82 protein-coding genes and 1 tRNA gene are annotated in these 91,905 nt (G+C 64.1%); 19 read left to right on the top strand and 64 right to left on the bottom strand.

The features are described 5' to 3' along the window. Positions 1-92 precede the first annotated feature (92 nt). The 5 genes from parE to K8I04_03290 all read right to left on the bottom strand — a co-directional run bounded on the left by parE (position 93) and on the right by K8I04_03290 (position 5,560). Entirely contained in the window at positions 93-1,979 is a 1,887-nt protein-coding gene (gene parE / locus K8I04_03310; protein ID MBZ0070751.1) for a DNA topoisomerase IV subunit B, read from the bottom strand. 171 nt (positions 1,980-2,150) lie between these two features. Further along, positions 2,151-2,663, bottom strand: a complete 513-nt coding sequence (locus tag K8I04_03305) for a CNP1-like family protein (GenBank protein ID MBZ0070750.1) — start codon at positions 2,661-2,663, stop codon at positions 2,151-2,153. Positions 2,664-3,006: 343 nt separating this feature from the next. Then, the gene (locus tag K8I04_03300; protein ID MBZ0070749.1) at positions 3,007-3,597 is read right to left on the bottom strand and encodes a DUF3501 family protein; all 591 of its coding nucleotides are present in this window, start codon (positions 3,595-3,597) and stop codon (positions 3,007-3,009) included. A 119-nt stretch (positions 3,598-3,716) separates the two neighbouring features. Then, positions 3,717-5,048: a Fe-S oxidoreductase gene (locus tag K8I04_03295; GenBank protein MBZ0070748.1), complete on the bottom strand. Its 1,332-nt coding sequence runs from the start codon at positions 5,046-5,048 to the stop codon at positions 3,717-3,719. A gap of 89 nt (positions 5,049-5,137) precedes the next feature. Continuing rightward, positions 5,138-5,560: a rubrerythrin family protein gene (locus K8I04_03290; protein MBZ0070747.1), complete on the bottom strand. Its 423-nt coding sequence runs from the start codon at positions 5,558-5,560 to the stop codon at positions 5,138-5,140. A gap of 322 nt (positions 5,561-5,882) precedes the next feature. On the opposite strand from K8I04_03290, the gene K8I04_03285 reads away from it, so the two are divergent. The 5 genes from K8I04_03285 (at position 5,883) to folE2 (ending at position 10,585) form a co-directional block, all read left to right on the top strand. Beyond that, a complete protein-coding gene (locus K8I04_03285) occupies positions 5,883-6,125 on the top strand; it encodes an exodeoxyribonuclease VII small subunit (GenBank protein ID MBZ0070746.1) in 243 nt (80 codons plus the stop codon). Then, on the top strand, positions 6,118-7,038 hold the full coding sequence (ispA, locus tag K8I04_03280) for a (2E,6E)-farnesyl diphosphate synthase (protein MBZ0070745.1): 921 nt from the start codon (positions 6,118-6,120) through the stop codon (positions 7,036-7,038). Before K8I04_03285 ends, ispA begins: the two co-directional genes overlap by 8 nt. 350 nt (positions 7,039-7,388) lie before the next feature. Further along, positions 7,389-9,311, top strand: a complete 1,923-nt coding sequence (dxs, locus tag K8I04_03275) for a 1-deoxy-D-xylulose-5-phosphate synthase (GenBank protein MBZ0070744.1) — start codon at positions 7,389-7,391, stop codon at positions 9,309-9,311. A 24-nt stretch (positions 9,312-9,335) separates the two neighbouring features. Continuing rightward, a complete protein-coding gene (queD, locus tag K8I04_03270; protein MBZ0070743.1) occupies positions 9,336-9,722 on the top strand; it encodes a 6-carboxytetrahydropterin synthase QueD in 387 nt (128 codons plus the stop codon). Between the two features lie 47 nt (positions 9,723-9,769). Next, complete coding sequence (gene folE2, locus K8I04_03265) at positions 9,770-10,585, top strand: GTP cyclohydrolase FolE2 (GenBank protein MBZ0070742.1); 816 nt, start codon at positions 9,770-9,772, stop codon at positions 10,583-10,585. Between the two features lie 253 nt (positions 10,586-10,838). Here the strand turns inward: folE2 and K8I04_03260 are convergent, their stop codons facing one another. From K8I04_03260 to K8I04_03145, 24 genes are all read right to left on the bottom strand, one after another. Further along, positions 10,839-11,321, bottom strand: coding sequence for a phosphatidylglycerophosphatase A (locus K8I04_03260; protein ID MBZ0070741.1), 483 nt, complete (start codon positions 11,319-11,321; stop codon positions 10,839-10,841). A gap of 27 nt (positions 11,322-11,348) precedes the next feature. Beyond that, entirely contained in the window at positions 11,349-12,317 is a 969-nt protein-coding gene (thiL, locus tag K8I04_03255) for a thiamine-phosphate kinase (protein ID MBZ0070740.1), read from the bottom strand. 254 nt (positions 12,318-12,571) lie between these two features. Next, entirely contained in the window at positions 12,572-13,033 is a 462-nt protein-coding gene (nusB, locus tag K8I04_03250) for a transcription antitermination factor NusB (GenBank protein ID MBZ0070739.1), read from the bottom strand. Then, the gene (gene ribE / locus K8I04_03245) at positions 13,033-13,500 is read right to left on the bottom strand and encodes a 6,7-dimethyl-8-ribityllumazine synthase (GenBank protein MBZ0070738.1); all 468 of its coding nucleotides are present in this window, start codon (positions 13,498-13,500) and stop codon (positions 13,033-13,035) included. Before ribE ends, nusB begins: the two co-directional genes overlap by 1 nt. A 280-nt stretch (positions 13,501-13,780) precedes the next feature. Further along, complete coding sequence (gene ribB, locus K8I04_03240; protein MBZ0070737.1) at positions 13,781-14,896, bottom strand: 3,4-dihydroxy-2-butanone-4-phosphate synthase; 1,116 nt, start codon at positions 14,894-14,896, stop codon at positions 13,781-13,783. A gap of 192 nt (positions 14,897-15,088) precedes the next feature. After that, entirely contained in the window at positions 15,089-15,748 is a 660-nt protein-coding gene (locus K8I04_03235; protein ID MBZ0070736.1) for a riboflavin synthase, read from the bottom strand. A gap of 72 nt (positions 15,749-15,820) precedes the next feature. Further along, on the bottom strand, positions 15,821-16,924 hold the full coding sequence (gene ribD / locus K8I04_03230) for a bifunctional diaminohydroxyphosphoribosylaminopyrimidine deaminase/5-amino-6-(5-phosphoribosylamino)uracil reductase RibD (GenBank protein ID MBZ0070735.1): 1,104 nt from the start codon (positions 16,922-16,924) through the stop codon (positions 15,821-15,823). A gap of 101 nt (positions 16,925-17,025) precedes the next feature. Next, a complete protein-coding gene (gene nrdR, locus K8I04_03225) occupies positions 17,026-17,547 on the bottom strand; it encodes a transcriptional regulator NrdR (GenBank protein ID MBZ0070734.1) in 522 nt (173 codons plus the stop codon). A 92-nt stretch (positions 17,548-17,639) separates the two neighbouring features. Continuing rightward, positions 17,640-18,896 carry a serine hydroxymethyltransferase gene (locus tag K8I04_03220; protein ID MBZ0070733.1) on the bottom strand — a complete coding sequence of 419 codons (1,257 nt, stop codon included), beginning with the start codon at positions 18,894-18,896 and terminating at the stop codon, positions 17,640-17,642. Positions 18,897-19,430: 534 nt separating this feature from the next. Then, positions 19,431-20,375 carry an acetoin utilization protein AcuC gene (locus K8I04_03215; protein MBZ0070732.1) on the bottom strand — a complete coding sequence of 315 codons (945 nt, stop codon included), beginning with the start codon at positions 20,373-20,375 and terminating at the stop codon, positions 19,431-19,433. Between the two features lie 124 nt (positions 20,376-20,499). Beyond that, a complete protein-coding gene (locus K8I04_03210; protein MBZ0070731.1) occupies positions 20,500-20,805 on the bottom strand; it encodes an STAS domain-containing protein in 306 nt (101 codons plus the stop codon). A gap of 31 nt (positions 20,806-20,836) precedes the next feature. Then, positions 20,837-22,060: a chemotaxis protein gene (locus K8I04_03205; protein MBZ0070730.1), complete on the bottom strand. Its 1,224-nt coding sequence runs from the start codon at positions 22,058-22,060 to the stop codon at positions 20,837-20,839. Further along, complete coding sequence (locus K8I04_03200; protein MBZ0070729.1) at positions 22,057-23,157, bottom strand: chemotaxis response regulator protein-glutamate methylesterase; 1,101 nt, start codon at positions 23,155-23,157, stop codon at positions 22,057-22,059. Before K8I04_03200 ends, K8I04_03205 begins: the two co-directional genes overlap by 4 nt. A gap of 7 nt (positions 23,158-23,164) precedes the next feature. Continuing rightward, positions 23,165-23,908, bottom strand: a complete 744-nt coding sequence (cheD, locus tag K8I04_03195; GenBank protein MBZ0070728.1) for a chemoreceptor glutamine deamidase CheD — start codon at positions 23,906-23,908, stop codon at positions 23,165-23,167. Continuing rightward, the gene (locus tag K8I04_03190) at positions 23,817-24,650 is read right to left on the bottom strand and encodes a protein-glutamate O-methyltransferase (protein MBZ0070727.1); all 834 of its coding nucleotides are present in this window, start codon (positions 24,648-24,650) and stop codon (positions 23,817-23,819) included. Before K8I04_03190 ends, cheD begins: the two co-directional genes overlap by 92 nt. Before the next feature lie 99 nt (positions 24,651-24,749). Next, positions 24,750-25,994: a hypothetical protein gene (locus K8I04_03185; protein ID MBZ0070726.1), complete on the bottom strand. Its 1,245-nt coding sequence runs from the start codon at positions 25,992-25,994 to the stop codon at positions 24,750-24,752. 1,056 nt (positions 25,995-27,050) lie between these two features. After that, on the bottom strand, positions 27,051-28,601 hold the full coding sequence (locus K8I04_03180; protein MBZ0070725.1) for an MCP four helix bundle domain-containing protein: 1,551 nt from the start codon (positions 28,599-28,601) through the stop codon (positions 27,051-27,053). Positions 28,602-28,635: 34 nt separating this feature from the next. Then, positions 28,636-29,124, bottom strand: coding sequence for a chemotaxis protein CheW (locus tag K8I04_03175; protein ID MBZ0070724.1), 489 nt, complete (start codon positions 29,122-29,124; stop codon positions 28,636-28,638). A 72-nt stretch (positions 29,125-29,196) separates the two neighbouring features. Further along, entirely contained in the window at positions 29,197-31,239 is a 2,043-nt protein-coding gene (locus K8I04_03170) for a chemotaxis protein CheA (protein ID MBZ0070723.1), read from the bottom strand. Positions 31,240-31,256: 17 nt separating this feature from the next. Beyond that, entirely contained in the window at positions 31,257-31,619 is a 363-nt protein-coding gene (locus K8I04_03165) for a response regulator (GenBank protein MBZ0070722.1), read from the bottom strand. Between the two features lie 43 nt (positions 31,620-31,662). Continuing rightward, positions 31,663-31,977 (bottom strand): STAS domain-containing protein, encoded by a 315-nt coding sequence (locus K8I04_03160; GenBank protein ID MBZ0070721.1) that lies wholly within the window; start codon positions 31,975-31,977, stop codon positions 31,663-31,665. Positions 31,978-32,326: 349 nt separating this feature from the next. Then, positions 32,327-35,311, bottom strand: coding sequence for an EAL domain-containing protein (locus K8I04_03155; protein ID MBZ0070720.1), 2,985 nt, complete (start codon positions 35,309-35,311; stop codon positions 32,327-32,329). Positions 35,312-35,563: 252 nt separating this feature from the next. Then, positions 35,564-36,175: a response regulator gene (locus tag K8I04_03150; protein ID MBZ0070719.1), complete on the bottom strand. Its 612-nt coding sequence runs from the start codon at positions 36,173-36,175 to the stop codon at positions 35,564-35,566. A gap of 275 nt (positions 36,176-36,450) precedes the next feature. Then, positions 36,451-38,682, bottom strand: a complete 2,232-nt coding sequence (locus K8I04_03145) for a PAS domain S-box protein (protein ID MBZ0070718.1) — start codon at positions 38,680-38,682, stop codon at positions 36,451-36,453. Between the two features lie 97 nt (positions 38,683-38,779). On the opposite strand from K8I04_03145, the gene ettA reads away from it, so the two are divergent. Continuing rightward, complete coding sequence (gene ettA / locus K8I04_03140) at positions 38,780-40,447, top strand: energy-dependent translational throttle protein EttA (GenBank protein ID MBZ0070717.1); 1,668 nt, start codon at positions 38,780-38,782, stop codon at positions 40,445-40,447. 456 nt (positions 40,448-40,903) lie between these two features. After that, the gene (locus tag K8I04_03135; GenBank protein ID MBZ0070716.1) at positions 40,904-41,779 is read left to right on the top strand and encodes an ATP-binding protein; all 876 of its coding nucleotides are present in this window, start codon (positions 40,904-40,906) and stop codon (positions 41,777-41,779) included. A 385-nt stretch (positions 41,780-42,164) separates the two neighbouring features. On the opposite strand, the gene K8I04_03130 is transcribed toward K8I04_03135, so the two are convergent. From K8I04_03130 to dapA, 5 genes are all read right to left on the bottom strand, one after another. Continuing rightward, positions 42,165-42,749, bottom strand: a complete 585-nt coding sequence (locus K8I04_03130; GenBank protein MBZ0070715.1) for a sulfoxide reductase heme-binding subunit YedZ — start codon at positions 42,747-42,749, stop codon at positions 42,165-42,167. A 155-nt stretch (positions 42,750-42,904) separates the two neighbouring features. Continuing rightward, complete coding sequence (gene msrP, locus K8I04_03125) at positions 42,905-43,849, bottom strand: protein-methionine-sulfoxide reductase catalytic subunit MsrP (protein ID MBZ0070714.1); 945 nt, start codon at positions 43,847-43,849, stop codon at positions 42,905-42,907. A gap of 334 nt (positions 43,850-44,183) precedes the next feature. Next, a complete protein-coding gene (gene purL / locus K8I04_03120; GenBank protein MBZ0070713.1) occupies positions 44,184-48,092 on the bottom strand; it encodes a phosphoribosylformylglycinamidine synthase in 3,909 nt (1,302 codons plus the stop codon). A 242-nt stretch (positions 48,093-48,334) separates the two neighbouring features. Next, positions 48,335-49,471: an outer membrane protein assembly factor BamC gene (gene bamC / locus K8I04_03115; protein MBZ0070712.1), complete on the bottom strand. Its 1,137-nt coding sequence runs from the start codon at positions 49,469-49,471 to the stop codon at positions 48,335-48,337. A gap of 35 nt (positions 49,472-49,506) precedes the next feature. Then, positions 49,507-50,382 (bottom strand): 4-hydroxy-tetrahydrodipicolinate synthase, encoded by an 876-nt coding sequence (gene dapA, locus K8I04_03110; protein MBZ0070711.1) that lies wholly within the window; start codon positions 50,380-50,382, stop codon positions 49,507-49,509. Positions 50,383-50,557: 175 nt separating this feature from the next. Here dapA and K8I04_03105 point away from each other — a divergent pair, with 175 nt between their 5' ends. From K8I04_03105 to K8I04_03090, 4 genes are all read left to right on the top strand, one after another. Then, positions 50,558-51,655, top strand: coding sequence for a DUF4931 domain-containing protein (locus K8I04_03105; GenBank protein MBZ0070710.1), 1,098 nt, complete (start codon positions 50,558-50,560; stop codon positions 51,653-51,655). 104 nt (positions 51,656-51,759) lie between these two features. Next, positions 51,760-52,302 (top strand): glycine cleavage system protein R, encoded by a 543-nt coding sequence (locus K8I04_03100; GenBank protein MBZ0070709.1) that lies wholly within the window; start codon positions 51,760-51,762, stop codon positions 52,300-52,302. A 24-nt stretch (positions 52,303-52,326) separates the two neighbouring features. Then, a complete protein-coding gene (locus tag K8I04_03095) occupies positions 52,327-52,803 on the top strand; it encodes a peroxiredoxin (GenBank protein MBZ0070708.1) in 477 nt (158 codons plus the stop codon). Between the two features lie 283 nt (positions 52,804-53,086). Then, entirely contained in the window at positions 53,087-54,496 is a 1,410-nt protein-coding gene (locus tag K8I04_03090; protein MBZ0070707.1) for a PhoH family protein, read from the top strand. Between the two features lie 235 nt (positions 54,497-54,731). Here the strand turns inward: K8I04_03090 and K8I04_03085 are convergent, their stop codons facing one another. The 8 genes from K8I04_03085 to K8I04_03050 form a co-directional block, all read right to left on the bottom strand. Next, the gene (locus K8I04_03085) at positions 54,732-55,793 is read right to left on the bottom strand and encodes an AI-2E family transporter (GenBank protein MBZ0070706.1); all 1,062 of its coding nucleotides are present in this window, start codon (positions 55,791-55,793) and stop codon (positions 54,732-54,734) included. Between the two features lie 5 nt (positions 55,794-55,798). Further along, a complete protein-coding gene (locus tag K8I04_03080) occupies positions 55,799-56,173 on the bottom strand; it encodes a Crp/Fnr family transcriptional regulator (protein ID MBZ0070705.1) in 375 nt (124 codons plus the stop codon). An 8-nt stretch (positions 56,174-56,181) separates the two neighbouring features. After that, positions 56,182-57,087, bottom strand: coding sequence for a LysR family transcriptional regulator (locus tag K8I04_03075; protein MBZ0070704.1), 906 nt, complete (start codon positions 57,085-57,087; stop codon positions 56,182-56,184). A gap of 197 nt (positions 57,088-57,284) precedes the next feature. Beyond that, a complete protein-coding gene (locus K8I04_03070; GenBank protein ID MBZ0070703.1) occupies positions 57,285-60,515 on the bottom strand; it encodes an efflux RND transporter permease subunit in 3,231 nt (1,076 codons plus the stop codon). Continuing rightward, positions 60,512-61,564: an efflux RND transporter periplasmic adaptor subunit gene (locus K8I04_03065; GenBank protein ID MBZ0070702.1), complete on the bottom strand. Its 1,053-nt coding sequence runs from the start codon at positions 61,562-61,564 to the stop codon at positions 60,512-60,514. The genes K8I04_03070 and K8I04_03065 overlap by 4 nt, the downstream gene beginning before the upstream one ends. Positions 61,565-61,853: 289 nt before the next feature. Next, positions 61,854-63,029, bottom strand: coding sequence for a methyl-accepting chemotaxis protein (locus tag K8I04_03060; protein ID MBZ0070701.1), 1,176 nt, complete (start codon positions 63,027-63,029; stop codon positions 61,854-61,856). 488 nt (positions 63,030-63,517) lie between these two features. Next, positions 63,518-64,426, bottom strand: a complete 909-nt coding sequence (locus K8I04_03055) for a hypothetical protein (GenBank protein ID MBZ0070700.1) — start codon at positions 64,424-64,426, stop codon at positions 63,518-63,520. A 179-nt stretch (positions 64,427-64,605) separates the two neighbouring features. Beyond that, positions 64,606-65,934 (bottom strand): outer membrane protein transport protein, encoded by a 1,329-nt coding sequence (locus K8I04_03050; GenBank protein ID MBZ0070699.1) that lies wholly within the window; start codon positions 65,932-65,934, stop codon positions 64,606-64,608. Between the two features lie 294 nt (positions 65,935-66,228). On the opposite strand from K8I04_03050, the gene K8I04_03045 reads away from it, so the two are divergent. Beyond that, entirely contained in the window at positions 66,229-67,539 is a 1,311-nt protein-coding gene (locus K8I04_03045) for an outer membrane protein transport protein (GenBank protein MBZ0070698.1), read from the top strand. Between the two features lie 155 nt (positions 67,540-67,694). Here K8I04_03045 and K8I04_03040 read toward each other — a convergent pair whose 3' ends face one another. Continuing rightward, positions 67,695-67,925, bottom strand: a complete 231-nt coding sequence (locus tag K8I04_03040; protein MBZ0070697.1) for a sulfurtransferase TusA family protein — start codon at positions 67,923-67,925, stop codon at positions 67,695-67,697. 158 nt (positions 67,926-68,083) lie between these two features. Continuing rightward, a complete protein-coding gene (locus K8I04_03035) occupies positions 68,084-68,437 on the bottom strand; it encodes a rhodanese-like domain-containing protein (protein MBZ0070696.1) in 354 nt (117 codons plus the stop codon). Between the two features lie 203 nt (positions 68,438-68,640). On the opposite strand from K8I04_03035, the gene K8I04_03030 reads away from it, so the two are divergent. The 7 genes from K8I04_03030 (at position 68,641) to K8I04_03000 (ending at position 75,255) form a co-directional block, all read left to right on the top strand. Next, positions 68,641-70,086 (top strand): M48 family metalloprotease, encoded by a 1,446-nt coding sequence (locus tag K8I04_03030; GenBank protein ID MBZ0070695.1) that lies wholly within the window; start codon positions 68,641-68,643, stop codon positions 70,084-70,086. Between the two features lie 295 nt (positions 70,087-70,381). Next, on the top strand, positions 70,382-70,762 hold the full coding sequence (soxX, locus tag K8I04_03025; GenBank protein ID MBZ0070694.1) for a sulfur oxidation c-type cytochrome SoxX: 381 nt from the start codon (positions 70,382-70,384) through the stop codon (positions 70,760-70,762). A gap of 36 nt (positions 70,763-70,798) precedes the next feature. Beyond that, positions 70,799-71,272: a thiosulfate oxidation carrier protein SoxY gene (gene soxY, locus K8I04_03020; GenBank protein ID MBZ0070693.1), complete on the top strand. Its 474-nt coding sequence runs from the start codon at positions 70,799-70,801 to the stop codon at positions 71,270-71,272. A 54-nt stretch (positions 71,273-71,326) separates the two neighbouring features. Continuing rightward, a complete protein-coding gene (soxZ, locus tag K8I04_03015) occupies positions 71,327-71,641 on the top strand; it encodes a thiosulfate oxidation carrier complex protein SoxZ (protein MBZ0070692.1) in 315 nt (104 codons plus the stop codon). A 61-nt stretch (positions 71,642-71,702) separates the two neighbouring features. Next, complete coding sequence (soxA, locus tag K8I04_03010) at positions 71,703-72,539, top strand: sulfur oxidation c-type cytochrome SoxA (protein MBZ0070691.1); 837 nt, start codon at positions 71,703-71,705, stop codon at positions 72,537-72,539. Positions 72,540-72,673: 134 nt separating this feature from the next. Beyond that, positions 72,674-74,434, top strand: coding sequence for a thiosulfohydrolase SoxB (gene soxB / locus K8I04_03005; protein ID MBZ0070690.1), 1,761 nt, complete (start codon positions 72,674-72,676; stop codon positions 74,432-74,434). Between the two features lie 509 nt (positions 74,435-74,943). After that, complete coding sequence (locus K8I04_03000) at positions 74,944-75,255, top strand: hypothetical protein (protein ID MBZ0070689.1); 312 nt, start codon at positions 74,944-74,946, stop codon at positions 75,253-75,255. Between the two features lie 242 nt (positions 75,256-75,497). On the opposite strand, the gene tehB is transcribed toward K8I04_03000, so the two are convergent. From tehB to aspS, 20 genes are all read right to left on the bottom strand, one after another. Next, positions 75,498-76,064 (bottom strand): tellurite resistance methyltransferase TehB, encoded by a 567-nt coding sequence (tehB, locus tag K8I04_02995; protein MBZ0070688.1) that lies wholly within the window; start codon positions 76,062-76,064, stop codon positions 75,498-75,500. A 107-nt stretch (positions 76,065-76,171) separates the two neighbouring features. Continuing rightward, positions 76,172-76,247: transfer RNA gene (locus tag K8I04_02990), tRNA-Lys, on the bottom strand. An 81-nt stretch (positions 76,248-76,328) separates the two neighbouring features. Then, positions 76,329-77,594 carry a YeeE/YedE family protein gene (locus K8I04_02985; GenBank protein MBZ0070687.1) on the bottom strand — a complete coding sequence of 422 codons (1,266 nt, stop codon included), beginning with the start codon at positions 77,592-77,594 and terminating at the stop codon, positions 76,329-76,331. A 204-nt stretch (positions 77,595-77,798) separates the two neighbouring features. Further along, the gene (gene queC / locus K8I04_02980; protein MBZ0070686.1) at positions 77,799-78,476 is read right to left on the bottom strand and encodes a 7-cyano-7-deazaguanine synthase QueC; all 678 of its coding nucleotides are present in this window, start codon (positions 78,474-78,476) and stop codon (positions 77,799-77,801) included. Between the two features lie 235 nt (positions 78,477-78,711). Continuing rightward, positions 78,712-79,392: a 7-carboxy-7-deazaguanine synthase QueE gene (gene queE / locus K8I04_02975; GenBank protein MBZ0070685.1), complete on the bottom strand. Its 681-nt coding sequence runs from the start codon at positions 79,390-79,392 to the stop codon at positions 78,712-78,714. Positions 79,393-79,740: 348 nt separating this feature from the next. Beyond that, positions 79,741-80,559, bottom strand: a complete 819-nt coding sequence (ybgF, locus tag K8I04_02970; GenBank protein MBZ0070684.1) for a tol-pal system protein YbgF — start codon at positions 80,557-80,559, stop codon at positions 79,741-79,743. A gap of 1 nt (position 80,560) precedes the next feature. After that, a complete protein-coding gene (gene pal / locus K8I04_02965; protein MBZ0070683.1) occupies positions 80,561-81,097 on the bottom strand; it encodes a peptidoglycan-associated lipoprotein Pal in 537 nt (178 codons plus the stop codon). A gap of 107 nt (positions 81,098-81,204) precedes the next feature. Further along, entirely contained in the window at positions 81,205-82,509 is a 1,305-nt protein-coding gene (gene tolB, locus K8I04_02960) for a Tol-Pal system beta propeller repeat protein TolB (GenBank protein ID MBZ0070682.1), read from the bottom strand. Positions 82,510-82,529: 20 nt separating this feature from the next. Continuing rightward, a complete protein-coding gene (gene tolA, locus K8I04_02955) occupies positions 82,530-83,531 on the bottom strand; it encodes a cell envelope integrity protein TolA (GenBank protein MBZ0070681.1) in 1,002 nt (333 codons plus the stop codon). 3 nt (positions 83,532-83,534) lie between these two features. After that, positions 83,535-83,972: a protein TolR gene (gene tolR, locus K8I04_02950; GenBank protein MBZ0070680.1), complete on the bottom strand. Its 438-nt coding sequence runs from the start codon at positions 83,970-83,972 to the stop codon at positions 83,535-83,537. Between the two features lie 90 nt (positions 83,973-84,062). Then, a complete protein-coding gene (gene tolQ / locus K8I04_02945; GenBank protein ID MBZ0070679.1) occupies positions 84,063-84,737 on the bottom strand; it encodes a protein TolQ in 675 nt (224 codons plus the stop codon). Beyond that, on the bottom strand, positions 84,727-85,131 hold the full coding sequence (ybgC, locus tag K8I04_02940) for a tol-pal system-associated acyl-CoA thioesterase (GenBank protein ID MBZ0070678.1): 405 nt from the start codon (positions 85,129-85,131) through the stop codon (positions 84,727-84,729). Before ybgC ends, tolQ begins: the two co-directional genes overlap by 11 nt. Before the next feature lie 77 nt (positions 85,132-85,208). After that, a complete protein-coding gene (locus K8I04_02935; GenBank protein ID MBZ0070677.1) occupies positions 85,209-85,478 on the bottom strand; it encodes a hypothetical protein in 270 nt (89 codons plus the stop codon). Between the two features lie 105 nt (positions 85,479-85,583). Then, positions 85,584-86,636 carry a Holliday junction branch migration DNA helicase RuvB gene (gene ruvB / locus K8I04_02930; GenBank protein MBZ0070676.1) on the bottom strand — a complete coding sequence of 351 codons (1,053 nt, stop codon included), beginning with the start codon at positions 86,634-86,636 and terminating at the stop codon, positions 85,584-85,586. A 190-nt stretch (positions 86,637-86,826) separates the two neighbouring features. Next, positions 86,827-87,423, bottom strand: a complete 597-nt coding sequence (gene ruvA, locus K8I04_02925) for a Holliday junction branch migration protein RuvA (protein MBZ0070675.1) — start codon at positions 87,421-87,423, stop codon at positions 86,827-86,829. Continuing rightward, the gene (ruvC, locus tag K8I04_02920; protein ID MBZ0070674.1) at positions 87,420-87,935 is read right to left on the bottom strand and encodes a crossover junction endodeoxyribonuclease RuvC; all 516 of its coding nucleotides are present in this window, start codon (positions 87,933-87,935) and stop codon (positions 87,420-87,422) included. Before ruvC ends, ruvA begins: the two co-directional genes overlap by 4 nt. 182 nt (positions 87,936-88,117) lie before the next feature. Then, the gene (locus K8I04_02915; GenBank protein MBZ0070673.1) at positions 88,118-88,861 is read right to left on the bottom strand and encodes a YebC/PmpR family DNA-binding transcriptional regulator; all 744 of its coding nucleotides are present in this window, start codon (positions 88,859-88,861) and stop codon (positions 88,118-88,120) included. Positions 88,862-89,207: 346 nt separating this feature from the next. Next, a complete protein-coding gene (gene nudB, locus K8I04_02910; GenBank protein MBZ0070672.1) occupies positions 89,208-89,660 on the bottom strand; it encodes a dihydroneopterin triphosphate diphosphatase in 453 nt (150 codons plus the stop codon). 13 nt (positions 89,661-89,673) lie between these two features. Further along, a complete protein-coding gene (locus K8I04_02905) occupies positions 89,674-89,943 on the bottom strand; it encodes a hypothetical protein (protein ID MBZ0070671.1) in 270 nt (89 codons plus the stop codon). 67 nt (positions 89,944-90,010) lie between these two features. Then, positions 90,011-91,786, bottom strand: coding sequence for an aspartate--tRNA ligase (gene aspS, locus K8I04_02900; protein ID MBZ0070670.1), 1,776 nt, complete (start codon positions 91,784-91,786; stop codon positions 90,011-90,013). Positions 91,787-91,905 lie beyond the last annotated feature (119 nt).

Raw genomic sequence — 91,905 nt, 5'->3', positions numbered from 1 at the left:
GGATTCGGGATTCGGGATTCGGGATTCGGGGTTCGGGGTTCGGGGTTCATTCAGGGACGGCCGCAGTGGGCAGGGGGTATGATCACCGGCACTCAGACCTCGGCCAGGTCACCCTTGCGTTCCAGCCAGGCGCGGCGGTCGGCGGCACGCTTCTTGGCAAGCAGCATGTCCATGATCTGATGGGTGCCGTCGGCGGCATCCAGGGTAAGCTGCACCAGTCGGCGGGTATCGGGATTGATGGTGGTCTCGCGCAGCTGCAGCGGGTTCATCTCACCGAGACCCTTGAAGCGCTGCACGCCGATCTTGCCCTTGATCTTCTCGGCGGCAATGCGGTCGAGCACCCCCTGCCGCTCGGCATCGTCCAGCGCATAGAACACCTGCTTGCCGACGTCGATGCGGTACAGCGGCGGCATGGCGACGTAGATATGACCGGCGTCCACCAGCGGCTGGAAGTGGCGCAGGAACAGCGCACACAGCAGTGTGGCGATGTGCGCGCCATCCGAGTCGGCATCGGCGAGGATGCAGACCTTGCCATAGCGCAGGCCCTTCAGGTCCGTGGAACCGGGATCGACGCCGATGGCCACCGAGATATCGTGCACCTCCTGCGAGGCCAGCACCTCGGCGGAATCCACCTCCCAGGTGTTCAGGATCTTACCGCGCAGCGGCATGATCGCCTGGAACTCGCGGTCGCGCGCCTGCTTGGCGGAGCCACCGGCGGAATCACCCTCCACCAGGAACAACTCGGTGTGCCCCGTATCGTCGGAGGTACAGTCCGCCAGTTTGCCCGGCAGCGCCGGCCCGCTGGTAACCTTCTTGCGCACCACCTTCTTGCCGGCGCGCAGCCGGGTCTGGGCGTTGGCGATGGCGAGCTGGGCGATACGCTCACCCAGTTCGGTGTGCTGGTTCAGCCACAGGCTGAAGCCGTCCTTGACCACGCCAGAGACGAAGGCCGCACACTCGCGCGAGCCCAGGCGCTCCTTGGTCTGGCCCGAGAACTGTGGATCGGCGAGCTTCACCGAAAGGATGTAACTGCAGCGGTCCCAGACATCCTCGGGGGTGACACGCACGCCGCGCGGCAGCAGATTGCGAAACTCGCAGAACTCACGGATCGCCTCGGTGAGGCCCGTGCGCAGACCATTCACATGGGTACCGCCCTGCGTCGTCGGGATGAGGTTCACGTAGCTCTCGCCGACCAGCTCGCCCCCCTCCGGCAGCCACACGACCGCCCACTGCGCAGCCTCGCGGTTGCCGACGAGGTTGCCGACGAACGGCTCCTCCGGCAGCCGTTCGGCACCGGCCAGTGCATCGACCAGGTAATCGCGCAGGCCGCCCTCGTAATACCACTCCTCGCGCTCGCCGCTGGCCTCGTCGTGGAACAGCACGCGCAGCCGCGGGCACAGCACTGCCTTGGCGCGCAGCACATGCTTCAGCCGCGGGATGGAGAATTTCGGTGAGTCGAAATAGCTTGGATCAGGCCAGAAGCGCACGCTGGTCCCGGTGTTCTGCCGGCCGACGGTGCCGATCTTCGTCAGCTCGGCGATCTTCTCGCCGCTGGCGAAGGCGATATGGTATTCCTTGCCGCCACGCCGCACCCACACATCGAGCCGCTTCGACAGCGCGTTGACCACCGACACGCCGACACCGTGCAGGCCACCGGAGAACTGGTAGCTCTTGGCGGAGAACTTACCGCCGGCGTGCAGGCGCGTGAGAATCACCTCGACACCGGGCACACCCTCTTCAGGATGGGTGTCCACCGGCATACCGCGGCCGTCGTCACGCACCTCCAGCGAGCCATCCTTGTAGACCGTCACCTCGATGCGTTTCGCATGGCCGGCGATGGCCTCGTCGACGCTGTTATCGATGACTTCCTGGGCCAGATGGTTGGGGCGCGTGGTATCGGTATACATGCCCGGGCGCTTACGCACCGGGTCCAGGCCGCTGAGTACTTCGATGGCGGAGGCGTCGTAATTGGAAGTCATATCAACCCACAAAACTTGATTACCACGGAAGCACACGGAAGAACACGGACAGGATCACAGGCCTCCCACGACAGCCCAAGTCACCCGCCAGGTGCCGAGGCAGCGCTTCACGACGTGGTTTCATTTCGGCGTCTTCCGTGTGCTTCCGTGGCTGAAAGGATTTTTCCAGGCTCAATGAAAGCGATCATCAGAGGGCAGACCGTAGCGCATACGCCTGAGCATCTCCGCCCGACGCAGCGTACCCATGGCGGGATCACAGAGATAATAGCGGTACAGACGTTCGCGGTAGCGCTCGACGCCGAGATTGCGGATCGGCGCCCACTCTCCTCCCTCGATGGTGCGCCAGGTGCCGGCGCTGTCACCATAGGCATAGGTGCGCCATTCCCGTGTCGAACAACGGATGCCCTCGTAGAAGAGATTCTCGCTGCCACCGGGTGCCCGCAGCAGCATGACATAGCGGACCACGCCGTCCTCACCGATGACCAGTGAGGGCTCGTCGATGGACATTTCCAGACGGGAGCCGGCGATCTGCAGCGGCACACTCACATAGTGCTGGCCGTCGGGATAAGGCGGCAACTCGACCGCCTGTTCCTTCCAGGGCTCACGCTCGACGAACGGGATCTGCGGACCTTCCTCGGCCGGCACGGACACCGGCAGCAACACGCCCAGACTGGCGGCTGCCACACCGACCAGACGGATGAGGGATGAACGCTGGAAGCTGAGAATTGCCGTATCTCCTCTTGGCAGGAAGCCGGCATTCTAAGAGGGATTGCGGGCGGCCACAATCGGGAGGGGGGGCCGATGGTGGATGGACCAAGCCATCGGCCACGGAAACACACGGAACATAATCCCCCAAACCTTGCATGCCATGCATGTGGATTCTTCAGCAGCAGCCTCTTCCGTGCAGTTCTGGAGCCAACGATGACTCAAGAGAGACTCGGCGCGGTGCTCGCGGGCTGGAATCAGCCTGATGGTGGGATTTACCGCAAATATCCTGTTCGTGCCTTTCCCGTAGCGAACCCGGGACTCACGCCAGATCTGCCAGCAGCGAGGCCCGCACCCCGTTGGGGATTGCCGCGACGTCATGCTGGTACTCGGGATGGTCGATACCCATGCCAATAGCGGCACCCTGTCTGGCGGCCGCGACCATGGCCGGCGTGAGTTCGAAACGCATGAAGTGGACGGCCGAGGTCTTCTCCGTGTCCGCACGCTCCAGGTCCTCGTCTGCAATGGCATAGACGGGCTCGGCGTCGCCCACCCGCACCCAGACACGGTCCTCAATGCCGACCAGACGGGCCAGCGCCCGCCGCCGCTCGGTCTCGTCCGGCACCTCGATCATGAAGGTCGCCTTCCAATTGCTGCCGTCGGGAATGAGCGAGTTGTAGGTATCCAGCTCATCCTGGATGCCGGCGGCCTCGAAGATGCGCTCCACGCGCAGCATCTCCTGGACCTGATACTGCATGGTCAGGCGATCCTCGAAATACAGCGTGGCCAGCGGCCCGATGGCCACCTTGCGGTCGCGCTTGTGGGCGAGCACGCGGGCGCGGAACTCGCTGCGTACCTCGGCGTACTTCTCCAGGCTGTAGAGATCTTCTCGGGTCAGTTTCGCGGCACTCATGATGGGCTCCAGTTTTTGGCAGCAGCGTAGGGTGCGTCGAGGCGCAGCCTGACGCACCGTGGGCGTCAGTCGGTCTGTCTGGTGCGCGCTCTCTGCGCCGCCATGCACCCTACGCCCGCCTACAGGCCGTAGGCATACCGCAGCAGCGTCAACGGATGTTCGGGCGCACGGCCGTCGCGCAGGCCGTTCTCGATCTGATGCCCGGCCATGGGGCAATCACTGCTGTAGTGATCGGCATTCGCCTGGGTCACACGCTTGACCACCGGTTTGCAGATCTGCATCGAGACCTCGTGGAACTCACGCTTCACCGCGTAGGTGCCGTCGTGGCCCGAGCAGCGCTCGATGGTCTGGATCTGCGTCTCCGGCACCAGTGCCAGCAGCTCGCGGGTCTTCAGGCCGATGTTCTGTACCCGCAGATGGCAGGCCACGTGATAGGCCACGGTACCGAGCGGATGCTTGAAATCCGTCTTCAGCTTGCCATGCCGGTGGCGCAGCATCAGATACTCGAACGGGTCATAGATGTTGTCGCGCACCCGGGCGACATCGGCGTCGTCGGGGAAGATCAGCGGCAGCTCCTGCTTGAACATCAGCACGCAGGAGGGTACCGGTGCGACGATATCCCAGCCGGCGTCGATGAGTTCGAGCAACTGCGGGATATTGACGTCCTTGGCAGCGGCCACGGCCTCGAAATCCCCGAGCTCCAGCTTGGGCATACCGCAGCAACGCTCCTTGCCAACCGTCCGCATAGGGATGTCGTTGTGCTCGAACACGGCGACCAGATCGGCGCCGATCTGTGGTTCGTTGTAGTTGCCGTAGCAGGTCGTGAACAGTGCCACCTTGCCGCGGGTGGGTCCGGCAGACTGTGGCTCGACGGCCTTGGGCCGATGGCCGCGCAGACGCTTGCGCAGCGTGGTGCTGTGATATTCGGGCAGGATCGCATCCGGGTGCACGCCCAGCACCTTGTCCAGCAGCACACGCGCCGGCCGGGACCGGTTGGCCGCGTTGACCACCTGCGCCACCACCGGGATACCGGCGAGTGAGCCGACCAGATCGGTGGAGGTCAGCAGCTTATCGCGGCCGCGCACCTTACCCTGACGGGACTTGACCGCCTTGGCACGCAGCATCAGATGCGGGAAGTCGACGTTCCATTCATGCGGCGGCACGTAGGGACACTTGGTCATGAAGCACAGGTCGCACAGGTAGCAGTGATCGACCACCTCCCAGTAGACCGGCCGCGCGACGCCGTCGAGCTCCAGCGTGTCCGAGGCGTCGATGGCGTCGAACAGCGTCGGAAACGCGTTGCAGAGGTTGAAGCAGCGCCGGCAACCGTGGCAGATGTCGAATACCCGCTCCAGCTCCTTGAACAGGTCCGCCTCGTCGTAGAAGCCCGGGTTACGCCAATCCAGGGCGTGTCGCTGCGGCGCTTCGAGACTACCTTCGCGTGTGGGCATAAATTCAGGTCCTAGGTTCTAGGCTCTAGGTCCTAGGTGCGAAGTAAGGGTTTTGCCTCGTCCCTAGCACCTAGACCCTAGTACCTGGTTTATTTATCCAACTGATCCAGCGCCTTCTGGAAGCGGTTGGCGTGGGAGCGCTCGGCCTTGGCCAGGGTCTCGAACCAGTCCGCGATCTCATCGAAACCTTCCTCGCGCGCACCCTTGGCCATGCCGGGATACATGTCGGTGTACTCGTAGGTCTCGCCCGCAATGGCGGCCTTCAGATTGTCCGCGGTGCCGCCGATCGGCAGGCCGGTGGCAGGGTCACCCACCGCCTCCAGGTATTCCAGGTGGCCATGCGCGTGCCCGGTCTCGCCTTCGGCGGTGGAGCGGAACACGGCCGCGACGTCGTTATAGCCCTCGACGTCGGCCTTGGATGCGAAATAGAGATAGCGGCGGTTGGCCTGGGACTCGCCCGAAAACGCGGCCTTGAGGTTCTCTTCGGTCTTACTGCCCTTCAGATTTGCCATGGTGACGTCCTCCTGAAAAATTCGGCGGCGGGCCGGTGCCCGGAACCAGATTTAGACTTTGTCTAAACTCCGTACAGATTCTAGGCACCCCCCTCCACAGTGTCAACCACAGCCGCCCAGGGTTGTCGGGGGTTGCCGCGGGGGTTGCCGCGAAGGCCATCGACTCTACCCCGCGGACTGCAGCGAGACAACTGCCGACCGGGGCCTGTTCACAGCCAAATGGCTGACAGGGCTTGCTTCCGGACACTGTCGGGGTAGCGCGTTGACCGGTCTCGCCGAGCGGGGTACCGTAGGCGCCTGCCGTCATCCCGGACCCCCGATCTTGGCCAAGAAACGCAGCGAAACGCCCCCCTTCGAGCAGTCACTCCAGGAACTGGAGGGGCTGGTGGAGAAGATGGAACAGGGCGACCTCAGCCTGGAAGCCGCCCTGGCCTCCTTCGAGCGTGGCATCCAGCTCATGCGCACCTGCCAGGAGGCGCTGGCCCAGGCCGAGCAGAAGGTCGAGCAACTGCTCCGACAGGGTGAAACGGAGCAGATCGTGCCCTTCGAAGGCGACGATGCCTGAGGTGGACAACCGCACGGCGACAACTCCGCTGGCGGCATTCTCCGCGACCCACCTGCGGCGGGTCGAGGCCGCCCTGGACCGTTGTCTGCCTGCCGGCGACACCCACCCCGCGCGCCTGCACCAGGCGATGCGTTATGCCGTGCTCGGCGGCGGCAAGCGCATCCGACCGCTGCTGACCTACGCCGCCGGTGCGGCCCTGGACGCGCCCGACGCACGCCTGGATGCACCGGCCTGTGCGGTCGAACTCATCCACGCCTACTCGCTGGTGCACGACGACCTGCCGGCCATGGACGACGACGATTTGCGGCGCGGGCGACCGACCTGCCATCGCGCATTCGACGAGGCCACTGCGATCCTCGCCGGCGACGCCTTGCAGACCCAGGCCTTTCACGTCCTTGCCCACGCTCCGGAGCTGGATGTTGCGCCGACGATCCGCCTGCGCATGATCGATACCCTGGCGGTGGCCTCCGGTTCGCGCGGCATGGCCGGGGGGCAGGCCATTGATCTCGCCGCAGTCGGTCAGACCCTGGATATCGCCCAGCTCGAGGATATGCATATCCACAAGACCGGTGCGCTGATCCGTGCCAGCGTGCTGCTCGGCGCCCTGTGCGTGGACCGGCCGGACGAGGCCCGTCTGGACCGGCTGGACCGGTATGCCAAATGCATCGGTCTGGCCTTCCAGATCCAGGACGACATCCTCGATATGGTCGGCGACACCGCCACCCTGGGCAAAGTCGCCGGTGCCGACAGCGCCCGCGACAAACCCACCTATCCCGCCCTGCTCGGTCTGGATGGCGCCCGCCGGCGCGCCGCTGAACTGCACGCCGCTGCCCACACGGCGCTGGCCGGCTTCGGCCCCGAGGCCGAGCCCCTGCGCGGTCTGGCCGACCTCATCGTGCAACGGGGGCGCTGAGTGGCCCGGGGCGACCGATCCCTGATCGACACCCCTGATCGACACCCCTGATCGGCCTCGGATCAACGCCTGATCAACCCCTGAATCAATCCGGGGTCACACCCCCCAACGACCCGGCCATTGTCTGCACCGAAAAGCCGCATCCGACACGACACCCACCGGGCAGGCCCGGACGCGGGTACACACCTCCATAACAGGCACCCCGACACCCGCAAGCGCATCCGTACTGCCCTATTAAAGTCTTTTGTTTCAGTAGTTTTCGTGTGCTTTCGGGGCTGGAATGGTTTTTATAGTTTGAATGTGCCTGCGCCACCCGGGATAATGTCCGGTTCCAGTGGTGTACACAGCTCATGACCGGCCCCAAGCCCTTTCCCCTACTCGACCAGATCGACACCCCCGACCAGTTGCGGCAGCTCGCCGAGGCCCAACTGCCGGTGCTGGCGCACGAACTGCGGGAGTTCCTGATCCAGAGCGTCAGCCGTACCGGCGGGCATCTGGCCGCAGGCCTTGGCACCGTGGAGCTGACCATCGCCCTGCACTATGTCTACGACACCCCCGCTGACCGGCTGGTCTGGGATGTCGGCCACCAGAGCTATCCGCACAAGATCCTCACCGACCGGCGTGCGCGCATGGCGACGCTGCGCCAGCAGGGCGGGCTCGCGGGTTTCCCCAAGCGCGACGAAAGCCCCTATGACGCCTTTGGCGTCGGCCATTCCAGCACCTCCATCAGCGCGGCGCTGGGCATGGCCATCGCCATGGCACGTGCCGGCAACGAGGGCAAGGCCGTCGCCATCATCGGCGACGGCGCCATGACCGCCGGTATGGCCTTCGAGGCACTCAACCACGCCGGTGATCTGGATGCGAACCTGCTGGTGATCCTCAACGACAACGACATGTCGATCTCGCCGAATGTCGGCGCGCTGTCGAACTACTTCGCGCGGGTGCTGTCGGGCCGCGCCTATGCGTCCATGCGCGAGCGCGGCAAGAAGGTGCTGGAGGCGCTGCCGCCGGTACGCGAACTCGCGCGCCGTGCCGAGGAGCACATGAAGGGCATGGTCGTGCCCGGCACGCTGTTCGAGGAGATGGGCTTCAACTACCTCGGCCCCATCGATGGCCACGATCTGCCCAGCCTGGTGAAGACGCTGCGGAATGTGCGCGCACTGTCCGGCCCGCAGCTGCTGCACGTGGTCACCCGCAAGGGCAAGGGCTATGCGCCGGCCGAGGCTAATCCCTGCGCCTTCCACGGTGTGAACAAATTCGACCCGACGACGGGCACGGCGCCGCCGGCCGCCAGTAGCGGACCGACCTACACCGAGGTCTTCAGCGACTGGGTGTGCGCCATGGCCGAGCACGACCCGTCGCTGGTCGCGATCACGCCGGCGATGCGTGAGGGCTCGGGTCTGGTCGCGTTCTCGGAACGCTTTCCGCAGCGCTATTTCGATGTCGGCATCGCCGAACAGCACAGCGTGACGTTGGCCGCCGGACTCGCCTGCCAGGGCCTGCATCCGGTGGTGGCGATCTATTCCACCTTCCTGCAGCGTGCCTACGACCAACTGATCCACGACGTCGCCCTGCAGAATCTGCCCGTCACCTTCGCCATCGATCGCGCCGGTCTGGTCGGCCCCGACGGCCCCACCCACGCCGGCAGCTTCGATCTATCCTATCTGCGGTGTGTACCCAACCTGGTCGTCATGGCGCCGGCCGACGAGAACGAGTGCCGGCGCATGCTGTGCACCGCACAGCGCCACCCGGGACCGGCGGCGGTGCGTTATCCGCGCGGCCGCGGTCCGGGCGTGCCCATCGACGCGGCACTGGAACCGCTGCCGCTGGGCCGCGCCGAACTGCGCCGCCAGGGCCGGCAGATCGCCCTGCTCGCCTTCGGCAGCATGGTGGCACCGGCCGAGCAGGTCGCGGAGCGACTCGACGCCACCCTGGTGAACATGCGTTTCGTGAAGCCGCTGGACACGGTCCTGCTGCAGAAGCTCGCCGCCAGTCATGCGGACTTCGTCACCATCGAAGAGAACGCGGTCGCGGGCGGCGCCGGCAGCGCCGTGAACGAATGGCTGGCCGCGCAGGGACTGGCCGTGCGGATGCTGAATCTGGGTCTGCCGGACTGCTTCATCGAGCACGGCGGCCGGGAACAGTTGCTGGCCGGCTGCGGACTGGATGCGGCCGGCATCGAGGCCGCCATTCGCCACCACCTGGGTGAGCCGGACGCGTCCGGCCCGGGTACCGTCGATTGTGTCGACGGGGTCAGTCGCCTAATATCGTAGTTATTTACTCAGGAATTACCCCACGTGGCCGGTAGCTATACCCTCAAAGTACTGACCGAGTTCGCCGCTGCGCACACCCTGCGCGACTATCCGGGCGCCTGTGCGCGCATGCATGGCCACAACTGGAAGGTGGAGGTGGAAGTGGTCGCACGCGCCCTCGACGCAGTCGGTATGGGCGTGGATTTCAAGGTCATCAGAAACGCCGCACGCACCATCGGTGACCGCCTCGACCACCGCTACCTGAACGATCTGGCGCCGTTCACCGAGATCAATCCGACCGCCGAAAACATCGCGGCGTATTTCTACCGCGAACTGGCGCAGGCCCTGAACGACGACCGTATCCGGGTCCACTCGGTCACCCTGTGGGAGACCGACCGCGCCTGCGTCCGCTATGTCGAGGAAGCCGCATGAGCCAGCCCACACCGATCAATCGCCCCCCTGCAGAAACGGCCACTGAGATGTCCGAGGAGGTGCCCGGGGAGATGCCCGAGGAGATGGAAGACGTGCAGGCCCGCGTCGACACGCGCCACATCGCCATCGATAAGGTGGGCATCAAGGACATCCGCCACCCGGTGCGCGTCGCCGACCGTTCCGGCGGCGAGCAGCACACCATCGCCACCTTCAACATGTACGTGAACCTGCCCCACAACTTCAAGGGCACGCACATGTCACGCTTCGTGGAGATCCTCAACCGCCACGAGCGCGAGGTCACCGTGCAGTCCTTCAAGGAGATGCTCGCGGAGATGGCCGAGCTCCTGGAGGCCGAGGCCGGGCATATCGAGATGCGCTTCCCGTATTTCGTCAACAAGTCCGCGCCGGTGTCCGGGGTGCAGAGTCTGATGGATTACGACGTCACCTTCATCGGCGAGATCCGCAACGGTGAGCCGCGGATGAACATCAAGGTCGTGGTGCCGGTCACCAGCCTGTGTCCCTGCTCCAAGAAGATCTCCGCCCGCGGTGCGCACAACCAGCGCTCGCATGTCACCATCGACGTGCGCACCCGGGAATTCATGTGGATCGAGGAGCTCATCGACATCGTCGAGCAGGAGGCCTCCTGCGAGCTCTACGGACTGCTCAAACGCCCCGACGAAAAGTACGTCACGGAACGCGCCTACGACAACCCCAAGTTCGTCGAAGATATGGTACGCGACGTCGCCGCCCGCCTGAACGCTCACGAGCGTATCGGTGCCTACGTGGTCGAGGCAGAAAACTTCGAGTCCATCCACAACCACTCGGCGTACGCGATGATCGTGAACGACAAGGATGGGGAGTGAGGCGTGAGGCGTGAGGCGTAAAAGATAAACCCCTTTTTAGCCACGGAAGCACACGGAAATACACGGAAAAGGGCTATTGTAAAATCCCAGCAAGCAAGCTGCCCGGTTACCACCTGGGCTTTTACATGTAAGGTCTCATCAGTTGGTCCCGAGAGGGCTTTGCAATAGTATTTTTTCTGTGTATTTCCGTGTGCTTCCGTGGCCAAAAATCATTGGGTTTTACGCCTCACGCCTAACGCCTCACGCCTCACCCCTAAACAAACGGTACTAGCAGCAGCAGCGTCAGTGCCGCCGCGATGCCGGCGGCCAGGTCGTCGAGCATGATCCCCAACCCACCGTGGACGTGGCGGTCGAGTACGCAGATCGGCCAGGGCTTGAGGATGTCGAACAGCCGGAAGCAGACGAAGCCGGCGGCGATCCACAGCCAGCCCGGGGGCGCGAACGCCATGGTCGCCAGATAGCCGACCACCTCGTCCCAGACGATACCCGGATGGTCGTGCACCCCGAGAGCGCGCGCCGTACGCCCGCACAGCCAGATCCCCAGTACGAACACCGCCCCCAGCACCAGCAGATAGAACCACGGTGGCAGCGTCGCGCACAACAGATAGACCGGGATCGCCGCCAGGGTGCCGGAGGTGCCGGGCGCACGCGGCACCAGCCCGCTGCCAAAACCAAGCGCCAGGAAATGGCCGGGGTCGCGTAACAGCCGCGCAGGGATGGCTGGCGGCGGGCTCATCGCGACCGTCGGCAGGCGCGATTGCGCTCAGGTGAAATGTACATAGCCTTCCCGTTCGAGGCGAAACGCACGCCCGTCGTCGCGGACGCAGCGCAGGCCCGGCTGCGCCTCGATCACCCCGATCTCCGTCACCGCCAGTCCATCCAGGCGGGCGGCAACGGCAGCCACGTGTGCAGCGGGTACGGTGAAACACAACTCATAGTCGTCGCCGGCCGCGAGCGGCAGGCCGTGCCAGTCGGGACTACCCGCCGCCACGACCTGGCGAAAGGCCGTGGCGCGTGGCAGACGATCGACCCACACAGTCGCACCGACAGCGCCCGCCGTGAGCACATGACCGAGATCCGCGGCCAGACCGTCGGAAATGTCGATGGCCGCACTGGCCAGACCGCGCAGCGCCACGCCCGCCGCCACGCGTGGCTCCGGCCGGCGCAGGCGCGCCAGCAGCGCGGGCCAGGGTTCCACATCGGCGGCACCGCCGGCCTGCAGGTGCCGCAGCGCCACCCCGGCAGCACCGAGCGTGCCGGTCACGAAGATGCGATCGCCCGGCCGCGCACCGGCACGCCGCAGGGCCTGGCCGGCCGGCACGGTGCCCATGATCTGTACCGATACCGTCAGCGGTCCACGGGTGGTATCGCCGCCGATCAGCTCGACCTGGAAACGCTCGGCCAAGGCGAAGAAGCCGTCCGCGAAACCGGCCACCCAGCCCTCCTCCGCCCGCGGCAGCGTCAGCGCCAGCGTCGCCCAGCGCGGGTCCGCACCCATCGCCGCCAGATCGCTGAGATTGACGGCGAGCGCCTTGTGACCGATATCGGCCGGCACGGTGTCATGTGGGAAGTGCACGCCCGCCACCAAGGTATCCACCGCGACCACCAGCGACTCGCCCACCGCCACGTCCACCACGGCCGCGTCGTCGCCGATACCCAGCGCGACGTCACCGCGCCGGTGGGCCCGCGCGGCGAAGTAACGGTCGATGAGGGAGAATTCGGCGAGCGGCATGGGGGTTCTTCGCGGTTGAAAACGATTAACCACAAAGGACACCAAGGACACGAAGGAAATTCATCAACGCATGCGGAACGACGAGTTCCCTTCCCCTTGATGGGGAGGACAGGGGAAGGGTGCGACACGTTCCGACAGCCCCCTCACCCCGGCTCTCTCCCGCAAGGAAGAGGGCATTCCCGCTTTTACATTGATTGGAGATTTTCCTTCGTGTCCTCGGTGTCCTTCGTGGTTGAAACAGACCCGATCTCAAATCAGCCGCGCATCTCCACCGCACGCAGGTCGCGCGCAAGTCGATCGAGCGCTGCGTTGACGAAGGTATGGCCCTGCTCGGCACCGTACTTCTTGGTCAGCGCCACGGCCTCATTGAGCACGACACGGTAGGGTACGTCCAGACATTGCTGCAGTTCGAAGGCGGCGACACGCAGCATGGCGCGCTCGACGGGATCGACCTCGTCCAGCGGCCGCGCCAGCACCGGTGCGAGCAACGCGTCCAGCGTGGCGTGACCTTGTACCACGCCGCGCACCAGCACCTCGAAATACTCCGTGTCGGCACCGCGGTTGTCCGCGTCGGTCAGGAACTGGGCCAGGATATCGGTCGCATCGTGCGCGGTCATCTGCCATTGATAGACCGCCTGCATGGCCAGCCGCCGCGCCTTGCTGCGCGCGGCGGCCGGGAACCGCCGGCTGGAACCCGAGACGGTGCCAGCGGCCATCAGGACTCCAACTGTTTGAGCAGGTCGATCATCTCGATGGCGGACATGGCCGCCTCGACGCCCTTGTTACCGGCCTTGGTGCCGGCGCGCTCGATGGCCTGTTCGATGCTGTCGACCGTCAGCACGCCGAAGGCGAGTGGGACGTCGAACTCCATGCCGACGCTGGCCAGGCCTTTGATGCATTCGCCGGCGACGTACTCGAAATGTGGCGTGCCACCGCGGATCACGGCACCGAGCGCAATGATGGCATCGTACTTCTTCGAAGCCGCCAGGCGCTTCGCCGCCAGCGGCATCTCGAAGGCCCCGGGCACGCGCACGATGTGCAGGTCCTGCTCCTGGGCGCCGTGGCGCTTCAGACAGTCCACCGCACCGGCCACCAGACTCTCCACCACGAAGCTGTTGAAGCGCGCCACCAGCAACGCAAAGCGCGCCCCACGCACCTGCAACTGGCCCTCGATCTCGGTCATCTTGCTCATCAGTCGTATCCCATGTCCGTCGTTGAATTCAGTCTGTCGGCAGTTTAACCACGAAGGACACTAAGGACACGAAGGAAATTCATCAACGAATGCTGAACGATGCGTCCTCCCCTTGACGGGGAGGATAGGGGGGTGCGATGCGCTCCAGCAATCCCCTCACCCGGGCCCTCTCCCGCAAAGGGAGAGGGCGCTCTCGATTTTACATTGATTGGAGATTTTCCTTCGTGTCCTTAGTGTCCTTCGTGGTTAACTCGAAATACCCCTCACCCGCTCAGTCGCCGGACACGTATTCGACCACTTCGAGGCCGAAACCGGTGATGGCGTGCATCTTTTTCGGGGCCGACAGCACGCGCATACGGGTGATGCCGAGGTCGGCCAGGATCTGGGCACCGATCCCGTAGGTGCGCAGCTCCTCGCGGCCGCCGCCACGCCGCGGCGGCTCGCTGTGCGGGCCAGCTTCGGCGTAATAGCGGATACGGCGCACCAGCGAGGCGGGATCTTCCGGCTTACCGAGCACAATGATCACGCCGCTGCCCTCGCGCGCCACCCGTTCCAGTGCATGTCGCAGCGGCCAGCCGCAATCCCCAGTGCGGGCACCCAGCAGATCGCACAGCGTGCCCTGCACGTGCACCCGCACCAGCACCGGCTGCTGCACGTCCGGCTCGCCGTAGACCAACGCGAGATGTACGTCCTTCTCGATGGAGTCCTCATAGGCCACCAGCCGGAAGTCACCGAACTCCGTCGGCAGGTCGCACGCGGCAACGCGCTCGACGGTCTTCTCATTCTCGATGCGGTAATGAATCAGATCGGCGATAGTGCCGATCTTGAGCTTGTGTTCGGCAGCAAAGCGCTCCAGGTCGGGCCGCCGCGCCATGCTGCCGTCCTCGTTGAGGATCTCGACGATGGCCGCGGCCGGCTCCAGACCCGCCAGACGCACCAGATCGCAGCCTGCCTCGGTGTGGCCGGCACGGGTGAGCACGCCGCCGGGCTTGGCCATGAGCGGGAAGATATGCCCGGGCGTGACGATGTCACCGGGCTCCGCATCGGGGGCCACCGCCGCCTGGACCGTTACCGCGCGGTCCTGCGCCGAAATACCGGTGGTCACACCCTCGGCCGCTTCGATAGATACCGTGAAATTGGTCGAGTGCGATGAGGTGTTGTCATTGACCATCAGTGGCAGGTTCAACTGCCGGCAGCGCTCGCGCGTCAGTGTCAGACACACCAGACCACGGCCGTACTTGGCCATGAAGTTGATATCCTCCGGACGCACCTTGCTCGCGGCCATGACGAGATCGCCCTCATTCTCGCGATCCTCGTCGTCCATCAGGATGATCATCCTGCCCTGACGCAGGTCCTCGATGAGCTCTTCGACGGTGTTCAATGCCATTGCCGACTCCAAACAAACTTATGATTTACCACGAAGGACACGAAGGACACGAAGGAAAATCTTCGATCAAAGTGAAAGCGAAGCTTCGATCTCCCTTCGCATGGAGTAACCCATCTCGGAGAAAGAACGCTTCTCTTGCAACAAGTATTGAACGATTTTCCTTCGTGTCCTTCGTGGTTAATACCAACCTACTCACTCCCGCGCAAAGCCGTGTGCGCGCAGGAGCTCCAGGGTGATGTCCTGTCCGCCTTCCGCCACGGTGTCGCCGAGCAGCAGGCGCTCGAGGTAGCGGGCGATCAGATCCACTTCCAGATTCACCCGGCGACCCGGCCGGTACTCATCGAGCGTGGTCTCGGCCAGCGTGTGCGGGACGATATTGAGCTCGAATACATTACGTTCGACCGCATTCACCGTCAGGCTGACACCATCCACACAGATCGAGCCCTTGGCTGCGATGTAGCGTGCCAGCCCCTGCGGGGCGCGGATGCGCAGACGCTCGGAGCGCGCATCCGAGCGGCGCTCGATGACCTCACCGACTCCATCGACATGGCCGCTGACCAGATGCCCACCCAGACGCGTGGTCGGCAGGAGCGCCTTTTCCAGATTCACCCGCGCGCCCGCCTTCAGGTCACCGATGACGGTATGCGCCAGTGTCTCGCCCGAGACATCGGCCCAGAAACCATCGCCCGGCAGTTCCACGGCCGTGAGGCACACACCGCTGACCGCGATGCTGTCGCCGGGCCGCACGTCGCCGAGATCGAGTTTGCCGGTACGCACGCGCAGGCGCAGATCGCCGCCCTGCGGCTCCAGCGCGGCGATCTCGCCGACGGCTTGTATGATGCCTGTGAACATTCTAGTGCTTGCGCACAGATGCAAGAGGCAAGAGGCAAGAGGCAAGCAATAAAACCGGCTGCGTGGAAATTTTCATGACTTGTCTCTTGCCTCTTGCCTCTTGTCTCTGATGCCAGCCGTGATGCGCCAGTCGTCACCGACCTTGCGGATATCGCGAATGTCCAGCGCGATCTTCTGTGCCATGCGCCCCAGGCCCGGCAGGTGGAACAGCCCGCGCGCGGCGTCGCCGAGCAGCGTCGGCGCCAGGTAGATCACCAGTTCGTCGATCAGCCCGGCGTGCAGGAAACTACCCGCCAGCACGGCGCCGCACTCCAGCAATACCTCGTTGATGTCACGTGCCGCCAGGGTCTGCAGCACCGCTGCGAGATCGACGCCGCCCGTGCCCGCCGGCAGGGACAGTACCTCCGCACCGGCCCCTTCGAGCGCCGCGCGTGCGCCCGGTTCGGCGTGCGCCGTCAACACCAGCGTCCGGCCCGGTTGCGCCAACAGCTTCGCCGTCACTGGCAGGCGCAGCCGCGTATCCAGAACGACCCGCAGCGGCTGACGGACGTCGCCGGGGGCGCCGTTGTCCAGGCGCACTGTCAACGATGGATCGTCCATCAGTGCCGTGCCCACACCCGTCACGATCGCGCTGCTGCGCGCCCGCAGGCGCTGCACATCGGCGCGCGCGTGCTCACCGGTGATCCACTTCGACTCGCCCGACGCCATGGCGGTACGACCGTCCAGGCTCATGGCCAGCTTGCAGCGCACATACGGCCGGCCGCGACGCATGCGGCTGACGAAGCCCGGATTGAGCGCCGCGGATTCGGTCGCGAGCAGGCCGATCCGCGTATCGATGCCGGCCGCCCGCAGTTGCGCCAGGCCGTCGCCCGCGACGCGCGGATTCGGGTCCTGCAGGCCGGCGATCACACGGGTCACACCGGCGCCGATCAAGGCGTCACTGCACGGTGGCGTGCGCCCGTGATGACCGCACGGCTCCAATGTGACATAGGCCGTCGCGCCGCGCGCCTGCTCACCCGCCGCGCGCAACGCCTGCACCTCGGCGTGCGGCCCGCCGGCACGTTCGTGCCAACCCTCACCGACGATCTCACCCGCACGCACCAGCACGCAGCCCACACGCGGATTCGGATCGGTCGTGTACAGACCGCGTTCGGCGAGTTGCAACGCGCGGGCCATGTACCGGTGGTCGTCGCTGATGAACATATGACGTTCCAGGTCCTAGGTCCTAGGTTCTAGGGCCGAGGGAAAGATCGTGGGGTTTCCCTAGCACCTAGTCCCTAGTCCCTCGGCCCTGGTCTCTGCTTTTCATCCAACAACAGCAGCTGATCACGCTCCTCTTCCGGTGTCGCCCCCCTTTCCAGCCGTTCGATCTCCTCGCGGAAGGCATTCACGTCCTGGAAGCTGCGGTATACCGAGGCGAAACGCACGTAGGCGACCTGATCCAGCTTGCGCAGTTCATTCATCACCCATTCACCCAGCTGTGACGAGTGAATTTCGCGCTCGCCGCTGGCGCGCATGCGCTGTTGGATGTGGTTGATCGCGTCCTCGATGCGTTCGGTCGGCACCGGCCGTTTTTCCAGGGCGCGCACGATGCCCCCCCGCAACTTGGCCTCGTTGAACGGATCGCGGGTACCGTCGCGCTTGACGATGCGCGGCATCACCAGCTCGGCGACCTCGAAGGTGGTGAAGCGTTCGCCGCAGCTGAGACATTCGCGCCGGCGGCGTACCTGTACGCCCTCACTGGCCAGCCGCGAGTCGATTACCTTGGTATCTTCGGCGCCGCAGAATGGGCAATGCATGGCATTGTCAGATGCAAGATGCAAGGTACAAGGTACAAGGGAAACCGCAGCATCCCTTGAACGACTTGTATCTTGTATCTTGTATCTTGCCTCTAGCGCTCATACACCGGAAATCGCTTGCACAGCGCCAGTACCTGTGTGCGCACCTGGTCCTGCACCGCGGTGTTCTCGAGGTCGTCGAGGATGTCACAGATCCAGCCGGCCAGTGTCCTGACCTCGGTCTCTTTGAAACCGCGCGTGGTGACCGCCGGGGTGCCGAGCCGGATGCCGCTGGTGACGAAGGGCGACTGCGGGTCGTTGGGTACGGCGTTCTTGTTCACGGTGATGTAGGCATTGCCCAGGGCCGCGTCGGCAGCCTTGCCGGTAATGCCCTTGTCGATCAGGTCGACCAGGAACAGGTGGTCGTCGGTGCCGTCGGAGACGATCTTGTAGCCGCGGTCCTGGATCACCGCGGCCATGGCGCGGGCATTGGCCAGTACCTGTTTCTGGTAGTCCGTGAATTCCGGTTGCAGTGCCTCCAGGAAGGCCACCGCCTTGGCGGCGATGACGTGCATCAGCGGGCCGCCCTGGGTGCCGGGGAACACCATCGAGCTGAGTTTCTTCTCGATGTCCGGATTGGCCTTCGCCAGGATCAGGCCGCCGCGCGGACCGCGCAGGGTCTTGTGGGTGGTGGTGGTGGTGACGTCGGCGATGGCGACCGGGTTCGGATAGATCCCGGCGGCGACCAGGCCGGCGACATGTGCCATGTCGACGAACAGCAGGGCGCCGACCGAATCGGCGATCGCCCGGAACCGGTTCCAGTCCAGCGTGCGCGAATAGGCCGAAAAGCCACCGACGATCATCTTCGGCTTGTGCTCGTTCGCCAGGCGCTGGATCTCGTCGTAATCGATCAGGCCGGTGTCGGGATTCAGGCCGTACTGCACGGCGTTGAACAGCTTGCCGGAGAAATTCACCTTGGCGCCGTGGGTCAGGTGGCCACCGTGGGCAAGGCTCATGCCGAGGATAGTGTCACCGGGATTGAGCAGTGCCAGATAGACCGCGGCATTGGCCTGGGAGCCGGAATGCGGCTGGACGTTGGCGTAGTCGGCACCGAACAGCTGCTTGGCACGGTCGATGGCGAGTTGCTCGGCGACATCGACGAACTCGCAGCCGCCGTAGTAGCGCTTGCCCGGATAGCCCTCGGCATACTTGTTGGTCAGCACCGAACCCTGCGCGGCCATCACCCGCGGACTGGCATAGTTCTCGGAGGCGATCAGTTCGATGTGATCTTCCTGCCGTTGCTCCTCGCCCTGGATGGCGGCCCAGAGTTCCGGATCGAAACCGGCGATGGCCATGTCTTTGCTGAACATTCCAAACCCCTGTAAACACGGCCGGCCCGCACTATTGGAGGACGGACCGGCGCTGAACGGACCCCCGACGCAGGCGGGGGCGAAGGGCGGCCATGATAGCACGAAGGACCGGCGCGCAGACCCGGGCCCGGGGGCGCACGGGGACAAATGGCAACTGCGGGCGGGTGCGCGCGGTGGCACACGGTTGGCAGGGGAATCCACTGCGTCAGGCCGCACTCCAAGCGTGCCGCGATCGACCCAGCGAATGGCCACGGAAACACACGGAATGTAAAACCCGCCACAGCCCGCCTTTTATGTATTTCCGCGTGCTTCCGTGACCAAGACCCCCAAGTCGTGATGCCTGGTGCGTCAGGCTACGCCTCGAAACCCTGCATGCCGCGCCCGCCACAGCGAATGGTCGCGGAAATACACGGACTACAAAACCGGCTGCGGCCCCACATTTTTGTGTGATTCCGTGTGGTTCCGTGGCCAATGCCCCAGCCGCGTAGCTGGATTCCGGCCGGACGGTCTCCATCCGGGCTTACGGCCGGGGCCCTACACCTCCTCCGCCAGCGCCGCCACCACCCCCGTCCAGGCGGCCGCCAGGTTGGCGCGGTCGTATCCGCCGCCGCCCAGGGCGACCAGCCGGCCGTGGCAGACCTCGTCGGCGATATTGCACAGGTGCCGGGCGATCTCACCGTGCAGTTCCCGGCTGTACTGCAGGTGGGTCAACGGGTCGCCGCGGACGCTGTCGGCGCCGCACTGCAGGAGGATGAATTCCGGCCGGGCAGCGCGCAGGAAGGCCTCGGCGGCCGGCCAGACGGCGTGCACCGCCGCATCGTCGCTATTGGGCGGCATCGGGATGTTCAGCTTGCTGCCTGCGGCCGGGCCGCGCCCGGTCTCGGTGGCCGCGCCGGTCCCCGGATAGAGAAAGCGCCCGTCCTCGTGGAGGTCGACGATGATCACATCCGGATCGTCCTCGAAGGCATAGAACACGCCATCACCGTGATGGGCATCGATATCCACATAGGCGATACGGGTGAGGCCGTGGACGGCGCGCAGGGTCTCGATGAGCACGCCGCAGTCGTTGAACACACAGAAACCCGCCGCACCGTCGCGGCGCGCATGGTGCAGCCCGGCGATCGGCACGAAGGCGCGCCGGCACTCACCGGCCAGCACCCGCGTGGCGGCATCCAGGCCGCTGCCGACCACGGTGGCCGCGGCCTCGTACATGCCGACGAACGCCGGCGTGTCGCCGCTGTCGAGATAGCCCTGACCGCTCAGTGACTGGTGTTTGACCTGCTCGAGATAGTCGCCGGTGTGGAAGCGCAGGATGTCCGCATCCTGCGCCTGGACCGGCGCGCAGACACTCAGCCGGTCGCCCAGCCCGGCCGCCTGGCACTGCGTCCAGAACGCAGCCAGCCGATCGGGGCCGAAGGGATGACCCCGGCCGAAAGCGTAGGCGGCCAGCGCCGGCCCATAATAGACGCAGCAGGACATGCGCAGACCTCCGCGTGGAACACCGGCCTACTGTAGCATGACGCCCTGCTGCGACAGACTGCGCCGCGAAGATTCTGCTCGCCGCAGTGCTGGCGGCGGACGGATCTCCGGCAACGACATGACGTCAGGAAAGATCGAAGAGTGTATCGAAGTTGGCAATCTCGAGAATCTTGCGGATCTCGGGATTACAGTTGACGATGCGCACGCGCCGCCGATCGCCGTTCACATGCTCCCGCAACAGCATCAGCATGCCCAATGCCGAGCTGTCCATGTAATCCGTCCTGCTCAGATCGATCACATAGCTGGATATCTCCGCCGGGGCGTCTTCATAGAGCGCCCGGAAGGATCGATGCAGCTTGAAATCGAATTTTCCGGCAATCCGCAGGATGCGTGTATTGCCCTGCGACACGACCTGATTCGCGTTCATCATAGGTTTCCTCTCGCGGCGTACCCGCACGCGACTAAAAGAGTTCGACCTCGCCCGCGTCCATGGATTCCTGCAGCACCACCCGCCCGGGCTGGGCGATGTGGTGCTGGCGCGCACGCTCCAGCAGCTGCGCCTGTTCACCGATGCGCTCGCGCAACTGTGAACAGGCCGCGCTCGAATGGGGCTCGCCCGCCGCGCCCAGCTCCGTCAGCAGGCCGCGCACCGAATCGACCTCCCGCGCGATGTATTCCACCAGTTGCCGGGTGAGGTCCTCGAACTGCAGGCCGCGCACCGCAGTATCGACACTGCACTGAACCTCCGTGCCGATGGCGGCAACGCGCTGCAGGGTGTCGGAGATGGTGTGGTTGAGGCCGCTGATGTGAGCGATCATCTCGTCGACGTTGCCCTTGGCCTTGAGAGCGACGTTCATGTCCTTGGCGGCCACCTCGACCACCAGCGAGCGGGCCTCACCGATGGTCTTCTTGGCCCCCTCCACCTGGCCACGGATCTGTTCGTTGAAGCTGGCGGAATGCTGCGACAGTTTGCGCACCTCATCGGCGACGACGGCAAAGCCACGCCCCGACTCACCGGCCCGGGCTGCCTCGATGGCGGCATTCAACGCCAGCAGATTGGTCTGGTCGGCGATCGAGTTGATGTCGCCCAGCAACACGAAGATACGGTCCATCTGCACCACCATGTCGTCGATCTTGTACACGGTGGCGACACTCTGCCGGCTGATGTCGATCACCAGCTTGATGTAATACGCCAGTACCTCGGCGATCTCATCGACGAAATGCTGCATACTCTGACGGCCCGAGACTCCGCCCATCACCTGCCCGGTCAGTTCGGAGACCAGCGCCCCCTGTTCGTGCGTCTGGGTATTCAGCCCGTCGAATGCCCCCGTGAGGCTCTCCACCGCATCGCCAGTCAGCTCGCGGACCCGCACCAGTTCTGTATCCAGTGCATCGAGGCGGCTGCCGGCCATGCGCCACAACTCGCGGTTGAGGCCGGCAAGTTCCGCCTCGGTGGCGGCCCGATCGGCCAGCTCACGGGCCACGCGCTGTGCCTCGTGGCGCCGCGCCAGCCCGTCCACGACCAGCCAGATCACCAGATTGCCCGCCAGGATCGCCCCTGCACGCCAGTGCGCCCCTGCCGCCGCCAGGAGCCCCAGCGACACCCCGCCGGTCAGCACCGCCACGATCACTGCCGTCCTGATTCCACCGATACGCCCGGCTATCGCAGCCTTCACCCACCTCATATCACCCTCCTGTCAAGCTGCCGCTGCGCCACCCGGTCGAGTATCGCGGCGGCGATGTCCTGCAGCGGCAGCAGCGCCTGCGCCGCCCCGATCTGCCACGCCCGACCGGGCATGCCCCAGACCACGCTGCTGGCCTCATCCTGCGCGAGGGTGGCGGCACCGGACGCCAGCATCTCCTTCAGACCCTGCGCACCGTCATCGCCCATGCCGGTCAGCAGTACGCCCACCGCATTGACGCCGCCGACCTGCGCCACCGAGCGGAACAGCACGTCGACGCTGGGGCGGTGGCGGTTCACGGGGGGGCCGTCGTTGATCGTACAGATGTAGCGTGCGCCGCTGCGCTGCACGAGCAGATGCCGCCCCCCCGGCGCGATATACGCATGCCCGGGCAGGATCTGCTGCCCGTCCGCCGCCTCGCACACCGACAGCGCGCACAGACCGTCCATGCGCCGCGCGAAGGCGGCGCTGAACTCGGCGGGGATGTGCTGGGTGATGACGATGCCCGGCGCATCGGCCGGCAGGCGCAGCAGGACGTCCTTGATCGCCTCGGTGCCACCGGTGGAGGCGCCTATGGCGACGATCTTCTCCGTGGTCCTGAGCGGCATCGGCACGCCGGCGACGCCCAGCACCGCGTCGGCACTCAGTTTCGGCACCGCGGCGATCACCGCGGGCGGACGCCCCCCCAGGGCCGCTACCCTGGCCCCGGCCGCGGTCCTGACCTTGGCGCAGATCTCCTCGGCATAGGCCTGCATGCCCTGTGACACGTCCAGCTTGGGTTTGGAGACGAAATCGACCGCACCCAGCTCGAGTGCCTGCAGGGTGACATCCGCCCCTTTTTCCGTCAGCGAGGAGATCATCACCACCGGCATCGGCCGCAGCCGCATCAGATTGCCGAGGAAGGTCAGCCCGTCCATGCGCGGCATCTCGACATCGAGCGTCAACACGTCGGGATTCAGGGCCTTGATCCTCTCGCGTGCGACGTAGGGGTCGACAGCGACGCCCACCACTTCAATGTGCGGATCGCTGCCGAGGATCTCGGAAAGCAGTTTCCGGATCAGCGCGGAATCGTCGACGATGAGTACCCTGACCTTCTTCATGCCTGCCTCAAAACAGTTCGACCTCGCCCTGCACCGGCGCCGATTCGATCTGGTGCAGATAGCGTTTCTCACGCTCCACGATGGTCTCGTTATGCAGCGATCGCAGTTTCTTCACCAACAACTTTCCAGTTGCGGGCGTGTAGTAGACCTTGCGCGGGTAGATGTCGCCGAGGTCGCGCGACAACACCTTCAGGGCCTCGGTGCGCACGTACGCCTCGACAAACTCGATATTCTTCCTCCCGACATCGGTCATCTGGGTCAACACGCGACCGCCGCCGGTGAGCTTGAGTTCCAGGTTCCTGCGACTGCCGCCGTGCTTGAGAATCTCATTGATCAGGCGCTCCATGGCGTGGCTGCCGTAGCGGGTGGAGGCCCCGATGCCGTTCGCCTCCCAGCTGCCGGCGCCCTGACTCACCGGCAGCATGAAATGATTCATGCCGCCGATACCGAATACCGGGTCGCGCATACAGGCCGACACGCAGGAGCCGAGCACGGTGACGATGGTCTCGCGCTCGACCGTCACGTAGAACTCGCCCGGCAGCAGCTTGGCCGCGTACATGCCGTGGGCATCATCCCAGTAGCGATTGATGCCACCGAACCCCGGCAGGGTGCGTGGCCGCGGACAGGTGGGTGGCGGGGCCTTATGGCTGACATCCACGTCAGATCTTCCGGTAGATGGTGCCGCCGACCGGGCGGAAGCGGTCGCTGATCTTGAACAGCGTCTCCGAATGGCCGATGTAGAGATAGCCATGCGGCGCCAGGATGTCCGCATAGCGCGCGAACAGCTTGCGCTGTGTCTCCTTGTCGAAATAGATCACCACGTTGCGGCAGAAGATGATGTCGAAGGGCCCGCGCAGCGGCCACGATCCGAGCAGATTCAGCGGCCGGAAGGCGATCCGCTCGCGTAACGGCCGCGTCACGCGCAGCCTCCCGGCCGTCTCGCCGGTGCCGCGCTCGAACCAGCGCTTCACCCGCTTCGGGTCCATACCCTGCACACGATCCGCCGCATAGATACCGGTATCGGCCGTCGCCACCACATTGGTGTCGATGTCCGTGGCCAGGATACGGGCATCCCAGCCGGACAGGTTGGCGGTCTCGGCCAGCGTCATGGCGATGGAATAGGCCTCCTCGCCCGTGGAACAACCCGCCGACCAGATGCGCAGCCGGCGCGTGGCGGCATTGGCGGCCATGACTTCCGGCAGCGCGGCCCGGGCGAGATGTTCGAAGTGATGATTCTCGCGGAAGAACGAGGTGAGGTTGGTGGTGATGGCGTTGATCAGTTCACCCAGTTCGCTGTCCGCATCCTGCTCCAGGCGTGCGCAATACGCATCGAAACTGTCCAGACCGAGCTGGCGGATGCGCCGTGCCAGGCGACCGTACATCATCTGCCGCTTGTTCTCGCCCAGCACGATGCCCGTATGCTCGAAGGCGATACGGCGCAGCAGCTCGAAATTCTGGTCGGTAAAGTGGAACTCGCGCGCTTCCAAGGCCATGTCTGTGGCACCCGTCATTTTCGAGGTGGAACGGTGTCGTAAAGGAACCGGTCCCCGGAGGCGCGGGCCGGCATCCGACCCGGCCCCGGGGACCGATGCTCAGAACTCCTCCCATTCATCCGCCGGGGGGGATGCCGGTTGGACACGGCGTGCGACCGGCTCGGCCGGGACCCGCGTCTGCGGCGTCACCTGCGGCGATCCGCTTTCACGCACGGCCGGAGCGGGCGTCAACCGGGCGGCCTGTACCGTGCCACCGCCTGTCCGGAAGAACTGCATGATCTCCACCATGCGGTGCGCCTGATCCTCCATGGAGCGGGAGGCGGCGGCGGCCTCCTCCACCAACGCCGCGTTCTGCTGCGTCACCTCGTCCATCTGCGTGACTGCCTTGTTCACCTGCTCGATGCCGACCGACTGCTCCTGGCTCGCCGCCGCGATCTCCGCCACGATGTCCGTCACCTTCTTCACGCTGTCGACGATCTCGGTCAGGGTCTTGCCCGACTCGTCCACCAGACCCGAGCCTGCCCGCACCTTCTCCACCGAGTCCTGGATCAGATCCTTGATCTCCTTGGCCGCGCCTGCCGAACGCTGCGCCAGGTTGCGCACCTCGGCCGCCACCACCGCGAAGCCGCGGCCCTGCTCGCCGGCCCGCGCCGCCTCCACCGCCGCGTTCAATGCCAGCAGGTTGGTCTGGAAGGCGATCTCGTCGATGACGCCGATGATGTCGGCGATCCTGCGGCTGGAGGCGTTGATCTCGTTCATGGCCGCCACCGCCTGGGTCACTACCTGGCCACCCTGTTCCGCCTGGCTGCGCGCCCCCACCGCCAGCTGGTTCGCCTGGCGCGCGTTATCGGCGTTCTGCCTCACCGTCGAGGTCATCTCCTCCATCGACGAGGCCGTCTCCTCCAGCGCCGAGGCCTGCTCCTGGGTGCGCTGGCTCAGGTTGTCATTGCCGCTGGCAAGCTCCTGCGCGGAGCTGCTGACCGAATCGGAGGCCGAACGGATATCGCCGACGATCTGCGCCAGCCGCTCGGCCATGGAGCGCATGGCGGCCAACAGGCTGCTGCTGTCGCCGTCGCGCACCGGCACCTGCACATCCAGATCACCACCGGCGATGCGGCCCGCGATGGCGGCCGCCAGGGCCGGTTCGCCACCGAGCTGCCGGAGGATGTTGCGGATGGTATAGAAGGCCAGCAGCCCCGTGGCGATCAGGGCGGCGATGGTCAGCGCCAGGAACAGATACAGTGCATTCTGGGCTGTGGCGTGCAGCGTCGCCGCGGCCGTGCTGAAGTCGGCCGCCAGCCGATCTTCGACCGTCTTGAGCAGATCGATCTTGTCCGTGATCATCTCGAACCAACGCCCGGCATCCACCCCGAGCGAGCGCCCGTCGATACCTTCCAGCGCTGCCTTCTTCATGCGATCGGCCTCCTCGACCGCATGGCCGGCCACCTTCTGCCGGAAGAAGGCCAGCTGTCCGTCGTTGGCTGCGGTCTCGAATTCCTTGAAATACATGTCCGCGGCCGCGGCATTGGAGAGGAAACGCGCCACCATGTCCGTTGAGAACCGGTCGGTCGCGAACACGACGTTCAGCAGGGCGCGCTCGATACCGACGTACTCCTTGGCGTGCGACAGGTTGGAATAGCTTGCGGCCAGGCGTGTGACCTCATGGTCGTCACTGAGCAGCATGCCCTGGCGCCCGGTCGCCAGCAGCGAACCGATCGTGCGGGTGTAGTAGCCGGTGGCATCCGTGCCGCTGATGCTCTGGCTGCCGACCGCACCGCGGATGCTCCCCAGATCGCCGAGATGGCGCTGCGCCTCGTCCAGTGCCTGGCCCAGCACCGCGGGATAGGCGGTGCGGTCGAAGCCCTGCAGCGCCTCCTTGAGCGCCGTCAGCCGGCGATCGCTCTCGGCGCGCTGGGCGGGCAGTTCGGTAGCGTAGCGCTGGCCCTTGCTGCCGAGGAATCCGCCGGTCATGCCGCGCTCGACCTGCAGCTCGTGCGCCAGGGCCGCGAACTCCACCGACAGGGACACGAGCGCCTGCAGATCACGCATGGCCGTCGAGGTCCGCGCCTTGTCCAGGACGCTGTTCGCCGAAAAGAACAGCAGCCCCACCAGCGGCAGCGCCAGCACCAGCAGCAGCCGCCCACGCATTGTCATATTGTTCAATGAGATCATGGTTTCACCTGTCTATTCGTTCTAAGGAAGCGAACGTCTTGTCGCGTTCTAACTGTTCCGTTCCCAGGAGTCTGTCGGACTTGGGACTGATCTACTGCGCCGGCGGGATAGCGGTCCATCTTTCCGATCCTGCTCGTCAAATAGCTACGGCTATTCTCCTCGAAGGATCGAAAACATGACCTCGCTCTCCCACCCGGTTCGCTACGATCGCCCAAGTCCGACAGACTCCTAGCTGGCCGACCCGGTACGGAAGAAGCGCATGAGCTCCACGAGCTTCTGTCCCTGATCCTCCATGGAGCGGGAGGCGGCGGCGGCCTCCTCCACCAATGCCGCGTTCTGCTGCGTCACCTCGTCCATCTGCGTGACCGCCTTGTTCACCTGCTCGATACCGACCGACTGCTCCTGGCTCGCCGCCGCGATCTCCGCCACGATGTCCGTCACTTTCTTCACGCTGTCGACGATCTCGGTCAGGGTCTTGCCCGACTCGTCCACCAGACCCGAGCCCGTCCTCACCTTCTCCACCGAGTCCTGGATCAGATCCTTGATCTCCTTGGCCGCACCCGCCGAACGCTGCGCCAGGTTGCGCACCTCGGCCGCCACCACCGCGAAGCCGCGACCCTGCTCACCGGCCCGCGCCGCCTCCACCGCCGCGTTCAATGCCAGCAGGTTGGTCTGGAAGGCGATCTCATCGATGACGCCGATGATGTCGGCGATCCTGCGGCTGGAGGCGTTGATCTCGTTCATCGCCGATACGGCCATCGAGACCACCTGGCCACCCTGTTCCGCCTGGCTGCGCGCCCCCGCCGCCAGCTGGTTCGCCTGGTGCGCATTGTCGGCGTTCTGCTTCACGGTCGAAGTCATCTCCTCCATCGACGAGGCCGTCTCCTCCAGTGCCGAGGCCTGCTCCTGCGTGCGCTGACTCAGGTCGTCATTGCCTGTCGCGATCTCGCGCGCCGAGGCGCTGACGGCGTCGGAGGCGCCGCGCACGTCGCCGACGATCTGCGCGAGTTTTCCGGCCATGTCGCGCAGCGCGGTCAGCAGCTCGCCCAGCTCATCGTTGCGCTCGATGCGGACGTCGTGATCGAGCTCACCGCCAGCAATCCGCCGGGCGACCCCGACCGCCTGCTGCAGTGGATTCATGATGGCGCGCATCAGCAGCCAGGCCATCCACAGCACCACGGCCACGCCGACGGCAATGGAGACGATGGCGATCGTGCGCAGCGTGGCGTAGAGGCCGGTTGCATTCTCGTACTCCTGGCGTGCGACGTCGATCTGGAGTTTTACCAGGGCCTCGATGCCCTCACCCACGGGTACATAGAGCGGCCGGACCACATTGACGACCTGCGCCTCCGCCTCTTGCGTCCGGCCCGCGCGCAGCAGGGCGATCGTCGGCCTCAGCCCCTCCATCACGAAGCGCCCGCGAGCGGCCGCGAACTTCTCGGCAATCTGCCTTTCCTCGGGTGTGAGGGTGGTGGCCATATAGGCCTCCCAGAGCGGGCCGATTTCGGCGATGTTCCGCTCGACTGCCTCGGTGTTCCTGCGGATCTCCTCGGCGGTGGGCGTCACCAGCGCGACCGCAAGGAACAACCGGTTTTCCAGCAGCAACTCCTGGATGGTGGTGACCTGATCCAGCGGGATGGTCCGGTCCTCGTACACCGTCCGCATGCCCTCCTTGACAGAGCCGAGGCCGATGACCCCCGTAATGCCAATGGCCGCCAGCAGCACAATGGCGATGCCCAGCGTCGCCAGCAGGCGTACCTTGATTGTCAGAGCCTTCATGTCCTGGTCCCCTTGAAACGATCGATTGACGGATTCATTCACTGACCGATGCGATGGCATTGATCTCATCCGGCCGCAGCAGCCGGTCGATGTCGAGCAGCATCACCATGCTGTCGCCGACGGTGGCCAGGCCGCTGATGAAATCGGCATCCACGGCGGTGCCGAAGTCCGGCTTGGGACGGATGTCGGCGGTATGGATGTTCAGCACGTCCGAGACCGCATCGACGACGATGCCGAAGGTCCGCTCCCGCCCGTCGGCCACCAGCGACAGCACGATGACCACCGTCGTCGGGGTGTACTCGATCTCTTCAAGGCTGAAGCGCATGCGGAGATCCACGATCGGCACGATGGTCCCGCGCAGGTTCAACACGCCCTTCAGGTAGGCCGGCGCGTTCGGTATGTGGGTCACCGGCGTCCAGCCCTTGATCTCCTGAACGCGCAGGATGTCCACACCGTACTGTTCATGGGCCAGTGCGAAGGTCAGATACTGACTGCCGACGGCATTGTCCTGCGCCGCCTGCATCGCACCCGTCCCCGCACCCGCGGGAGAGATTTTCGTTGTCATTGCCTGAGTCATAGCCGCTCCTTTAGGCTGCTAAGCCGTTTTCCGCGCTGGTTTCCGCACTTGTATACTGGTCATGCGAATCAATCCCGGGACGTCCATGATGAGCGCCACCGAGCCATCCCCGAGGATGGTCGCACCCGAAATGCCATCGACGCGGCGATAATTGGATTCCAGACTCTTGATGACGACCTGCTGCTGTGCCAGCAGCTCGTCGACGAACACACCCGCCTTCTGACCATCGCCCTCGACGACGACCAGCAGGCCATCTGTCAGCTCGTTGGCGTCCGCCTGGATATTGAAGATCTCGTAGAGCCTGAGCACCGGCAGGTAGTCGTCGCGCAGACGGTAGACCTCGGCTGAGCCGGCCATGGCATTGATGTATTCCTTGCGGGCCTGCAGGGACTCGATGATGGATACCAGAGGGATGATGTAGATCTGGTCGCCGACGCGCACCAACTGGCCGTCGAGGATGGCGAGCGTCAGCGGCAGGCGGATGGTGAAGCGCGACCCCCTGCCCTCCTGGGACCGCACCTCGACGCTGCCGCCAAGCTCCTGGATGTTGCGGCGCACCACGTCCATGCCGACGCCGCGGCCCGAGACATCGCTGACGACGTCCGCGGTCGAGAATCCCGGCTGGAAGATCAGATCCTCAACCTTCTCGGCCGGCATCGCCGCCGCCTCGGCCTCACTGATTACCCCACGCTCCACCGCCTTGCGCAGGATTTTCTGCCGATCCAGCCCGTTGCCGTCATCGATGATCTCGATGAGGATGTTGCCACCCTGATGGAAGGCGTTCAGGTGCAGCGTGCCGGCGGGCGACTTACCGGCGGCGATGCGTACTGCAGGCGTCTCGATGCCATGATCGAGCGCATTGCGTACCAGATGGACCAGCGGATCGCTGATCTTCTCCATGACGGTCTTGTCCAGCTCGGTATGCTCACCCGACATGCGCAGTTCGACCTGCTTGCCGAGCTGCGTGCCGAGCTGCGTGCCGAGATCGCGGATCAGGCGCGGCAGGCGGTTGAAGGCGAAACTGATCGGCAGCATGCGGATCCGCATCACGGATTCCTGCAGTTCACGTGTGTTGCGCTCCAGCTCCGTCAGCCCGTCGCGCAACTTTTCGATCAGTCCGTTGGCGCCGCCCTGCACCAGCTGATCACCGATCTCGCCCAGCATGGACTGGGTGATGACCAGCTCGCCGACCATGTTGATCAGTGCGTCGATCTTGCCGGTGCTGACACGGATGGAAGTCGTGTCGCCGGACGGCGGCGCACTGCGCCGGTCGGGCGCCTGGCGACGATCGGCCCGGCGGCGTTCGGCGATCAGTTCACCTGCGACCACCGACCCGTCGTCGGTGTCGGGCGTTGTCGCCGGCAGGGATGTCCCCAGCGGCCGGATGTCGAGGTCGGACTCGTCGGCCACCCAGGCGAAGGCCTCTTCGAGCGCCGCGCCGGCCACTGCGCCGCGCAGCTCGATCCGCCAGCCGAGATAACAGGTCTCAGGATCGAATTCCTCCCAGCCGGGCAGTCCGGACAGATCCGTCTGCACGCTCAATGTCCCCAGCCCGGCGAGTTCCCAGAGGATACGCAGTGGGTCGTTGCCCGTGCGCAGGATGTCTGCATGCGGCTGGAAGCTGATGTGCCAGCCCGATGACGGCACCGGCTGCGGCGCGGCGGTGACAGCGCCCGGATCGCCGCTGTCGGCGAGCTGTGCCTGCAACGCCGTCTGCACGTCGCTGATGTCGATCGCATCGAGACTGCCACCGGCCTGCGCGGCATTCACCAGCGCGCGCAGGCTATCGACCGCTCGCAGCAGCAGATCGGTGGCGACCCGGGTGACCGGGCGCCGGCCGTCACGCATCTCGTCGAGCAGGGTCTCCAGGAGATGCGTGAAACCCGCGATCTCGCTGAAGCCGAAGGTGGCACTACCGCCCTTGATCGAGTGCGCGGCACGGAAGATGCTGTTGATGGTCTCCGCATCGACCGCGCCCGGATCCAGGGCGAGCAACGCAGACTCCATCAGATCCAGTCCCTCGAAGCTCTCCTCGAAGAACGTCTGATGAAACTGTTCCATACCGGTGGTATCGGACATCAGCCGAGCACCTTCTTGATGGTGGCGAGCAGCTGTTCGGGATTGAACGGTTTGACGATCCAGCCGGTAGCCCCGGCGGCCTTGCCCTCCTGCTTCTTATCCGCTGCGGATTCGGTGGTGAGCATGAGCATGGGGGTGAACTTGTAGCTGGGCAGGGTGCGCAGGTTCTTGATGAGCGTAATGCCATCCATCTTCGGCATGTTCACGTCGGTCAGCACCAGATTGACCTGCTTGGTACGGGCCATCTGCAGCGCCTGTTCGCCGTCGGTCGCCTCGACCACGTCGTAGCCGGCACCTTTGAGCGTGAAGCTGACCATCTGGCGCATGGAGGTGGAATCGTCGACTGCCAGTATCGTTGCCATGGGTGAATCCTTCTTTATGCGATCATCAGCGGTAAAAACGGTATCAGCCGTCCAGACCCAGCGTCTCGCGCACGCCGAGCAGGGCCGCGGCCTCGCTCAGGGCCGATGGCAGACGTCTCCAGGTCAGGGGCTGGCCGGCGGTCTGCATCGCGCTATGGAAAACCACGAGCAGCTGCAACCCGGCACCATCGATCTGTTCGACGGCCCTTGCATCGAGGGTCACCGGCCGGCCGCCCGCCAGGGCGTCGGTCAGAACGGTCTTCAGTTCCGCGACAGATGCGATACCGAGCTGCGCCGGCAGGTGAACCACCCGGCTGCGGGTACCGCGTTTACGTGCAGTGGATGTGCCTTCCGCCACGATCTTGCCTCCCGCTGCGACGCAGCTGCGGCAGGTGTCGGCACGACAGGGGGCCGACGGCCGTCAGGGCGTCTCAGTCAAGTAATGCAGTGAGTGTGGAAAGGCGGGGATGGGGCCTTCCGGGACTGTCGCCGCCGAATTCCCATCAGGGACATGTCGGCGGATCGACACGGGCCGCTGCTGCAGCCCTGTTCCGTGATCATCATTAGCGTCCGGTGGCCGTAAACACTTAGCACGCTGCTGAGGTTTTCTACCGGTCGCCGTGAATCGCCGGTTGGTCCCCGGCCGCACGGATGCTGATAGTGGCAGTATGAAAGGCAAAATGCGGGCCAGACGACCCGTAAGAAAATCAGGCGGTGACGCGCCCCGCGAGCCACGCACCCAGACGGTCACCCGGCATCGGCGGGCTGAGCAGGAAGCCCTGCATCTCGGCACAACCGCGATCGCGCAGGAACTCCAGCTGCTCCGCAGTCTCCACACCTTCGGCGATCGCCTTCAGGTGCAGCTGCTGCGCCATGGCAATGATGGCGGACACAATGGCGGCGTCATCGGTATCGCTGCAGATATCCCGGATGAAGGCGCGGTCGATCTTCAGGCTGTCGATGGCGAAGCGCTTGAGGTAGGCCAACGACGAATAACCGGTACCGAAGTCGTCGATCGCCATACGCACGTCCTGCTGCTTGATACGCTGGATGCTCTGTTCCGCCCGGCCGACATCGTCCATCAGTGCACTCTCGGTGATCTCCAGCTCCAGCCCGCCTGGCGGCATGCCGTGCGTGGCGAGCGCCTCGGCCACGGCCGCCGGCAGGTCGTCGCGACGGAACTGGTGGGTCGATATATTGACCGCGATCGCGAGGTCCGGCAGCCCGGCCTCTCGCCAGGCCTGCGCCTGACGGCAGGCCTCGCCCAGGACCCAGCGCCCTACCTGGACGATCATGCCGGTATCCTCCAACGTCGGGATGAAATCCGCGGGCGGCACCATGCCCCGCTCCGGATGATCCCAACGCAGCAGTGCCTCGACGCCCGTCACCCGCCCGCTCCGCAGATCGAGTTGCGGCTGATAGTGCAGCACGAACTCGTCGCGCTCCAGGGCCCGACGCAGTTTGCTCTCCAGGTCCAGCCGCTCCATGGCATGCGCATTCATATCGGCGGTATAGAAGCAGAAGCCACTGCGTCCGTCAGCCTTGGCCCGGTACATGGCCGTATCGGCATTACGTAAGAGGATGTCGGCGTGCTCGCCGTCCTGGGGATACAGGCTGATGCCGATACTGAAGCTGAGGAAGAATTCATAGCCCTCGAGCCCGACCGGGTTGTGCATGGCGGCCATGATCTTATCAAGGATGGGCAGGACATCGTCGTTGCGTGCGATGTCTTCAAGGAGGATCGCAAATTCATCACCTCCCATACGCGCCACGGTATCGCCCTGACGCAGGCACTTCTCGAGCCGGCTGGCGACGGCACGCAACAGGCGGTCACCGGCGCCGTGACCCAGCGTGTCGTTGATCTGCTTGAACCGGTCCAGATCCAGGAACAGGACCGCGAGTTGCCGGCCATGGCGCGCCGCCCGTGCCATGGCCCGCGTCAGCCGGTTCGACAACAGCAGTCGATTGGGCAGGTCGGTGAGTGGGTCGTGGTGGGCCAGGTGATCCAGGCGCTGCTGCGTCTGCATGCGCTCGCTGATGTCCTTGCCGGTCGAGACGTAATGGGTGATCTCGCCGCTGAGAGGATCGCGCACCGGCGAGATGGTTTTCTCCTCATAATAAATATCGCCGTTCCTGCGGTGATTGATGAAGATATCGCGGAATACCTCGCCGCGGGCGATCGTGTCCCACATCCGTGTGTAGAAATCGGCGTCGTGCCGACCGGACTTGACTACACTGGACATCTGCCCGACCACTTCGTCACGGGAAAACCCCGTGGTCTGCACGAAGGCCGGATTGACGTATTCAATGCGGCCGGCACGATCGGTGATGATGACGCTGTCCGCGGTCTGATCGAGGGCGCTGGCCAGCTTGGCCAGCGCCACCTCAGCGGCCTTGCGGGCGCTGATGTCACGCACCACCGCAATCAACAATACCTCGCTGTCCAGCTCCGCGCTGCTGATGGACCATTCCATGGGAAACACACTGCCGTCCTTGTGGCGGCCGGTCCCCTCACAGCTGCCCGACATGAACTCGGGCACCTCGCCACATCCGCGTGCCTGCGCACAGCGGCCGTCGGGGGTGCAGTGTCTCCATTCCTTGGTGAGTGTCGACACCGGCCTGCCCAGCACCTCATTGGCAGAATAGCCGAAGATCTGCACCGCCCGACGGTTGAAGGATTCGATGATGCCATGCCGATCGAAGGTGACGATACCATCGCCGACGTTGTCCAGCAGGGCCTGGATCTGCGCCTCGGAGCGTCGCCGCGCACTGCGCAGCCTTTCCTGTTCGGTCACGTCCTCCAGCACCATCAGCAACGCGGCGCGGCTGAGGTTGCCGAGGGCAGGATGCAGATGTGCGTCGAGGCCGGTCGCCAGTGGTGCCAGGGTGGCCTCGAACCAGCACTCCGGCCCGTCCGTGGGCGAACACACACCCATATGGCGCAGCGTACGCCCGGTGACCAGCACCTCACGGGTCCGCTGGATAAGCACGTCGTCGTCGAACAGATCCATGAGCCGACGACCGACCAGCGCGTCGTGGCCGACACCGAACAGCCGATCGACGAAGCGGTTGGCGGACAACACCTCGAGTTCGGGTGACAGTACCAGCAGGCCGGCCGGAACGCTGCAGATGACATTCTCGGCATACTGCTTGAGGGCGACGATGGAACGCCGGTCGGTGTGGAAATAGGCCTCCAGCGCCAACCCCATGTCGAAGAACACGATCTTGAGCAGGGCGCGTATCCCCGCGCGGCGCGCCTCCGGTTTCAGCGTGGATGTCTCCCACACCTCCGGCAGCAACTCGGCGAGATACTTGCAGTAGGCGCCCAGGTACCATTGTGGTCCCAGACCGATCCGCTGATGGGTCAGACCGACCCGCAGCCGGTCGCTGATGTACTCCCAGCCGTACTCACCACTGGTGAGCTGCTCGAAATAATCCATCTGTTTATGCCGCAGCCGTGCCCGCAGTTCCGGCGTGGACAGCAGTTCGCGGAGTTCGGGGAAACGCAGCAGGTGGTCATAGAAGACCTCGATGAAGCGCTGGCGCGCCATGTGCAGGTGCGGGTGCAGGGCGCGCAGGGCACGCTCGTCCGCCGGCCCGAACTCCAGGAAGGCACGACGTGCACCGAGCTCGGCCTCGTCGAGGCCGAGCTCGGTGACCACGGAATTCATCAGCTCTTCGATCGAGATCATTGAGCGCCTGCGCCTCGCGTCCCATTCGGACCTGCACAGCGCCGCGCCGGCAAGGTGCGACGGCAGCGGTGCAAGGGCAGGGTCGGTTGATTCGAGATGCCCCTACGCCGGCCGCAGGCCGGTGAACAGCAGGGCAACATCTCTGGGAGCGGGCTCGTGGCTCCGGGTACCCGGGTCGATCTATCCGGGCCCCGTATTGCTGGTTATCGCTGTACGCGGCATTTTCTGAAGCGGATCTTCGGTGGGCACCGGTCAGGACCGTGCCGAGCGGTCGCTGGCAGACGTCTCCGCCGTGGCCTCGAGTACCTGGATCAGCTCGGCGGCGAGGTCGCTGACCTTGCGCCGCTCGGCGCGCGCCTGGGCACGCAACCGGTTGAAGGCCACCTGCTCAGTCAACTGATAGCGCGCCATCAGGATGCCCACGGCCAGGCTGGTCTGCCGGCCCAGGCGCAGCGCGGCGGAGAGCTGCGCCTCCTCTTCCAGCAGGGCGTTGAGTTCACGGCCACGCATCAGCGCGGCCTCGATGGACGGCAGGATCTGCTGCACGTCCAGCGGCTTCACCAGATAGCCGAGTGCTCCGGCACGCACCGCCGCCTCGACCACGGCGGTGTCCCCATAGGCCGACAGAAAGATGAATGGCGTATCGGTGTGTTCGCGCAGCCACACGGCGACCTCCACACCGCTGCGCCCCGGCATGCGCATGTCCAGGATCGCCAGGTCGGGCGACTGCTCACAGGCGATGGCGACGGCCTCGTCGCCGCTGGCGGCCTCGAGCACGGTGTAACCGGCCCGGCGCAGACCGTCCGCGAGGGTCGCGAGTACCAGTCGGTCGTCGTCGGCGATCAACAGCGTTGCAGTGGGCATAGCGGAGTTCTCTTGATTTTTTTAGTCTTCGTCATCATTGGGTTCGAACGGGTCGTCGACCCGTGCCGGCCATGCCGGCCGCAAGGCTATCGGCCGGGCCTGGGGCCCGGTACGTTGGACCTGCCGTCACTGGCGGGATTCGAAAGAGCGGTCGGAGACACTACTCAGGGGGTAGCGATCTGTGGGGCCAGGAGCGGGTCTGCGGCTCCGTCGGCCATATGTCCTACATATGATGCGTTTATAGCCCAGCCGGGAATCCCGTGCAACCTGTCGAGTCAAGGCCCAACCGGGGTGATCACCACGGGCGCTGTCAGGACGAGCCGGGCCACAACGGCTCCACCCACCGGCCCCACCTGCAGCCCGGCACCGCTGCGCGGCAGCAGCGAACGCACCAACCCCAGGCCCGTCCCCGTGCCCCGACCGGCGGCGAGATCGAACCCCGGCACCAGCGTGCCGGTGTTGGTCACCGTGATCTCGGCGCCAGCACCCGTCCGGGCGACCCGCACCGACACCTGCGGATTCTCGGCGGAATGCTTGACCGCGTTGAGGATGAGTTCGTTGACGACCAACGCGACCGACACCGCCTCCTCCGGATCGATCGCTACCGTCCGCAGCGCCGCAGGTTCCAGCAGCGGTTCGATGTGCGTACGGGTCAGGGTGCCGACATTGCGCGCAATGGCACACACCATGTCGCACAGGCGGACCTGCGGGTCATTGCCCTCACCGTGCAGCCCATGGACCAGGGAGATCGACTGCACCTGGCCGATGGCCCCCAGGATGGCGTCGTCCAGCCGTGGATCGACGGCCGCATGCGAACGCAGCAGACCGACCACCCCCTGCAGATTGTTCTTGATGCGGTGGTGCACCTCGCGCACCAGGGTGTCGCGCAGTTGCTGCTCCTCGGCCAGGCGTTTCGCGGCGCGGCGTTCGCGGGTCGACACGTCGCGGAAGATGCCCTGGAGGAGGATCTGGCCACCGGTCTCGATGCGGCTGGCGGCCACTTCGACCTGGATGATGCTGCCGCCCTTGCGCCGCACGGGGTGCAGCTGCAGCGTGCTGCCGGAGCGGCGCAGGGTCGCGAAGACCTCAGCCACCCGCGCATGTTCCTCGGGCGGGTGCAGGTCACGGGCGTGCATGCCGCGCAACTCCTCGCGGCTGTAGCCCAGCAACTGTTCGGCGCGGTGGTTGGCGTCCATCAACCGGCCGTCGGGCCCCGCCAGGACGATGGCGTCGACGGCGTTCTCCAACAGGGCACGGTATTTCTGCTCCGAGGCCCGCAGGCGCTGCTCGGTTTCCTTTTCGGCGGTGATGTCGATGGCTACGCCGAGTACCGTGCGGCGGCGCTTGCCCGGCACATGATGGGGGATCTTGACGGTGCGCAGGATACGGGTCCGGCCGTCGGCCCCGGTGCAGACCTCCTCGGGGATGACCTTGCCCTCACCCGACTCGATCACAGCGCGATCGTCAGCCAGCATCCACTCGACTTCCTGCGGCTCACCGTGCAGCTCCCCGTGATCGCGGCCAAGAATGTCGTCGACCGAGGTGCCGTAGATCTCGGCAACGGCACGATTGGCAAGCAGGAAGCGGCCCTGATCGTCCTTGACGAAGATGGAGTGCGGCACCAGATCGACGATCTGGCGCAGGTGCTGTTCACTCTCCCGCAGCCTGCGCGCGACGGCCTCACGCTCGCTGACATCCCGGTCGATGCCGCGATAGCCGCGAAACACGCCGTTGGTGTCGAACACCGGCACGCCGCTGGTCTCCAGCACTACCCGATGACCGTCACGGTGGCAGTTGACGTTTTCCAGGCAATGGAACGGCATGTGTCCGGCGAGGATCGACTGAAACAACGCCCCGACCCGCTCGGCCTCCTCCGCCGGCATGAAGTCGAGCGGCGTGCGGCCCAGTACCGCCTCCGGTGGGTAGCCGAGAAACTCCTGCACCTTGGGGCTGGCATAGGTATAAACGCCCTGCGCATCGAGCTCCCAGACCCAGTCGCTGGTGGTCTCGACCATGGCGCGAAAGCGCTCGGTGCTGTCCCGCAGCGCCGCCTCGATCTGCAGGCGTTCCATCGCCTCGCGCTGCAGGCGCCGGTTGGCCTCGTCCAGATGGGTGGTGCGCACCTCCACCTTGCGCTCCAGCGCCGCGTTCGCCGCCGCCACGGCCGCCTCCGCACGGCGGCGCAGCAGCACGAAAGTGACGGTCACCCAGACCATCAGCAGCGCCAACACCCGGTTGCACACGACCATCCAGTCCACCGCGCCCGCCGAGGCCAGCAACGGATCGGCAAGCACCAGCACAGAGGCGGTGCCCGCCACCGCCAGGGTGAGGCGGCGCGGTGCCCACAGGGTCAACAGCACCGGCAGGACGTAGGCAATGCCCGCCGCCACACCCGCTGGCAGTTGGCGATCGAGGGCGAACAGGACGGGCAGCAGCGTCAGGCTGACGAGCCCCGCCAGGGGCCGGGTCCCGATCAGGCGCCGGAAATTCCCCGGCGGCGGACTCACGCCGGCCCCCGCGCGGGCGGCGCGTGGCAACTCCTGCGGGATTCGCCGATAATGCCGTCCTCCGCATCGCCGAACATGGACTATCACCACTATCGCTATGGCTCAATACGTATATACCATGAATCGCGTGGGCAAAATCGTCCCGCCCAAGCGTTGGATCCTGCAGGACATCTCGCTGTCGTTCTTCCCCGGCGCCAAGATCGGCGTGTTGGGCCTGAACGGCTCGGGCAAATCGACCCTGCTGCGCATCATGGCCGGCATCGATACCGAGATCGAGGGCGAGGCACGCGCACAACCGGGCATCAAGATCGGCTACCTGCCGCAGGAGCCGCAGCTCGATCCCGACAAGGACGTGCGTGGCAACGTCGAGGAGGGCCTGGGCGAGATCAAGGCCGCGCAACAGCGCCTGGACGAGGTCTATGCGGCCTACGCCGAGCCCGATGCCGATTTCGACGCCCTGGCCACCGAACAGGCGAAGCTCGAGAACATCATCCAGGCCGCCGACGCGCACAACCTGGAGCGCACCCTCGAGGTCGCCGCCGAGGCGCTGCGCCTGCCACCGTGGGATGCCGACGTCAACAAACTGTCCGGCGGTGAAAAGCGCCGCGTGGCGTTGTGCAAGCTGCTGCTGTCGGCGCCGGACATGCTGTTGCTCGACGAACCGACCAACCACCTCGATGCCGAATCGGTCGCCTGGCTGGAGCGCTTTCTCCATGAGTTCCCGGGTACCGTGGTCGCCGTGACCCACGACCGCTACTTCCTCGACAACGTCGCCGGCTGGATCCTCGAGCTCGACCGCGGCCGCGGCATCCCGTTCGAAGGTAACTATTCGAGCTGGCTGGAGCAGAAGGGCCGGCGCCTGGCACAGGAACAGAAGGCTGAGGCCGCGCGCGAGCGCGCCATCAAGGAAGAGCTGGAGTGGGTACGTGCCAATCCCAAGGGTCGCCAGGCCAAGAGCAAGGCGCGCCTGGCCCGCTTCGAGGAGCTGCAGTCGCAGGAATACCAGGCGCGCAACGAGACCCGCGAGATCTACATCCCGCCGGGCCCGCGCCTGGGCGAGCTGGTCATCGAGGCAAACAACCTGAAGAAGGGCTTCGGCGAGCGGGTGCTCATCGACGATCTGTCGTTCAACGTCCCGCGCGGGGCCATCGTCGGCATCATCGGCCCCAACGGCGCCGGCAAGACCACCCTGTTCCGCATGCTGATGGGGCAGGACCGGCCGGACAGCGGCGAACTGCGCCTGGGCGACACCGTGCAGCTCGCCTATGTCGACCAGAGCCGCGATGCGCTGGACGGCAACAAGACCGTGTGGGAGGAGATCTCCGACGGCCAGGACATCATCACCGTCGGCCGCTACGAGACGCCCTCGCGCGGCTACGTGTCGCGCTTCAACTTCTCGGGCTCGGACCAGCAGAAGCGCGTCGGCGACCTGTCCGGCGGCGAGCGCAACCGCCTGCACCTGGCCAAGCTCTTGAAGAGCGGCGGCAACGTGCTGTTGCTCGACGAACCGACCAATGACCTGGACGTGGAGACCCTGCGCGCCCTGGAAGACGCGCTGCTGGAATTCCCCGGCTGCGTGCTGGTGACCTCGCACGACCGCTGGTTCCTCGACCGCCTGGCCACCCATATCCTCGCCTTCGAGGGCGACAGCCACGTGGAATGGTTCGAGGGCAACTACGCCGACTACGAGGCCGACCGCAAGCGCCGCCTCGGCGCCGAGGCCGACCAGCCGCACCGGATCAAATACAAACGCCTGACGGCGTAATCGGGAAAGCCATTTTTACCGCAAAGGACGCGAAGGCGCGCAAAGGAAATCTAAAAATGTAAAACCACTAATTTGCCCTCCCCCGCCAAAAGAGAAAGGACTCAGCGCCCAACATTCGTTGTGGGTTCCCTTCGTGCGCCTTCGCGTCCTTTGCGGTAGAAGTGCTTTTATGGAGACATTGTTCAGTGTCAGAATCCTCTACATGCGTCAGCCTGTTCATTCAAGCAAGTAAAATTTAACCGCAAAGGACGCGAAGGCGCGCAAAGGAAAATCATTAACGAGCATTAAACCTAAAACTTATTTCAGCCACGGAAACACACGGAAAGTGGGGATACAGCAGGTTTTGCATTCCGTGTATTTCCGTGTGCTTCCGTGGCCAATGTGGTTTTTGAATTCATTTCAGAAATTCCTTCGCGCGCCTTCGCGTCCTTTGCGGTAAAAATATCCTGGATACCCATGGCTGACCTCGACGATATCCTGACCCGCTTCGATGCGCTGCTGCAGCGCGCCGAGGCGCTGCTGCCGCCGGTACCACAGGCCATCGACTGGGTGCAGACGCGCGCGGCGCGCTGGCGGCATGACGGGCAACGCGGCCATCTCGAGGCGGTCACGCACCCGCATAAACTCCGCCTTGCCGACATTCGCTGCGTCGATGAGCAAAAGCGCGAACTCGACCGCAACACTCGCCAGTTCCTGGCCGGTGCGCCGGCCAACAATGCCTTGCTGTGGGGCTCGCGCGGCACCGGCAAATCCTCGCTCATCAAGGCGCTGCTCAACGACCATGCCCGGCAGGGACTGCGGCTGATCGAGGTCGACCGCACCGATCTGGCCGCACTGCCCGATATCGTCGCACAGCTGCCGGCGCAGCCCTGGCGCTTCATCATTTACTGCGACGACCTGTCCTTCGAGGCCGATGACACCCGCTATAAGACCCTCAAGGCGATGCTCGACGGCTCCATCGCCGCGGCACCCGAAAACGTACTGATCTACGCGACCTCCAACCGTCGCCACCTGCTGCCCGAACGCATGGAAGACAACCAGCAGGCGCGTCTGGTCGGTACTGAGATCCATCACAGTGAGGGCGTCGAGGAGCGCATCTCCCTGTCAGAGCGCTTCGGCCTGTGGCTCTCGTTTTACCCGTTCACCCAGGACGAATACCTGGAGATCGCCTTTCACTGGCTCAAGCGCCTCAAGGCCGACAGCGGCGATCGGGAGGAAATCCGTGCGGAGGCGTTGCGCTTCGCCCTGGCCCGCGGCTCACGCAGCGGCCGCATCGCCTGGCAGTTCGCGCGCGATCGCGCAGGACGCCTGGCCCTGGGCGAGCGCGGCTGAAGGGAAAGACCGCTGCGGAAGCCACAGGGGCTACAGACAAAAACAAAGTATGGCCACGGAAGCACACGGAACAACACGGAAAAAATGCTTATGGCAAAACGCCCGGTAGGGTGCGTCGAGGCGCAGCCTGACGCACCGGAATCCCGCGCCACGGTGCGGAGTGAGGCGTGAGGAGCAAAGCCTAAAACCGATTTTAGCCACGGAAGCACACGGAAAGACATGGAAAAAAGCTCATTGTGTAAAGCCCGGGAACCAAATTGCGGGTAACGATTTCGGGTTTATATATTAAATTTTTCCGTGTTGTTCCGTGTGCTTCCGTGGCCAAGAATGGTTTAAGTACGTGCCATAAAGTTTTTGTCCATGGTGTCCGCAGCGGTCTTTGAGCTCACGCCGGCGCGAGGCGTCGGAGCAGCGGCCGCCAGCGCAGCAGCATGAGCAGCAGAAACAGCAGCGCATAGATCAGGGGTGTACGCACGTCGGCCTTTACCAGCCACCAGAAATGCACCACCCCCAGCGCCGGGATGACATAGGCCAGCCGGTGCAGCCTGACCCAGTTCCGGCCGAGACGCTTGAGCATGAAGCGATTCGAGGTGGCGGCCAGCGGCACCAATAGCACGAAGGCCAGCATACCGACCGTGATGAACGGCCGTTTGACGATGTCGCGCCAGATGTCACCCCAGGCGAAGAACTGGTCGAGCCAGACATATGTACTCAAATGCACGCAGGCATAGAAGAATGCGAACAGCCCGAGCATGCGGCGGAGGCGCAGCGGCCAGCGCCAGCCCATGAAGCGGCGCAGCGGCGTCATGCACAGCGTGATCAACAGCAGCCGCAGCGTCCATTCCCCCGTATCACGTGTCAGTGCCTCGATCGGATTTGCCCCCAGCCGATCGGTGAGCAACGCGAATCCCAGCCACGCCAGCGGCAGCAGGCAGAGGACGAAAGCAGCCGGTTTGAGCCAGGGTTTCATGGGAAATCAGTTGTAACCACAAAGGACACGAAGGACATTTGGATTCAGGCAATGCATTGCGCCGTTCGTCCATTATGCAAACGTGGCAGATAGTTTGTTGCATTCAGATTTATTTACTTCGTGTCCTTGGTGTCCTTCGTGGTAAACATCAACAGTCAAAAGTTCTTCCGCAGATCCATCCCCGTATACAACGACGCGACCTGGTCGGCGTACCCGTTGAACAGGAGCGTCTTCCGCTTGAGGAATTCGCCGATGCGGCGCTCGGTGCGCTGGCTCCAGCGCGGGTGGTCGACGGCGGGGTTCACGTTCGAATAGAAGCCGTATTCGTCCGGGCCGGCGCGCATCCACGTCGATACCGGCTGTTGCTCGACGAAGCGTATCTTGACGATCGATTTGATGCTCTTGAAACCGTACTTCCAGGGCACCACCAGCCGGATGGGGGCACCGTTCTGGTTGGGCAGCACGTCGCCGTACAGGCCCACAGCGAGGATGGCCAGCGGATGCAGTGCCTCGTCCATGCGCAGACCCTCGACATAGGGCCACTCGAGTACCGCGCGGCGCTGACCCGGCATCTGCTCGGGGTCGTGCAGCGTCTGGAACTCGACGTACTTGGCATTACCGGTCGGTTCGAAACGGCGGATGAAGTCGGCCAGCGGAAAACCCACCCAGGGGATCACCATCGACCAGCCCTCGACGCAGCGCAAGCGGTAGATGCGCTCCTCGAACGGATGTGGCTTGAGGATATCTTCGAGCGTGTAGGTGCCTGGACGGCCGCACTCGCCCTCGACGGCCACCGCCCAGGGTGCGGCCTTCAGGGTGTGGGCATTCTTGGCCGGGTCGCCTTTGCCGGTGCCGAACTCATAGAAATTGTTGTAGGTGGTGACGTCCTTGTACTCCGTCAGTGTCTCGTCGGTGCTGTAGGCGCTGCGCACCAGCCCCTTGAAGGCCACGGTGCGAGCGCCGACCGGCGGCGGCACACCGAGCAGCGCGGCGCCGGACAGCGCCAGCCCCGCCTGCAGGAAACGACGGCGCCCACGGTAGATGGATTCCGGGGTGATTTCCGAGGGTCGGACAGTGGACGGGGTACGGATCAGGACCATGCGGGCATCCCTCGCGGCGTGGATTCTCTTGAGACTCACGCCGCGGCCCAAGGTTCCGGAAAGGCATTTTTTGCCGCGGAAGCACACGGAAAAATACGGAAAGAAGTTCGATGCAAAACGTCCGGTCATTGAACCGCGAGTCACTATCGAGCCTTACCCATCCGGGTGACACCCGTAGGGGCGGCCTCAGGTCGCGAAGCGGCAATCGGGGCTGTCCGCGGGGAAAGGCCGCTCCTGCAGGCGCTGTCATGCCATCAGGCAATATCCATAGGGGAGCTCTGCCTGTCGCATTCCTTCCGCATTTTTCCGTGTGCTTCCGTGGCCAACTCCGGCCCTACCCCACCCACACCCGCGCATTGCGGAACATGCGCAGCCAGGGGCCGTCCTCCAGCCAGTCGTCGGGGCGCCAGGAGTGTTGCACGGCGCGGAACACGCGTTCGGGGTGGGGCATCATGACGGTGAAGCGGCCATCGGCGGTGGTGAGGCCCGTGATACCCCCGGGCGAGCCGTTGGGATTCAGCGGGTAGACCTCGGCGGGGCGGCCGTAGTGATCCAGGAAGCGTGCCGTGACCAGGCGCGCGGCCAGGGCCTGGTCGGCGCCATCGGGCGTGGAGAACTCGGCACGGCCCTCGCCGTGGGACACGGTGATGGGCAGGCGCGAGCCGTGCATGCCGGTAAAAAATAACGACGGTGTGGGCAGGATCTCCACCAGCGAGAAGCGGGCCTCGAACTGTTCCGACAGATTGCGCCGGAAGCGCGGCCAGTGTTCGGCACCCGGAATCAGTTCCTTCAGGCCCGACATCATCTGGCAGCCGTTGCACACCCCCAGACCGAAGCTGTCGGGGCGGGCGAAGAACGCGGCGAACGCGTCCCGCGCCTGGGCGTTGAACAGGATCGACTTGGCCCAGCCCTGGCCGGCACCGAGCACGTCGCCGTAGGAGAAACCGCCGCAGGCGGCGAAGCCCTTGAAATCGGCCAGCGACACGCGCCCACCGAGGAGGTCGCTCATGTGCACATCGACGCATTCGAAGCCGGCACGGGTAAAGGCCGCGGCCATCTCGATCTGACCGTTGACCCCCTGTTCGCGCAGGATGGCGATGCGCGGTCTGGCGCCGCGGTTGACCCTCTGGTTGATGAAATGTGCGGCGATGTCGTCGTCCAGGTCGAAATTCAGTTTGACCTGGATGCCTGGATCCTGCCGGTCCAGCAGCAGATCGAACTCCTGCTGGGCACACTGCGGGTTGTCGCGCAATGCCTGCATGCGGTAGCTCGTCTCGCTCCAGGCGCGCTGCAGGTCGACGCATGCCTCATCGAGGAGGATGCGGCCGTCGTGGCCGATGCGGATGCGGTCGTCGTCTTCGTGGGTGCCGATCACGTGGCTGTGGCGTGCGAGGCCGTGCTCGCGCAGGATCGCCAGCGCCGTCTCGGTATCGCAATGCAGCACCTGGATCACCGCGCCGAGTTCCTCGGTGAACAGCGCTGCGACCGGATCATCGCCGAGCCCGTCGAGCTGGATGTCGATGCCGGTGTGGCCGGCGAAGGCCATCTCGCACAGTGTCGCGAACAGCCCGCCGTCGGAGCGGTCGTGATAGGCGATGACCAGGTCTTCGCGCAACAGTTCGCGGATGGCGGCGAAGAAGGCCTTCACGGCCTGCGGGTCGTCGAGATCCGGCGCGTGATGGCCAACCTGTTTGTGGACCTGCGCCAGCGCCGAGCCGGCGATGCGGTTGCGGCCCTTGCCCAGATCGATGAGGATCAGGTCGGTATCGCCGAGATCGACGCGCAGCTGTGGCGTGCGCGTACGGCGCACGTCGGCGACCGGCGCGAAGGCGGTGACGATCAGCGACAGCGGCGCGGTGACCTCGCGCGCCTTGCCCTGCTCCTGCCACACCGTCTTCATCGACAGCGAATCCTTACCGACGGGGATGGCGATGCCGAGCGCGGGACACAGCTCCCGGCCGACGGCGCGCACGGTGTCGAACAGGTTGGCGTCCTCGCCCGGGTGGCCGGCCGGCGCCATCCAGTTGGCCGACAGGCGGATGTCCCCGATGTGCTCGACATCGGCGCAGACGATGTTGGTGATCGCCTCACCCACGGCCATGCGCCCGGAGGCGGCGGCATCGATCAGCGCGATGGGCGTACGCTCGCCCATCGCCATGGCTTCGCCGGTATAGCCGTGGTAATCGGTGCTGGTCACCGCGGCATCGGCCACCGGTATCTGCCAGGGACCGACCATCTGATCGCGCGTCACCGTGCCGGTCACGCTGCGGTCGCCGATGCTGACGAGGAATGTCTTGTTGGCCACCGCCGGCAGGCGCAGCACACGGTAGGCGGCCTCGCGCACACCGACGGCGCGGGTATCGAAGTCCGGCTTGGTGAAGGTGCGGTGATGCACGTCGCGCAGCATCTTCGGTGGTTTGCCGAGCAGCAGCGCCAGGGGCAGGTCGACCGGCAGGTTCTCGAAATGGCCGTCGCCGACCATCAGCTGCCGGTCCTCGGTCGCCTCGCCGACCACCGCGAAGGGGCAGCGCTCACGCTCACAGAGCGCCTGGAACTGCTCGATGCGTTCGGGAGCGACCGCGAGCACGTAGCGCTCCTGCGATTCGTTGCACCAGATCTGCATGGGCGACATGCCGGGATCGTCGTTGGGCACCGCGCGCAGTTCGAGGCATGCGCCGCGGCCGCTGTCGTTGACCAACTCCGGCAGCGCATTGGACAGACCGCCGGCGCCGACGTCGTGGATGGAGATGATGGGATTGTCCGCCCCCATGGCCCAGCAGCGGTCGATGACCTCCTGGGCGCGGCGCTGCATCTCCGGGTTGCCGCGCTGCACCGAGGCGAAATCCAGGTCCTCGGCGCTCGAGCCGGTAGCCATGCTGGAGGCGGCACCGCCGCCCAGACCGATGAGCATGGCGGGACCGCCGAGCACGATAAGCTGCGCGCCGGGCGGGATGTCGTCCTTCTCGACGTGCCCGTCGCGGATGTTGCCGTAGCCGCCGGCGATCATGATCGGCTTATGGTAGCCGCGGATCTCGTCGCCGGTCGGACCGGGCACGCGCTCCTCGAAGGTACGGAAATAGCCGCACAGATTCGGCCGGCCGAACTCATTATTGAACGCGGCCGCGCCCAGCGGACCCTCGATCATGATGTCCAGCGCCGAGACGATGCGCGCAGGTCGGCCGAAATCGGTCTCCCAGGGCTGCTCGAAGCCGGGGATACGCAGATTCGATACCGAGAAACCACACAGGCCGGCCTTGGGCTTGCTGCCGCGCCCGGTCGCGCCCTCGTCGCGGATCTCGCCGCCGGAACCGGTGGCCGCACCGGGAAACGGCGAGATCGCCGTCGGGTGATTGTGGGTCTCGACCTTGATCAGGATGTGTACGGCCTCGGCGTGCTCGGCGTACACGCCCTGCGCGTCGGGGAAGAAGCGTCGCGCCGCGGGACCCTGCATCACGGCGGCGTTGTCCTTGTAAGCGGACAGCACGCCCGCGGGGTTGGCGCGGTGAGTCTCGCGGATCATGTCGAACAGCGACATGTCCTGCGGCTGGCCGTCGATGACCCAGTCGGCGTTGAAGATCTTGTGGCGGCAGTGTTCGGAATTGGCCTGCGCGAACATCATCAGCTCGACGTCGGTGGGATTGCGCTGCAGGCCGGTGAAACTCTCGACCAGATAGTCGATCTCGTCGTCCGACAGCGCCAGGCCCAGCGCCCGGTTTGCCTCCACCAGCGCGGTGTGGCCGCCGTCGACGATATCCACCGTGGTCAGCGGCGCGGGGGCCGCCGTGCGGAACAGTGCGACGGCCTCGTCGGCGCCGGTCAGCACCGTCTCGGTCATGCGGTCGTGGAGCAGCGGCAGCAACCGGGCGCGTTCGTGCTCGGTGACGGCGCGCCCGTCTGTCAGCCGCAGACGATAGGCGATACCGCGTTCGATGCGGCGGATACGGTCCAGCCCGCAGTTGTGCGCGATGTCGGTGGCCTTGCTCGCCCAGGGGGAGATGGTGCCGAGGCGCGGCACGACGAGAAACAGCTGCGCGTGCGCCGGCGGCGGCGGACTGGCGATGCCGTCGTCGAGCAGGCGCTCCAGGATGGCCCGGTCGGCCGCCTCGAGCTGCCGCTCCAGATCGACGAAATGCCAGTATTCAGTGTGGATGACCTCCAGCTCCGGGACGACCTCCCGGGCGCGGGCCAGCAGCTTTTCGGTACGAAAACTGGAAAGGGCGGGACCGCCGGGGATATGCAGCATGGTTCCGTCTCGGTTCGGTGACAGTCGCTGGGAGGCGCCAATGATACTGGCGGGGAGAGGCAGGGGCTAGTCGGGATTCGGGAAGGAGTGTGACTGCCCCGGTTCGGGTGTCAATACCCTGAATCCCAAATGCTGAATCTTACACCCAGCCCCCGTAGGAGCGGCATTCCTGCCGCGATCAGCTCAACCCCCGAATCCCGAATCCCGAATCCCGAATCCCGAATCCCGACTAGCCCCTGCATTCATTGCATCTGCTCATGCACCAGCGTGAGAATGCGTTTGGCGGTGGGTGAGTTGTCGCGCTCACCCTTGCTGTTCTGTACCGTCACCAGGGTCCGGTCACCCTCGGCACTCAGCAGGATGCGGTATTGCTCGGCATCCGCGGGTTCGTCATCGCCCCAGAACTTCAATTTGGACAGGAAGCCGCGCTTCCTGTCCTCCTTGAGCGGGTCATTGTAGCGCACGAAATACAGGCCGCCGCTGCGGTCGCGGTCCTCGACGGTGAAGCCGACACGGTCCAGCGCCAGACCGACCTCGCGCCAGGCACGCGAGAAGCCCTCGTTCACGCGGAGTGCGGTCGCACCGGTGGCTTCGACGAGCAGCTGTGAGCGCGGCGCGCGCTCCGGCGCCGGCTGGGCGATCTGGGCCGCCGCCTTGTCGTCGGCGACGCCCATGAACACCATCATGCGGCGCAGCATCTCGGCCTCCAACTCGGGATCGGAGGGCCGTGGTTTCCAGATGGTGCCTTCGCTGGATTCGGCACCACCCTGCAATACCTCCTCCATACCGCGGTGGGCGATGAAGACCTCGGTCCCGCCCGTGGCGGTACGTTCGAGGCGCACGCGGAAGCGATCGCGGGTGGCCGCGGAATAGAGATAATTCAGCGCCCGGCCGATGGTACGGCGGATGAAATCCTGAGGGATATCGGCGCGATTCTCGGCCCAGTCGGTCTCCAGGATACCGACGGCCGGGTCATCCACGGTCAGGATGAAACCGGCCTGCAACCAGAAGTCGCGCACCTTCGGCCATACCGCTTCGGGTGGTGCATTGACTACCAGCCAGCGTTTGTCGTCACTGCGCTCGATGTGCATGTTCTCGGGCTGCACCAGCACACCGCTGCGGCGCACGCCACCCCCGCCGGGGCCCTGATCGGCGGCATATTCAGACAGGGTCGTGGTGCCACCCTCCGGTACGACCAGGCCCTCTTCGATGGTGGAACTGCTGAGGTCGGGCGGAATCTCCAGCGGTGGCTCGACCCGGCTCTGCTTGTAGTCGGCCTTTTCGCCGACCACTTTCTTCCAGGTGCTGCAACCGGCCAGCGAGGCGGCAATCAGCAGTACGGTAAGCACTCGGGCAGCAGTGGAACGGGTCATGGGCATGGCAATCCGTGTGGACACGTACGAAATTGTTTGGTTCACAGCACGCCGGCCTGGCGGAGCGCGGCGCGGACCGTGGCGTGGTGCTGCGGCGACAGCGGTGTCAAAGGCAGCCGTATACCCCGCGGTATCAGCCCCATGTCGGTCAGCGCCCACTTCACCGGGATCGGGTTGGCCTCAACGAACAGGTCGCGGTGCAAGGCCTGCAGCGTGGCGTCGATGGCCCGCGCTTGCGCCGCATCGCCGGCCAGCGCCGCGACGCACATCTCGTGCATCGCCCGCGGCGCGACGTTGGCGGTCACGGAGATGACACCCTTGCCACCCAGCAGCATGACCTCCAGCGCGATGGCATCATCGCCGCTGTACAAGTCCAGCCGATCACCGCAACGCGCGAGGATCTCGCGGGCACGCTCCGGATTACCCGTCGCCTCCTTGATGCCCACGATGTTGGAGATGTCCGCCAGGCGCTCGACCGTCACGGGCAGCATGTCGCAGGCAGTACGACCGGGTACATTGTACAGAATCTGCGGGATGGGCACGGCCTCGGCGATGGCCTTGTGGTGCAGATACAGGCCTTCCTGGGTCGGCTTGTTGTAATACGGCGTGACCAGCAGGCAGGCATCCGCGCCGGCCTTGAGCGCGCAGCGTGTCAGGCTGATGGCCTCGGTGGTGGAGTTCGCACCGGTGCCGGCGATGACCGGGATGCGGCCGGCGGTGAGTTCGACGACACGGCGGATAAGTTCGCAGTGTTCGTGTTCGTCGAGCGTCGCGGATTCCCCGGTGGTCCCCACGGCGACGAGGGCATCGGTTCCCTGACTGATGTGGAATTCCACCAGCCCCGCAAGACTGTCGTCGTCGATCGCGCCGTCCTCCCGCATGGGGGTGACCAGCGCGACCATACTGCCGTGGAACATGCAACCTCTCCGGGGACGGGAAAATCCCGCACATACTACATAAATCAGGTTCCAGGTTCTAGGTGCCAGGGCCGAGGGAAACCTGCGTTCCTCACCTCGGTCCTGGCACCTAGAACCTCGGCCCTGATTTCAGTAGCATCCGCGCTATCCCTTTAGTCACAGGCCTCTCCGCGCCATGTCCACAGCCGAACCCAAAGCCATCCGCGAAATCCGCATCAACCCCATCGTCCCCACTGAATCCGTGCTGGTCGCCACCGCCCGCTCCATGCGCCCACGCAAGGCGGAGGACCCGGCGCCGCGCGACACCCGCCGCCACGTGGATACCTGCCCATTCTGTACCGGTAATGAGCATATGACCCCCCCGACCATCGCCGCCTACCCGGATGACGAGAACTGGGAGGCACGCATTGTCGAAAACCTCTACCCGGTCCTGGGCGACGACCGCTCCTCCGGCAGCCTGGTGTTCGGCCTGCAGCAGGCCATCGAGGGCTACGGGCGCCACGAGGTCATCATCGACCACCGCCAGCACGGCATCGCCCTGCACGAGATGAGTGAGGCACACCTGTTCCTGCTGTTCGGTGCTTATCGCGAGCGCGTCGCCCAGCTGTACGCCAACGACGCGCGCCTGCGTTATGTACTCGTGTTCAAGAATTTCGGACCGGCGGCGGGCGCCAGCATCGCCCATACCCACAGCCAGATCATCGCCATGCCGGTGGTACCGGAGAACGTCTACAACGAAGTCACCCACAGCCGCGCGTACCATCAGAAACATCACCAGTGCATCTTCTGCTCGCTGATCGACGAGGCGCTGACCTTCGAGGCCACCATCTACGACCGTACCTCGGGTCAGATCCGCAGACGCATCAGTGTCGGCCAGTACGTGGTCGAGCGCGGCGAGCGCTTCATCGCGATCAAGCCCTTCGCCAGCCGCTACGAATGGGAGGTGCACATCCTGCCCCTGCAGCACCAGAGTGACTTTCTCGCCATCAGCGATACTGACCGGCAGGATCTTGCCCGGGTGGTCAGGCGCACCATGGCGCGCCTGGACGCGGTCATCGGCGGGGCGCAGTACAATTTCTTCCTGCACTCCAAGCCGCGCGGCGAGGAGTTTGCCGATTGCGACGCCAGCTACCACTGGCACCTGGAGATCTGCCCACGCACCAGCATCCCGACCGGCTTTGAGCTGGGCTCGGGGTTGTTCGTCAGCACCCTCAGCCCGGAGGAGGCGGCGGAGCAGTTGCGCAACGTCGATCTGGACAGCCCGCTGGAATAACCGGCAGCCGTCCGGGACCCGGTGCAACTCTGTGAAAAGGTGATACACTCCCGGCCACCGCGTCCCCGCGGCCGACGTCCCTGCACGTGTTCTTTCGAGCCGACATGAGCACCCCGAAACAGACCAACCTCGTCATCTCCGCCCTGGGCAAGGACCGGCCCGGCATCGTGAACGACCTGTCGCGCCTGGTCTTCGACAGCGGTTGCAGCCTCGCCGACAGTCGCATGACCGTCCTGGGCGGCGACTTTGCCGTGATCCTGCTGGTCAGCGGCAATTGGAGCGCGGTCGCCAAGCTGGAGGACCAGTTGCCGGCGATCGCCGAGCGGCTGGAGATGAACATCATCTCGCGGCGCACCGCCGACCGTGAGCAGCATCGCGACCTGCTGCCCTACGCCGTGGATGTCGTGGCGCTGGACAACCCCGGCATCGTGCACAACCTGGCCAATTTCTTCTCGACGCGGCAGATTAATATCCAGGACCTCACCACCACCAGCTATTCCGCACCGCATACCGGCACCCCGATGTTCTCCGTACACATGCGGGTGGACATCCCCGCGCGACTGCACATCGCCACGCTGCGCGACGAGTTCATGGATTTCTGTGACCAGTTCAATCTCGATGCCATTATCGAACCGGTCAAAGGCTGACGCGCGCAGTGCGTCCGATGCTGTATGAGCAAGATTATTCCTGGTAAAAAGGTCCCCGACTTCTGCCTCCCGGCCACCGGCGACCAGGAGATCCGCCTGGCCGACCTGAAGGGCAGCCATGTCGTGCTGTACTTCTACCCCAGGGACAACACACCTGGCTGCACGCTGGAGGGCCAGGGCTTCCGCGACCAGCATGCCAAGTTCAAACGCCTGAACACAGTGATTCTCGGCATCTCGCGCGACGGCCTCACCGCCCACGAGAAGTTCAAGGAGAAACAGAATTTCCCCTTCGACCTGCTGTCGGACACGGACGAAAGGGTCTGCCGGCTGTTCGATGTCATCAAAGAGAAGAACATGTACGGCAGGAAGGTCATGGGTATCGAACGCAGCACCTTCCTGATCGATGCTGCCGGTGTGCTGCGTACCGAATGGCGCAAGGTGAAAGTGCCCGGCCACGTCGATGAGGTGCTCGCAGCGGTGAAGGCCCTGGCCAAGACCTGATCCATTTTTCTTGATGAAACTTTTACCGCGAGGGACACGAAGGGCACGAAGCTCCCCAACGAATGTAATTAAGAAATCTCTGATTAATTCGTCATACCGTCATTGCCGCGCTTCGCTCGCAATGACGGGTTAATCAGAGGTTTCGTGAAGATGAATCCTCTCCTCCTCACGGGAGAGGGGACCCGCGACCGCGCATTCGATCAAGATCTTCCTTCGTGCCCTTCGTGTCCTTCGTGGTGACAATCGATCTTTTGCAGCTCGCACAATCAACCCCGAGGTCACCTTGAGCAGAAAAGAGTTCGCCGGCAAACGCCTGTTCGTGCTGGACACCAACGTCCTGATGCACGACCCCACCGCCCTGTTCCGCTTCCACGAGCATGACGTCTTCCTGCCCATGGCGGTGCTGGAAGAGCTGGACAACGCCAAGGTCGGCATGACCGAGGTGGCGCGTAACGTGCGCCAGGTCAACCGGTTCCTCGACGAGCTGACCTGCCGGGTAACACACAGCGACATCGAGGCCGGCCTGCCACTGATCAACCGTGCCGCACCTGCCAACGGCCAGCCTGCCGGCAGTCTCTACCTCCAGACACGCACCCTTGCCGCCGACCTGCCGTCCGGCATGCCCGGCAGCAAGAAAGACAACAGCATTCTCAGCACCACCCTGGCACTGCAAAAAGAGCGCACCGACGTCTCGGTGACGCTGGTATCGAAGGATATCAACCTGCGCATCAAGGCCGCGCTACTGGGTGTACACGCGGAGGACTATTACAACGATCAGGTGCTCGACGACGTCAACCTGCTCTATCCGGGTCGCGCCGAACTCGGCGAGGATTTTTGGGACACGCACGGCTCGGACATGGATTCCTGGCAGGAGAACGGCCACGTCTTCTATCGCGTGCAGGGACCGCAAGTCGGCAGTTGGCATCCGAACCAATGCCTGTCGCTGGGCGGCAGCCGTTCGATGGAGGCGCTCGTACGCAGTCGCGAGGGTGATGGCGCAGTGTTGGAGCTTGCGACCGATTACCGCAAGGCCAGTCATGCTGTGTGGGGGATCAACGCCCGCAATGTCGATCAGAACTTCGCGCTGAACCTGCTGATGGACCCGACGATCGACTTTGTCACTCTGGTCGGCCAGGCCGGTACCGGCAAGACTCTGCTGACGCTGGCGGCGGGCCTGGCGCAGGTACTCGACGACAAACGCTATTCCGAGATCATCATGACGCGCGCGACCATCCCGGTCGGTGAGGACATCGGCTTCCTGCCGGGTACGGAAGAGGAAAAGATGACGCCCTGGATGGGCGCGCTGATGGACAACCTGGAGGTGCTGACCAAGTCCGACCACGGCGGCGACTGGGGTCGCGCGGCAACCAACGACCTGCTCGCCAGCCGCATCCGCATCCGTTCGATGAACTTCATGCGTGGCCGCACCCTGCTCAACAAATACCTCATTCTCGATGAGGCACAGAACCTGACCTCGAAGCAGATGAAGACCCTGATTACCCGCGCCGGCCCCGAAACCAAGGTGGTCTGCCTGGGCAACATCGCCCAGATCGACACGCCCTACCTTACCGAGACCAGTTCCGGCCTGACTTACGTGGTCGACCGCTTCAAGGATTGGGAACACAGCGGCCACATCATCCTGCGCCAGGGCGAACGCTCACGGCTGGCCGATTTCGCCTCGACCAATTTGTAGACCGGACCTTCTACCGCAAAGGACGCGAAGGCGCGCAAAGGAAAATCGTCAACGAACGATACACCAAAAAAACCCATTTCAGCCACGGAAACACACGGAAACACACGAAAGGTGAGGACGCACTGGGTTTTGCATTCCGTGTATTTCCGTGTGTTTCCGTGGCAAATGCGGTTTCGGGTTTTGTTATCAGAATTTCCTTTGCGCGCCTTCGCGCCCTTTGCGGTGAAAGTAGTACTCACACTGCCTCCGCATCCAACAACCGCGGCCAGGCCTTGAGGACGGCCTGGACGAGGGTGGCGAGCGGGATGGCGAAGAATACACCCCAGAACCCCCACAGCCCGCCGAACACCAGCACCGCGACGATGATGGCGATGGGGTGCAGGTTCACCACCTCCGAGAACAGTACCGGCACCAGCACGTTGCCGTCGAGCATCTGAATGACCAGATAGGCCGCCATGAGCCAGGCGAACTCCGGGCCCCAGCCCCACTGAAAATAGGCAATCAGTGCCACTGGAATGGTTACCACCATGGCACCGATATACGGGATGATCACCGACAGGCCGACGAGGGTGCCGAGCAGCACCGCGTATTGCAGGCCCATCAGCCTGAAGGTGATGTAGGTGACTACGCCGATGATAGCGATCTCCCACACCTTGCCACGTACGTAATTACCGATCTGGCGGTCGACATCGTGCCAGACAGCCGTCGACAGGGCCCGCTCGCGTGGCAGATAGTGGGTGATCCAGTCGATGATGCGCTGCTTGTCCTTGAGGAAAAAGAACACCAACAGCGGCATCAGGATCAGGTATACCAGGGCGGTGATCAGCCCCACCAACGACGCCACCGACAGCGACAGCGCGCGCTGCCCGAAGCGCCCGACTTCACTGCTGATCGCGGTGATGAGCTGTCCAACCTGCTCCGCGCTGATGAAGCCTGGATAACTCTCCGGCAGATGCAGTAACGCGGCGTGACCGCGGGAAACCATGTCGGGCAGTTGCTGGATCAGCTGGGTCAACTGATAGGAGAGCCGCGGCAGGATCCCCAGCAGCGTGAACAGCAACACCGCCAGGAAGATTACGAACACCAGGGCGACCGCCAGCGCGCGCCGTACACCGCGCCGCTCCAGCGGTGCGACGATGCCCTCGAGCAGGTAGGCGATCACCACGCTGGCCAACACCGGCGCCAGCATGTTGCCGAACATGATGACCACGGCGAAACCGGCGATCAGGAACAGCGCCAGACTGACGACCTGCGGATTGCTGAAGTGACGGCGGAACCAGTCGCGGACGATTTCCATAGCGCTCAGTGGCCCTGGCCCGCCTTCAGCTCCGCATAGAAACGCCGGAAGACCGCCTCGAGTTCATCGATGACCTCCACGACATCCCGGCCCTGGATGACGTGCTGGGTCATCAGCGCCGACGTCTCGTTGAGCATCTTGCTCTTATCGAGCATCGGATAGGTCCGTGACAGCCGCTTGATCGCCTTGACGACCGATTCCTGCTCCGGGCGGGGGATGGCCTCGGGTTCCGGGACGGGTGCCGGTGCCCTGGGTGCAACGGGTGCCGCGTCCGTACCCGCGCGACTGCGCAGAAAGTCGGCAAAGGCCAGCAGCGTTGCCTGGTCCCCGGCGGTTAGCGAGTGGAACAGTGTCAGCAGCTGATCGTCCAGTCGGGCCATCGCGTCACTCACTCCGCCTGATGGGTCTTGCAATAATTCTGGGCGAACCCGAGCAGCTCATCCATGGCGCGGTGGCGGAACTTCTGTTTCTGATGGACGAAGGAAAACGGCCGTTCCAGATTCGGATCCAACGTCAGCGCCACCAGTGTCCCCAGTTGCAGCTCCTTGTTGATGGTCGCGCGCGAGGCGATAGACACGCCCATGCGGGCCTCCACCGCGCCCTTCACTGCCTCGGGACTGCCGAGCTCCATGCAGATGGAGAGTTCATTGGCGTTGATGTTGCAAGCATTGAGATATTCGGCGATGACCTCGCGTGTACCCGAGCCCTCCTCGCGGCAGATGTAGGGGTGCTTGAGTAGTTCCGCGATCTTGACCTTTTTGTGCTTGGCCAGCGGATGATTGGTGGGCACGATCGCGACCAGCTGGTCCATGCGACAGACATCGACGACCAGGTTCTTGTTCAACACCGGCGCCTCGACCACGCCGAGGTCGATGATGTTGTTCTCCACCATGGAGACGATGCCGTCGGTGTTGGATACCTTGAGTTGCACATTGACCTCGGGGTACTTCATCCGAAAGTCGCCCAGCAGTGCAGGCAACATGTATTCGGCGATGGTCGTGCTCGCCCCGATCATGACCACACCACTGATATCACCGGTCATCTCGCGTACGGCATTCTCCATCTCGGCATAGAGCTCGAAAATACGGTCGGCATACTCGAACACCCGGCGCCCAGCCTCGGTGAGACTGATGCGGTTGTGTGTCCGGTCGAACAGACGCGTGTTGAAGTATTCTTCGAGCTGGCGCACCTGAAAGGTGACCGCCGGCTGGGTCATGTGCAGGGCTTCTGCCGCCTTGGTGAAACTCAGAAGACGGGCGACGGTATGAAACACCTGGAGTCTGCGATCAGCCATACACTTCTCGATGTCTCAATGAGATGAAAAGCCCGCGGCACGGGCGGCGCAGGGCGGGCCGATGTACGCGGCCGGTCAGGTCCGGACCCTTCGCGCCCTGCGGCCTGTTCGGAGGCGGCGCTCATCCTACCAGCTTAGCCAGCGAACATAAAATATTCTGATGCGGATATGCGCGAATCCGGGCAGTCGTCGCGCTATCAACTGTCCGCGCCGCCCCAGCCAGGGCGCTTCCACAGGAAGGCGTAATACATGACGGGGATCACCAGCAGGGTCAATACCGTCGATACCAGGACCCCGAAGATCAGCGAAATCGCCAGGCCACTGAAGATCGGATCGTCCAGGATGAACAGCGCACCCAGCACGGCAGCCAGCCCGGTCAGCACGATGGGCTTGGCGCGCACCGCGCCGGAACGCAGCACCGCCTCTTCAAAGGGCACACCGCGCCTGGCCTCGGCATTGATGAAATCCACCAGCAGGATCGAATTGCGTACGATGATGCCGGCCAGGGCGATCATGCCGATCATGGAGGTCGCCGTGAACTGTGCGCCCAGCAGCGCGTGGCCCGGCATCACACCGATGATCGTGAGCGGGATGGGGGCCATGATGATCAGCGGCGCGAGGTAGGAACGGAACTGGGCGACCACCAGCAGATAGATCAGCAGCAGGCCCGCCGAATAGGCGATACCCATGTCGCGGAAGGTCTCGTAGGTGATCTGCCATTCACCGTCCCATTTCACGGAGTAGCGGTAGGGGTTCTCCGGCTGCTTGATGAAGAACTGCTGCAGCGGCTGGCCACCGCCCACCTGCAGGTCACGGAGTCGACCGACCATCTCGAACATGCCATACAGCGGACTGTCCAGATGACCAGCCATGTCACCGGTGACTTGCACCATGGGCAGCAGGTCCTTGTGGTGGATGGCCTGTTCGCGCTGCGTCTCGGCGACGGTCACCAGGTCGGCGAGCGCCACCTGATGGCCGCCGGCACCGGTGAGCCGGAGTGAGAACAGCCGCTCGATGCGATCCTTGTCCGCCACCGGGAATTCCAGACGCACGGGGATTGGATACTTCTGTCCCTCGCTGTGCAGATACGTGGTGTCGTCGCCGGACAACAGCGTGCCCACCGCATCGACGATGCTTGCGGGCGACACACCCAGCAGGGCCGCCCGCTCGCGATCGATATGTATCCGCAGCTGCGGCGCAGGTGCCTCGACACTGTCGTCGACGTCGACGATGTCGGCAGTCTCCTCGAACACGGTACGCACCTGCCTGGCGACACGGATCTGGCCGGCATAGTCCAACCCGTAGATCTCCACCACCAGCGGCGACAGCACCGGCGGCCCCGGTGGTACCTCGACGATCTTCATGTTGGCAGCATAGCGGGCGCCGATCTCCTGCAGCGGTGCCCGCACCGACCGCGCGATCTCGTGGCTCTGGCGGTCACGCTGCTTCCGGTGCACCAGATTCACCTGGATGTCACCGACATTCGCCCCGGTGCGTAAATAGTACTGCCGGACCAGGCCGTTGAAGTTGATGGGGGCCGAGGTGCCGGCATAGATCTGATAGTCGGTGACCTCGGGCACTTCGCGCAGGTAACGACCCAGCTCGCCCAGCACCTGCGAGGTGCGTTCCAGCGCGGTGCCTTCCGGCATGTCGACCACGATCTGAAATTCCGACTTGTTGTCGAAGGGCAGCATCTTCAGCACCACCCACTGCACCACGACGAGTCCCAGTGACAGCACGATCAGTACCAGCACCGTCGCCGCCAGGGCACGGCGGCGGCCGCGCCCCTGCGTACCGCGCAGAAACGGCCCGACCCAGCGGTGGAAGAATCGCAGCAGCCGCGGTGACACGCCGTCACCCACCTCGTCGTGCGCGGCCTCGCGGCCGATCATTTTCAGTGCCAGCCAGGGCGTCAACACGAAGGCCACCACCAGCGAGATCAGCATACCGATGCTGGCATTGATGGGGATCGGGCTCATGTACGGACCCATCAGACCGGTCACGAAGGCCATCGGCAGCAAGGCCGCAATGACAGTAAAGGTCGCCAGTATCGTTGGACCACCGACCTCGTCGACCGCCAGAGGTATCGATTCGACCAGGCTGCGCCCGCCCATCAGCATGTGGCGATGGATGTTTTCCACCACCACGATGGCATCGTCGACCAGGATGCCAATGGAAAAGATCAGGGCGAACAGTGATACCCGATTGAGTGTAAAGCCCCAGGCCCAGGAGGCGAACAGCGTGATGGCGAGCGTAATCACCACGGCCAGCCCGACGATAACGGCCGCACGCCAGCCGAGTGCCACCAGCACCAGCAACACCACGAAGGTAGTGGCAAACACCAGCTTGGCGATCAGCGTCTGCGCCTTGTCGTTGGCGGTTTCACCATAGTTGCGGGTGATGGTCATCTCCACACCAGCGGGCACAAAGATGCCGCGCAAATGCTCCAGCCGACTGATGACCTGATCAGCGATCACCACAGCATTCGTCCCGGGCTTTTTGCCGATGGCAAGCGTCACTGCCGGAAATTCGCCCTGTCGTTCGATGCCCTTGTGGGCCGCCGCCGGACCCGTGCCGAACCAGGCGTAGCGTTCCGGCTGATCGGCACCGGCGCGGATCTCGGCGATATCGCGCAGATAGACCGGCCGCCCCTCATGCACACCGATCACGAGCGTACCCAACTCGTCGGTATGGCTGAGAAAATCACCTGTGCGCACCAGGATCTCGGTGTTGCCGTCCACCAGCGCACCGCTGTCACGGGCCTGGTTCGCGCCCTGCAGGGCCTGGCGCAGCCCGTCCAGGGTGATGCCGGTACCGGCCATGCGCTGCACGTCCAGGAGTACATGCGCAACCTGGTCGGGGCCACCGAGCGTATAGATCTCGCGCGTACCGGGGACCCGCTTCAGTTCGGCCTCGATGGCATGGGCGACCTCCTGCAGTTCCCGGGCACCGCGCAGCGGGTCGGCGGTCCACAGGGTGACCGCCACGATGGGCACGTCGTCGATGCCCTTGGGTTTGACGATGGGCGGCAGCGTACCCAGATTGGGCGGCAGCCAGTCCTGATTGGAGAACACGGCATTGTAGAGTCGCACGATGGCCTGGGTACGGTCCTCTCCCACCTCGTATTCGACGGTCAGCACGGACATGCCCGGCCGCGACACGGAATAGATGTGCTTGACGCCCTCGATCTCCGACATCACCTGCTCGGCGGGCGTCGTGACCAGGTGTTCCACCTCGCTGGCGGTGGCGCCCGGAAAGGGGATGAAGATGTTGGCGAAGGTCACGTCGATCTGTGGCTCTTCTTCACGCGGCGTGATGGCCACGGCGAACAGGCCCAGCAGAAAACCTGCCAGTGCCAGCAGCGGCGTGATCTGGGATTGCAGGAATGTGCGCGCGATGGCGCCAGAGATACCGAGTCGCTCGCTCACGGCGTGGTGCCCGCCGTCTGCCGTTTGAGAAGGACGGCCGCGGCGACGGGGTCGAGTGCGACCTGCTCGCCAGGCTTGAGACCAGCCAGGATCACCACATGGTCGTCGTCAATGATATGACCCGCGCGGATCTGCCGGAGGGTCACCGCACCATCGGGGTCCACGACATAGACACCCGTGACCTCACTGCGCCGCACCAGGGCGGATTGCGGGATGAGCAGTTGCTCGCCCTCCCCCAGCGCAAAACCCACCTTGACCAGCATACCGGGATAGAGGCTGTGGCTGCCGGGCGCGAGATCCAGGCGTACACGGAAGCTGTGGCTGCCCGGGTCGGCATAGGGTGACACCGTAATCGATTCGCTGGACAGGGCCGCACCCGCATCGGTATAGACACGGATCGCATCCGGCGCCAACGCCCGCACCTCGGTGACGTAACGCTGCGGCACGGCCGTCACCGCGCGCAGACGCTCGAGTGACAGGCCGGTCATGAGCGGCTGCCCCGGATTGGCGGTCTCGCCGAGCTCGACATGACGTTCGACCACGATGCCACTGTACGGTGCACGTACGACCGTATGTTCCAGTTGCTCGCTGGCCTCCGCAAGCTGTGCCTGGGCACTTTCGAAGCGTGCCTGGGCGGCCTTGAGGTCGGCATCGGCCCGGTCCATGGCCGCCTTCGCCACCAGGCCCCTGGCGAAGATCCCGGCGATGCGGCCGCGCTCGTCGCGGGCTTCGCGCAGTCGCGCGCGCGCCTCCTCGAGGCCGGCCTCGGCCTGTCTCTGGCGCGCCGCCTGCTCGGTCGCCCGGAAGCGCAGCAGGACCGCGCCGCGCTCCACATAGTCGTCGACGTCGAACAGGATCGCCTCGATACGCCCCGAGGTCTGCGCGGAGACGGTCGCCCGGTGCACTGCCTCGACCACGCCATCAAAGCGCTGCTCGAGGGTGATCTCGCGGACGGCCGCCGGCTGCGTGTCGAGACCCACGGCCATGACGTTGCCGCACAACGCCAGTGCCAACACCAACGGCAGCCAGGGGCGGGGGGAATTCAGCATCCGTGATCTCCTGTGGATAGAGATACAAGATACAAGATACAAGAGGCAAGTGAAACTTGTGTCCGGCGCGCCGCGGGGCAATGGCGGCGGATTCTGACACCTGCCCTATGGGGTACAAGGTGAGACCACGGAGCGGTTGAGAGGGCGCCCTCGGACGCGTACTCACGGTGTCCTGCCGACACGGCATGCGGCGTTGCTGATGCCGGCCTTGGTAACACCGCCAGTACCACCCAAAGAACAAACCCGCCTTGCGGCGGGTCTGCTTTCACGCGGGTAATCGGCCTGCCGTCTACATACGGAAACGTCCCATCAAACCCTGCAACTGTGCGGACAGGCGCGCCAGCTCGTCGCTGGCACTGGCCGTTTGCTGAGCACCGGCAGCCGCCTGATCGGCCACGTCACGGATATTGCTGACGTTGGCGTTGATTTCAGCGGCCACGGCGCTCTGCTCCTCGGCAGCGCTCGCGATCTGGGTGTTCATATCGTTGATCTGGGATACGGAGCCAGCGATCCCGCCCAGCGACTCAGCGGCCTTCTCCACCTGATCGGAGCAACCCTGGGCCATGCCGCGCGCCTCGTTCATCACCCGCACGGCGTCACCTGCACCCACCTGCAGGCGTTCGATCATCTGCTGAATCTCCTGAGTGGATTTCTGGGTGCGGCTGGCCAGCGTACGGACCTCGTCGGCGACCACGGCGAAACCACGACCCTGCTCGCCCGCGCGCGCGGCCTCTATGGCTGCGTTCAGGGCCAGCAGATTGGTCTGCTCGGCGATACCGCGGATCACATCCAGCACCATGCCAATACTCTCCGACTCATTTTCCAGTTTGTGGATGACACCGGAGGCACGCTCCATTTCGTTCACCAGATTGTCGATGCCGCCCAGGGCCTCGGTGGCCACCAGGGCACCGCCCTTGGCTTCGCGGTCGGCCTGCTGCGCCGACTGCGCGGCCAGTGCGGCGTTGTGGGCCACTTCCTGCACCGTCGCGGTCATCTGGTTCATGGCCGTGGCCACATGCTCGATCTCGACCTGCTGATTCTGCACCCCGCGACTGGTCTCGTCGGTGACGGCCGAAAGCTCCTCGGCGGCGGCTGCGACCTGCGCGGTCGCGCCACTGAGCTCATGGATGATACCGCGCAGATTATCGCGCATGGCGTTGAAACTGCCGACGATCTCGCCGATCAGGTCGTGGCTTTCCACCTCGCAGGCCACGTTCAGGTCGTTCTGGCTGATGGCGTTGGCGGCCGCCGAGATGTGCTTGAGTTTGCGCAACAGGATCGTGTTGACCAACCAGTAGTTCGCAACACCCAGCACGGGGCTTAACAGCAGGATCAGCGCCGCCCACCCCAACAGGCCTGGATCCCATTCCGTGACCAGGCGTGCGACGCTCGGAAACAGTACACCCACCAGCACCCAGAAGACGATCGAGGCGGCAAGAAGGTTTCGCAGGATACTCCGTTTCATAAACTCACCCACAAGGCTGGACTGGTTAGGGCACACTGCCCGACGTTACTCAAAACCTGCACTCACCGCGCGGCCCGCTGAGTTGCCCCAGGCAAGGTCTGTGTTAGCAAGGAAATTGCGCCCGAGCCGGCATCGACCGCAGAGTGTTGGCGCACGTGCCCGCTCGCCGGCGCTGGTTCCTGATTCCGATAGCGACGCTTGTTACAAAAAACTTAAGCGTGGAGGTGCTGGCATCGAGTGACAGACAGCTTATGAAGACACAGATCACCTGGCACAGCTGTTCGGACCCATCGAGCGTACCGGGAGGGGTAGTTACAACGCGTTCCCAACCGGCGTTCAGGTCATAACGTGTTTCTTAGTGAGCCAGATCGTGAGTCAGGTGGCGTAAGCGGGGAAATACACTCTCAGGAGTGCGCCCGCGCGGGGCGTACAAAGCAAAGACCCCGAAGGCCGGGGTCTTTGCTTGAGCAGGGAGACTGAAGGCTGCCTCAGGGGGTGCCGCCGACCGCGGCCGTGAGCGCCTTGCGGATGGCCTCGGGGCTTGGCATGAGCTTCATGAAGCTGTTTTCGCCCATCATCTTGAGGTCCGGGTAGTACACCGCCATACGGAACCGCATGTGCAGGGCGACCACGCGATTGCCGATGACCATCACCTCGTAGGGGAGATAGGGCGTACCCTTCAGCTCGCCGAAATCGACCACACTCATCTGAAACTTGTCATCCATGTACTGATCGCCGTTGGGGCCGGCCTGCATGGAGACGCCATAGACAGTCTCTTCCTTACCAGGGATATCGATGCGGTACAGCTCGCGCACGCCGACGGTATTGGTGGCCAGATTCTTCTCGACTGCCTTCAACGCCTCTGCGTGACTGGCATAGGTCGCCAAGTCATAGACGTCGTTGAAATATTCCATACCGAAGGTGTAGTGATACTTGCTAAGCTTGCGCTCAGTCAGACCCTTTCCGGACCCGAACTCCTGGAGATTACCGAGCGTCTTGGCCAGCGCTTGCGCCGTATCGGCCAGGTTGTCCTTGAGCCGATAGGCATAGGCCATGTAGACGGGGTTGACGTAGGCAACCTGCAACTCGTCGCCGACCCGGGTCACGGCCACGCGCTGGGCGGCGGCGAATCCACCGTACTCCGATCTGGCGGCCACCTTCTTCAGGGCATCACTGGTGAAGATGACGATATGCGCGTCAGGATAGGGCTCGTAGTCTCCCACGACCTCGAAGCCCGCACCGGTCAGCGCCTGTTTGACCTCGGCCACCTTGGCCTGCATATCCCCCGCGCCACGTGAGGCGAGAATGAAGGGCTGGTATACATCGGCCGCCTGCACACTGGACGCCAGCGGCAACAGCGTCACGACTGCCGTCAACAACGCGGTAAACAGCTTCATGATCCGTGTCCTCATAAGTAGATCCTCCTATCCATAAGCCTTTGTTTTTTGATGTGGCGCCATTCTAGATGAAACAGTCCCGCCGTGCGACAGACTAAATGACGAAAAAAAAGGGCCATGTCAACCATGGCCCTTCTGGTTCGCTGCGAAGCAAGGTCGCTCCGTTCAGATGGACGCGATCAGAACTTCATCGCGTAGCTGACTTCGATGGCGTTCTGGTCCATGCCGATGTCGGCCGTGTAGGAGGCGGGACCCATGGCGTATGTATAGGACTGATCCTCGCGGAAGGCATGCATGTACGTCACGCTGACCTCGTTGTAGGCAGTCGGTGCGTAGGTGAAGCCCAGGGTGACATGCTTCTCGACGATACCCGGCGCCAGGATGTTGAACAGGTTCTGGTTTGAATCGATGGGGTTCTCGCCGTAGTTGATGCCCCCACGGAAGGTCCACTGATTGTTGTACTGATAGTCCACGCCCAGTTTATAGACCGTGACGTCCTGCCAGCCGAAGCCAAACCCACCATCAGCACCCAGGAGCTTTGTGCTATCGACTGGGGCTGAGAATGCCCCCAGGAATTCGGCAGCAGTGGGGCCGGCATTACCGATCGCGGCGACGTCACTGTACTCAATGCGCTGCACATCAAAGGCGATGGTAACTGCGGGTGTGGCCTTCAGTGCGATACCTATGCCATAACTTGCAGGAATGTCGAAATCACCCTGCTCTGCAAACAGGCCTTTGTAGCTATCGAACTCTTGCATGTAGACTTTTGAAGCATACGTTGCGCCGACCGTCACAGCGTCGGTCAATTTCCCGGTCCAACCAATGCGGGCGCCTGCGCCCCAGGCGTCATCGTCGCCCTTGTTCGTCAGATGTGCGGCGTCACTCGAGAAATTGAAGGCTGCAAAATTACCCAGACCGTAGGCACGGAAACGCTGGTAACCGACAATCAACGATGCGCCGATCGAGTGGTCGTCGTTGATCTTATAGGCAACCGTCGGAAGCAGCAGGACCTGTGACAGATTCACGCCCAGCGTACCCGTATCCGGCATAGCCCCTACGGGAGCACCTGCCGCCGGCGCCAATGCTGTATCAAAAACATTGGTGTTGTAGCGCGTATTCATGCCGCCATTGGCCACGATGCTGAGACCAGCGGTCATGTCGCCCATGCTGAAGGCGAAGCCGGCGTGCGGGATCGCGAACAGGGTCGCGCCACTGTCGACCTTGCCGCTGTCAGCACCACCGATCATGGTTGCATCCAGACTTGCATCGCGATTCGGATTGAATAGTTCCATGCCGAAATCCACGCGGTTACCGATGAACGAAATACCCGAAGGATTGGTCGCCGGCGCGAGCGAATCCTGCGCGAAGGCGATGCCGGCACCGGCCATGCCGCGGTTCTTGGTGCCGTGACCGATCTTGAAGTAGCCGTTGGTGGCATAGGCCGCCGGGGCGGCGATGGCCGCGGCGACAGCGGCCGCAACCAAGGAATACCTGATGTTGCCTTTCATGAGTCTCATCCCTCCTGGCTAGGATATCGAGTAAATCGTTGTTTTTTCGCAACAACCCTACGGGCCGCGCAACAGAATGACAATGGAGCAACAAACTGTCAATGAAACCTCACTGTGCAAAGCCCATGCCACAGCCTGTCATCGATGCCTTTGTTGCGGAGCAGCAACAGCAACGGCCGATCGCCACGTTTTTTTAACGGTTCTGTGCTTCAATATCCGGGGACGCCTTACAACAACGCCAACCCCGAGGAGTCGCACATGACCGAATACCGTCACCTGTATCTCAAACGCCGGATGTTTGTCGCCACGATCCTTGCCGGTGCGGTCGCCCAGGCCCACGCCGCCGGCTTCGCCCTGATCGAGCAGGGTGTCAGCGGGCTGGGCACGGCCTATGCCGGTGCCGCGGCCAGCGCCGAGGACGCCTCGACGATCTTCTACAATCCCGCGGGGCTGACCTATCTGCACGGCAGCCAGGTCAGCGTCGCGGGGCATCTTGTCAGACCGTCCGCCAAGTTTTCCGGCGGCGCCACCAACGCACTCGGCGCCCCGATCGGCGGCGGTATGGGCGGCGATGCCGGCGACCTCGCCCTGGTGCCCAACCTGTATTACAGCCAGCCGTTACCGAACGGTTTCGTCTTCGGTCTGGGGATCAACGCCCCCTTCGGTCTGAAGACAGAATATGACGCCGACTGGGTGGGTCGTTATCACGCCATCGAGTCCGAGGTGAAGACCGTCAACATCAACCCCGCCATCGCCTACACGGCGGCGCCGAATCTGTCGGTGGGCGTGGGTGTGAGTGCACAGTACATCGAGGCGACGCTGAGTCAGGCCATCGACCAGAACAGCGTCTGTGTTGCCCGTCAGGTCGCGGCCGGTGTTCCCGCAGGCAGCGCTATAGCAGGCTGCGCAGCGGTGACCGGCGATGCCACCGGCACCGTCAAGGGTGACGATTGGAGCTTCGGCTACAATTTCGGGATCATCTACGAGGCCGGCGCGAACACCCGCATAGGTTTCGCGTACCGGTCGAAGATCAAACAGCAACTGGAGGGTGATGCCTCCTTCGCGAATGCCCATCCGGCCTTCACGACGCAGAACGTCTTCGTACCGACCTCGGTCACGGCCGACGTCGCCCTGCCGGAAACCACCTCTCTGAGTCTCTACCACGCCATCCATCCGAACGTGGCACTGCTGGCGGACGTATCCTGGACCCGCTGGAGCCGTTTTGACGAGCTGCGCATCGACTACGCCTCCGCACAGCCCGACAGCGTCACCCCGGAGAATTGGGACAACAGCCTGCGTTACTCTCTCGGCGTGAACTACCGTTACAACAGCGCCTGGCTGTTGCGCGCCGGCATTGCCTATGACGAGGAACCCATCCCCGATGCCCGGCATCGCACGCCGCGTATCCCCGGCAATGACCGCACCTGGCTGGCGTTCGGTGCGAACTATCGGTATTCGCCGGCACTATCCGTCGATGTCGGCTACGCCCATCTGTTCGTGGACGACACACCGATCGACGTCTCCACAACCACGGCCGGCGCGCTCGTCGGGACGTATGACGCGGATGTGAACATCTTCAGTGCCCAGGCGAACTGGACATTCTGAGAGACAAGCCCGCTGCCCGGCGTCGGGCGGGCGATGCATAAAAAAACCGCCCGGCTTCACGCCGGGCGGTTTTTTAAAATCCCTACTACCTCGAACCGCCACCGGCACAAGGCCGGGACTTCGTCCAGGTATCAGGTCTGCGAAGTCCCGACCTCTCAGGCCTTCTTGATCAGGAAGTGATATTTGCCACTCTCTTCCTTCGACTCCAGCAGGGCATTGCCCGTCTGCTTGGCGAATGCCTCGAAGTCCTTAACGGAACCCGGGTCGGTCGCGATGATGTGCAGAACCTTGCCGCTGGTGAGGCCGCCGAGCGCCTTCTTCGCACGCAGGATGGGCAGCGGGCAGTTCAGGCCGGATGCATCCAGCTCCTCGTCGAAATTAGCCATGTATGAGACTCCTCTTTAAAGAATTACTGAAGTGAGTTTTCGTGGGCAACGCTATACCCGGGTTCGGCGACACAGGATCGTAAAAAGTATTGCATTTATATGCCAACTATCCGTCAAACGCAACCTGAGCACGATGACCGCCCTTGATTCGCCGGGCCTCAGGCGCAGGCGTTGCCGGCTTGCGGCAAGACCAGCGGCAACCCCTGTCGGGCCCAATCCAGCAGCCCGCCGCGCAGGTTGATGAACTGGCGTTCGCCACCGCGCGCCGCCAGGAACGCACAGGCCTGTGCAGAGCGGGCTCCCGACCGACAGCATACGACCATCGGCCGCTCATCCTGCAACCATTCATCGGCCCGCAGCGGTACGAGGTGGAGAGGGACCCGTTCGGCGCCCGCGATGATTCCTTGAGCGGTTTCCTGCGGTGTCCGCACATCGACCAGTTGCAGACTGTCCGGCGCTTCCCGCAGGATCCTGGCCAACTCTTGGCTGTCGATTTCCGGCACTCCGAACATGCGCACTCCCCCGAATCGGAACAGACATATTAGCACACACTAATATATGCTGCCTGCGATCGCCACAACCCGGCGACCCGCGACTAGCGCCCGGGATCCGCGCCCGGCGCAGGACTCTACTCCGGTGGCGGAGGAACAATCAACCGCGTATCGTGGTCTACTGATGCAACGTCATCTGTCGTGGAGAGCCCTGCCTGACCTCTATGTCCCCATTTCTGCGTCTGCTGCTGCTGGCCTCGTTGTGCCTACCGCCGACCTATCCCAGTTTTGCCGTGGATCTACCCAACATCGGCGACCCCGCCGAACGCCTGATCACGCCTGAACAGGAACACCAGCTCGGGGAGGCCTTCATGCGCCGGCTGCGGCAGAGCGTACCGTTCGTCGACGACCCCGAACTCAACGCCTACCTCGACAGCCTTGGCAGTACCCTGGTCGCCAGCAGCGACGACCCTGGACAACGCTTCACCTTTTTCATAGTGAAAGATGACGCCATCAATGCCTTCGCGGCCCCGGGCGGCTTCATCGGCACGCACAGCGCCCTGTTCCTGGCAGCACGCAACGAGAGCGAACTGGCCGGCGTGCTGGCACACGAAATCGCGCACGTCACCCAGAAGCATTTGGTCCGCGCCTACGATTCGGCGAGTCGTCTCAGCCTGCCCACGGCCGCGGCGCTGCTTGCCGCCATCCTGATCGGCACCCAGAACAGCGAGGCCGGCCAGGCCGCGATCATGTCGGTGCAGGCCGGCTCGATCCAGCAGCAGATCAACTTCACCCGCGCGAACGAAAAGGAGGCCGACCGTATCGGCATGCAAACCCTGTCGCGCTCCGAATTCGACCCCATGGGCATGCCGGGGTTCTTCGAGCGCCTCTACCAGAGCACCCGCTATTACGGCGATCGGCTACCGCCCTTCCTCAGCACCCATCCGGTCACCACCGACCGGATCGCCGAAGCCACCGCGCGCGCCGAGCAGGAGCGGCCCCACAAGGTGCGCGACAGCCTGAACTTCTATCTCGCCCAGGCCAAGCTGCGCGTGCTGACGGCGAAGGATCCCAAGCAGGCCCTGAATTATTTCTCGCAATCCCGCACAGATCCGCCGATGCCGGACGCGGCGCGCCTCTATGGCCGGGGCCTTGCCCTGGCAGCCACGGGCCACTATGCGGAGGCTCAGCAAGCCCTGGAACAACTGGCGAAGACAGATCCTGACCGTATCGCCTATCAGCTTGCCCTGGCGGGGATCGATGAGGATGCTGACCGCAACGATGCCGCGCTGACCCGCTACCGGGGCCTGCTCACCCTCTATCCCGGCAACCCGGTGATTGTCCAGGGCTACGCCCATGCACTCCTCGACAACCGCCATTTCGCGGAGGCCCAGCGGGTACTGGAGGACTTCCGGCGCGACCAGGCGCTGCCCCAACCCGGGCTCTATGAGCTGCTGGCGAAGGCCAGCACCGGCATGGGACATCCCGTTGATGCGCATGAGGCCATGGCGGAATACTATTACCTGAATGGTCAGACCCATGCGGCCGTCGAACAGTTGACGCTGGCGACCAAGCTTCCAGGCCAGAATTTCTACCAGGCCTCACGAATCGACTCGCGGCTGCAGGAACTCAAGGCCATCGCCCTGGAAGAGAAAAAAAACCAGCACTGAACGACCCTGGCACAAGGAATATATCCATCGACCATGCCGTCTAACTGTCGACGACGCGTCGGAGACTACTCCCCAGTGCAACACATAAATGCAGTGTCTATTAGTATGTTAGCTGACCCTGAGGCAGACCGGAGACAGCCTGTGGGTTTTGACTCGCCGGGATCACGGCGCTATAGTCCGAGCGTATGCCGCGCAGTACGAAATCTCTATTATATAACGATGCCGGCAAGTCCCAGACGGCTCATCGGTCATAAATCAAACCTTCACAACCACTACACCCACTGAGGAGGCAACGATGCGGCAATCCCCGAGCATCCTTTCAACCGCCGCTTCCTTGGCAGCACTGCTCGGGGGCCTGGCACTGGGCCCCTCCGCAGCAGTCGCCGCCGAAGCAGCCGCGGCATCCGTCGTAGAGCAGGGCAAGCAGATCGCATTCGACCGCAGGAAGGGCAATTGCCTGTCCTGCCATCACGTCGATGGGGGCGAACTGCCCGGCAACATCGGGCCGCCGCTCGTGGCCATGCAGGCGCGCTTCCCGGACAAGGCCAAACTCCGTGCCCAGATCTGGGATTCGACCAAGGCCAACCCCAATAGCATGATGCCGCCCTTCGGGCGCCACAAGATACTGACCGACGCCGAGATCGACAAAGTCGTCGACTACATCTACACCCTTTAGCCCCAGGCACCACGGCAACGACTAGGAGAAGCAGCAGTGACGAACATGAAACGTAGGACCCTTCTTAAAGGAACCCTGGCCGCCAGTGCCGTGGGTATGGCGATCGGTACCGGTCTGCTCACCCCGCGGGCCGTGCTGGCTGCGTGGCCCAAAGACGCCTTCGAGGCCAAGAGCGTAGACGCTGCGGTGACAGACCTGTTCGGCAGTTCGCAACTCACAGGCAGCGACAAGATCAAGATCAAGGTGCCGGATATCGCCGAAAACGGCTCCGTGGTACCGGTCTCAGTCGAAACCGATATGGACGGTGTCGAGTCGATCAGCATCCTCGCCGAGAAGAACGCTTCACCGCTGACCTCCTCGTACACCCTGGGTGCCGGCACCGAGCCCTTCATCGCCACCCGCATCAAGCTGGGCGCGACCTCGAGCGTGATCGCCGTGGTCAAGGCCGGCGGCAAGCTCTACAGCACCGGTAAAGAGGTCAAGGTCACGATCGGTGGTTGCGGCGGCTGAGGACGCCCGATCCGTTCCTGACACTCACACGATTACGCAAAAGGAAGCAATACAATGGCAAACACGATTAAGGTTCGCGCTAAGCTGGCCGGCGATGTAACCACGGTCAAGGCCCTGGTCAGCCACCCGATGGACACCGGTCTTGTGAAGGACAAGAAGACGGGCAAGGCCATCCCTGCACATTTCATCCAGGAAGTGGTCTGCGAGCATAACGGCAATACCGTTCTGACCGCACTGTGGGGCGTCGCCATCTCCAAAAACCCCTACCTGTCCTTCCGGTTCAAGGGCGCCAAGACCGGTGACAAGCTGACCCTGCGCTGGGTCGATAACACCGGCGAAAGCGACTCGCAGGAAACCGTCATCGACTGAAAAACGAGCAGATCGCGCCGCCAGGCGCGCTCTGACCACCCCACCCGAGGAGACAACGTCAATGAGAAAACTCCTGAGCATCCTGGCGGCCCTGGGGATTGCAGCGTCCCTGCCATACACGGTCAATGCCAGCCCGGAGCAGGACCTGAAGGACTTCCACGCCTACTTCAAGAAGCGCTTCCCCAACGTGCCGCTTGAGGAGTATGCCAACGGCGTCTACGCCATCGATGCCGAATCCCGGGCACAGTGGGAGTCCATCGAGGACTTCCCTCCCTACGAGCTCAACATCGACAACGGTAAGAAGCTGTTCGAGACACCCTTCAAGAACGGTAAGACCTATGCGAGTTGTTTCCCGAACGGTGGCATCGGCATCCGCCAGAACTACCCGCTGTTCGATGCTGCCACCGGCGAGCTGGTCACGCTGGAGGGCGCCATCAATGCCTGCCGTGAGGCCAACGGTGAAAAGCCCTATGGGTGGAAGAAGGGCCCTATCGCTGACGTCTCCGCCTACATGGCCTACACCTCACGCGGCAACGAGATGAACATCGTGGTCCCCAACGATCCCCGCGCACTGGCCAACTATGAGCGGGGCAAGCAGCACTTCTATGCCAAACGTGGCCAGCTCAACATGGCCTGTGCGGACTGCCATGTCACCAATGCCGGCAACTACGTCCGTGCCGACCTGCTGAGCCCGGCGATGGGCCATGTCACGCACTTCCCGGTCTACCGCTCCAACTGGGGCGAACTGGGAACCCTGCACCGCCGTTATGGCGGCTGCAACGAGCAAGTGCGGGCGAAGTCGTACCCCGCGCAGAGCGCGGAGTACAAGGCCCTCGAGTATTTCGAGTCCTACATGAGTAACGGTATCTCCGTCAACGGCCCGGGCTCCCGCAAGTAAGCACGATCCGTCGTGAACCCGGCCTGGGCCGACCAGGCCGGGTTCCTTCGTCCTCAGAGCCAAGGCCCATTGGCGAGGCCATCCGGCGGCCGAACACCGTCCCTCCGTAGTCCCCGCCCTTCTGGAGAGCAGCAATGACCATTTCACGGCGTGAATTTCTACAGATGCTGGCGATCGCCGGTGCCGCGGGCGTCAATCTGTCCGGGTGCGACTCCGGCTCCGAGAAGGCCTCCGGTGGCATTAAACCCGCCAAGGGGCCGAGCGATCTGTACGAACTGCCATCGTTCGGCAACGTGTCCGTACTCCACTACACCGACTGCCACGCGCAGCTCCTGCCGGTGTATTTCCGCGAACCGAATATCAATCTCGGCGTCGGCGGCATGGCCGGCCAACCGCCACACCTGGTCGGCGAGGCCTTTCTGAAGCACTACGGTATCCAGCCCGGCACGCTCGAGGCGCACGCCTTCACCTACCTCGATTTCGTCACGGCGGCGCGCGAGTTCGGCAAGGTCGGCGGCTTCGCCCATCTCGCGACCTTGATCAAGCGCATCCGCGCCCAGCGCCCCGGTGCCCTGCTGCTGGATGGTGGCGACACCTGGCAGGGTTCCGCCACATCGCTGTGGACCAACGCCCAGGACATGGTCGACGCCCAGCTCCTGCTGGGCGTGGACATCATGACGCCGCACTGGGAAATGACCTACGGCGCCGAACGCGTGCGCGAGATCATCGACAAGGACTTCAAGGACCGCATCGAATTCCTCGCCCAGAACGTGCTCGACAACGAATGGGGCGAACAGGTCTTCAAACCCTACGTAATCCGTGAGATCAATGGCGTGCCCACCGCCGTCATCGGGCAGGCCTTCCCCTACACGCCCATCGCGAATCCGCGCTACATGATCCCCGACTGGAGCTTCGGCATCCGTGACGAACGCATGCAGGAGATGGTCGACAAGGCCCGCAAGGAAGGTGCCCAGGTAGTGATCGTGCTGTCACACAACGGCATGGATGTGGACCTCAAGATGGCCAGCCGCGTCAGCGGTATCGACGCCATCATGGGTGGTCACACCCACGACGCCGTACCCGCACCGGCCGTGGTCTCGAATCCCGGTGGCAAGACGCTGGTCACCAACGCCGGCTCCAACAGCAAGTTCCTCTCGGTCCTCGACCTCGACGTCAAAAACGGCCGGGTCAGCGACTACCGGTATCGACTGCTGCCGGTGTTCTCGAACCTGCTGCCGGCGGATGCCGACATGGCCGCCTACATCGACCAGATACGCGCACCCTACAAGGACCAGCTCGACGAACAGCTCGCGACCACCGACGATCTGCTCTACCGCCGTGGTAACTTCAACGGTACCTTCGACCAGCTCATCTGCGACGGCCTGATGGCAGTGACCGGTGCCCAGATCGCCTTCTCGCCCGGTTTCCGCTGGGGCGTGAGCGTGCTGCCGGGCGAGCCCATCACCATGGACCAGCTGATGACCCAGACGGCCATCACCTATCCGAATACGACGCTCAACCCCATGACCGGTGCACGCCTCAAGGAGATCCTGGAGGACGTTGCCGACAACCTGTTCAACCCGGATCCCTACTACCAGCAGGGCGGCGACATGGTACGTGTGGGCGGCCTGCAGTACAGCATCGATCCGACGGCGGAGATGAATCACCGCATCGGTGACCTGCAACTCGACGGTAAGCCCATCGATGCCGACAAGGAGTATCTGGTCGCCGGCTGGGCCAGCGTGCAGGAGACGCCGGCCGGTGACACCGACAGGCCCGTCTGGGACGTGGTGGCGGAGTATCTGCGCGATGTGAAGACCGTCAGCGGCATCCAGCTGAACGAACCACGCATCAAGGGCATGAGCGACAACCCGGGCTACGCGCCGTTGAGCTGACACGGACAGGCCGGACCGGCACAAAAAAGCCCGCAGGTTCGCATGCGGGCTTTTTTGTGGCCTTTCGACACGGCGCCACCCGATGGCGCGGGGTGCAGCAGACGAAATATCGTAAATGGTGTCGTATAACAATCAAGCAGACAAAACATGTCCTCCAATATACCTCGACGCTCGATGGGTGCTCCGGTGGCGTGGCTCGATCGTCGTCCGGGACGATCACTGTGTGCGGAGAGAGCTTGTTCGCCCGCCCTTGCTCCGGGTACCACCGCAGGCTCAGCCGCCACGCCACCTTGCCCCTGACCAGCGTCCTCGGATCCCAAACCCCGGTCTTTCGCTCAACCGTCACGGCACCGTCGATGCCCGCCATTGAATGAGGGAATTACCGGATAACCCTCGTTGCCGCAATCGTTTATGCTCGCGCTGCTTTTTTCCACTACTCTATGAGGATCCTACGAATGACTATTGCCAGTTTGAAACGTTACACAAAACTCGCAGTCGTACTGGGCGCCATGCACTTCGCCAGCGCAGCTTATGCGGCGGATGCGTATCTGGAAATAACACTGAAAGTTGATGACGCAGATCGCGCAAACGCGGCCGCTGTCTACACCAAGTACAAGCAGCCTTTCCTGGACACAATCCCCGGCGCGACCTCCAAAGAGCTGCTGATCCGCACCGACGACGTACAGGTTCTGCACGGTTTCTCTTCCGAGGCCGAGGCGCAGCAGTACCTGACAAGCGAGCTGTTTACCAAGGATGTCGTGGGCGGTCTGAGCCCTTACCTCAAGGCTGACCCAGAAATCCGTATCTACAAATCGATGTAGTCGCGGATCTCCGACGTTGCTGCCGCCTGCCTAACCTGTATCAGATCGCAGCATCGAAGGAGCTGGCAAGCGTGGCCATGGGTACGCCTATGGCCATTTTTTTGCCGATAATCTATAGCGCCAGGTAATTCCCCGGGTATGGAATTGGACTCTAAATGACGCTGCTACTCAAGATGGGGCGACGTCGTCTCTTGCAAAAAGTTAGCTATTTCGAGGCCGGGCGGCCCTTATCATTAATTTAGTTAACTGGGCTTCCGCGCCAACATGGTCGCAAACTGCAATTGTGCGCCGTTGTGCATCGTACCTACGTCTTCATTGTACTTAATCAGCTCCCAGCCCTCATAAGCTTCACGCAACTGCCCTGCGTTTAGGGTAAACGGAAAGCTAACTGGGCATGGGTGCTCTGCAGTGCTCATGGCGCAAACAATGAGGTTATAACCACTGGGCAGAGTACGCTCTTGCATGTCGGCAATCACAGCATCAACACGACCTAGGTCAAGAAACATGAGGGTTACCGTGCAGGCAATAAAGCCATAGTCCACACCGAGGCTCGCATGGTTAATGTCGTACACTTCAGCCTTAATATTGGTCAGCCGCTCTTCATTAATAATGTTTTGCAGCATATCAATGGCACCGGGGTTAGCATCTATCGCCGTAACGTTAAACCCGAGTTGGCCGAGGTACACAGCATTACGCCCATTTGAACAGCCCATGTCTAACGTATTACACGGCGCAATAATTTGGCACGCCTCTATCACTTCACTATGCGCAGGATTCAAGCCGTAACGGCTATTGAGATCAACTGTCATGGTAACCACTTCGTTTTTGAAATGAGAGCGGGCTTCTATGCGGCCTCTCGGTTCCACATAAAATGCCTTGGCGAGAATACTATAACGCCATGAATTATATTATAAATTGGTGGGTCGTGTAGGACTCGAACCTACGACCAAGAGATTAAAAGTCTCCTGCTCTACCACCTGAGCTAACGACCCCCGTGGTTGGAAAGCGGGACATGATACCCGAGCCGGGGTTGCACGAACACCCCGGCCGGCCCGTGCCCCAGCGCGTGAGGGTCAGACTGCCTCGAGCCGGCGCATGCCCTGCGGCAGCAGCCGCAGGTCCACCAGGGCAGTGATCAGCGCCGCCGGGAGGCTCGCCTCGTCTTCGTAGACCATGCGGTAGTACTGCACCTTCATGGTCAGGGCACTGCCCAGGACGATGCCGCCGAAGGCGATGAAGGAGCCGATGGCGAGCACAGAGATGCCGGTGATCCCCTGACCGATGGTGCAGCCCAATGCCAGCACGCCGCCCAGACCCATCAGCAGGGCGCCGATGAAGTGGTTGACGAAGTCGCGCACACTGGCGAACCACTCGAAGCGGAAACCGCGACTGACCAGCGCCCACAGAAACGAACCCAGGAGCACGCCGAACAGCGACATCACACCGAAGGTCAGATAGGTGCTCTTCATGCCCGCGGACACGTAGCCGAGGGTCTGCCCCATGGGATTGACGAAGGTGAACGACTGCGGGCTGAGGGGTCGCGTATCGGCCGGCTTGCCTGCGGGGGAGTCGGCGAGGAAGTCCCACTGCTGGGCGTATTCGCGCGGCGCATACTGCTCGCCATCCAGATCGATGAGTACGTTGCTGGTGAGATACCAGGCGCCCAATACCGCCAGACCGACCACCAGGCCGCCGAGGATATTGTCGAAACGGCCGCGGAAATCGGCCGACTTGAATACGTACACCAGCAACGCCAGACCCAGTACCCCGCCGATGGCGAGGCGCAGCAGCGGGGCGTTCGCGGTGCCGCCGAGCACCGCGCCCAGATCCTGGCTGGTCTTGAGGTTGACCGCCAACGGCCGGATCCAGTCGTAGAACAGCAGGGTGAACAGCGTCTGGTCACTGCCGGGGAAGGGGTTGACCATGAAGTAGGCGACCACGGCGATCACCAGCAGCACCAGCACCGATTTCAGGTTGCCGCCGCCGATGCGGATCAGCGTCTTGTTGGCGCAACCGCTCGCCAGCGTCATGCCAATACCGAAGAGGATGCCGCCGAGAAGATTCTCGGCCCAGATCAACTGGCCCGCGCGATAGGGTGGGAAGGCGTCGCCCGGCGCGACCAGCCCGCTGTATTCGAGGCCGGCCACCCCCAGCATGGCGATGGCGATGGCGAACACCCAGGCGCGAAAACGGCCGGTATCGCCCATATTCACCCAATCCGAGACCGCGCCCATGGTACAGAAGTTGGTCTTGTTGACCACGAAGCCAAGGATCACCGCGATCGCAAAGCTTCCCCAGAGAAAGGCCGATTGGGCCGTGGCGAAATCGTCGAAAACCATGATGTCAGTCCCTCATGCTGGGCACGTCTACGCACCCGTCTCTACCAGAAAGCGCCGGTGGCCGGCCACCGGCACCACACGGACAAGGCCATACCCCCACAGGCGCCTTCAGCATCGGGAATGTACTGTTTCCCCGTGCCTTCCGTGTGTTCCAGTGACTGAAATGTCCTTTTCGGCATGATAAGCCATTACCCGCCGGCCGACTCAATCCGCCACATAGCGGGTGGGATCCGGCACACCGGCGGCGATGAAGCCTGCGGCCCGCAGCCGGCAGGAGTCACAGCACCCGCAGGCCCGGCCCGCAGCATCCGCCGCATAGCAGGACAGCGTCAGACCATAATCCATCCCCAACCCTATCCCGGTACGGATAATCTCGGCCTTGCTCATCCGCATGAGCGGCGCGTGGACGTGAAAGGCGGCACCTTCCACGCCCGCACGTGTGGCTAGATTGGCTAGACGCTCGAAGGCGGCGATATATTCCGGGCGGCAGTCCGGATAGCCGGAGTAGTCCACGGCGTTCACACCGATGAAGAGATCCCGGGCGCCCAGCACCTCTGCCCACCCCAGGGCCAGGGCCAGAAATACCGTGTTGCGCGCCGGCACATAGGTCACGGGGATGCCCTCGGTGGGCGCCTGCGGAACGGCGATAGCCGGATCGGTCAGGGCCGAGCCGCCGATCGTGGCCAGATCGAGGCCGATGATCTTGTGCTCGACCACGCCCAGGGCCGCCGCCACCCGCCGCGCCGCCGCCAGCTCCACACGATGCCGCTGCCCGTAGTCGAGGCTCAGGGCATGACAGGCGAAGCCCTGATCGCGCGCGATGGCGAGTACGGTCGCGGAATCGAGTCCGCCGGAGAGCAGCACAACGGCCTTGGCTTGCATGCGCAGTCCTTCGGGATTGCCGCCGGGATTTCAATCCGCAGCCCGGGTGCGCGGACAGGCCCGCCCGGGCCTGGCGCCGAACCTGTTCAATGGCCACGGAAACACACGGAATGACACGGAAGACGCTACTGCGTTGGGTTTTCGTTCCGTGTATTTCCGTGTGTTTCCGTGGCCATTTGGTCTGTCCGCGCACCCGGGCTGCGACCGGACCGCGCCTCGGCACAGCCCGCGCCTACTATTTCCCGGGGCTATCGCCCCACAGGTATTTGTGCAGCTGGATCTGGAAGCGTACCGGCAGGCGGTCTGCCACGATCCAGTCCGCCAGCTCGCGCGGCGCGAGCCGTCCCTGCACGGGGGAGAACAGGACCTCGCAGATCTCCGGCAGCTCATACTTTTCGAGCTGCCCCCGGGCCCAGTCGTAATCGGCACGGTCGCAGAGCACGAACTTGATCTGGTCGCGGGGATTGAGGTGCTCCAGATTGCAGTAGCGGTTGCGCTCGACCTCGCCGGAGCCGGGTGTCTTGAGGTCCATGACCTTGACGACGCGCGGATCGACGCGCGCCACGTCCAGGGCGCCGCTGGTCTCCAGCGACACCGCATAGCCCGCGTTGCACAGCCGCGTGAGCAACGGCAGACAGGCCTTCTGCGCCAGCGGCTCCCCACCAGTGACGGTGACATGGCGCACGCCGAAGTCCGCCGTGCGCGCCAGGACGTCATCCAGCGACCGCCACTCGCCGCCCTGGAACGCATAGGTGGTGTCGCAATAGCCACAGCGCAGTGGACAGCCGGTCAGGCGGATAAAGACCGTCGGCCAGCCGACACTGCGCGACTCGCCCTGCAGCGACAGGAAGATTTCGGTGATCCGCAGACGCCCCGCCACCGGGGCATCCGCCACCACAGACGCCGTTTCGTTCATATGCGCAGTTTACTACAAGCGTACCGCGCTCCCGAAAGGCCCTGGAATGGCAATAGTCACGAACCTCAAAACCGGATTTTTACCACAAAGGACACGAAGGACACGAAGGAAATCAAAATCGTCTTGGCCGCAAAACCCAAAACCAGAACTTTTACCACGAAGGACACGAAGGACACGAAGGAAACCAAAATCGTATTGGCCGCAAAACCCCGTAATTCACAAAAAAAACCAAAAAGTCAGCACCCACCCTTATCGGCCTTCGTGGGTTTCGTGGCAATAAGATTTCCTTCGTGTCCTTCGTGTCCTTCGTGGTAAAAGTCCGGCTTTGAGGTTCGCGACCAATAACGCCTACCGCCCCTCGCGGGTCATACGCTGCAAGCGTTCGCCGGCCAGCCGCGCGGCGGTGCTGTCGGGATATTGCTGCACCAGCGCCTCGAGCACGGCACGCGCCTCTTTCCAGTTGCCCTGTTCGTAGTGGATGTAGCCGATCTTGAGCTGCGCGTCCGGGACCTTGGGGCTGTCGGGGAAAGCCGTAATCAGCGTATTGAACTCGTCCAGGCTGGGCTGGAACTGCCGGGTGACGTAATAGGTTTCGGCCAGCCAGTACTGCGCATTGCCCGCATAGCGACCGTTCGGATAGGTGGCCAGGAACTGCCGATAGGCCTCCGCCGCCTCGGCATAGCGGCCTTCGCGCAGGATGGTGAGGGCCTCGTCGTAGGCCTTCCCCTCGGCCGCGGGGTCATCGGCAACGGCGGCTGCCGGCGCAGGCGCGGTCGGCATGCCCGGAGGCGCCGGGGCCACATCATTCAATGCAGGCGGTGGAGCGGCGGGCATGCCGGGGACCACGGTCGGATCGGTGGACACACCCGGGCGACCGGCCTCCAGCTGCTGCAGTCGCCGGTCGATGTCCACGTACAGGTCGCGCTGGCGCTGCCGCAGCTGCTCCAGCGTATGGCCCTGCACCTCGACATCACCACGCAGCTGCTGGAGATCGCGCTGCAATCGCTGCACCTGTGCGAGCAGGTCCACCAGCCCCTGGCTCTGCAGCAGGCCCTCGAGCCGCTCGACCCGACTCTCCAGGCTGGGCTCGCGCGCAGCGGGCACCGCCGCGCTGCCCAGCGCCGCGGCGAGCAACACCACTGCCCGGGTCGCGTGACGGACCCTCATCTCACTGCCCCTGATAGATCAGCTCGACGCGTCGGTTCTGGGACCACGCCGATTCATCATGACCGTCGACCGCCGGCTTCTCCTCGCCGTAGCTGACGGTGCTGATCTGCTGCGCACTCACGCCCTGCAATTCCAGCATGCTACGCACAGCCTGCGCGCGGCGGTCGCCCAGACCGATGTTGTACTCGCGTGAGCCGCGCTCATCGGCATGGCCCTCGAGCACCACGTGCACGGTCGGGTTCTGAGCCAGGTACGCGGCGTGATTGGACACCAGCTCGCGGTCGGCGCCACGCACTTCACTGCTGTCGAACTCGAAGTAGATGACGCGCTGATACAGCGGGCTGGCGGGATCGTCGATGGACATACCCTGGAACATGCCACCGGTGCCGTAGCCTTCACTCACGGCGCCTTCCTGGGTCGCCCCCATGCCACGGTCGTCGATCGCGACATCACCGTCGGCCTTCTTGCCCATGCTGCTGCAGCCGCTGACGAGTGCCACGACACAGGCCAGCAATACCGGTTTCCACATTGCGTACATAACACTCTCCTCAGATCGTTGATGGTCAAAATCCATATTCCAGATGCCAGGTGCCAGAACCGGGGTTCGCACTGGCACCTGCTTGCCGCGACGCTGGCAGCTGGAACCTAACGCGGCAGGAACGGCGACCAGGCGGGCTCCCGTACGTCACCTTCCTGGAATCTCAGCCGCTGGCCGAAGCGGCCATCGACCGAACTGGCCGCCAGCACGCCGCGATTACCCGATTCGCTCGCATACAGGACCATGCGACCATTGGGCGCGAAGCTCGGCGACTCATCCAGACTGCCCTCGCTGATCACCTGCAGCAGCCGGCGATTCAGGTCCAGTACGGCGACGCGGAACCGTCCGCCGGTATCGCGGTGCACGAAGGTCAGGCGCTGGCCGTCGGCCGAGACATCGGCGCTGGCGTTATAGTTACCCTCGAAGGTGAGCCGCTTGGGCGCACCGCCGCTGACGGCCACCTGATAGAGTTGCGGGCCGCCACCGCGGTCGGAGGTGAAGACGAGACTGTTCCCGTCCGGCATCCATACCGGCTCGGTGTCGATGGCCGGTGACTGGGTGATACGCCGCAGGTTGCCGTCCGCCAGGCGCAGCACGTAGAGCTCCGGGTTGCCGTCGCGCGACAGTGTCAGCGCCAACCGCGACCCATCCGGCGACCAGGCGGGCGCACCATTGATGCCGGCGAAGGCCGCCACCTGCGAACGCGTGCCGGTGCGCATGTCCTGCACATAGATCTCTGCACGGCGTTTCTCGAACGACACGTAGGCGATGCGTTGTGCGTCCGGCGACCAGGTCGGTGACATGATCGGCTCCTTGGAACGCACGATGGTCTGCGGCCCGTAGCCATCGGAATCGGCGACCTGCAGCTCGTACTGCTTCGCGTCACCGGCACGCTTGACAGTCACATAGGCGATGCGCGTGTTGAACGCACCGCGCTCGCCGGTCAGCGCCTCGTAGACCAGGTCAGCGATATAGTGCGCGGCGCGGCGCAGTTGGGTGCGGCTCGCCGGCACGCTGTAGGCGGTCACCTGCCGGCCACGCAGGACGTCGAGCACCTGGAACTGGATGGTGTACTGGTCGGCACCGGCCGGTTCGATATGCCCGATGACGAGATTGTCGACGCCCAGCAGCCGCCAGTCGCGGTAGTTCACCTGGGCCGCCTGGGTCGGACGCGACAGCATATCGGCCGGGGCCAGCGGGGCGAACCGGCCACTGCGCTGCAGATCCGCGGCGACGATGGCACCGATGTCCTCCGGCAGGGCCTGCGGGCCGGCCCAGCCGAAGGGCACTACGGCGATCGGCAGGGCGCCCTCGACACCTTCGCTGATCTCGATGGTCAGGGCGGCCTGCGCCGCCGTCCCGAAACCCCACAGGGCCAGCGCCACGATCAGGTCACGTAGAATTCTTGGCATCATCCTCAATCCTTGCTCTATCACCTGGGCACAAATACGAAGCGCAGCGTCCGGAAGCTTTCGAACAGCGCCGGGTCGGGCGGCAGTGGCAGAGGTGCGGCGCGGTACACCGCATCCTCCACCGACCGGTCGAACACCGGATCGCCGCTGCTCTGCACGATCTGCACCCGCGCGACGTCGCCACCCGGAATCAACTGTACCTGCACCGTGCAGGAAAGGCCCTGCCAATTCAGCGGCTGGCGCCAGTTGCGCCTGACCTGTGCCTGGATGGCGCCGACATACTGATTTACCAAACGCTGATTGGCCTCTGCGCGTGCCGCGTCCCGCGCCGCGCGTTCCGCTGCCAACTGTTCCTGCAGGGCCTTCTCCGCAGCCTTGCGCTCCGCCTCGGCCTTGGCCTTGGCCTCTGCTTCCGCTTTGGCCGCTGCCTCCGCCTTGGCCTTGGCTTCTGCCTCCGCTTTGGCCTTGGCCTTCGCCGCGGCAGCCGCCTGCGCCTCAGCCTCGACCCGGCGTTTGGTCTCTTCCTCCGCCTTGCGCCTGGCCTCGACCTCCATCTTACGTTTGGCCTCCAATTCCGCCAAACGCTTCTCTTCGGCCTGCTGCTTGCGTGCCAGCTCTTCCTGCTGCCGCTGCGCCTCGACCGTCTTCTGCTGCTCCAGCTTGCGCTGGGCCTCCTGTTCCTTGAGCCGCTGCGCCTCGGCCTCCTGCCTCGTCTTCAATTCCTGCAGGCGCTGCTGCTCGCGCTCGCGGCTGGCCTCCGCCTGCCTGGTCTGTGCCTCGATCTGGTGCAGGCGCTCGGCCGCCTCGCGCTCCTTCTTCGTCTCAGCCTGCTGGAGGCGCTCCAACTCGGCCTCGAGCTTGGATTCGTCGACGACGATTGCCTGCACCGGTTGCGACTGCTGTGGACCGCCGGCCGGCTCGAGGGTCCAGTCCAGGCTGAAAATGAGCATGCCGATCAGCGCCAGATGCACCAGCACAGCGTACAGGAAGGCACGGGGGTGATCCTTGACGACCTGAAACATGGATCAGCGCCCACGCCTGGGCATCGTACCCTCGGTGACCAGGCCGACATTGGGCGCGCCCGCCTGCTGCAGCAGCACCATGGCGCGCACCACCGTGCCATAGTCGACGCTACGGTCGCCACGTACCAGCACCGGCGTCGTCGGCTTGCGGCGCAGCACCGCTGCCGTGCGCTGCACGATGGTCTCTTCGTCGAGCGCCGTCTTGGGGTCGCCCCCCACGTTCAGGTAATAATTACCCTCAGCGTCCACACTCAGTTCCAGCGGCTCGCCCTGATCGGGCGGCAGCGGCGTGGCGCTCGCCTGCGGCAGCTCCACCTGGACGCCCTGCTGCAACAACGGCGCCGTCACCATGAAGATCACCAGCATGACCAGCATCACGTCGATGTAGGGCACGACGTTGATCTCGGCCATGGGGCGTTTGCGGATGCGTTGTCTGGCCATGTCTTCAGGCGCCCCAGTCTGGCACGATGGCACCGCCCACGCCTGCGACGGGCACCTCAGATTCGGCGCTGGCGGGTGCGAGCGGCACCATCAGTTGTGTACCTGGCGCATCAGGATGGAGGAAAACTCCTCCAGAAAGTTGTCGTAGCGGTTGATCAGGCGCTCGACATCGTTCGAGTAGCGGTTGTAGGCGACCACCGCCGGGATGGCCGCGAACAGACCCATGGCGGTCGCCACCAGCGCCTCGGCGATACCCGGCGCCACCATGGCCAGGGTCGCCTGCTGCACATTGCCGAGGGCGCGGAACGAATTCATGATACCCCATACCGTACCGAACAGGCCCACGTAGGGACTGGTCGAGCCGACCGTCGCCAGAAACGACAGGTTCATCTCCAACCGATCGATCTCGCGCGACAGGGCCACCCGCATGCAGCGCTGTACGCCCTCGATCAGTGCCTGGGAGTCATTGCCGGACTGCTTGCGCAGACGGGCGAATTCCTTGAAGCCGGCCTCGAAGATATCGGCCATACCGCGCGCCTCATCGGGCGCCTCGGACACCTCCTTGTACAGTGTCCCCAGGTCGCCGCCCGACCAGAAGCGCTTCTCAAAGGTGTTGGCCCCCTCGAGGGCATCGCCCAGGGCACGCCATTTATGGAAGATCATGGTCCAGGAAATGACCGATATGATGGCCAGCAGTGCCATGACCACCTGCACCACCGCACTTGCACCGGTGATCAGATGCAGGATGGACATATCAGTCGACATCGACGATCTCCTTCAGCAGCTCTTTCGGGATGGCCCGGGGACGGAAGACGGCGCTGTCCAGACAGGCAATCTGGATACGGCCTTCACACAACAGCTCGTCGCCACGCAGCACGGTCTGGGCGAAGCGCAGGCTGACGCGACGGCGCTCGATGACGCGTGCCGTGACCTCCAGGGCGTCGTTGAAGCGTGCGGGACGCTTGAAACGCAGCTCGGCCTCGGTCACGGCAAAGATGATCCCCTGCTCGCGGACCAGGCGGTCCTGCTCGACCCCCAGGCTGCGCAGCCACTCGGTACGGGCCCGCTCCATGAAACGGAGGTAGTTGGCGTAGTAGACCACGCCGCCAGCGTCGGTATCCTCATAGTAGACACGCACCGGCCAGCGGAATCCTCGCATCCTGCCTGTTCTCCCCGCCTGTCCCCATCGATGCCGCAGCCCAGCGGGTGCCGTGCCCCGCGATTCAGTGGCATAGCTTACCGGCGCGCGCGCAGCCTATCCAGCAAGGACAGGAACTCACGGTGATCGATGCGCCAATCGTGGTCCCGATCCGCCGTCCTGACCGCCTGCGCCCATTCCGGGTGCAGCTGCAGCTCGCGGCTGTCCAGATAGCCGTCCCGGTCCTTGTCGAGAGACAAGAACCAGCGGGTGGGAGTTCCGGCATCGGGGTACAGGGGGTCGGCGACCAGGCCCTGCCAGGGCATCCACAGCAGGACGGGGAGCACTACGGGGAGCACTCGCAACATACGTTTCGGGAAAGATCCAGCAAAAGATGATCGTCCCCGGCAGCGCCGGGACACCCGGGGAGTCGCGCACAAAAACCAGCTCCCCGCGGGCGCGAGTATATACGCCTATTTTTCGACGGCGTCAAACAGCGACGGGCTGTCGGGGTCGCTCGAGCGTACCGGCGGCTGCAGGCCGAAGTGCAGATAGGCCTTGCGGGTGGCCATGCGTCCGCGCGCGGTACGCATCAGGAAGCCCTGTTGAATGAGGTACGGCTCCAGCACATCCTCGATGGTGCCGCGCTCCTCGCCGATCGCTGCGGCGATACTGTCGACGCCGACCGGCCCGCCGTCGAACTTGTCGATGACCGTCGTCAGCAGGGTGCGGTCCATGGTGTCGAAACCGTGGCTGTCGACACTGAGCAGATCCATCGCCTGATGCGCGATGTCGGCGTCGATGTAGCCGCTGCCCTTGACCTGGGCGTAGTCACGCACCCGCCGCAGCAAGCGGTTGGCAATCCGCGGGGTGCCGCGCGAACGCTTGGCGAGCTCCTGCGCGCCTTCCGGCGTCGTCGCCACGCCCAGGATGCCCGCCGAGCGCAGCAGGATGCTGGCCAGATCCGCCTGGTTGTAGAACTCGAGACGCTGCACGATGCCGAAGCGATCACGCAGGGGTGAGGTGAGCAGGCCCGCGCGGGTGGTGGCGCCGATCAGGGTGAACGGCGGCAGGTCGAGCTTGATGGAGCGCGCCGCCGGCCCCTCGCCGATCATGATGTCGAGCTGGTAGTCCTCCATCGCCGGATAGAGGATCTCCTCCACCACCGGGCTGAGCCGGTGGATCTCGTCGACGAACAGCACGTCGTGCGGTTCCAGGTTGGTCAGCATGGCTGCCAGGTCGCCGGGCTTCTCCAGCACCGGCCCGGAGGTGTGGCGCAGATTGACGTTCAGCTCGTTGGCAACGATGTGCGCCAGCGTCGTCTTGCCCAGGCCGGGCGGCCCGAAGATGAGCACGTGATCCAGCGCCTCACCACGGGCCCGCGCCGCGCCGATGAAGATCTCCATCTGGGCGCACACCTGTGGCTGGCCGACGTAATCGGCGAGCAGCTTCGGCCGGATGGCGCGATCGATGCGCTCCTCGTCGGTGGAGGCGGCATGGGGGTCGATCAGGCGGTCGGTGGTCATGCGGGGAAGATACCCGATAGGCGGCCGGAAGCGAACCCTGTCCATGCGCCGATACCGGCGACGCAGCAGAGGTTTTCGTAGGGTGCGTCGGCGCAGCGACGCACCAGGATCTCCGCCGTGCGCCACGTCCAGGCTGCGCCTCGACGCCCCCTACGCCTACGACTATCGCCTCCCCGTAAGGAGCAGCGGGTTATTTCGCGGCCGCCTGCAGCGCGCGGCGGATGATCTCCTCCACACCCAGCCCCTTGGCCTCGACGCCGCGGACCATGCGCGCGGCATCGGGTGGCTTGTAGCCGAGTGCGATCAGGGCGCGGACCGCCTCCTCCACCGGGTTGACCGGGCCGCTGTCGATGGCCGTCGGCAGCCCCGTAACGCCGCCCATCCCCTTGTCCAAGCGGTCGCGCAACTCCACCACCAGGCGCTCGGCGGTCTTCTTGCCGACGCCGGGCACACGGATCAGTGCGGCGGTATCGTTGTCCTGGATGCAACGCACGAAGGTGTCGGCGCTCATGCCCGACAGGATCGCCAGCGCCATGCGTGGCCCGACGCCGCTGACCTTGATCAGAGAGCGGAACAGCGCCCGGTCGGACAGGCGCAGGAAACCGAACAGCGTGTGCGCATCCTCGCGCACCACCAGATGGGTATGCAGGGTGACCTCGGCGCCGGTCTCGGGCAGATCGTAGAACGTGGTCATGGGCGCCTCGATCTCGTAGCCCACACCGTTGACGTCAATGAGCAGCACCGGGGGGTGTTTTACGACCAGCCGGCCACACAGAAAACCGATCACCGGAAACGCCCGCCGCGCGCGGCGCGCGCACCGGGGATCCTGCTCAGTGTCTGGCGCATGTGGCTGTGGCACAACGCGATGGCGAGGGCATCGGCCTGGTCGGGCTGGAGCTGCGTGGTGAGTTTCAGCAGCACGCGCACCATGTGTTGGATCTGCTCTTTGGTGGCGCCACCCTTGCCGACGATGGCCTGTTTGACCTCACTCGGGCTGTATTCGGCGATGGTGGGCACCGTACCCACGGCAGCACAGATGGCCGCACCGCGCGCTTGACCGAGTTTGAGCGCCGAATCGGCATTGCGCGCCATGAATACCCGTTCGATGGCGAGTTCCTGTGGCCGCCATTCCGCGACCAGCGCCTGCACTGCTGAGAAGATCACACCGAGTTTTTCCGGCAGCGCCGCGCCGTCGACCTTGATGTGACCGCTATGCAGGTGGCGGCAACACGGCCCATCGACATCGATGATGCCGAAACCGGTAATCTGGGAGCCGGGGTCGATGCCGAGGATGCGCATAAAATCAGGTGCTAGGTTCTAGGGTCTAGGGATCGTAGCATGAGCCGGATACCGACGGTGATTTTCCCCGGCCCTGACTTCTAGAACCTAGTGAGTGTCGGGTGCGTCGGCGCAAGCGACGTGCCGCGGATATGCGGGTCCGGTGCGTCAGGCTGCGCCTCGACGCACCCTACAGCTGCACGTCACAGCTGCGCTAGTATGTCCTCGGCGATGTCCGCGTTGGAGTAGACCTGCTGGACGTCGTCCAGATCCTCCAGTGCATCCAGCAGCTTGACCATGGAGGTGGCGGCCTCGATGTCCAGCACGGCGCTGGTGCTGGGGCGCATGGTCACCTCGGCCTGCTCGGGCGGAAGCCCGGCGGCGATCATGACCTCCTTGACCTGACCGAACTCGGCCGGATCGGTGAGCACATCGACGGAGTCATCGTCGTTGCTGACGACATCCTGGGCGCCGGCCTCCAGCGCCGCCTCCATGATCTGATCCTCATCGCTGCCGGCCGGGTAACTCAGTACGCCGTGCGGAGTGAACAGGTAGGCCACCGAGCCATCGGTGCCGAGGTTGCCGCCGTGCTTGGCGAAGGCATGGCGTACCTCCGAGGCGGTCCGGTTGCGGTTGTCGGTCATGCAGTCGACCATGACCGCGGCACCGCCGGGGCCGTACCCCTCGTAGCGGATCTCCTCGTAGTTCTCACCCTCCTGCGCCCCGGCACCGCGTTTGATGGCACGCTCGATGGTGTCCTTGGTCATGTTGGCGCCCAGCGCCCTGTCCACCGCCAGACGCAAGCGCGGATTGGCGGCGGGATCTGGATCGCCGCTGCGTGCGGCGGTGGTGATCTCACGGATCAGTTTGGTGAAGATCTTGCCACGCTTGGCATCCTGGGCGTTCTTGCGGTGCTGGATATTCGCCCATTTGCTGTGACCTGCCATGACTGCCTCATTCGGTGTTCGGAACGGGCTGATTCTAGCACCGGAACAAGTTGAACCGCCAAAGCGCCACAAAAGACACGAGACGAACCGCCAAGACGCCGAGGTCGCCAAGAAAGACGGGATGAACCGCCAAGGCGCCAAGACGCCAAGAATGATCAAGTCGTACACTGGGGTTGAACCACGAACCAGCAGCCAAGATCGTTCGCTACTGTGTCCAGAATCAACACAAAACCTAAAGAAAGTATTTTCTTGGCGTCTTGGCGCCTTGGCGGTTGAAAAAGATTTTCTTGGCGTTCTTGGCGTCTTGGCGGTTCAAAAAGATTTTCCTAGGCACCTTGACGGTGCACTAGTCGCTCCGAGCGGCCGGTATACAGGCCAGGATGGCGTCGCGATTGGTATGGGAGCTCGCGAGCACCAGCGCCTCGCTGTGGGCGACCCAGCGGTAGTCCAGGTGTTCACGGGGATCGATCCGGACGGCTGCCCGGGCGGGCAACTCCAGGCTGAAGACATGCTCGATATTGTGCGTGACGTCCGCCGCATAGCGGCCCCGCCAGGCCGGCAGGAGGGGGAAACGGTGGGTGATGTGGCAGTCGATCAGCGCCGCATCGGCGGCCAGACCGGTCTCTTCGAGCAATTCGCGCCGCGCCGCCTGCCCCGGCGTCTCATCCCACTCCAGGCTGCCGGTCACCGACTGCCAGAAATCGTCCGGCGTACGTCGGCGCAGCAGCAGCACCTCGCTGGCGGCGGTGTAGACCAGCACCAGGACAGATTCGGGCCGCTTGAAACCGTGCGATGTCATTCGATGTGAATCGCTAAGACAGATGAGGCGAACCGCCAGGGCCGATGAGACGAACCGCCAAGACGCCGAGGTCGCCAAGAAAATCTTTTTTAACCGCCAAGGCGCCAAGACGCCAAGAAAATACTTGTGTTAGGTTTTGTGCTGGTTCTGGACGTAGTAGCCAACGGTCTTGGCTGCCGGTTCGTGATTCAACGCTTGCGAACAACTTGATCATTCTTGGCGTCTTGGCGCCTTGGCGGTTCACCCCGTCTTTCTTGGCGTTCTTGGCGTCTTGGCGGTTCACCCCGCCTTTCTTGGCGACCTCGGCGTCTTGGCGGTTCGTCTCATCGGCCCTGGCGGTTCACATCAACCTACTCCGCCGCCTTCGCCCGCAGTCGGATGCCGAGTTCGCGCAGTTGTTTCTCGTCGGCCGGCGACGGGGCGTCGGTGAGCAGGCAGGCGGCGGTCTGGGTCTTGGGGAAGGCCATGACGTCGCGAATCGAGTGGGCATCGGCCATGAGCATCACCAGGCGGTCGAGGCCGAAGGCGATGCCGCCGTGCGGGGGGCAACCGTACTTGAGGGCATCGAGCAGGAAGCCGAATTTCGCGCGCGCCTCGTCGGGGCCGATGCCGAGCAGATCGAACACCGCCGTCTGCATGGCCTCACGATGGATACGTATCGAACCGCCGCCGAGCTCGGTGCCGTTGAGCACCATGTCGTAGGCGCGCGACAGCGCCTCGCCGGGATTGCCTCGCAACGCCTCGGCGTCGTCGCTGTCCGGCGCGGTGAATGGATGATGCAGTGCCACCCAGCGGCTGTCGTCCGCGTCGCGTTCAAACATCGGAAAGCCGACCACCCACAGCGGTGCCCAAGTGCCGATCAGCAAGCCGCGGTCGTGACCGAGCCGGATGCGCAACGCACCCAGCGACTCATTGACCACACGGGCCTGGTCGGCACCGAAGAAGATCAGGTCGCCATCGGTCGCCCGGGTGCGTTCCATGATGCCCGCGATGGCGGCATCCGGGAGAAACTTGAGGATCGGCGACTGCAGACCGTCACGGCCTTTGGTCACGTCGTTGACTTTGACGTAGGCCAGGCCCTTGGCGCCGTAGCGCGAGACATACTGTGTATAGTCATCGATCTCCTTGCGCGACAGACTGCCGCCCTGCGGCAGGCGCAGGGCGGCGACCCGACCCTGTGGATCGACGGCCGGTGCGGAGAACACCTTGAAGTCCACAGCGCGCATCAGATCGCCGACATCGACCAGCTCCAGCGGGATGCGCAGGTCCGGCTTGTCGACGCCGAAGCGGCGTATGGCCTCGGCGTAGGTCATGCGCGGAAACGGCTCAGGCAGGTTGACGTCCAGCACCTCCTTGAACAGCCCACGCAGCATGTCCTCCATGAGGCCCATGATCTCGTCCTCATCGAGGAACGAGGTCTCGATGTCGAGCTGAGTGAATTCCGGCTGGCGGTCGGCGCGCAGATCCTCATCGCGGAAGCAGCGCACGATCTGATAATAGCGGTCCATACCGCTCATCATCAGCAGCTGCTTGAACAGCTGTGGCGACTGCGGCAAGGCGAAGAATTCACCGGGGTGGGTGCGGCTCGGCACCAGATAATCGCGCGCGCCTTCCGGCGTGGTCTTGGTGAGGATCGGGGTCTCGATGTCCAGAAAGCCGCGCTCGTCCAGGAAGTGGCGCAACTGGCGGGCGATGCGTGCGCGCAGCTGGAGGCGCTGCTGCATGACCGGCCGGCGCAGATCGATGTAGCGATAGCGCAGCCGCAGCTCCTCGCCGATCTCATCGTCGTCGATCTGGAAGGGCGGTGTCTCGGCGGTATTGAGGATGGTCAGTGCCCCGCCCAGGATCTCGACCTCGCCGGTCGGCATGGTCGGGTTCTCGGTCCCGGCCGGACGGCGGCGGACCGTGCCACGCACCTGCAGGACATATTCGCTGCGCACCCGCTCGGCCACCTGGAAAGACTCCGGGGCGTCCGGGTCGAACACCACCTGCACCACACCCTCACGATCGCGCAGGTCGATGAAGATCACGCCGCCATGATCACGCCGACGGTGTACCCAGCCGCAGATGCTGATGTCCTGATCGATATGGGATGCGTTCAGCCGCCCACAGTAATGGGTACGCAGGGAACTCATGGACGTGATCGCCTCCGGGCGCGCATGCGGGAAATGAAAAGAGGGGATGGTACGGGGTCGGGCGGAGGCGGGCAACCGGGATTCGGGATTCGGGATTCGGGATTCGGGAT

It is taken from the genome of Gammaproteobacteria bacterium (assembly GCA_019911805.1).
Classification (GTDB): domain Bacteria; phylum Pseudomonadota; class Gammaproteobacteria; order Thiohalobacterales; family Thiohalobacteraceae; genus JAHJQQ01.
The sequence above is the reverse complement of the archived record's forward strand: the minus strand, read 5'-3'. Positions and strand labels throughout refer to the sequence as shown.

What these genes read in the sequence shown, in the direction of transcription:
- parE (MBZ0070751.1), bottom strand. Translation starts at nt 1,979, where the DNA reads ATGACTTCCAATTACGACGCCTCCGCCATCGAAGTACTCAGCGGCCTG.
- K8I04_03185 (MBZ0070726.1), bottom strand. Translation starts at nt 25,994, where the DNA reads ATGATCACGGACAAGATCGATCTGCTCAAGACGGTCGAAGATCGGCTG.
- purL (MBZ0070713.1), bottom strand. Translation starts at nt 48,092, where the DNA reads ATGCTGCATATCCCCGGCGGTCCCGCCCTTTCCAGTTTTCGTACCGAA.
- K8I04_03155 (MBZ0070720.1), bottom strand. Translation starts at nt 35,311, where the DNA reads ATGATCTCGATCGAAGAGCTGATGAATTCCGTGGTCACCGAGCTCGGC.
- K8I04_02915 (MBZ0070673.1), bottom strand. Translation starts at nt 88,861, where the DNA reads ATGGCAGGTCACAGCAAATGGGCGAATATCCAGCACCGCAAGAACGCC.
- cheD (MBZ0070728.1), bottom strand. Translation starts at nt 23,908, where the DNA reads ATGGCTATCTCTACATCGGCCATTCGGAGACGCTGTTCAAGATCAGCG.
- ribD (MBZ0070735.1), bottom strand. Translation starts at nt 16,924, where the DNA reads ATGGCCCGCGCGTTGCAACTCGCCGAACGCGGTCTGTACACGACCGAT.
- K8I04_03175 (MBZ0070724.1), bottom strand. Translation starts at nt 29,124, where the DNA reads ATGCAGGCGGCGCAGGACAATGCCGTCGGCAGTCAGTATCTGACCTTC.
- K8I04_03215 (MBZ0070732.1), bottom strand. Translation starts at nt 20,375, where the DNA reads ATGTCCTGCTGCGTCTATTATGGGCCGGCGCTGGCCGCCTACGCTTTC.
- tehB (MBZ0070688.1), bottom strand. Translation starts at nt 76,064, where the DNA reads ATGACAGTTGATCTCAATAGCCGTTACGGCTTGAATCCTGCGCATAGT.
- K8I04_03075 (MBZ0070704.1), bottom strand. Translation starts at nt 57,087, where the DNA reads ATGGCTGATCGCAGACTCCAGGTGTTTCATACCGTCGCCCGTCTTCTG.
- ybgF (MBZ0070684.1), bottom strand. Translation starts at nt 80,559, where the DNA reads ATGAGGGTCCGTCACGCGACCCGGGCAGTGGTGTTGCTCGCCGCGGCG.
- K8I04_03095 (MBZ0070708.1), top strand. Translation starts at nt 52,327, where the DNA reads ATGAGCAAGATTATTCCTGGTAAAAAGGTCCCCGACTTCTGCCTCCCG.
- ribB (MBZ0070737.1), bottom strand. Translation starts at nt 14,896, where the DNA reads ATGGCATTGAACACCGTCGAAGAGCTCATCGAGGACCTGCGTCAGGGC.
- nudB (MBZ0070672.1), bottom strand. Translation starts at nt 89,660, where the DNA reads ATGACATCGCACGGTTTCAAGCGGCCCGAATCTGTCCTGGTGCTGGTC.
- K8I04_03040 (MBZ0070697.1), bottom strand. Translation starts at nt 67,925, where the DNA reads ATGGCTAATTTCGACGAGGAGCTGGATGCATCCGGCCTGAACTGCCCG.
- K8I04_03300 (MBZ0070749.1), bottom strand. Translation starts at nt 3,597, where the DNA reads ATGAGTGCCGCGAAACTGACCCGAGAAGATCTCTACAGCCTGGAGAAG.
- soxA (MBZ0070691.1), top strand. Translation starts at nt 71,703, where the DNA reads ATGAGAAAACTCCTGAGCATCCTGGCGGCCCTGGGGATTGCAGCGTCC.
- K8I04_03050 (MBZ0070699.1), bottom strand. Translation starts at nt 65,934, where the DNA reads ATGAAAGGCAACATCAGGTATTCCTTGGTTGCGGCCGCTGTCGCCGCG.
- queE (MBZ0070685.1), bottom strand. Translation starts at nt 79,392, where the DNA reads ATGAACGAAACGGCGTCTGTGGTGGCGGATGCCCCGGTGGCGGGGCGT.
- nrdR (MBZ0070734.1), bottom strand. Translation starts at nt 17,547, where the DNA reads ATGCATTGCCCATTCTGCGGCGCCGAAGATACCAAGGTAATCGACTCG.
- K8I04_03065 (MBZ0070702.1), bottom strand. Translation starts at nt 61,564, where the DNA reads ATGCTGAATTCCCCCCGCCCCTGGCTGCCGTTGGTGTTGGCACTGGCG.
- K8I04_03180 (MBZ0070725.1), bottom strand. Translation starts at nt 28,601, where the DNA reads ATGAAGGCTCTGACAATCAAGGTACGCCTGCTGGCGACGCTGGGCATC.
- pal (MBZ0070683.1), bottom strand. Translation starts at nt 81,097, where the DNA reads ATGTACGCAATGTGGAAACCGGTATTGCTGGCCTGTGTCGTGGCACTC.
- K8I04_02935 (MBZ0070677.1), bottom strand. Translation starts at nt 85,478, where the DNA reads ATGTTGCGAGTGCTCCCCGTAGTGCTCCCCGTCCTGCTGTGGATGCCC.
- K8I04_03165 (MBZ0070722.1), bottom strand. Translation starts at nt 31,619, where the DNA reads ATGGCAACGATACTGGCAGTCGACGATTCCACCTCCATGCGCCAGATG.
- thiL (MBZ0070740.1), bottom strand. Translation starts at nt 12,317, where the DNA reads ATGCCGCTCGCCGAATTCTCCCTCATCGACCGTTACTTCGCCGCGCGG.
- soxZ (MBZ0070692.1), top strand. Translation starts at nt 71,327, where the DNA reads ATGGCAAACACGATTAAGGTTCGCGCTAAGCTGGCCGGCGATGTAACC.
- K8I04_03295 (MBZ0070748.1), bottom strand. Translation starts at nt 5,048, where the DNA reads ATGCCCACACGCGAAGGTAGTCTCGAAGCGCCGCAGCGACACGCCCTG.
- K8I04_03205 (MBZ0070730.1), bottom strand. Translation starts at nt 22,060, where the DNA reads ATGAGGTGGGTGAAGGCTGCGATAGCCGGGCGTATCGGTGGAATCAGG.
- K8I04_03045 (MBZ0070698.1), top strand. Translation starts at nt 66,229, where the DNA reads ATGTTTGTCGCCACGATCCTTGCCGGTGCGGTCGCCCAGGCCCACGCC.
- bamC (MBZ0070712.1), bottom strand. Translation starts at nt 49,471, where the DNA reads ATGCCCATGACCCGTTCCACTGCTGCCCGAGTGCTTACCGTACTGCTG.
- K8I04_03220 (MBZ0070733.1), bottom strand. Translation starts at nt 18,896, where the DNA reads ATGTTCAGCAAAGACATGGCCATCGCCGGTTTCGATCCGGAACTCTGG.
- queC (MBZ0070686.1), bottom strand. Translation starts at nt 78,476, where the DNA reads ATGCAAGCCAAGGCCGTTGTGCTGCTCTCCGGCGGACTCGATTCCGCG.
- tolA (MBZ0070681.1), bottom strand. Translation starts at nt 83,531, where the DNA reads ATGTTTCAGGTCGTCAAGGATCACCCCCGTGCCTTCCTGTACGCTGTG.
- dxs (MBZ0070744.1), top strand. Translation starts at nt 7,389, where the DNA reads ATGACCGGCCCCAAGCCCTTTCCCCTACTCGACCAGATCGACACCCCC.
- K8I04_03130 (MBZ0070715.1), bottom strand. Translation starts at nt 42,749, where the DNA reads ATGAAACCCTGGCTCAAACCGGCTGCTTTCGTCCTCTGCCTGCTGCCG.
- dapA (MBZ0070711.1), bottom strand. Translation starts at nt 50,382, where the DNA reads ATGTTCCACGGCAGTATGGTCGCGCTGGTCACCCCCATGCGGGAGGAC.
- nusB (MBZ0070739.1), bottom strand. Translation starts at nt 13,033, where the DNA reads ATGGCCGCTGGCACCGTCTCGGGTTCCAGCCGGCGGTTCCCGGCCGCC.
- soxX (MBZ0070694.1), top strand. Translation starts at nt 70,382, where the DNA reads ATGCGGCAATCCCCGAGCATCCTTTCAACCGCCGCTTCCTTGGCAGCA.
- tolQ (MBZ0070679.1), bottom strand. Translation starts at nt 84,737, where the DNA reads ATGTCGACTGATATGTCCATCCTGCATCTGATCACCGGTGCAAGTGCG.
- K8I04_03035 (MBZ0070696.1), bottom strand. Translation starts at nt 68,437, where the DNA reads ATGTTCGGAGTGCCGGAAATCGACAGCCAAGAGTTGGCCAGGATCCTG.
- K8I04_03000 (MBZ0070689.1), top strand. Translation starts at nt 74,944, where the DNA reads ATGCACTTCGCCAGCGCAGCTTATGCGGCGGATGCGTATCTGGAAATA.
- K8I04_03085 (MBZ0070706.1), bottom strand. Translation starts at nt 55,793, where the DNA reads ATGGAAATCGTCCGCGACTGGTTCCGCCGTCACTTCAGCAATCCGCAG.
- K8I04_03200 (MBZ0070729.1), bottom strand. Translation starts at nt 23,157, where the DNA reads ATGAAGAAGGTCAGGGTACTCATCGTCGACGATTCCGCGCTGATCCGG.
- folE2 (MBZ0070742.1), top strand. Translation starts at nt 9,770, where the DNA reads ATGTCCGAGGAGGTGCCCGGGGAGATGCCCGAGGAGATGGAAGACGTG.
- K8I04_03290 (MBZ0070747.1), bottom strand. Translation starts at nt 5,560, where the DNA reads ATGGCAAATCTGAAGGGCAGTAAGACCGAAGAGAACCTCAAGGCCGCG.
- K8I04_03080 (MBZ0070705.1), bottom strand. Translation starts at nt 56,173, where the DNA reads ATGGCCCGACTGGACGATCAGCTGCTGACACTGTTCCACTCGCTAACC.
- K8I04_03210 (MBZ0070731.1), bottom strand. Translation starts at nt 20,805, where the DNA reads ATGATGAACGCGAATCAGGTCGTGTCGCAGGGCAATACACGCATCCTG.
- K8I04_03190 (MBZ0070727.1), bottom strand. Translation starts at nt 24,650, where the DNA reads ATGGCCTTGGAAGCGCGCGAGTTCCACTTTACCGACCAGAATTTCGAG.
- K8I04_03030 (MBZ0070695.1), top strand. Translation starts at nt 68,641, where the DNA reads ATGTCCCCATTTCTGCGTCTGCTGCTGCTGGCCTCGTTGTGCCTACCG.
- ruvC (MBZ0070674.1), bottom strand. Translation starts at nt 87,935, where the DNA reads ATGCGCATCCTCGGCATCGACCCCGGCTCCCAGATTACCGGTTTCGGC.
- K8I04_03060 (MBZ0070701.1), bottom strand. Translation starts at nt 63,029, where the DNA reads ATGAAACGGAGTATCCTGCGAAACCTTCTTGCCGCCTCGATCGTCTTC.
- K8I04_03150 (MBZ0070719.1), bottom strand. Translation starts at nt 36,175, where the DNA reads ATGCCCACTGCAACGCTGTTGATCGCCGACGACGACCGACTGGTACTC.
- ribE (MBZ0070738.1), bottom strand. Translation starts at nt 13,500, where the DNA reads ATGACCGAGATCGAGGGCCAGTTGCAGGTGCGTGGGGCGCGCTTTGCG.
- K8I04_02985 (MBZ0070687.1), bottom strand. Translation starts at nt 77,594, where the DNA reads ATGGTTTTCGACGATTTCGCCACGGCCCAATCGGCCTTTCTCTGGGGA.
- ybgC (MBZ0070678.1), bottom strand. Translation starts at nt 85,131, where the DNA reads ATGCGAGGATTCCGCTGGCCGGTGCGTGTCTACTATGAGGATACCGAC.
- K8I04_03135 (MBZ0070716.1), top strand. Translation starts at nt 40,904, where the DNA reads ATGGCTGACCTCGACGATATCCTGACCCGCTTCGATGCGCTGCTGCAG.
- soxB (MBZ0070690.1), top strand. Translation starts at nt 72,674, where the DNA reads ATGACCATTTCACGGCGTGAATTTCTACAGATGCTGGCGATCGCCGGT.
- K8I04_03105 (MBZ0070710.1), top strand. Translation starts at nt 50,558, where the DNA reads ATGTCCACAGCCGAACCCAAAGCCATCCGCGAAATCCGCATCAACCCC.
- K8I04_03100 (MBZ0070709.1), top strand. Translation starts at nt 51,760, where the DNA reads ATGAGCACCCCGAAACAGACCAACCTCGTCATCTCCGCCCTGGGCAAG.
- ettA (MBZ0070717.1), top strand. Translation starts at nt 38,780, where the DNA reads ATGGCTCAATACGTATATACCATGAATCGCGTGGGCAAAATCGTCCCG.
- tolR (MBZ0070680.1), bottom strand. Translation starts at nt 83,972, where the DNA reads ATGGCCAGACAACGCATCCGCAAACGCCCCATGGCCGAGATCAACGTC.
- ruvB (MBZ0070676.1), bottom strand. Translation starts at nt 86,636, where the DNA reads ATGACCACCGACCGCCTGATCGACCCCCATGCCGCCTCCACCGACGAG.
- K8I04_03170 (MBZ0070723.1), bottom strand. Translation starts at nt 31,239, where the DNA reads ATGGAACAGTTTCATCAGACGTTCTTCGAGGAGAGCTTCGAGGGACTG.
- msrP (MBZ0070714.1), bottom strand. Translation starts at nt 43,849, where the DNA reads ATGGTCCTGATCCGTACCCCGTCCACTGTCCGACCCTCGGAAATCACC.
- tolB (MBZ0070682.1), bottom strand. Translation starts at nt 82,509, where the DNA reads ATGCCAAGAATTCTACGTGACCTGATCGTGGCGCTGGCCCTGTGGGGT.
- K8I04_03260 (MBZ0070741.1), bottom strand. Translation starts at nt 11,321, where the DNA reads ATGAGCCCGCCGCCAGCCATCCCTGCGCGGCTGTTACGCGACCCCGGC.
- K8I04_03055 (MBZ0070700.1), bottom strand. Translation starts at nt 64,426, where the DNA reads ATGAAGCTGTTTACCGCGTTGTTGACGGCAGTCGTGACGCTGTTGCCG.
- ispA (MBZ0070745.1), top strand. Translation starts at nt 6,118, where the DNA reads ATGCCTGAGGTGGACAACCGCACGGCGACAACTCCGCTGGCGGCATTC.
- K8I04_03235 (MBZ0070736.1), bottom strand. Translation starts at nt 15,748, where the DNA reads ATGTTCACAGGCATCATACAAGCCGTCGGCGAGATCGCCGCGCTGGAG.